General features: G+C 69.7%; 84 protein-coding genes (1 of these 84 cut by a window edge). 40 read left to right on the forward strand and 44 right to left on the reverse strand.

All coding sequences use genetic code 11. The features are described 5' to 3' along the window. Positions 1-380, forward strand: partial view of a nucleotide disphospho-sugar-binding domain-containing protein gene (locus BMY74_RS29115; RefSeq protein WP_089921654.1) — the 3' portion only. The gene continues 766 nt to the left of window position 1, outside the view; the window shows 380 of its 1146 coding nt (coding positions 767-1146); its start codon lies off the left edge, out of view; it ends in the stop codon at positions 378-380. An 18-nt stretch (positions 381-398) separates the two neighbouring features. Here the strand turns inward: BMY74_RS29115 and BMY74_RS29120 are convergent, their stop codons facing one another. Then, positions 399-782, reverse strand: coding sequence for an STAS domain-containing protein (locus BMY74_RS29120; RefSeq protein ID WP_177229973.1), 384 nt, complete (start codon positions 780-782; stop codon positions 399-401). A 102-nt stretch (positions 783-884) separates the two neighbouring features. Beyond that, entirely contained in the window at positions 885-1880 is a 996-nt protein-coding gene (locus BMY74_RS29125; RefSeq protein WP_089921656.1) for an FAD-binding oxidoreductase, read from the reverse strand. Between the two features lie 70 nt (positions 1881-1950). Between BMY74_RS29125 and BMY74_RS29130 the strand changes: the two genes are divergently transcribed. Next, the gene (locus tag BMY74_RS29130) at positions 1951-2820 is read left to right on the forward strand and encodes a LysR family transcriptional regulator (protein WP_089921658.1); all 870 of its coding nucleotides are present in this window, start codon (positions 1951-1953) and stop codon (positions 2818-2820) included. A gap of 16 nt (positions 2821-2836) precedes the next feature. Here the strand turns inward: BMY74_RS29130 and BMY74_RS29135 are convergent, their stop codons facing one another. Beyond that, positions 2837-3406, reverse strand: a complete 570-nt coding sequence (locus BMY74_RS29135; protein ID WP_089921660.1) for a hypothetical protein — start codon at positions 3404-3406, stop codon at positions 2837-2839. Between the two features lie 349 nt (positions 3407-3755). Here BMY74_RS29135 and tuf point away from each other — a divergent pair, with 349 nt between their 5' ends. After that, complete coding sequence (gene tuf / locus BMY74_RS29140) at positions 3756-4937, forward strand: elongation factor Tu (protein WP_089921662.1); 1182 nt, start codon at positions 3756-3758, stop codon at positions 4935-4937. A 116-nt stretch (positions 4938-5053) separates the two neighbouring features. On the opposite strand, the gene BMY74_RS29145 is transcribed toward tuf, so the two are convergent. From BMY74_RS29145 to BMY74_RS29175, 7 genes are read right to left on the reverse strand one after another with little or no spacing between them, the layout of a single operon-like run. Further along, positions 5054-5719, reverse strand: coding sequence for a DUF6766 family protein (locus tag BMY74_RS29145; protein ID WP_089921664.1), 666 nt, complete (start codon positions 5717-5719; stop codon positions 5054-5056). 27 nt (positions 5720-5746) lie between these two features. Next, positions 5747-6697: a TIGR03557 family F420-dependent LLM class oxidoreductase gene (locus BMY74_RS29150; RefSeq protein WP_089921666.1), complete on the reverse strand. Its 951-nt coding sequence runs from the start codon at positions 6695-6697 to the stop codon at positions 5747-5749. Beyond that, on the reverse strand, positions 6694-8451 hold the full coding sequence (locus BMY74_RS29155) for a thiamine pyrophosphate-requiring protein (protein ID WP_089921668.1): 1758 nt from the start codon (positions 8449-8451) through the stop codon (positions 6694-6696). The genes BMY74_RS29150 and BMY74_RS29155 overlap by 4 nt, the downstream gene beginning before the upstream one ends. Continuing rightward, positions 8448-9170 carry a metallophosphoesterase family protein gene (locus tag BMY74_RS29160; RefSeq protein WP_177229974.1) on the reverse strand — a complete coding sequence of 241 codons (723 nt, stop codon included), beginning with the start codon at positions 9168-9170 and terminating at the stop codon, positions 8448-8450. The genes BMY74_RS29155 and BMY74_RS29160 overlap by 4 nt, the downstream gene beginning before the upstream one ends. Beyond that, on the reverse strand, positions 9167-9415 hold the full coding sequence (locus BMY74_RS29165) for a BON domain-containing protein (protein ID WP_089921671.1): 249 nt from the start codon (positions 9413-9415) through the stop codon (positions 9167-9169). The genes BMY74_RS29160 and BMY74_RS29165 overlap by 4 nt, the downstream gene beginning before the upstream one ends. After that, positions 9378-9968, reverse strand: a complete 591-nt coding sequence (locus tag BMY74_RS29170; RefSeq protein WP_089921673.1) for a nucleotidyltransferase family protein — start codon at positions 9966-9968, stop codon at positions 9378-9380. The genes BMY74_RS29165 and BMY74_RS29170 overlap by 38 nt, the downstream gene beginning before the upstream one ends. A gap of 36 nt (positions 9969-10004) precedes the next feature. Next, a complete protein-coding gene (locus BMY74_RS29175; RefSeq protein ID WP_218159781.1) occupies positions 10005-10505 on the reverse strand; it encodes a GNAT family N-acetyltransferase in 501 nt (166 codons plus the stop codon). A gap of 85 nt (positions 10506-10590) precedes the next feature. Here BMY74_RS29175 and BMY74_RS29180 point away from each other — a divergent pair, with 85 nt between their 5' ends. Then, a complete protein-coding gene (locus BMY74_RS29180; RefSeq protein WP_089921678.1) occupies positions 10591-10815 on the forward strand; it encodes a zinc-ribbon domain-containing protein in 225 nt (74 codons plus the stop codon). Positions 10816-10873: 58 nt separating this feature from the next. Here the strand turns inward: BMY74_RS29180 and BMY74_RS29185 are convergent, their stop codons facing one another. Continuing rightward, positions 10874-11458 carry a DUF998 domain-containing protein gene (locus tag BMY74_RS29185; RefSeq protein ID WP_089921680.1) on the reverse strand — a complete coding sequence of 195 codons (585 nt, stop codon included), beginning with the start codon at positions 11456-11458 and terminating at the stop codon, positions 10874-10876. Positions 11459-11594: 136 nt separating this feature from the next. On the opposite strand from BMY74_RS29185, the gene BMY74_RS29190 reads away from it, so the two are divergent. Both BMY74_RS29190 and BMY74_RS29195 read left to right on the forward strand, forming a co-directional pair. After that, positions 11595-12278 (forward strand): SRPBCC family protein, encoded by a 684-nt coding sequence (locus BMY74_RS29190; protein ID WP_089921682.1) that lies wholly within the window; start codon positions 11595-11597, stop codon positions 12276-12278. Next, a complete protein-coding gene (locus tag BMY74_RS29195) occupies positions 12275-13096 on the forward strand; it encodes an alpha/beta fold hydrolase (protein WP_089921684.1) in 822 nt (273 codons plus the stop codon). The genes BMY74_RS29190 and BMY74_RS29195 overlap by 4 nt, the downstream gene beginning before the upstream one ends. Here BMY74_RS29195 and BMY74_RS29200 read toward each other — a convergent pair. From BMY74_RS29200 to BMY74_RS29210, 3 genes are read right to left on the reverse strand one after another with little or no spacing between them, the layout of a single operon-like run. Next, positions 13006-14211 (reverse strand): MFS transporter, encoded by a 1206-nt coding sequence (locus tag BMY74_RS29200; protein WP_089921687.1) that lies wholly within the window; start codon positions 14209-14211, stop codon positions 13006-13008. The genes BMY74_RS29195 and BMY74_RS29200 overlap by 91 nt on opposite strands. Before the next feature lie 28 nt (positions 14212-14239). After that, positions 14240-14818, reverse strand: coding sequence for a Pr6Pr family membrane protein (locus tag BMY74_RS29205; protein ID WP_089921690.1), 579 nt, complete (start codon positions 14816-14818; stop codon positions 14240-14242). A gap of 23 nt (positions 14819-14841) precedes the next feature. Continuing rightward, positions 14842-15240, reverse strand: coding sequence for a DUF2000 domain-containing protein (locus BMY74_RS29210; RefSeq protein ID WP_089921765.1), 399 nt, complete (start codon positions 15238-15240; stop codon positions 14842-14844). Positions 15241-15290: 50 nt separating this feature from the next. On the opposite strand from BMY74_RS29210, the gene BMY74_RS29215 reads away from it, so the two are divergent. Both BMY74_RS29215 and BMY74_RS29220 read left to right on the forward strand, forming a co-directional pair. After that, a complete protein-coding gene (locus BMY74_RS29215) occupies positions 15291-16052 on the forward strand; it encodes an AraC family transcriptional regulator (protein WP_089921692.1) in 762 nt (253 codons plus the stop codon). Positions 16053-16056: 4 nt separating this feature from the next. After that, on the forward strand, positions 16057-18654 hold the full coding sequence (locus BMY74_RS29220; RefSeq protein ID WP_143091741.1) for an AfsR/SARP family transcriptional regulator: 2598 nt from the start codon (positions 16057-16059) through the stop codon (positions 18652-18654). Here the strand turns inward: BMY74_RS29220 and BMY74_RS29225 are convergent. The 3 genes from BMY74_RS29225 to BMY74_RS29235 are packed head-to-tail and all read right to left on the reverse strand — an operon-like array spanning position 18623 to position 21034. After that, on the reverse strand, positions 18623-19645 hold the full coding sequence (locus BMY74_RS29225; protein ID WP_177229975.1) for an FAD-dependent monooxygenase: 1023 nt from the start codon (positions 19643-19645) through the stop codon (positions 18623-18625). The two genes, BMY74_RS29220 and BMY74_RS29225, sit on opposite strands and share 32 nt — an antisense overlap. A gap of 35 nt (positions 19646-19680) precedes the next feature. Beyond that, on the reverse strand, positions 19681-20277 hold the full coding sequence (locus BMY74_RS29230) for a DUF305 domain-containing protein (RefSeq protein ID WP_089921699.1): 597 nt from the start codon (positions 20275-20277) through the stop codon (positions 19681-19683). A gap of 4 nt (positions 20278-20281) precedes the next feature. Continuing rightward, complete coding sequence (locus tag BMY74_RS29235; protein ID WP_089921701.1) at positions 20282-21034, reverse strand: lytic polysaccharide monooxygenase; 753 nt, start codon at positions 21032-21034, stop codon at positions 20282-20284. A gap of 282 nt (positions 21035-21316) precedes the next feature. Here BMY74_RS29235 and BMY74_RS29240 point away from each other — a divergent pair, with 282 nt between their 5' ends. From BMY74_RS29240 to pip, 3 genes are all read left to right on the forward strand, one after another. Beyond that, positions 21317-21799: a hypothetical protein gene (locus BMY74_RS29240; protein ID WP_089921702.1), complete on the forward strand. Its 483-nt coding sequence runs from the start codon at positions 21317-21319 to the stop codon at positions 21797-21799. An 81-nt stretch (positions 21800-21880) separates the two neighbouring features. Then, a complete protein-coding gene (locus tag BMY74_RS29245; RefSeq protein ID WP_089921703.1) occupies positions 21881-22426 on the forward strand; it encodes a DUF305 domain-containing protein in 546 nt (181 codons plus the stop codon). A 39-nt stretch (positions 22427-22465) separates the two neighbouring features. Beyond that, positions 22466-23413 carry a prolyl aminopeptidase gene (gene pip, locus BMY74_RS29250; protein WP_089921704.1) on the forward strand — a complete coding sequence of 316 codons (948 nt, stop codon included), beginning with the start codon at positions 22466-22468 and terminating at the stop codon, positions 23411-23413. A gap of 159 nt (positions 23414-23572) precedes the next feature. On the opposite strand, the gene BMY74_RS29255 is transcribed toward pip, so the two are convergent. Genes BMY74_RS29255 through BMY74_RS29265 form a run of 3 tightly spaced genes read right to left on the reverse strand, consistent with a single transcriptional unit; the run spans position 23573 to position 29295 of the window. After that, positions 23573-25117 (reverse strand): tannase/feruloyl esterase family alpha/beta hydrolase, encoded by a 1545-nt coding sequence (locus BMY74_RS29255; RefSeq protein WP_089921705.1) that lies wholly within the window; start codon positions 25115-25117, stop codon positions 23573-23575. 47 nt (positions 25118-25164) lie between these two features. Continuing rightward, positions 25165-27138 (reverse strand): APC family permease, encoded by a 1974-nt coding sequence (locus BMY74_RS29260; protein WP_089921706.1) that lies wholly within the window; start codon positions 27136-27138, stop codon positions 25165-25167. A 24-nt stretch (positions 27139-27162) separates the two neighbouring features. Further along, a complete protein-coding gene (locus BMY74_RS29265) occupies positions 27163-29295 on the reverse strand; it encodes a bifunctional diguanylate cyclase/phosphohydrolase (protein ID WP_245786422.1) in 2133 nt (710 codons plus the stop codon). Positions 29296-29662: 367 nt separating this feature from the next. Here BMY74_RS29265 and BMY74_RS29270 point away from each other — a divergent pair, with 367 nt between their 5' ends. Next, a complete protein-coding gene (locus tag BMY74_RS29270; RefSeq protein WP_089921707.1) occupies positions 29663-32335 on the forward strand; it encodes an AfsR/SARP family transcriptional regulator in 2673 nt (890 codons plus the stop codon). 25 nt (positions 32336-32360) lie between these two features. Here the strand turns inward: BMY74_RS29270 and BMY74_RS29275 are convergent, their stop codons facing one another. From BMY74_RS29275 to BMY74_RS29285, 3 genes are all read right to left on the reverse strand, one after another. Beyond that, positions 32361-33215: a M23 family metallopeptidase gene (locus BMY74_RS29275; protein ID WP_089921708.1), complete on the reverse strand. Its 855-nt coding sequence runs from the start codon at positions 33213-33215 to the stop codon at positions 32361-32363. A 325-nt stretch (positions 33216-33540) separates the two neighbouring features. Next, positions 33541-33972, reverse strand: coding sequence for a hypothetical protein (locus BMY74_RS29280; RefSeq protein WP_089921709.1), 432 nt, complete (start codon positions 33970-33972; stop codon positions 33541-33543). 77 nt (positions 33973-34049) lie between these two features. Next, a complete protein-coding gene (locus tag BMY74_RS29285) occupies positions 34050-34469 on the reverse strand; it encodes a DUF2690 domain-containing protein (protein WP_143091742.1) in 420 nt (139 codons plus the stop codon). A gap of 130 nt (positions 34470-34599) precedes the next feature. On the opposite strand from BMY74_RS29285, the gene BMY74_RS29290 reads away from it, so the two are divergent. The 3 genes from BMY74_RS29290 to cobF are packed head-to-tail and all read left to right on the forward strand — an operon-like array spanning position 34600 to position 36678. Beyond that, entirely contained in the window at positions 34600-35256 is a 657-nt protein-coding gene (locus BMY74_RS29290; protein ID WP_089921711.1) for a DUF2306 domain-containing protein, read from the forward strand. A 26-nt stretch (positions 35257-35282) separates the two neighbouring features. Continuing rightward, positions 35283-35924, forward strand: a complete 642-nt coding sequence (locus BMY74_RS29295) for a peptidylprolyl isomerase (RefSeq protein WP_089921712.1) — start codon at positions 35283-35285, stop codon at positions 35922-35924. A 10-nt stretch (positions 35925-35934) separates the two neighbouring features. Then, a complete protein-coding gene (gene cobF, locus BMY74_RS29300) occupies positions 35935-36678 on the forward strand; it encodes a precorrin-6A synthase (deacetylating) (RefSeq protein ID WP_089921767.1) in 744 nt (247 codons plus the stop codon). 6 nt (positions 36679-36684) lie between these two features. Here the strand turns inward: cobF and BMY74_RS29305 are convergent, their stop codons facing one another. Then, a complete protein-coding gene (locus tag BMY74_RS29305) occupies positions 36685-37212 on the reverse strand; it encodes a TetR/AcrR family transcriptional regulator (protein ID WP_089921768.1) in 528 nt (175 codons plus the stop codon). Between the two features lie 134 nt (positions 37213-37346). On the opposite strand from BMY74_RS29305, the gene BMY74_RS29310 reads away from it, so the two are divergent. The 3 genes from BMY74_RS29310 (at position 37347) to BMY74_RS29320 (ending at position 41056) form a co-directional block, all read left to right on the forward strand. Then, on the forward strand, positions 37347-38168 hold the full coding sequence (locus BMY74_RS29310) for an oxidoreductase (protein ID WP_089921713.1): 822 nt from the start codon (positions 37347-37349) through the stop codon (positions 38166-38168). Positions 38169-38206: 38 nt separating this feature from the next. Further along, positions 38207-39100, forward strand: coding sequence for a helix-turn-helix transcriptional regulator (locus tag BMY74_RS29315; protein ID WP_245786423.1), 894 nt, complete (start codon positions 38207-38209; stop codon positions 39098-39100). A gap of 177 nt (positions 39101-39277) precedes the next feature. After that, entirely contained in the window at positions 39278-41056 is a 1779-nt protein-coding gene (locus BMY74_RS29320) for an alpha/beta hydrolase (protein WP_245786424.1), read from the forward strand. A gap of 419 nt (positions 41057-41475) precedes the next feature. On the opposite strand, the gene BMY74_RS29325 is transcribed toward BMY74_RS29320, so the two are convergent. Further along, on the reverse strand, positions 41476-42171 hold the full coding sequence (locus BMY74_RS29325; RefSeq protein ID WP_089921714.1) for a PP2C family protein-serine/threonine phosphatase: 696 nt from the start codon (positions 42169-42171) through the stop codon (positions 41476-41478). 53 nt (positions 42172-42224) lie between these two features. On the opposite strand from BMY74_RS29325, the gene BMY74_RS29330 reads away from it, so the two are divergent. Both BMY74_RS29330 and BMY74_RS29335 read left to right on the forward strand, forming a co-directional pair. After that, a complete protein-coding gene (locus tag BMY74_RS29330; RefSeq protein ID WP_089921715.1) occupies positions 42225-43607 on the forward strand; it encodes an HsdM family class I SAM-dependent methyltransferase in 1383 nt (460 codons plus the stop codon). A 16-nt stretch (positions 43608-43623) separates the two neighbouring features. Further along, positions 43624-44571: a serine/threonine-protein kinase gene (locus tag BMY74_RS29335; protein ID WP_089921716.1), complete on the forward strand. Its 948-nt coding sequence runs from the start codon at positions 43624-43626 to the stop codon at positions 44569-44571. Here the strand turns inward: BMY74_RS29335 and BMY74_RS29340 are convergent. Continuing rightward, positions 44477-45349: a DNA-3-methyladenine glycosylase family protein gene (locus BMY74_RS29340; protein WP_281245007.1), complete on the reverse strand. Its 873-nt coding sequence runs from the start codon at positions 45347-45349 to the stop codon at positions 44477-44479. The genes BMY74_RS29335 and BMY74_RS29340 overlap by 95 nt on opposite strands. Positions 45350-45480: 131 nt before the next feature. Beyond that, positions 45481-46194, reverse strand: a complete 714-nt coding sequence (locus BMY74_RS29345; RefSeq protein ID WP_089921718.1) for a response regulator — start codon at positions 46192-46194, stop codon at positions 45481-45483. Positions 46195-46398: 204 nt separating this feature from the next. On the opposite strand from BMY74_RS29345, the gene BMY74_RS29350 reads away from it, so the two are divergent. Further along, entirely contained in the window at positions 46399-48804 is a 2406-nt protein-coding gene (locus BMY74_RS29350; RefSeq protein ID WP_089921719.1) for an ATP-binding protein, read from the forward strand. On the opposite strand, the gene BMY74_RS29355 is transcribed toward BMY74_RS29350, so the two are convergent. Together BMY74_RS29355 and BMY74_RS29360 are read right to left on the reverse strand one after the other, a co-directional pair. Continuing rightward, a complete protein-coding gene (locus tag BMY74_RS29355; RefSeq protein WP_177229976.1) occupies positions 48794-49441 on the reverse strand; it encodes an HAD family hydrolase in 648 nt (215 codons plus the stop codon). The two genes, BMY74_RS29350 and BMY74_RS29355, sit on opposite strands and share 11 nt — an antisense overlap. 159 nt (positions 49442-49600) lie before the next feature. Further along, entirely contained in the window at positions 49601-50320 is a 720-nt protein-coding gene (locus tag BMY74_RS29360) for a DUF5753 domain-containing protein (protein WP_089921721.1), read from the reverse strand. 410 nt (positions 50321-50730) lie between these two features. Here BMY74_RS29360 and BMY74_RS29365 point away from each other — a divergent pair, with 410 nt between their 5' ends. After that, the gene (locus tag BMY74_RS29365; protein ID WP_089921722.1) at positions 50731-52350 is read left to right on the forward strand and encodes a glycosyl hydrolase family 18 protein; all 1620 of its coding nucleotides are present in this window, start codon (positions 50731-50733) and stop codon (positions 52348-52350) included. Positions 52351-52411: 61 nt separating this feature from the next. On the opposite strand, the gene BMY74_RS29370 is transcribed toward BMY74_RS29365, so the two are convergent. The 4 genes from BMY74_RS29370 to recD2 form a co-directional block, all read right to left on the reverse strand. After that, positions 52412-53536, reverse strand: a complete 1125-nt coding sequence (locus tag BMY74_RS29370; protein ID WP_342718242.1) for a serine hydrolase domain-containing protein — start codon at positions 53534-53536, stop codon at positions 52412-52414. Between the two features lie 87 nt (positions 53537-53623). Then, complete coding sequence (locus BMY74_RS29375; RefSeq protein WP_089921724.1) at positions 53624-54706, reverse strand: serine hydrolase domain-containing protein; 1083 nt, start codon at positions 54704-54706, stop codon at positions 53624-53626. A gap of 14 nt (positions 54707-54720) precedes the next feature. Beyond that, the gene (locus BMY74_RS29380; RefSeq protein WP_089921725.1) at positions 54721-56001 is read right to left on the reverse strand and encodes a M14 family zinc carboxypeptidase; all 1281 of its coding nucleotides are present in this window, start codon (positions 55999-56001) and stop codon (positions 54721-54723) included. Positions 56002-56347: 346 nt separating this feature from the next. Next, entirely contained in the window at positions 56348-58519 is a 2172-nt protein-coding gene (recD2, locus tag BMY74_RS29385; RefSeq protein WP_089921726.1) for an SF1B family DNA helicase RecD2, read from the reverse strand. 84 nt (positions 58520-58603) lie between these two features. Between recD2 and BMY74_RS29390 the strand changes: the two genes are divergently transcribed. The 5 genes from BMY74_RS29390 (at position 58604) to BMY74_RS29410 (ending at position 67261) form a co-directional block, all read left to right on the forward strand. After that, entirely contained in the window at positions 58604-59278 is a 675-nt protein-coding gene (locus tag BMY74_RS29390; RefSeq protein WP_089921727.1) for a response regulator transcription factor, read from the forward strand. Continuing rightward, on the forward strand, positions 59275-60273 hold the full coding sequence (locus BMY74_RS29395; RefSeq protein WP_089921728.1) for a HAMP domain-containing sensor histidine kinase: 999 nt from the start codon (positions 59275-59277) through the stop codon (positions 60271-60273). The genes BMY74_RS29390 and BMY74_RS29395 overlap by 4 nt, the downstream gene beginning before the upstream one ends. 205 nt (positions 60274-60478) lie before the next feature. Next, positions 60479-62227: a DUF4153 domain-containing protein gene (locus BMY74_RS29400; protein ID WP_089921729.1), complete on the forward strand. Its 1749-nt coding sequence runs from the start codon at positions 60479-60481 to the stop codon at positions 62225-62227. Positions 62228-62327: 100 nt separating this feature from the next. Next, the gene (locus BMY74_RS29405) at positions 62328-66065 is read left to right on the forward strand and encodes a Pls/PosA family non-ribosomal peptide synthetase (RefSeq protein WP_089921730.1); all 3738 of its coding nucleotides are present in this window, start codon (positions 62328-62330) and stop codon (positions 66063-66065) included. Positions 66066-66136: 71 nt separating this feature from the next. Continuing rightward, positions 66137-67261 carry a M1 family metallopeptidase gene (locus BMY74_RS29410; protein ID WP_245786425.1) on the forward strand — a complete coding sequence of 375 codons (1125 nt, stop codon included), beginning with the start codon at positions 66137-66139 and terminating at the stop codon, positions 67259-67261. Here the strand turns inward: BMY74_RS29410 and BMY74_RS29415 are convergent. From BMY74_RS29415 to BMY74_RS29430, 4 genes are read right to left on the reverse strand one after another with little or no spacing between them, the layout of a single operon-like run. Beyond that, a complete protein-coding gene (locus tag BMY74_RS29415; protein WP_089921731.1) occupies positions 67239-67883 on the reverse strand; it encodes an NUDIX hydrolase in 645 nt (214 codons plus the stop codon). The two genes, BMY74_RS29410 and BMY74_RS29415, sit on opposite strands and share 23 nt — an antisense overlap. Beyond that, complete coding sequence (locus tag BMY74_RS29420; RefSeq protein WP_089921732.1) at positions 67834-69048, reverse strand: adenylosuccinate synthetase; 1215 nt, start codon at positions 69046-69048, stop codon at positions 67834-67836. The genes BMY74_RS29415 and BMY74_RS29420 overlap by 50 nt, the downstream gene beginning before the upstream one ends. Further along, a complete protein-coding gene (locus BMY74_RS29425) occupies positions 69048-70028 on the reverse strand; it encodes a hypothetical protein (RefSeq protein ID WP_089921733.1) in 981 nt (326 codons plus the stop codon). Before BMY74_RS29425 ends, BMY74_RS29420 begins: the two co-directional genes overlap by 1 nt. 2 nt (positions 70029-70030) lie before the next feature. Continuing rightward, complete coding sequence (locus tag BMY74_RS29430; protein ID WP_089921734.1) at positions 70031-71035, reverse strand: protein kinase family protein; 1005 nt, start codon at positions 71033-71035, stop codon at positions 70031-70033. A 147-nt stretch (positions 71036-71182) separates the two neighbouring features. On the opposite strand from BMY74_RS29430, the gene BMY74_RS29435 reads away from it, so the two are divergent. Further along, positions 71183-72265: a mechanosensitive ion channel family protein gene (locus BMY74_RS29435; protein ID WP_245786426.1), complete on the forward strand. Its 1083-nt coding sequence runs from the start codon at positions 71183-71185 to the stop codon at positions 72263-72265. 221 nt (positions 72266-72486) lie between these two features. Continuing rightward, positions 72487-72690 (forward strand): hypothetical protein, encoded by a 204-nt coding sequence (locus BMY74_RS29440; protein ID WP_143091743.1) that lies wholly within the window; start codon positions 72487-72489, stop codon positions 72688-72690. Between the two features lie 71 nt (positions 72691-72761). Here BMY74_RS29440 and BMY74_RS29445 read toward each other — a convergent pair whose 3' ends face one another. Together BMY74_RS29445 and BMY74_RS29450 are read right to left on the reverse strand one after the other, a co-directional pair. Next, a complete protein-coding gene (locus BMY74_RS29445) occupies positions 72762-75998 on the reverse strand; it encodes a S8 family serine peptidase (RefSeq protein WP_089921736.1) in 3237 nt (1078 codons plus the stop codon). A 250-nt stretch (positions 75999-76248) separates the two neighbouring features. Further along, positions 76249-76791 carry a hypothetical protein gene (locus BMY74_RS29450; RefSeq protein ID WP_089921737.1) on the reverse strand — a complete coding sequence of 181 codons (543 nt, stop codon included), beginning with the start codon at positions 76789-76791 and terminating at the stop codon, positions 76249-76251. A gap of 43 nt (positions 76792-76834) precedes the next feature. Between BMY74_RS29450 and BMY74_RS29455 the strand changes: the two genes are divergently transcribed. Beyond that, the gene (locus BMY74_RS29455; protein WP_143091744.1) at positions 76835-78673 is read left to right on the forward strand and encodes a tetratricopeptide repeat protein; all 1839 of its coding nucleotides are present in this window, start codon (positions 76835-76837) and stop codon (positions 78671-78673) included. Between the two features lie 27 nt (positions 78674-78700). Then, positions 78701-79387: a hypothetical protein gene (locus BMY74_RS29460; RefSeq protein ID WP_089921739.1), complete on the forward strand. Its 687-nt coding sequence runs from the start codon at positions 78701-78703 to the stop codon at positions 79385-79387. On the opposite strand, the gene BMY74_RS29465 is transcribed toward BMY74_RS29460, so the two are convergent. Further along, the gene (locus BMY74_RS29465) at positions 79371-79814 is read right to left on the reverse strand and encodes a DUF6098 family protein (RefSeq protein WP_245786427.1); all 444 of its coding nucleotides are present in this window, start codon (positions 79812-79814) and stop codon (positions 79371-79373) included. The genes BMY74_RS29460 and BMY74_RS29465 overlap by 17 nt on opposite strands. 382 nt (positions 79815-80196) lie before the next feature. Here BMY74_RS29465 and BMY74_RS29470 point away from each other — a divergent pair, with 382 nt between their 5' ends. The 3 genes from BMY74_RS29470 to BMY74_RS29480 are packed head-to-tail and all read left to right on the forward strand — an operon-like array spanning position 80197 to position 82853. Further along, complete coding sequence (locus tag BMY74_RS29470; RefSeq protein ID WP_089921741.1) at positions 80197-81852, forward strand: FAD-binding dehydrogenase; 1656 nt, start codon at positions 80197-80199, stop codon at positions 81850-81852. Between the two features lie 57 nt (positions 81853-81909). Continuing rightward, positions 81910-82389: an NADPH-dependent FMN reductase gene (locus tag BMY74_RS29475; RefSeq protein ID WP_089921742.1), complete on the forward strand. Its 480-nt coding sequence runs from the start codon at positions 81910-81912 to the stop codon at positions 82387-82389. After that, the gene (locus BMY74_RS29480) at positions 82386-82853 is read left to right on the forward strand and encodes a flavin reductase family protein (RefSeq protein ID WP_089921743.1); all 468 of its coding nucleotides are present in this window, start codon (positions 82386-82388) and stop codon (positions 82851-82853) included. Before BMY74_RS29475 ends, BMY74_RS29480 begins: the two co-directional genes overlap by 4 nt. On the opposite strand, the gene BMY74_RS29485 is transcribed toward BMY74_RS29480, so the two are convergent. Next, positions 82842-84536 carry an FAD/NAD(P)-binding protein gene (locus BMY74_RS29485; protein WP_089921773.1) on the reverse strand — a complete coding sequence of 565 codons (1695 nt, stop codon included), beginning with the start codon at positions 84534-84536 and terminating at the stop codon, positions 82842-82844. The two genes, BMY74_RS29480 and BMY74_RS29485, sit on opposite strands and share 12 nt — an antisense overlap. Positions 84537-84727: 191 nt before the next feature. On the opposite strand from BMY74_RS29485, the gene BMY74_RS29490 reads away from it, so the two are divergent. From BMY74_RS29490 to BMY74_RS29505, 4 genes are all read left to right on the forward strand, one after another. Beyond that, positions 84728-85828, forward strand: coding sequence for an LLM class flavin-dependent oxidoreductase (locus BMY74_RS29490; protein WP_089921744.1), 1101 nt, complete (start codon positions 84728-84730; stop codon positions 85826-85828). Further along, positions 85825-86292, forward strand: coding sequence for a GNAT family N-acetyltransferase (locus tag BMY74_RS29495; protein WP_089921745.1), 468 nt, complete (start codon positions 85825-85827; stop codon positions 86290-86292). Before BMY74_RS29490 ends, BMY74_RS29495 begins: the two co-directional genes overlap by 4 nt. Positions 86293-86436: 144 nt before the next feature. Further along, a complete protein-coding gene (locus tag BMY74_RS29500; protein WP_089921746.1) occupies positions 86437-88476 on the forward strand; it encodes an EAL domain-containing protein in 2040 nt (679 codons plus the stop codon). An 80-nt stretch (positions 88477-88556) separates the two neighbouring features. Beyond that, positions 88557-89387, forward strand: coding sequence for a S1C family serine protease (locus tag BMY74_RS29505; RefSeq protein WP_089921747.1), 831 nt, complete (start codon positions 88557-88559; stop codon positions 89385-89387). A 102-nt stretch (positions 89388-89489) separates the two neighbouring features. Here BMY74_RS29505 and BMY74_RS29510 read toward each other — a convergent pair whose 3' ends face one another. The 3 genes from BMY74_RS29510 to BMY74_RS29520 form a co-directional block, all read right to left on the reverse strand. Continuing rightward, entirely contained in the window at positions 89490-90707 is a 1218-nt protein-coding gene (locus tag BMY74_RS29510; protein ID WP_245786428.1) for an ATP-binding protein, read from the reverse strand. Between the two features lie 106 nt (positions 90708-90813). After that, positions 90814-92046 carry an SAM-dependent methyltransferase gene (locus tag BMY74_RS29515; RefSeq protein WP_089921748.1) on the reverse strand — a complete coding sequence of 411 codons (1233 nt, stop codon included), beginning with the start codon at positions 92044-92046 and terminating at the stop codon, positions 90814-90816. Continuing rightward, entirely contained in the window at positions 92047-93396 is a 1350-nt protein-coding gene (locus tag BMY74_RS29520) for an FAD-binding oxidoreductase (RefSeq protein WP_425434867.1), read from the reverse strand. Positions 93397-93467: 71 nt separating this feature from the next. Between BMY74_RS29520 and BMY74_RS29525 the strand changes: the two genes are divergently transcribed. Together BMY74_RS29525 and BMY74_RS29530 are read left to right on the forward strand one after the other, a co-directional pair. Further along, complete coding sequence (locus tag BMY74_RS29525; protein ID WP_089921749.1) at positions 93468-95003, forward strand: acyl-CoA dehydrogenase family protein; 1536 nt, start codon at positions 93468-93470, stop codon at positions 95001-95003. Between the two features lie 114 nt (positions 95004-95117). After that, complete coding sequence (locus BMY74_RS29530; RefSeq protein WP_143091745.1) at positions 95118-96116, forward strand: IS481 family transposase; 999 nt, start codon at positions 95118-95120, stop codon at positions 96114-96116. Position 96117 lies beyond the last annotated feature (1 nt).

The following is a 96117-nucleotide window of genomic DNA, read 5'->3' on the forward strand; positions in this document are numbered from 1 at the left end:
ACCCGGCGCTGCTGGCCGACGTACCGGACCACGTCCACCTGCTGCCGTGGGTGCCCCAGGCGGATCTGCTCGCGCACGCAGATCTCGTCGTGCACCACGGCGGCGCCGGCACCACGGTCGCCGCGATGACGCACGGCCTGCCACAGCTCGTGCTGCCGCAGGGCGCTGACCACTTCCGCAACGCCGGGATCGTGGCGGGCACCGGCCTGGGCGCCCAGCTCGTCGGCGCGGACTTCACCGCGGACGCGGTCCAGGAGACCGCGCGCAAGTTGTTGGCGGACGACGACGTTCGCGTCGCCAACGCCCGCATCGCCGCGGAGATCGCCGCGATGCCGCACCCCGACGACGTCGTGCCGGAACTGGTCGAGCTGGCCGGCTGAGGACGGGCGGACCGGTGCCTACTCGCTGGGCACCGGTTTCAACGCCGTCAGCACCTCGTCGACGGAGTCGTAGAGCGGCAGGACGTCGGCCACGCCCGTGACCTGCAGAGGCCGTCTCACGGCCCGTTGCGGTGCCACGACGTGCAGCTTCCTGCCGTGCTCGTCGGCGATCTCGTGCGCCGAGATCAGCGTGGAGATGCCGGTCGAGCCGAAGAAGGTGACCTGGGTCAGGTCGGCGATCAGCGCGGGCCCGGTCGTGGTCAGGGCGAGGCGGACGGCGTCCAGCACGAGATCCGCCGTGTCGACGTCGATCTCGCCTTCCACCGCTACGACCACCACACCCGCCACCTCGGTGGCACGGACCGTGAGCAGCGGTGATTCCTCAAACTGTTCTTCGTTCACCAGCACTCCCCGGTGGCCGAAGCGCACGAGACCCTGACTCCGAGCACGCTGCTGAACCCGGTTACGTCTCCGACGTTACGACCGTTGCTTCCCCATCACAACCTATCCCACGGCGTAGCGGAAGTTCCGCGAACGTCCGACCACGAACGGTCGGACCGCCTCGAACACCTCTTCGTGCTGCTCCTGGACGCCCAGTCGCGGCGAGATGAGTTTCAGCAGGTGGGTGGCCTCCGAGCCGAGGGCGGCACCGAGCGGGAGCACGCCCAGGAAGATCTCGGCGGTGGAGCGCGCGGCGATCTCCCTGGCGCGTTGGAGCGCCTCCAACGGCAGGTCCCGGAGCAGCACGTTGTCACCCTGGTAGGTGTGCGGCGGCAGCGGCCTGCCGGCAACCTCGGCGAACGGCTTCAGGCCCAAGTCCTCCTTGAGCACGGGCGCGACGCGGAGGTGGCCGACGTCGAACGGCTTCGTGCTCGCGAAGGTGATCCGCACGACGTCACCGAGGGTGGTGAGCGCCGGGGTGACGTGGTCGGGCAGGTCCCAGGTGTGGAACGCCTCGACCACCTCGCGCTCGTACCGGGCCTCGAAGAACAGCTCGCCCGCGTGCACCCGCTCGACGGGCAGGAGCTCGAACTCCAGCGCGGTGACGACGTCGCCGACCTTCTCCGTCCTGGTGACGCGATCGCTCGCGAAGCCGAACTCCCTGGCCAGCACGCTGAAGCCGCCGCCGAGGGTGTAGCCGACGACGCCCACGTCGCTCGCGTCGCCGCTGAGCGGGGCGAGACCGTGCGGGGCGGCCTTCTCGACCACCTGCTGCCAGACAGCGCCCGCCTCGGCCCTGGCCGTGCCCGTCGCGGGGTCGACCTCGACCGCGTTCAGGCGCCTGGTGGAGATCAGGACGCCGGTCGTGGCGGTGGTCAGGCCGTGACCGGTGGTCTGGATCGCGTACTCGAGGCCGTGGGACTCGGCGTGGCCGACGGCGTCCTCGACGTCCTGGACGTTCTCCACGGCGAAGACCACCTGCGGTTCGTGGCGGAGCCCGGTCTGGAAACCGCTGCGTTCCTCGTCGTAACCGGCGTCTCCGGGGTAGAAGATCTGCATGTCTCCAGGGTTGCCGACCTGCGTCTATATGTCCAAGATCTAGATCTTCCGCTGTCTATAATCATTCGTTATGGAGCTTCGGCAGCTGGAGTACTTCGTCGCGGTCGCGGAGGAGGGCTCGTTCACGCGCGCGGCGGAACGGGTGCACGTCGCCCAGCCCGGGATCAGCGCGCAGATCCGGCGGCTGGAGCGGGAACTCGGGCACGACCTGCTGGACCGCTCGGGACGCACCGTCACGCTGACCGGCGTGGGCGCGGCGGTGCTGCCGCTGGCGCGGGCGGCACTGGGGTCGGTGGAGTCGGCCCGGCGGACCGTGGAGGAGATGGCCGGGCTGGTGCGCGGCTCCGTGCGGGTCGGGATGGTCGTGTCGTGCGGGATCATGGACCTCCCCGAACTGCTGTCGGCGTTCCACACGTCGTTCCCCGACGTCGAGATCACGTTGTCGGAGGCCAACTCCTCCACGTTGATCGAGTCGCTTGTGGACGGTCGGCTGGACTTCGCACTCGTCGGCTACGCGGGTGCGGAGCCCGAGGGGGTGGCTGTCCGGGTGCTGGCCGACGAACCGCTCGTGGCCGCGGTGTCGGCCTCGGATCCCTGGTACGGCAGGGAATCCGTGCCGCTGGAGGAGTTGCTGGAGCGCGGGCTGATCTGCCTGCCGCCGGGCACCGGACTGCGCGGGGCGCTGGACGCGGCCTGCGGTGCGCGCCGGCCGCGGATCGCGTTCGAGGCGTCCGCGCCCCCGATGGTGATCACGCTGGCGCAGCGCGGGCTCGGGCCGGCGGTCCTGGCGCGGTCGATGGTGGGCGACCTGCACGCCGTTCGGATCACCGATCCCGTGCCGCACAGCAGGCTCGCGTTCGCGTGGCGCGCGGAAGGTCCGCACAGCCCGGCCGCGCGGACGCTGATCGGGCTCGCGGAGAACCAGGTGACAACGGTCTAGTCCACGCGGCTTCTGGTCAGGCGCTGGTCGTCGGGTTCGCGGTGGCGTTGAAGTCGAGCTTCGTGGCGCTGTCCCGCCAGGCGAAGACGATCGGGACGAGCAGGATCAGGTAGAGCGCCGCGGGGACGGCGACCCAGCCGCCGAGGTGGTGCGCCGCTTTGACCAGCATGAGGGCCGTGTAGGCGAGGGGGATGATGCCCGCCCCGCTGTAAGCGATGAGCATCGCGAGGCGGAGGGGTGTGCCCGCGGTGTGGATGTTGGTGGCGTGTTCGGCGGCGGTCGCGCCGATGCGGGAGGGGTCGAGGGAGTGGCTCTCGCCGTGGTCGGTCGCGGCGAGGAGAGCGCGTTCGAGGGTGAGGATCGACCGGGCTCGGACGGCCGCGAGGTTGAGCAGTTGCGCGTGGAAAGCGGCGGTGCACAGCAGCGGGAACGGCAGGAGGCTGATCGCCCAGCCGAGGAGATCGAGTTTGTCGTAGAAGGCGATCGTGCCGATGAGGTAGGTCGTGGTGACGCCGATCGTCGCGAGACTCACGGTCAGGGTGGTGGCCCGGTCGGCCCGGTCTGCTTGGTAGATGGCGGTGAGCACGGGGAGTCGGTCCGGAATGGCAGCTGCTCCTGGCTGGTCTGTGCGACTCACTGTCCCAGGTTTGCCGCGCTCCGGGCAGTGGAAAGGTGTTCGTCCGCACGGGCGTTGACCAGACCGGCGGAAAACCAGGTGACAGCGGTCCAGCACGCCTGTCACGATCACCGCATGTTCCTGACGGCTGAGCTCAACACGTGCGCGGGTGTGCCCGCGGACGCGCTCGCCGTCGCCTCGGCAGCGCTGGCCGGCGCCCGACTCTGACCCTTCTCCAGTCCATCCTTCAGGACCACTGGAGGAGGGTTGTGGCGGTCCATCGGTTCTGAGCCACCGTTTCGCACCGAGGAACAGGAAGATGAAGCAGGAGTTCGTGCGCGCCAAGCCGCACCTCAACATCGGCACGATGGGCCACGTCGACCACGGCAAGACCACGCTCACCGCGGCGATCACCAAGGTTCTGTCCGAAAAGGACCCGACGGGCACGACCTTCACGGCGTTCGACCGGATCGACCGGGCGCCGGAGGAGCTGGCCCGCGGCATCACGATCAACATCGCGCACGTCGAGTACGAGACGCCGACGCGGCACTACGCGCACGTCGACATGCCCGGCCACGCCGACTACGTGAAGAACATGATCACGGGGGCGGCGCAGCTCGACGGCGCGATCCTCGTGGTGTCCGCCGAGGACGGCACGATGCCGCAGACGCGGGAGCACGTGGTGCTGGCGCACCGGGTGGGCGTACCGCACGTGGTGGTGGCGTTGAACAAGGCCGACGCGGTGAGCGACCCGGAGCTGCTCGACCTGGTGGAGCTGGAGATCCGCGACCTGCTCTCCCGGTACGGCTTCGACGGCGACGCCACGCCGGTCGTGCGGGTGTCCGGCCTGCGCGCGCTGCAGGGCGACCCGCGGTGGGTGCAGTCGGTGGTGGACCTGCTCGACGCCGTGGACTCCCACGTCCCGGTGCCGGAGCGGGACGTCACCGGGCCGTTCCTGATGCCGATCGAGAACGTCCTGACCATCACCGGCCGCGGCACGGTCGTGACCGGTGCGGTGGAGCGGGGTGTGCTCGGCCTCGGCGACCAGGTCGAGGTGCTCGGTCTCGGCTCGGCGGTGACCTCGGTCGCCACCGGCATCGAGACGTTCGGCAAGCCGATGCAGCAGGCGCAGGCGGGGGACAACGCCGCGATCCTGCTGCGCGGCGTGAAGCGCGGCGACGTCCGGCGCGGCCAGGTGCTGGCGCTGCCGGGCAGCGTCGCGCCGCACACCCGGTTCCGCGCGTCGGTGTACCTGCTCTCGCACGCCGAGGGCGGCAGGCACACCGGTATCGCGTCGAACTACCGCCCGCAGTTCCACTTCCGCACCGGCGACGTCGTCGGCGTGGTGGAGCTCGACAGGACGCTGGCGCTGCCAGGGGACACCGTCGAGGTCGTGGTGGAGCTGGGCAAGGCGGTGGCGATGGACACCGGGCTGGGCTTCGCGATCCGCGAGGGCGGCAAGACCGTGGGTGCCGGCACGGTCGGCGAGATCCTCGCCTAGGCGGCGGTCGACGGCCCGAGAAGGTGGTCGCGTCGCCTGGTGGCGCGGTGGGGCTCGGGTTCCGCCGCGCCACCACGGGAAGCACGGTGGGACAACGGGTCCCGCCGCGCTTTCCGCTAACCGGACCTGTCGCTCACCGAGTGCGGCGCCCCGACCGGCTTCGACTCGGGCGACCCGCGCTCGCGCAGGTAGACGCTGAGGATCGCCATCGACGCGATCGCGAGGAACTCCGACTGCCAGTTCTGCAGCGACCGGTTCCAGAAGTCGGCGCTCAGGAAGTAGTCGAACAGGCCCATCTTCTCCGCCAGCGGGTCGGAGTTGTTGGCGTACCAGCCCGCGACCCACTGCAGGGACCACGAGAACAGGAACAGCACCAGCATCACGAGGCCCAGCGACCTGGAGTAGAACGCCGTGCGCCAGCCACCTGCCCGCGCCCACTTCGGCGAGTCCGGCTTCACGTACGCGCCGACCTGCTGCTCCTGGTCGGTCTCGCGGCCTGCCTTCTTCGCCGGCTTCGACTCCGTCGAACCGCGCTGGATCAGCCAGACGGTCGCGGTCACGTACAGGAAGAACTGCAGGTACTCGGACTGCCAGTTCTCCACGACGTCCACGAGGAAGTCGGCGGAGAACAGGTACGACCCCAGGGACAGCACCGGCTGCCCCAACGCGGCCTGACGCTCGTTGTAGTCGGCGTGGCCCGCGAAGAACTGGCCGACCAGCGCCGCGAGGAACAGTCCCCCGAAAACGAGCGTCAGGCTGTGCTCGCGCAGGAATCTCCTCATAGGAGCGGATGCCCTGCGCCCCTCTCATCAAACATCGATCAGCGGCACGACCTGCTTGGCCCAGAACTCGAAGAAACCCTGCTGGTCAGGCCCGATCTGCTGCACGTAGACCTCGTCGAACCCGGCGTCGGCGAACTCCTTGATCTTCTCCGCGTACTTCTCGGGGTCGGGGCCGCACGGGACCGCTTCCCTGATCATGTCCGGCGTGACGAGTTCGGACGCCTGCTCGAAGTGCTTGGGCGTCGGCAGCACCTGGGCCAGTTCGCCGGGCAGGCCGTCGTTGGGCCACAGGCGGTGCGCGGTCGCCACGGCGTCCTCTTCGGACTCCGCCCAGCAGACCTTCAGGCCGCTCTGCGCCGGGCCGCGGCCGCCCTCGGCGCGGTACTTCTCCACCAGGTCGCCGGCGGGACCGACCGACACGTAGCCGTCGCCGCAGCGGGCCGCGAGCTTGACCGCCTTCGGGCCGAACGCCGACACGTAGATCGGCACCGGGCGTTCGGGCACGGTGTAGATGCGGGCGTTCTCCACGGTGTAGTGCTTGCCGTGGTGCGTGACCTCGTCACCCTGGTGCAGCGTGCGGATGAGGCCGATCGCCTCCTCCAGCATCTCCAGGCGCACGTCCGCAGACGGCCAGCGGTCACCCAGCACGTGCTCGTTCAGCGCCTCACCGCTGCCGACGCCGAGGACGAACCTGCCCTCGGTCTGCACGGCGGCGGTGGCGGCGGCCTGCGCGATGACGGCCGGGTGGATGCGGACGATCGGGCACGTCACGGCCGTGGTGATGGGCAGCGTCACGGCCTCCGACAGCGCGCCGATCGTGCCCCAGACGAACGGCGACTGGCCCTGTTCGTCGTTCCACGGGTGGAAGTGGTCGGAGATCCACAGCGCCTCGAAGCCCTGCTCCTGGGCCATGCGTGCGTTGCGGACCAGCTCGCGCGGCCCGTGTTCTTCCGAGGAAAGGAAATAGCCCAGTTTCACGGCAGCAACTCCTGGATCTTGGTTTGGACTCCGCGGCGCAACACGCCCCACGCGTCGGGGTCGCCTCGCAGCACCGCCTCGGTCATGTCCTTGATCTGCTCGAACGTCGCGTGCGGCGGGATCGGCGGCACGTCCGGGTCGCAGCGCACGTCGAGCACGGTCGAGCCGTCGAACGCGAGCGCGGTCTCCCACGCCGTGCCGAGCTGCGCCGGGTCGTTGATCTCGATGCCCTGCAGGCCGATGGACCGCGCGAAGGCGGCGTACGAGATATCCGGGAGCGACTGCGACTCCTCGAACTTCGGCGCTCCACCCATCGCGCGAAGCTCCCACGTGACCTGGTTGAGGTCGTTGTTGTGGAAGACGCAGACCACGCAACGGATGCCGTACCGGCGCAGCGTCAACAACTCCGCCATGCCGTTCATCTGCATCGCGCCGTCGCCGACCAGCGCGATCAACGGCCTGCCGGGCTGCGCGAAGGCGGCACCGAGCGCGTACGGGACGGCGCAGCCCATCGTGGCGAGCGTGCCGGACAGCGACGACCGGACGTTCCCGCGGATCTTCAGCAACCGCGCGTACCAGTTCGTCGCCGAGCCCGAGTCGGCGGTGACGATCGCGTTGTGCGGCAGTCGTTTCGAGAGCTCCGAGACGATCCGCATCGGGTTGACGGGATCGGCCGGCACCTGCGCCTGCCGTTCGACGACCTCCCACCAGCGCTCGACGTTCTTCTCGATCGTCTCCCGCCACGAGCGGTCGGTCTTCTCCTCCAGCAACGGGATCAGCGCGCGCAACGTCTCCCGCGCGTCGCCGACGAGGTTGACCTCGGTCGGGTAGCGCATGCCGATCGAACGGCCGTCGACGTCGACCTGCACCCCGCGCGCCTTGCCGTACTGCGGCAGGTACTGGGAGTACGGGAAGTTCGAGCCGACGATCAGCAACCGGTCGCAGTCGCGCATCATCTCGTACGACGGCCGGGTGCCGAGCAGCCCGATCGAGCCCGTCACGTACGGCAGGTCGTCGGGCAGCACGTCCTTGCCGAGCAACGCCTTCGCGACGCCGGCACCGAGCAGGTCGGCGACCGCGCGCACCTCCTCGGCGGCCTCGCGGGCGCCCTGGCCGATCAGGATCGCGACCTTCTCGCCGCTGTTCAGCACCTCGGCCGCGCGCCGGACGTCGTCCAGGGCGGGCACGACGGACGACGAGGGGCGCGACGGCGGACTCGACGGGATGTACTTGAACTCGTGCTTGGGTGGCGAGTACTCCTGCTCCTGCACGTCGTTCGGGATGATCAGCACGGCCGGCGCGCGCTCGGCCTGGGCCGTGCGCATCGCGCGGTCCAGCGCGTTCGGCAACTGCTCGGGCACCGTCACGTCCACCAGGAACGAGGCGACGTCGCGGAACAGCGAGTGGAGGTCGACCTCCTGCTGGTAGCTGCCGCCCATCGCGGTGCGGGCGGTCTGGCCGACGATAGCGACGACCGGCACGTGGTCGAGCTTCGCGTCGTACAGGCCGTTGAGCAGGTGGATCGCGCCCGGCCCCGAGGTCGCTAGGCACACACCGACGTCGCCGCTGAACTTGGCGAAGCCGACCGCGGCGAACGCGGCCATCTCCTCGTGCCGGGTCTGGACGAACTTCGGGTCGTTGTCCGCCTTGCCGAACGCGGCCACGATCCCGTTGATGCCGTCGCCGGGGTAGGCGAACACCTGCTTCACACCCCAGTCGCGCAGGCGTTGCACGACGAAGTCCCCGACGGTCATGAGTTGTTCCCTTCCAGCACGTAGACCGTGTAGGCGGAACGGATGATGGGCTGCGCGACGTTGCGGACCCGCACCCCGCCCGGCGTCAGGCCGTGCTCGGTGCCGAAGTGCGCGTGGCCGTGCACGGCGAGATCCGTCCCGGTCGCGTCGATGGCCTCGCCGAGCAGGTACGAGCCGAGGAACGGGTAGATCTCCGGCGGCTCCCCGCGCAACGTGTCGGGCACCGGCGCGTAGTGCGTCAGCGCGACCTTGATGTCCGTGTCCAGTTCGGACAGTGCGCCCTTCAGGTTCTCCGCGATGTCGCAGGTGTGCTGGATGAACGCCTTCATCTCGCGCTCACCGAACGCGCTGCCGCACTTGCCGGCGAACCCGCCGCCGAACCCCTTCACCCCACCGATGCCGATCGAGCAACCGTTGACCCGATGGGTGAACGTCGTGCCTTCCAGCACGTGGATGCCCTTGTCCTCCAGGGTCTTGGTGACCTCGAGGGGCTTGTCGTCCTGGTGGTCGTGGTTGCCCAGCACGGCGACGACGGGCACCGGGAGGTCCGCGAACTCGTCCGCGACCACCTCGGCCTCGACGACCGTGCCGTGCCGGGTCAGGTCACCGGCGAGGAGCAGGACGTCGGCGTGCTCGCCGACCTTCTCCAACGCCGGACGCAGGTGCCCGCGCATGTCCTCGCCGAGGTGGATGTCCCCGACCGCCGCGACTCGGATCATCGCAGGTCCTCCTCACCCTCCGGTTCGCCCGCAGGTGTCACGCGCACGTCGTTGAGGATCTTCAGCTCCGGGGCGGCCTCGTGCAGGACCTCCTCCAGGGCGGCACGCCGGTCGGCGCACGCCACGTCGCCGGAGAGCATCACGTTGTCGCCGCGCACGGTGACGCGCACGCCGAGCTCGGCGGTCCGCGGGTCCTCGGCCACCGCCCTACGCAGATTTGCCGCCAGGTACTGCTCGGAACTCATGGCCCCTCCCGATGATGTCCAGGCGTTCGATGAGCACCAGGAACGCTTCCGCATAAGGAGAGTGCTTGGTCTCCTCGCGCACCTGGTCCCAGTCGATCTGTTCGCGCAACGCCCGTGCGAACGGCAGCAGCTCGCTGAAGTCGCAGCGGTGCCCGTCCAGCACGAGCAGCTTGCTGCTCAGGACGAACGTCGCCGGCATCACCGGCAGCATCACCGAACCGACGGGCATCTCCTCGGCCATCGCGAGGGTCTCGTCGGTCACCGGGCGTTCGTTCGGCCGGAAGAGCAGGTCCACCAGCGAGTCGCCGTCGTAGACCTTCAGCAGCCAGTCCTCCGGCGGTTCCGCACCGCGCAGTCCCGCCTCCACGAGCACCCGCACCGCTTCGTTGACGTCCTCTTCCTTCACCAGGAGGTCGACGTCGTGCTCACTCACGGGCCCGCCTCGCGCGTAACCGGCACAACCACCGGTCAGGGCGAACGGGATCTCCGCTCCACGTAAGACCTTGGCGACCTTGGTCAAGGTCATCAGCAGTTCGGCCTGCACGTCGCTCATGCACTCCGGGCTACCCGCCGACGCGCGGAGTGAACCTCAGTCCGTGGCGAGACGCGCGTGCGTTTCCGTGTCGTAGCGGACGCCGTCGTAGAGCAGCCGGGCGCGTTCGACGCCCTCGACCGCGAACCCCGCTCCCGTGGCGACGCGGCAGGAGGCGGGGTTGTCCAGGCGGTGGGCGAGCTCCAGGCGGAACAGGCCGAGCTCGGAGAAGGCGAACTCGCTGACGGCCTTGCAGGCCTCGGTCGCGAGGCCCTTGCCCCGCGCCTCCTCCCGCATCCAGTACGAGATCCACCCGGTGAGGTGACGGCGTTCGACGCTCGACACCGCCGCGTTGCCGACGGGCACCCCGTCGTGCAGCACGGCGAACGAGTAGGCGGTGTCGTCCTCGCGACGGGCCATGAGCAGCGCGATCCAGTCCTGCGCGGCGGTGAGCGAGTCGATCGGGAGGGTGAACTGGCGGGCCATCATCTCCTCGCCCGCGGCGGCCAGGATGACCGGTGCGTCGTCGAGGTTCCAGGGCCGCAGCAGGGTGGTCACACCCTCCACCTTCCGAATTCGGGCGTCGCCCTGCAACTCAGGGGGCATCCCGCACGTCAGAAGAACAACGGCAAAGGGAGAGCAGATGGTCATTTTCGGCTGGCGGACGACGATCGAGCAGCTGCGGATGCTGCAGCTGGTGTGCGGGCACTGCCACCACCAGTCGGCGCACAACCTGTTCCGGCGCTACACGAAGCCGACCATCTTCTTCATCCCGCTGTTCACGATCAGCAGCAAGTACGGGCTGCAGTGCACTTTCTGCGGGGTCTCCTACGACATCAGCAAGATGCACGCGCATCAGCTCGTCTGACAGGCCTCACAGCCGGGCGCGTGCACGTCGGTGGTGACGCGCCCGCACTCCGGGCAGATCAGCTCGAGAAGGCAGGCCGGTTCAGCCTCAGGGACACGATCGAGGTCCAGACCCAGCCGATCGTCGCGACCACGTAGAGCAGCACCGTCCCGCCGGGGCTGCCGAGGAACGCCGTCGGCACCACCAGCAGCAGGCCCGTCAGGCCGCTCATCACCGCCAGCCATCCCCCGAGCCTACGCGTGAACACGAAGCACGCCCCGATCCAGCCGATCATCGCGATCCCGAACGCGACGGCGTGCAGGGCGCCGTGCCACGACATCGAGGCGGGCGGGCCGTCCGGTGTGCCGAGCGGGAACCCCATCGCGGGATCGGCGACGAACACCCCGCCGAGGACCATCCCCGCTCCCATCAGGCCGATCAGCCGCGCGCCCCACTTCGTGTGCTTCGCCATGCCGGTGGCCGCGACCAGGAACAACGCGCCGCTGACCACGAAGTTCGCGATCTGGATCCACCCGAGCGAGCCGAGGCTGAGCATGCTGAACGGGTGCCGTGCGAGGTCGAAGCCCTCGCGGGTGAACGCCTGGGCGTAGCCGACGACGAGGTAGAGCGGGCCGGCGACGACGCCGCACACGATGCGGGACATGGGGTTCCTCCAGTTCTCGGTGTGGCGAGAACGGAATCACCGACAAGATTTTTTGTCAAGACGAGTATCGCTGTCTTGACGAAGAGAATCGTCGGTAGCAGGATGGCACCATTCCACGCACCGGAGAGGGAGACCGATGGGCCACGAGTTCACGAGTGCCGACGAGATCGAGGTACCGGCGTCCGTCGAGGACGTCTGGACTGCCATCGCGACGGGGCCGGGCATCGACTCGTGGTTCATGGGCCGCAACGAGGTCGCGAACGGCCAGGTCAAGATGGCCTTCGGCGGGTACGCGCCGACGAGCGCGATCACCGCCTCCGAGCCCGGCCGCCACTTCGCGCACACCAGCGGCGAGGCGCCCGACGGCCGGTTCATCGCCTACGAGTTCCTCGTCGAGGCCCGCGAGCAGAGCAGCACCGTGTTGCGGATGGTCACGAGCGGCTTCCTGCCCGGCGACGACTGGGCCGACGAGTTCGAGGCGATGACGCTGGGCGGCGCGCTGTTCCGGCGCACGCTGCTCGAGTACCTGACGCACTTCCCCGGCCGCACGGCCCGCCCGCTCACGGTCTTCGGGCCCGCGGTCACCGACTGGGACGAGGCCTGGAAGCGGCTCGACGCGGCGCTGGCCGAGAAGCTGCCGGACGCCGTCGAGTTCCACCGCAACGCCCACACGCTCGCCCTGCGCACCGACCGCGGCATGTACCGGTTCATGCGGGGCTTCCGCGGCCCGATGATCGCCGCGCACCACGTCTTCTCCGGCGACGAGTCCGAACAGGACTGGCAGGGCTTCCTCGACACCACCCTGGGAGAGAACCGATGACCCGCTTCACGACTTCCGCCGACGGCACCGGGATCGCCTACTCGGTCACCGGCTCCGGGCCTGCGCTGGTCCTCGTGGACGGCGCGATGTGCCACCGGATGTTCGGGCCGTCCACCGAGCTGGCGTCCGTGCTGGACAAGAACTTCACGGTGTACACCTACGACCGGCGTGGCCGCGGCGAGACCGGGGACGGCGCCACGCCGTGGTCGCTGGAGCGCGAGGTCGAGGACATCGACGCCGTGATCAGGGAGGCGGGCGGCAGTGCGTTCGTCTTCGGCGTCTCCTCGGGCGCGGTGCTGGCTCTCGAGGCGGCCTCACGCCTGCCGTCCATCTCCCGGCTCGCGATCTACGAGGCGCCGTTCGTCGTGGACGACACGTACGAGCCGCGTCCTGCGGACATCGTCGAGCGGATGAACGACATGCTCGCGCGCGGCGACCGGTCCGGAATGCTCTCGACGTTCATGAAACTGGTCGGCGTGCCGGCCTTCGGTCTGGCGATCATGAAGCTGACGCCCGTGTGGAAGAAGCTCAAGCCCGTCGCGCACACGCTGCCGTGGGACCTCACGATCCTCGGCGACGACGGCCGCGGGGAGCCTCTGCCCACCGACCGGTGGAAGGTCGAGGTGCCGACACTCGCGATGGACGGCGGCAAGAGCCCCGAATACCTCCGCAACGCCATGAAGAACGTCGCGGAGGTCGTGGGAGCGGACCACAGGACGCTGCCCGGTCAGACGCACATGTACAAGTCGTCGGTCATGGCACCGGAACTGGTGGAGTTCTTCTCGCGGGCCCAGCGCACCGCGGGTCCCATCGCGTAACCGGCCACGACGAACAGCCCGCCGACCAGCACCCAGCCGATCGCGCCCCAGCCGAGCACGACGGTCGTGAGCAGGGCGGGGCCGACCATGCGCGCGACGGCCGTGCCCGTCGCGAAGAAGCCCTGGTACTGGCCCTGCCGGTCGGCGGGCGCGAGGGAGAAGCTGATCTCCCACGCACCGGAGGCGAGCATCATCTCGCCGAGCACCTGCAACGCGGCGGCCGCGACCAGCAACGCCGCCGCGGGCCAGGCACCGACGCCGAACGCCGTCACGGCGAACACCGCGCAGGACGCGAGCATGACCAGTCCGGCGTGCCGCACGAGCTTCGAGGCCGCACCGAGTCCCGTGGCGCGGCGGGCGATTCGGACCTGGTACAGGACGACGGCCGCGGTGTTGAGCACCAGCAACGCGGCCGCGAGCCACGTCGGTGCCTCGGTGCGCTGCACGATCCACAACGGGATGATCAGGCTCAGCAGCGGCATGTAGAGCAGCATCACGGCGTTGATCAGCGTGATCAGGGCGTACGGGCGGTCCTTCAGGACGTCGAACCTGCCCTTCGCCCGGGACATGGCGGTCTCGGGCAGCGTGCCGAGGACGACCGCGGCGATGAGAAACGCGACGACGTCGAGCACGAACACGGCCGTGTAGGCGGCCTCGGTGCCCAGGTGCAGCGCGAACCCGCCCGCGGCCGCACCGATCGCGATGCCGGCGTTGGCCGTGGACTGGATCCGCGCACGGGCCCGCGTGCGCTCCTCGGGCGTGGTCAGTCCGGCGAGCAGGGCCTGCCGGGAGGCCTGCAGCCCGCTCTGGAAGCTCGCGTACAGGCACATGACCAGCACGAACGCGGGGAAGTTCCGGGTGAGCAGCAGGACGCCGATGCTGGCGGCCGTGGCGGCGGCGAGCACGACGGCGGTGGTGCGCGGTCCCCACCGGTCGGCGAGGTGGCCCAGCCCGACACCGGCGACGGCGCCGACGCCCCACGCGAGGGTGAGCGCGAGGCCGACCCTCGCCGCGCTCAGGCCCACGACCTGCGTGAAGTAGAGGGCCGAGACGACGAGGAAGCCGCCGTCGCCGATGGAGTTCGTCAGCTGTGCGTACGCGAGTCGCCTGGTCATGCCACTGACCGTAGGACGGTGATTGGCCCTAGCTCTGGGACAACGAAGCACTGCGTTTCTGGGCCAATTTGGTGCCGACCCAAGACACCCCGAACGCCAGCACGACGAAGACCACCGCGACGAACAGGCAGGTCGCCAGCACGCCGCTGTACCCCTGCCGGCGCGGGTCGAGGAACGGGTACGGGTACCAGCCGACGATCGAACCCCTGACCAGCGAGTACACCAGGTAGGCCAGCGGGAACGCGAGCCAGGTCCACCACCTGCGGGTCCTCTCCGGCGCGAGCAACCACTCCACGACGACGAGGACCGGCACGATGATGTGCAGCACCCAGTTCGCGTACGCCGGCGTCTGCACGTCGATGCCTTGGAGCAGGAACGAGTAGACGAGTCCCGTCGTCGCCATGTAGACCACGGCCGCGCCCCTGATCTGCGCCGACACCGGCCTGAACACGCCCAGCAGCATCACCACCGCCGCGAAGAGGTTCGACAGGATGGTGAAGAAGCTGTAGTGGTTCGCCGGCTGGAACCGGTCCCCCAGCACGACCACCAGGTAGATCTCCGCCGAAAGCACCAGAAGGAAGACGGCCATCCGGAGCAACTTGATCACCGGAGCATTAGAACCCGGTTTCGTCAGGGGTGCATCCGGGCGCCCTTGAAGATCTTGTCGACGGCGTTCTTCTGGCCGTGCACGGCCATGCCGACCAGGTCGAGGTCCTGCGTGTGCACCTTGCGGACGGCCGCGCGGTTGTCGGCGTCGTTGCCGGTCGCGAACAGGTCGGCGGTGAAGATGGTCATCGTCTGGTCGCGGTTCAGGGCCCTGCCGTGGGCCTTCTTCAGCAGCTCCGCGTCGCCCTGCAGCACCACCACGGGCTGGCCGAACATCGGCAGGTACTTCATGCCGTCGGCGTCGACGTAGGGCTCACCCTTGAGCATCTCGGGCAGGCCGCTGACGAGGAAGGCGGTGACGTTCAGCGCCTGCCAGCCGGCCAGGTCGTCCCGCAGCAGCACAGCGATCTTGGTGTCGAACATGGACACCACGATCGCGGGCAGCGGCGCGTGCGGTCTTGTACGTTCCTGACATGAGCACGGCCGCGTGGAAGCCCGCGGTGGAAGGCATCAAGGAGGTCTTCCACGCCTCCTTCACCACGCACGTCTACCCGGCGCACACGCACGACGCGTGGACGTTGATGGTGCTCGACACCGGGGCCGTGCGGTACGAACTGGACCGTCACGAGCACGGCGCTCTCGTGGACGGCGTCACGCTGTTGCCACCGCACGTGCCGCACGACGGCCGGTCCGCGCTGCCGACGGGCTTCCGCAAGCGCGTGCTGTACCTCGACGACGCGGCGCTGCCGTCCGACCTGATCGGCAAGGCCGTCGACACGCCGATGCTGCCCGACCCGCTGCTGCGCCAGCGGGTGCACCAGCTGCACCTCGCGCTGGACGACCCGTTCGAGGCGTCGTCACGGCTCGCGCTGATCACCGAACGGCTGGCGCACCACTTCGCCGGCACCACCCCCGTCGTGCACGCGGACCCGACGCTGGCCGACCGGTTGCGGCAGCTGCTGGACGCCTCGCTGCCGGCGGGGATCACCCTGGCGGAGGCGGCCGCGGAGCTGCAGACCAGTCCCACGCACCTCGTGCGGGCGTTCAGCCGCCGGTTCGGGCTGCCGCCGCACCGGTACCTGACCGGTCGCCGGGTGGACATCGCCCGCGGCCACCTGGTCGAGGGACGGCCGGCGGCGGAGGCCGCGGTGCTGGCCGGGTTCCACGACCAGTCGCACCTCACGCGCCATTTTCGCCGTGTGCTGGGTACGAGTCCTGGCCGCTTCGTACGCTGACACCGTGCACGTCGGCATCCTCGGGCCCGTTGAGGCGCATTCCCCGCACGGCAAGATCGCGGTGGGTGGGCCGCGGCCGCGCACCCTGCTGGCGTTGCTCGCGCTCCGGGTGGGCGAGATCGTCCCGCTCGACCGGCTGGTCGACGAGCTCTACGGCGCCGAACCGCCGTCGGACGCGGCGAACGCCCTGCAGGGTCAGGTCTCGCGGCTGCGCCGGGCGCTCGGCGACGCGTCGCTGGTCGAGTTCCACTCGGCCGGGTACCGCCTGGTGCTACCCGCGTCCCAAGTGGACGCTCACCGGTTCGCCGTGCTGGCGGCGGACGGCCGGCGGGCCTTGGAGCAGGGCGACCCGCAGGCGGCGGAATCCCTTTTGTCCGAAGCGATGCGGCTCTGGCGCGGACCGGCGCTCGCCGACGTCCCCCTGGCGGATCACGCGACGCGCCTGGAGCAACAACGGACTTCCGCGGCGGGATCGCTCGCCGCCGCGCGGATCCGGCTCGGCAAGGCCGACGTCGCGGAGATCCAGGAGCTGGTGCGGCAGAACCCGTTGGACGAACGGCTGCGCGGCTACCTGGTGCAGGCGCTGAACCAGCAGGGCAGGCAGGCCGAGGCGTTGCAGGCGTTCGAGGACGCCCGCACCCTGCTCGCCGAGGAGCTCGGCACCGACCCGTCCCCCGAACTGCGTGCCGTGCACCTCCAGGTCCTGCGCGGCCAGACCCACCGCGAACCGCCCGCGCAGCTGACGACCTTCGTCGGCAGGCAGGAGGAACTCGCGCGCATCGCCTCGCTGACGTCCCGGCTCGTCACGCTCACCGGCCCCGGTGGTGCGGGCAAGACCCGACTCGCGTTGCAGGCGGCCGGTCCGGGCGCGGTCTTCGTCGACCTGGCACCGGCCAAGGACGTCGCGGCGGCGACGCTGCAGGCGTTGGGGCTCAAGGAAACCGCGCTGGATCCCGTGGAACGCCTGACGCTGGCGTTGCGCGAGCGTTCGGCGTTGCTCGTCCTCGACAACTGCGAGCACCTGGTCGTGCAGGCCGCCCGGCTGGCCGGGCACCTGCTCAGCGCCTGCCCGTCGTTGCGGATCCTCGCCACCAGCAGGGAACCGCTCGGCATCACCGGGGAGACGCTGTGCCCGGTGCCGCCGCTCGACCCCGAGCAGAGCGTCATCCTGTTCACCGACCGCGCCCGTCTCGTCAACCCGTCCTTCGTGCGGGACCAGCACACCGCGGACATCTGCCGGGAGCTCGACGGCCTGCCGCTCGCGATCGAACTGGCCGCCGCCCGCACCCGGACGCTCACCACCGAGGAGATCTCGGACCGGTTGAACGACCGCTTCCGATTGCTCACCAAGGGAAACCGTGCCGCGGCGCCGCGGCACCAGACGCTGCGCGCCGTCGTGGAGTGGAGCTGGGACCTGCTGTCCGAGGACGAGCGCGACCTGGCCGCGTGCCTCGCGACGTTCGGCGGCGGGGCGACCCTGGAGGCCGTCGAGGAGGTGTGCGGGCACGACGTCGAGGTGCTGGAAGCGTTGGTGGACAAGTCCTTGGTGGAGGCCGCGGACGGCCGCTACCGGATGCTGGAGACCATCCGCGAGTTCTGCTCGGAGCACAAGCGCGTCGACGCCGCCCACGCCGAGTACTTCCACGCGCTCGCTCGTCGTGCGGATCCCGAACTGCGCCGGCGGGACCAGGTCCGCTGGTTCGCCCGCCTGACCGCCGAGCACGCGAACCTGATGCAGGCCGTCGGGTGGGCGGTGCGGCACGACCCGCGCCGGGCGCTGCGGTTCGTGGCCGACCTCTCCTGGTACTGGTACGTGAAGGGCAGCCGCGTCGAGGTCCAGGGCCTGGCGGAGGAACTCCTCTCCGTCGTGGACGAGGAGGTCAGCGAGCAGTACGCGATCCTGCTCGCGCTCGCCGCTCCCGAGCGCGTGCAGGCCGTGCTCCGGAGGCTGGAAGGGCCGATCACGCAACCGTTCGTGCTCATCGCGTGGGCCATGCTGACCGGTCCGCCGGATCCCGGCGCGCCCCGCACGCCGTTGCAGGACGAGGTGGAGCACAGCGACGACCCGTGGATCCAGGGCCTGATCGCGTTCAGCAACTCCTACACGGGCTGGGCCGCGCGCGGCGACCGCGTCCAGGCGGTCGCGCAGTCCCGCGAGGCCCTGCGGCGGTTCCAGGAACTGGGCGAGCGCTGGGGTTCGGCCCAGGTCCTCGACGTGCTGGCGACGTTGACCGAGGACCCGGCCGAAGCGCTCGCGCTGACGGACCAGGCCCTGGAGGTCGTCGCCGAGCTGGGTGCCCAGGAGGAGCTCGCCGAGCTGAGGGGCAGGCGTGCCGACCGGTTGCTCGACATCGACGAGGAGCAGGCCGAGCGCGACTACCGGCAGGCGTTGCGGATGGCGACGCGGGCGGGCCTGGCCGCGACCCGCGCGCTCGCCAACGCGGGCCTCGCCCGGATCGCCCACCGCAGAGGTGATTTCGCGCGAGCGGAGGAACTGCTGCGCGAGGCCCGGCAAGAGCTCGGGTTCGGGTGGATGCACGCGGCGGCCAAGCAGCAGGTGGAAGAGGTGTTCACCGAACTGGCGCGTACTCGGGGAGCTTGATCGCGGTCGCCGCCTTCATGTCGAACCGCGCCACCATCGGCATCTTCGGCAGCAGCCCGAACATCCGGTCCCGCACCCACATCCCGAGCCTGGTGTCCGGTGCGAGGAACGGTCCCGGGTTGCCCTGGCAGCCCCGTGCGTACGGGCCGATCCGCGCCTCGTAACGGGCGAAGGCGTCCCCGCCCGCCGCCATCTCGCCCGCCAGCACGTAGGCGGAGACGACCGCGAGTCCGGTTCCCATGCCGCCCAGCGTGGAGCCGTAGCCGGCGTCGCCGATCAGCGTGACGCGGCCGGAGCTCACCGAGGGCATCCGGACCTGGCTGATCGAGTCGAAGTAGATCCCCGGCGCCACCAGTTCCTCGGGCATCAGCTCGGGCGGCACGGACGACCTGTACATCAGCCATCCCGGCGCGCTCAGCACGCCCGGCGAGCACGTCAGGTCGTGGTCGTCGCCCTCGGCGTCCCAGATCGCGAAGTAGTAGCCCTGGAACTTCGGCCGGTACGACGGGAAGACCAGCCTCCGCACCCCGGAACGCATCCCGTCGGCGCCGACCACGAAGTCGAACCGCCGCGGCCGCCCGTGCGCGAACTCCACGTCCACGCCGGCGCCGTCGTCGTGCAGCGCCGTGATGCTGTCGCCGAACACGTACTCCACGTCGGCGTCGGTCAGGTCGTGCAGCAGGCGGGAGAGGTCACCGCGGAGGATCTCGACGTCCCCCGCGGTGAACGACCCGGGCAGCCGCGCCCGCTCGCGTCCGTCGACACCGCGGAACACCATGTCGCGCGGGGTGGTCCGAGCGGCCAGCACCGCGTCGAGCACGCCCATCCGCCGCAGCACGGACAGGTGGGCCTCGCCGCGGAAGTCCACGGCCTGGCCACCCGCGCGGGGCGACGGTGCGCGTTCGACCACCGTCGCGGTGAAGCCGAAACGCGTCAGCCAGTGAGCCAGTGCGGGCCCGGCGATGCCCGCTCCCGAGATGAGTACGTCCATGCCCGGGATGCAACGCCGGCCCGCTGACCGAACGCCTACGGTCCGCTGATGATCTTCAGCATCTGCTCGATCTGGCCCTGGCGGCTCGTCACCACGCGCTCGGCGTAGGCGGTCGCCTCGGGGTTCTGGCCGTCCTTCTTCTCGGCGAGGGCCATCTCCACGCCCGCGCCCTGGTGCCCGGTCATCAGGTTGAGGAAGTTCATGTCGAACTCCGCGCCGCTCTTCTCCTTGGTCTCGTTGATGACCTTGTCGTCGAGCAGCGGCTGACCGCCGTGGGAGGCGTGCAGGCTCGCGCCGTCACCCTCCGGCTTGTCCCAGAGCTTCAGCCACGACTTGAGCATCGTGAGCTCCTCGCGCTGGGTCACGTCGATCGCGCCCGCGAGGTCCTTCGCCTGCTGGCTGGTCGCCTTCGCCAGCCCCACCTGCGACAGGCTGATGCCGAGCTGCAGGTGGTCCACCATCATCTGCACGAACATCACGTCCGCGTCGTTGAACCTCGCACTGGCACCCGGAACGGGTGGTGCGGCGGAAGAGGCACCGTGGCCGTGGGCTTCCTGGCCCACCGGCACGACCGCTTCTCCGCCGCACCCCGCCAGCGCCAGGACCGCGACCGCGATCACCAGGCGCTTCATCGGATCAGATCTTCTCCCACAGCGCCGCCACGTTCGGCGGTTCCCAGCCGGTCAGCGAGGTGTGCGCCTGGCGGCAGCGGTAGGTCGAGCCGCTGTAGGTGACGGTCTGGCCGACCGCGTAGGAGGTGTTCGCCGCCCACGTGCCGCCACCGGCGGGCGGGGGCGTCGTGGTGCTGGTCGTCGGCTTGGGAGGAGTGGTGGTCGTCGTCGTGGTGGGAGGCGGAGTCGTGCCGCCACCACCGCTGATGTTGAGGTCGATGCACGAGTAGAACGCGTTCACCGTGTCGCTGATGTTCCAGATCGCGTAGAGCTTCTGGCGACCGGAGAACCCGCCGAGGTTGATCGTGTGCGTGGTCGGGTTGTTCGGCTGCTGGTTGTTGCCCGAGAAGTAGCCGACGCGCGTGTTGCCGATGAAGTACTCGTAGTCGCGCGTGGCGTGCCGTGCGGTGAAGGTCCAGGTCAGAGACAGGGTCTGGCCGGTGTTGGTGACCTTCCAGGGAAGGCTGTCGTTGTCGAGCGGGGCGAACGCACCGTTGTCGCCGCTGCAGTTCTTCTTGCCCTTCACGCCCTCGGCGCTCTGGGGCTCGTACTTCGCCTGGCCGCAGAGGTCGACGGAGATGTCGCCCCTCGCGCACTGCGCGGACCGGCTGGCCGGCGACGACACGTAGCCGTGCGCGCTGGCGGAACCGACCGGCGTGATGAGCACGATGGCAGGGACGGCGGCCATCAGGAGGGCCGCTTTGCGCATGAGTTTCATTCGTCCGAACTCCTTGGATCGTTCCCAAACGGGGTGACCCGTAGGCAGGGGGCGGGAACCGGGAGCGCATCCGAGCGCTCACCGATCCAGTTTCGGTCAGTGGTCCAGACCATAAACCGGTGTTCGGAAAGCGGTCAAGCGATCACCGGCCGGGAACGGGAAAGTTGTTCTCTGCCAACAAGTCCACGTGCGCAAGTGGTCTTGTCATCCGCCATTCGGGTCACAGGTGCAGACCAATCAGCCCACTGGTGCAAACGCGCTGCGACTGGGTAACCCGGTGACATGCGTGAATTCGACGAGCCCAGCAGGGCTGCCGGTCCCGGTGTCGTCGCCGACGGACCCGTGGGCAACCCCACGGTGCTCGTGATCGATCCAGCCGGCGAAGCCCTGCACGACGCGATTCCCGCCACGTGGCGGGACCTCACGGACCGCTTGCGGATCGTGTGGCTGCGCGTCCCCGCGGCGCCCGGCTGGCAGTCCACAGTGGACGCGGTGCTGACCAGGCACCGCGACGACGTCCAGCCCGTGCTCGACGTCGTCACCAGCGGCCCGATCGCGGCGGACGTGGTCGACCTGGTGCGCCGGCACGAGAGCCTGGTCCGCTCGGTGCTGCTGGTGGACCCCGAGGTGGACGTCGACGACGACTTCGCCAGGGTGGTCGTGCGCAGCCACGACGCGGCGGACGACCGCATCCCGCCACCCCTGCCGCTGGGCCACCCCGACGTCGTCTTCGGCGTGGTCGAGGAGCTCAACCGGATGGAGTGAAACTTAGGCTCGGAAACTTTCGCTGAACCGGACAGATCGGCCACCCGTATCCCTCGTCAGGGAACCGAGACGGGAGGCTTCATGCGAGCGCGTCTGCTCATCATCGTGCTAGGGCTGCTTGCGCTGGCGGGTTGTTCATCGGTCGGCGGTGGCGGCGGCTCGGGTGAGCCGGCGGCCAACGAGGCGGACGCGACGTTCTCGTTGCAGATGATCCCCCACCACCGCCAGACGATCCAGATCGCCAAGGCGGCGATGGAGAAGTCCAAGGACGAGTTCGTGGTCAACGTGGCGGAGAAGATCGCCACCGCCGAAGCGGGCGAGATCGAGCAGATGTCCACGTACCTGCGCAGCTGGAACATCCAGGTGCCGGGCGACGACGCCAACGCCACGCACAAGATGGCGGGCATGATGACCGTCAAGGACGTCGAGGCGCTCAAGGCCGCCACCGGCAAGCAGTACGACGACCTGTTCCTCGCCACCCTCTCCCGCCACCTCCGCAGCGGCGTGGACATGGCGAAGAACGCCCAGGCCAAGGGTGAGCACATCGGCTCGAAGGCGTTGGCCGGCAAGATCATCGTGTCGCAGACCGAGGTGCTGGACCAGATCGCCGCCAAGCAGAAGTCCTGACGCCCCAGCAGGACGTGTCCGGGCAATACGCTCGCACGCATGTACCCACAGGTGGAGCCCTACGCCCAGGGCATGCTCGACGTAGGTGACGGCCAGCGAATCCACTGGGAAGCCAGCGGCAACCCGTCCGGCAAACCGGCCTGCGTCTTCCACGGCGGCCCCGGCTCCGGTTCCAGCCCGAGGTGGCGCGAGGACTTCGATCCGGACCACTGGAACCTGGTCCTCTGGGACCAGCGCGGAGCCGGCCGGAGCACCCCGTCGGCCGCCGACCCGGCCACGGACATGAAGCACAACACCACCCAGCACCTGATCGACGATGCCGAGAAGCTCCGCGAGCACCTCGGCATCGACAGGTGGTTGCTGATCGGCGGTTCCTGGGGCTCGACCCTGATCCTCGCCTACGCCATCCAGCACCCCGACCGGGTGAGCGAGATCATCATCCCGGCGGTGACGACGAGCCGTCCGGAAGAGCACGCGTGGATCACCCGCGGCCTCGGCCTCTTCTACCCCGACTACTTCGACGCGTTCGTCGAAGGCGTCCCGGAGGAGGACCGCGACGGCAACCTCGCGCTGGCCTACAACAAGCTCCTCGAATCTCCGGATCCCGCGACGCGCGAGAAGGCCGCGTGGGACTGGAGCAAGTGGGACCTGTCCACGATCACCGGTGGCGACAACGACTTCACCGGCACGAGGTACGAGAACCCGGAGACGCGCTACCGGCTCGCCCGGACCGTCAGCCACTACTGGGGCAACGAGGCGTTCCTCGAACCCGACCACATCTTCGACAACCTCCACAGGCTCAAGGGCATCCCCGGCGTCCTCATCCACGGCCGCAACGACTTCGGCGGGCCGCTGCGCACCGCGTGGGAGGTGGCGAAGAGGTGGCCCGACGCCGAACTGGTCATCCTGAACGACGCCGGCCACGTCGTAACGGAGGGCAACAGCATGGACCGGGCCATCACCGCCGCCGTCGAGAAGTTCCGCTAGTGCCGCGGCAGTCGGCCTTTGCCCCGTATTCGGCGTTCAGACGGCCGCAGCGCGGTGCCGGCCCCACGTCCCTGTACTAGTAGTACTGGGGCGTGGGGCCGGTGCCGCGAGGTGGCCTGCTGAGCGTTGAAGACGCGGTGAAGGCCGACTGCCGCGGCGCTAGGGCGCCACAGGTCCGGACTTGTAGAGGTCCTCTCCCGCCCAGCGGATCCGGTCGCGGAACCCGTACCCCGGTGCGGCCACGAAGTTCGCGGCGTCGTCGATGGAACCCGAGCCGTCGTACTTCGCCCGCAACGGGTACGGGAACACCGGGCGGGTGCGCACGACGTTGCCGTCACCGTCCCGGCCCTCGGCGATGATCCGGTCCGGCGTCCGCCCGCCCTCAACCCACGACACGAGCGCGCGGAACGGGTCGAAGTTCGTCAACCCGTCACCGCCCTCGCAATGCCACATCGACGGCACGACGAAGAGCTTGGCCCAGTCGGCGTTCCTGCCGCCGGTGAGGCGCTGCCAGTAGTCGAGCGTGCCCTCGAACGGGATGCCCTGGTCCCCCGCGCCGTGCCAGAGGATCAGCTTGCCGCCGGCGCGCCGGAACTCGCGCAGGTCCAGCGAGAGCGAGTTCGCCTTCACCGTCTCGGGCACCAGCTCGCGGAACCCGCGGACCGTGAACTCGAACGTCTCCAGCGACGAGTGCGGCGTGCCGATCGGGTAGACGAGGTGCTTCAACGCGTTGTCCGCCAGCTCCGGCGCGATGCCACGGCCCAGCCCGGGAGTCGGGTTCAGCCAGAACGTCCAGGAGATCTCCGACCCGTACGGCTGGCCGCCGGGGTACAGGCGGACCCCCTGGTCGGACGGCCCGGCGTACAGGCGGCGGACGCGGGCGACCTCGTCCTCCGTCAGCTGGCCGGACAGCGTTCCCGGGTCGAACCGGCACAGGCGCGGGTCGTCGATCTGGCCGTCCACCAGGCCGTCGAGGCCGTCGCACGCGGCCATCACGGCGTCGTGCAGCACGAAGATCTTGTCGTTCGGGATGGTGTTGCGCGCGATCCACGCCTGGTAGCCGATCAGCGCGGTGTAGTACGCGCCCGGCGCGGCGGCGATGACGCCGTCGAAGTCGCGCGGGTAGCGCTGGGCCAGCAGCAGGCCCTCGCGGCCGCCGTTGGAGCAGCCGTTGAAGTACGACTTCACCGGCGCCCTGCCGTAGAACGCCTTGATGATGTGCTTGGACACCTTCGACAACGCGTGCGGCGCGCGGAAGAAGTAGTCGTCGCGGGCCTTCTGGTCAGAAGCGGCCCACGTCGTGTCGAACGGGTTCTCCGGCGACACCTGGTGCCCGTCGTCGGTCGCCGCCACCGCCGCGTCACCGAACGCGGGACCGCAGCGGGACGGGAAGTCCGGGTCGTCGATGATCCCGCAGAACCCGCCGCAGCCGTACTGGAGATAACGGCCCTGGTAGCCGCGCATCGGCAGCTTCAGCTGGAACCCGACGGCCGGCTCGATCGTGCCGCGCACGTCGCAGAACTCCGTGGAACCGGACACGACCTCGGCCGACGTCACCCGCGTGCGGGCGTCCGGCACGTCGAACGAGCGCACCAGATCCGCGCAGGAACGCACCGGTCGTGTTCCCGCAGCGGCGAGGACGGGAGCGGTCCCCGCCGCCACCGTCCCCAGAACAAGCAGAGATACCAACACCTTGCGGAACATTCGAGCGTCCTTCCCCCTTAGTCGGACGTACGGGGGAAGTGTTCCAGCTAACCCACATGCACGCGTGGGCGTCGGGTCGGATCCGCTTCAGCCGAGCGGATGATTTCGCGTACGACCGGAGGCGTATCGCCGCGACCGAGGATCAGGTAGCGGAACAGGTGGCCCAGCGGGTTGCCCTCCGACCACTCGAAGTGCGCGTGCGGGATCACGCCGGTCGAGTCGCGCAACGCCAGCAGGATCGCCGCGATCGCGTTGGGCGCGGCGGGGGCCGAGGCGCGCAGCACCCGGTGGCCGTCCACCTCGACACCGGTCACGCACAGCACGTGGCTGAACGCCGACGGGTCGACGATCTCGATCTCCAGGAAGATCACGTCCGCCGTGCCCGGCACCGGGTTCATGCCGCGCTGCTCGGTCTCCTTCTCGTCGTACTCCGCCTTGTCACCGGCCTGACGGCGGTTCGCGATCAACGTGATCCGGCCGTCGTTCGCGATCGTCTCGGTGACGAACCGCCGCGCGTTCTCGTCGAACTTGATCTTGTCGACGCGCAGCTCCGTCGTGCGGGAGATGCGCGACACCAGCGAGATCACGACGATGCCGAGGATGAAGCCGAACGAGATGGTGATGCCGTCCGGCTTCTCGATGACGTTCTCCACCAGCGCGTACAGCAGCACCAGCGTCAGCACGGTGAAGCCGACCGTCGCGCCGCGCTGCCTCTTGCGCCACGCCGAGACCGTCACCGCGAACGATCCGGAGACCATCATCGCCAGGATGCCGGTCGCGTAGGCACCGGCCTGCGCGTTGACGTCGGCGTTGAAGATGATCGTGATGATGATGCAGATGACCGTGTAGACGATCACGACGGGACGGACCGCGCGTCCCCATTCCGGTGCCATGCCGTACGACGGCAGGTAGCGCGGCACGATGTTGATCAGGCCGGCCATCGCCGACGCGCCGGCGAACCACAGGATCAGGATGCTGCTGATGTCGTAGACCGTGCCGAACGCCTCGCCGAGCAGTTCGTGCGCGAGGTACGCGAGCGCCCGGCCGTTCGCGGGACCGCCGGCCTCGAACTTCTCCTGCGGCACCAGCACGGTGGTGATGAACGACGTCGCGACCAGGTACACCGACATGATCAGCGCGGCGGTGGTCAGCAGCTTGCGCGTGTTGCGCACGCGGCTCTCGAGGCGCTCCTGCGGAGTCTTCCCCGACGCCTCGACGAGCGGCATCATGCTCACGCCCGTCTCGAAGCCGGACAACCCGAGCACCAGCAGCGGGAACGCCAGGACCGCTGGCCCGACCACGCCGAAGAACCCGTCGCCGTGCGTCCCCAGCGCCGACACCCAGCGATCAAGGGCGTCCGGCGTCGCGAAGACGTCCACGAGGCCCACCACGGCCACGACGGCGTTCAGGGTGAGGAACACCGCCACCAACGGGATCGCGACGCCCACGGCCTCGCTGAAGCCCATCAGGAACACACCGCCGAGGACCAGCAGCAGCACGATCGTCAGCCACAGCTCGGTGCCGTGCAGCGCCTCCGGCACGTACGGGTTCTCCAGCGCGTGCACCGAGGCGTCGGCGGCGGACAGGGTGATCGTGATGATCCACGACGTCGCCACGAACCCCAGCAGCACCAGCACGAAGATCTTGCCGCGCCAGAACGGCAGCAGGTTCTCGAGCATCGCCACGGACCCCTGGCCGTTCGGGCTCTCCTTCGCCACCCGGCGGTACATCGGCAGCATGCCGAGCAGCGTCAGGGCCACGATGAGCAACGTGGCCAGCGGGGACAGCGCGCCGGCGGCCAGCGCGGCGATGCCGGGCAGGTACGACAGGGTCGAGAAGTAGTCGACGCCCGTGAGCGTCATGACCTTCCACCACGCGTGCGGCTTGGCGTGCGACTCGTGGCTTTCCGGACCCGAGGGCGCCACCCGGTCCGCGAGCAACCACCTGCCCAGCGGTCCGCCGGGGGGTGCCGGACGTTCCGGGCTCGGAACCTCGGCGGGGATGGCGTACTCCGTGCTCATGGCGCGAAGCATGGCACGGCCGGATCACTGGGGCCGGAAGTCCGCCGGGAAACCCGCTTCCTGAATGGACAAACCGGACGGACGCAACATTCCGATGCTGCCCTGCGCGTGCAGGTCGAGGAACATGTCCACAACGTCCGGATCGAACTGTTCGCCCCGCCCTGCCCAGAGTTCCCGCCGGGCGCGGTTCTCGTCCAGTGCGGTCTGATGTGGACGGTTCGACCGCATCGCCGCCCACGCCACGCACACGGACAGAATCCTCGCCTCGGAGCGGATGTCCGCGCCGCGCAGGCCGTCCGGGTACCCGGCGCCGTCGTAGCGCTCGTGCTGCTGCCTGATCACGTGCGCCACGCCCGCGAAACCCGGCACCATCCGGGCGAGCCGGTAGCCGAAGTCGGGGTGCTGGCGCAGCAGCCGCCACTCCTCCTCCGACAGCGCACCGGGTTTGGTCAGCACGACCTCGGGGATGATGACCTTGCCGATGTCGTGCAGGCGCCCGGCGAGCTGGGTGATCCTGATCGTGGGCGCGTCGAGCCCGAACTCCCCCGCCGCCACACCGGCCCAGCGCGACACCGAACGGCTGTGGTCGTAGCGGTGCAGCCACCCGTCCACCCGGTCGGCCACCTGGCAGAGGAACTCCGCCATCGCGCCGTCGGTGTCCGGGTCGACCGCGGGCAGCGGCTCGGGACCGACCGCGATCCTGTTGCGCCCGGCCGCTTTCGCCGCGTACAGCGCGCGGTCCGCGATCACCACGATGTCGTCGGGGCCGTCGCCGTGCGTCGGGAAGCTCGCCGAACCCACCGACACCGTGACGGACAGCGGGATGTCGTCGTTGCCCGCGTTGACCGGGATCGGCTTCTCCGCCACGCGTTCGCGCAGCCGGTTCGCGATCACCGACAGGCGGCCGGGGCCCGCGTCCGGGACGAGCAGCGCGAACTCCTCGCCGCCGTACCGGGCGAGCACCTCACCGGAGCGCGACGCGGCGCGCAGCCGTGCCGCGACCTCCATCAGCACGTCGTCGCCCGCGGGGTGGCCGTAGTTGTCGTTGATCGACTTGAAGCGGTCGACGTCGATGATGAACACCGCCACCGACCCGTCGCTGCGTCTCGCGCGCGAGATCTCCAAGGGCAGCTGGGCCTCGAAGAACCGCCGCGTGTGCAGGCCGGTGAGGCTGTCGGTGATCGCGAGCTTGCGCTGGTCGGCGACGAGTCCCGCGAGCCGCGCGATGATCAGCAGGGACAGCAGCGCGCTGCCGCCGGCGATCACCAGGACGTCCTGCGACGACTGGCCGACGTCGTGCACCAGCATCAGCACCGGGGCGGCGAGGGCGGCCGAGCACAGCGCGATGATCCGGCCGCGGCTCAGGCCGACGTCCTTGACGTGCGCGCGGTCGACGAGGCGCGCCATCGTCGGGTGCAGCGCCGCCGCGCCCATGCACAGGTTCGCCGACAGCCAGATGGCGTCGAGGAAGTTGCCCGCGTGGTAGCTGCCGTCGAGGCGTTGCAGCACGTAGATCGTGTCCGCCGTCAGGATGCCCAGCAGGTTGCACGTCAGCAGGACGAACGCGCGCGGGCGGGGACCCGCCCCGAAGATCAGCCGCAGCGCCACCACGAAGAGCGCCAGGTCCATCATCGGGAAACCGAGCGACGCGATCTTGGCGAGGACCGGCGAGGTGAGCCGTGCCTGCGGGCCTATCACGTAGAGCCAGGACGCCATGCCCGCGACGACGGCGAGCACCGCGGCGTCGAGCAGGCTCGGCAGGTCGAGTCCCGGTGTGCGGCGGCGGATCAGCAGGATCACGCCCGCGACCATCAACGGGTAATGACCCAGGTAGAAGATGTCCGCGTAGGACGGGTAATCCTTGTGGTCGAAGATGTAGTGCGATGCGTAGAACGTGAGGTCGGCGATCGCGTAAACGACCTGACTGAGTGCGAGGAACACCCATGGCCGCCTCCATTGGGGGCGGTTGCGCTTGACACCGGCGAATGTCGCGATCGCCGCCGACGCGCTGATCGTGCAGTAGAGCGCCACGCGCACGGTTTGCCCTGTCGTCCCCGCGGGGCTGACCGGAATCAGGTAGTAGACGCCCAGCAGCAGGTGACCCGCCACCAGGTACATCCACCACGCTCCGGTGCTGCCGGCACGGAAGACGGTCACACGAGACCCCTCGTTCTACGACTGTGGTCGAGCCAGGTGATGATGCCCGACTTGGGATGATCGCGGCACCGTCGTTACTCCAATGAGGTGACCCACCATTACTGACGTTACCGCAAATCCCGGTTCTGTTTTCCACCGCTGCGGCGACGTTGATCTCCCGTGTCGCCGATCCGTGCCGGCGGTGCTCCCCGAACGATTTTGACACGACTTTTCGCTGCTCGACGGTGATTCGCCCACCTGCTGTGCCGGACAATTCCCGAGCCGCCGGTCGGTAACCGGCATCCGTGCGACCTTCGTCGTTGACAGTTGCTGGTCCACAACCTCTTGCGAGCGGTGCACGCGGTGATCAACGGACTATCGTGAGGCCGTGGACGGCGTTCGGTTCGGGGTGCTTGGGCCGCTGCTCGTCACGCACGAGGGGCGGGCCGTCCGGGTTCCCGCAGGCCAGCCGCGCCAGGTGCTCGTGCTGCTGCTCCTGCACGCCGGTCAGGCCGTCAGCGTCGACCACCTCATGTCGGTCCTGTGGGACGGTGATCCGCCCGCCAGCGCGCGCAAGGCCGTGCAGGTGCACGTCTCGCAGCTCAGGAGGGCTCTCAGGGGCCTTCCCGGGGTGTCGCTCGAGTGGTCGGGGCACGGCTACCGGCTCGACGTCCCCGACCGGTCGCTCGACCTCCAGCTCTTCCGCGAGGCGCGGGATCCCGACGAGGCGCTCGGGCACTGGCGCGGACCGGCGCTCGCCGAGCTGACGACGAACACCCAGCTCGCGCACCAGCTGGAGGAGGAACGCCTCGCGGCGATCGAGAGGCGTGCCGAGAAGGCCGTCGCGGACGGCAGGCACCACGAGGTCATCGGCGAGCTGACCGGGTACGTCACCGAACACCCGACCAGGGAACGGTTGCGGGGCGCGCTGATGGTGGCCCTGCACCGCAGCGGGCGGCAGGCGGACGCGCTGCGGACGTACGACGAGGGCCGCCGGCGGCTGGCGGAGGAGCTCGGGCTCGACCCCGGCCAGGAGCTGCGCGACCTGCACGCCGCGATCCTGCGGGGCGAGGTCCCCGCCGTGCCGCGCGAACTGCCCGCGAGACCCGACCCGTTCGTCGGGCGCCGGGCGGAGATCGCGCTGATCAGCGGGGCGTCCGAGAGCGTGGTCGCCGTGCACGGACCCGGTGGGCAGGGCAAGAGCGCGCTCGCCACCGCCGCCGCGCACGAGATGGCGGAACTCTTCCCGGACGGACAGCTGTACGTGGACCTGCACGGCGCCACGCCGGGTCGTTCGCCGCTGTCGCCCGCCGAGGTGATCAGGCGGTTCCTGCGCGCGCTCGGCACGCCTCCGCTGGCCGTTCCGACCGACGTCTCCGAGGCCGCCGCGCTCTACCGGTCGACGCTCGCGAGGCGCAAGGTGCTGGTGCTGCTGGACAACGCGGTGGACGCGGCGCAGGTCGGCCCGCTGCTGCCCGGCGAGCCGGGGTCGACCGTGCTGATCACCAGCCGCCGGATGCTCGCGACGCTGAGCGCCCGGCACGTGCGGCTCGACCCGTTGCCCGAGGACGACGCGCTGCGGCTGCTGGGCGACGACGGCGAGGCGGCCCGCGAGGTCGCGCGGGCGTGCGACCACCTGCCGCTGGCGTTGACGATCGCGGCGGCGCGGCTGCGCTCGCGACCGGACTGGACGACGGCGACGCTCGCCCGGCGGCTCGCGGACCGGCGGCACCGGCTGGACGAGCTGGACTTCGACGACCTCGGCGTCCGGTCGAGCTTCCAGCTGGGCTTCGAAGGGCTGGGGGCCGCCTCGACGCGGGCGTTCACGCTGGTGTGCAGCCTGAACGTGCCTTCGGTCAGCGAGCCCGTGGTGCGCGCGTTGCTCGGGCAGGAGGACGTGGACCGCGCGCTGGACCCGTTGGTGGACGCCAAGCTCGTGGAGCCGTGCGGCCCGGAGCGGTACCGCGTGCACGACCTGCTGCGGCTGTTCGGCGCCGAGCAGGTGACCGACGAGAGGCAGGAAGCGCTCTCGCGCGCGCTCACGCACTACCGCTCGACGCTCGCCGCGGCGCTGAAAGCGTTGCGGCCGCACGCTTACGGCGCGCTCACCTACTCCGCCGCCGGGCAGGCCGTCGACGAGCCGCTGCGGTGGCTGACCGACGAGGCCGAGAACCTGTTGGCGGCGGCGCGGTCCACCGTGGCCGACCCGGCGCTGGCCGAGCACGGCCTCGCGATCGCGCACATGCTCTACCCGCACCTGTTCAAGCAGGACAGGGTCGCGGACCTGGTGGAACTGGGGCAGATCGCGGACCAGGCGGCGCGCACGACCGGGACGTCGGCCGCGGTGCAGACCGCGCTCCTGGTGCAGTCGGCGGCCAACCGCCGGATCGGCTCGTTCGACACCGCGCGCAGGCAGCTGGAGGAGGTGCTGGAAGCGCGCGCCGACGACCCGTTCGGGCAGGGGCGCGCCCTCGCCGGCATCGGGACGATCCAGCGCGAACTCGGTGAGCTGGAGGAGGCCGCCGCGACCCTGACGCGGGCGATCGAACTCATGTCGGAGCACGGACCCGCTGGCGCGCAACGGGTTCCGTTGTCGGCGCTGGCCCAGGTGCACCAGGTCGCCGGACGGTACGACGAGGCGCTCGACGCGGCATCGGAGAGTCTCGCGCTCGCCCGTGAACACGGGGACGAGGCCGGAACGGCGTATGCGCTGGCGTCGCAGGGCCAGGCGCTGTTCAGGCTCGGCCGGCTGGACGAGGCCGAGGCGGCGCTGGGCGAGTGCATCGCGCTGTGCCGGGTGACGGGCGAGCACAACGACGAGTGGCAGGCGTTGCTGTGCCGCGCGAAGGTGTTGCTGGCAGCGGGAAAGCCCTCACCGGCCACAGAGGACGCCCGGCGCTGCCTGGAGATCACGAGCGCCCGCGGCGACCGCTACGGCGAGGGCGTGGCGCACCTCGTGCTCGCCGAGGCGGGCCTGGGAACGCACGCGGACCGGGCGGCCGAACTGCTCGGCACACCCGGTCTGCGCAGGGACAACCTGTTGGACGGTCTGATCGGCTAGCTCACCGCCAGGATCAGCCGCGTGATCAGCCGCAGTGCTCGAAACCGCTGGTGTAGCTGGAGGAACCGACCATGCCGCCCCACTTGACGCACTTGCCGGGCGCCTTCTTCTTCACGGGACCGGCGTAGTAGCCGTACTCGTCGCGGTCGGTCGTGCGGGCCTCGCCCTGGACCTCGAGGAACGCGCCGACGTCGGAGGCCGTGCCGATCTTGGTGGTCTTGATCGCGACGACGCAGTTGTAGCCGTTGGAGGCGTTGTACAGCAGGGAGACGCGGGCACCGGTGACGTTGGCGCCGTCGATCACCTTGTAGCCGTCGCCGCAGGCCTCTTCGGGGGTGTACGGGTTGGTGGTGCCACCGCCGCCGCACTTGTTGTTCGACTTGTAGTTCTTGGTGCCGTAGTACAGGATCGTCGTCCCGGAGAACTTGATTTTCTGCGGGGTGCCGTTCAGCAGCTGCTCGAAGTGCAGGTGCGCACCGGTCGAACCGCCGGTGTTGCCGACGTTGCCGATGGTCTGGCCCTGCGAGACGCTCTGGCCGACCGACACCCTCTGCGCGGAGAGGTGGGCGTAGCGCGTGGTCCAGCCGCTGCCGTGGTCGATCTCGATCCAGCGGCCGTAGCTCGTGCTGCCCTCGTTGCGGACCTTGCTGACCGTGCCGGACGCGGACGCCACGACCGCGTCACCCTCGTCCGCGCTGCGGTTGAGGTCGATCGCGAGCTGCGGGCTGTGGTTGGTCCTGGTCTGCCCCGACCACGTCTGTCCGCACGGGAACGGCAGCTCGAAGTTGGTGGCGGCGCTGGCCTGCGGGCCGCCGAGCACCAGCACGCCCAGTCCGATCGCGAGTCCGGCGACTCCCGAGACCACTCTCTTGAAGTTCATGGTTTTCCCCTCAGTCATCCGAAGACCCGTCGGACCTTCGTGTATGGCGCTTTCCGTGGCTTTTTGAGCTCGCTGACCTGGGTGCTGTCGCCGTCACGTGACGGCGGCAGCACCCAGGTTCTTGTTGTCACCCAGGTGAAGGGCGACGTGCGGGTGGGGTCGTTGTCCGGGTGGTGGTGCACGCCTTACGACGCGCCCACCTCGCCGCCGGCTCCCCAGGAACACAGATGACCGTTGCCAGTTGGCGCTTGGCGCTGACGGGCAGGTCCGGGTCCTTGACGGCACGCCCGGGGTGGTGACCGCCGTGAGAGCGGTCTCCCTCAGGTCAGCAACGGATGCTGGTGCGCCCGGTGGGCGTGTTGCCGCCCCACTTGATGTTGCCGACGGCGTGGGTGCACACGCTCAGCGTGTTGGTGCCCGAGGACCAGTTGTCCGCCTTGTTGCTCGCGCACTTCAGGCCTTCGAGCGAGTAGGGCGCGCTCGAGCCGGTGGCGACCGAGACGCAGACCTCCCAGTTGGAGTGCGAGGAGCGGAAGCCCTCCCACACGTAGGTGTAGGCCCAGTTCTTGTTGCAGCCCTTGAACTGCTTGACCGAGCCGATGGTGGTGCCGCCGCTCGTGATGTAGGCGGTGGACCCGATCTGCGTCACCGGGCCGCAGCCCGGCGCCGACTCGGCCTGCGCGGGCGCGGACAGCCCGAGCATCGCGCCGCCGACGATCACGGCCGCACCGAGCGCGCTGGCGATCTTGCTGAACATGCTTCTCCCTCAACGGTTCTACTGTGGTGCAGGTGCAGGTGGTCAGTCGGTGATGTAGCCGGTCACGGCGCGCCCCCTCAGCAAGCGCTCGACGCGAGGCGGGCGGTGCGGTGCACGCCGTTGGAGTCGACGTAGAGCACCTCGCCGCGGGCGCAGCCGGGCGCGTGGACCATGTTTCCCCAGTGGTTGCCGGGCGTTCCCGCCGCGACGAAGCCGACGTGGTCGCTGCCCGACCACACCGTGATGCGCAGAGCCGAGTCGCCGCCCGAGTAGTTCGAGACGCGCACCCAGTTCGTCCTGCAACCGGGCGACCACCGCAGCTCCGCCGTGCCGCCCGTGTACATGGGCGCGGTGTCGGCGGTCGTGGAACCACCGCTGCACCCGGCGGACACCGGGTCCTTGTCGTTGCACCCGCGCCCGCTGCAGGACGCGGCCTGTGCGTCCGGCGCCATCAGGAGCGTGAACGCGGCCGCGGCGATCAGGGCTGTCGACTTCATGACGCAGACACTGCCGACCGGCACTCACAGCGACCTGACAGCTGCACCCGGTCAGATGTCAGCGCGGTGTCAGAAGCCCATGTCAGCGATCGGTGCGCGAGCGGTCAGCGGGTTCGGTGAAGGTGTTGGCATGACGTGGTTGCGCAAGCCCTGGGTGGGCCCGTTGGCGTTCGTGGTGGTGGCTTTCGTGGCGTTCTCGCTGCCGCCGTACCTGACCGGTGATCGGCTGCAGTCGCGCGTGCAGTCGGATTGGGGACCGCACTACCCCTTGCTCGTCGTGCACGTCGTCTGCGCGTCGATCGCCATCCTCACGTGCGTGGTGCAGATCTGGCCGTGGTTCCGCGCCCGCTTCCCCGCGTGGCACCGCCGCGTCGGCCGCGTCTACGTGCTCGCGGGCGTGTTGCCCGCCGGTCTGTCGGGCCTCGTCATCGGCTGGATGACTCCGTTCGGCCCGGTCGCCCAGGTCAGCAACGTGCTGCTCGCCGTGCTGTGGCTGGCGTTCACGTGGCTCGCGTGGCGCGCGGCCCGGCAGCGGCGGTTCCGCGACCACCGCAAGTGGATGATCCGCAGCTTCGTGCTCACCGTCTCGATCATCACGAACCGCATCTGGGGCGTGCTCGCGTTCCTCGCCTTCGCCGGCCGCGTGCCGGAGGCGGAGCTGCCCGCGACTATTTCCGGCATCTCGACGTGGGCGGGGTGGACGATCCCGTTGCTGATCTCGCAGTGGTGGCTCGAGCGCAAGCCGCGGCGGGCTCCGGCCGAGCGGCGCGAGGCCGTTCCCGTGTGACGGCCGGGCGACTACGGTCGGCGTTCATGAGGCTACTGCTCGCTGTGCTGATGATGGTCGTGCTCGCCCCGGTCGCGTCCGCCGCACCGGCGGCCCCGCCGACCGCGAGGTGCGAGTTCATCCCGACGCCGGAGAACCCGGCCGCCCGCCCGGTCCAGCCGCCGCGCGCCGTCGTGCCCGCGCGCGGCACCGTGAAGGTCACCATCGTGACGAACTACGGCGTCGTCATCGCCGCTCTGGACCGCGCCAACGCGCCGTGCGGCGTCGAGAACTTCGCCCACCTGGCGCGGAGCTGGTTCTACACGATGACGCAGTGCTGGCGCCTGACCGACACCACGCGCCTCGGCGTGCTGCAGTGCGGCGACATCTACCGCGCCGAGGAGGGCGGCCCCGGCTACCGGTTCGCCGACGAGGTGACGGGCAAGGAGACCTACGGGCGCGGCACCATCGCCTACGGCAACCAGGGGCCGGGGACGAACGGCAGCGAGTTCTTCATCGTGCACTCGTTCGCCAACATCCAGCCCGTCTACACGGTGATGGGGCACGTCACCCACGGCATGGACACGCTGGACCGGATCGTCGCCGCGGGCATCGTGCCGCAGCCGGACGGCCTGCTCGACGGCGCTCCGAAGAAGCCGGTGAGGATCCTGCACGTCGTCGCTGGTTAGGGTGTGGCCCGTGCGGAAGATCCTGGTCATCGGTATCGGCGCGGGCAACCCAGACCACCTGACGGTGCAGGCCGTCAAGGCGTTGCAGACGGTCGACGTGTACTTCGTGCTGGACAAGGGGTCCGTGAAGCAGGAGCTCGTCGACCTGCGCGCCTCGATCCTGGCGGCGCACGTGACGCGCCCGTACCGCTGGGTCGAGGGCCGGGACCCGGACCGCGACCGCACCCCCGCCGACTACGCCGCCACCATCGAGAAGTGGCGCCGCGACCGCGCCGACGTGGTGCTGTCGCTGCTGTCGGAACTGGGCGAGGACGAGGTCGGCGCGTTCCTGGTGTGGGGCGACCCGTCCCTGTACGACTCGACGCTGGCGATCCTCGACGACCTGCTGGCCCGCGGCTCGGAGTTCTCCGTGGAGGTGATCCCGGGCGTCACGTCGGTGGCGGCGCTGACGGCCGGCCACCGGGTGGCGCTGAACCAGGTCGGCAAGCCGGTGCAGATCACGACCGGCCGCCGCCTGGCCGAGGGGTGGCCGTCCGATGTGGACGACGTGGCCGTGATGCTGGACGCGTCGTACTCGTTCGAGGGCGTGGACCCCGACACGTGGATCTACTGGGGCGCCTATCTGGGGATGCCGGACGAGATCCTGGTGTCCGGGCGGGTCGGGGACGTGGCGGCGGAGATCCGCGCGGTGCGGTCCGCCGCACGTGAGCGCAAGGGCTGGATCATGGACACCTACCTGCTGCGTCGGCCCTGACCTCTCCTACTCGGCGACCAGCCGCTCGACGGAGCGGACGACGAGGTCCCTGTTCGCGTTCGGCGTGCTGAACGCGAGGATCGACATGTGCACGACCAGGTCCAGCAGGTCCGTGGCGTCGAACGCGGCGGTGATCCTGCCGTCCGCCTGGGCCTGGGCGACGGCCTCGACCTTGTGCCGGTACGCCTCGGCCTCCGGCTCCGGAACGGACTCGAACCCGTTCTCGAGCCGGTGGTACGCCGCGAGCCTGAGCAGGCGCGGCTCCTCCTGGTAGGCGTCGAACAGCCTGCCCGCGTAGCCGGGGAGGTCGTCGGGCGTGATCGGCACGTCGCGGACGACCCGGTCGATCTGGATCTTCAGCAGCTCGGTGAACAGTCCCTCCTTGCTGCCGAAGTAGGCGTAGATCATCGCCTTGTTGCACCCGGCCTTCGCCGCGATGCGGTCGACGCGCGCGCCGGCGATGCCGTACTCGGCGAACTCGTCGAGAGCCGCTTCGAGCAGGTTCGCCTTGGTCGCTTCCTTGTCCCTCGCCACGTCGTCCATCTTAACCAACCGGTTGGTCGAGACAACTAACCGTTTAGTTGACAGACTCGTGGGGACGTGCTTACCTAGCTCTACCAACCAAACGGTTAGTTAACTTATCCAACCGGTTAGTCAGGGAGCGGGTCATGAAGGTCGCACTGGTCACGGGAGCCTCGTCCGGCATCGGCGAAGCCACGGCGGTTGAGCTGCACAAAGCCGGCTACACGGTGTACGCGGCGGCGCGGCGGGTGCAGCGGATGGAAGGGCTGGCGGCGCAGGGCGTCAAGGTGCTCGAGATGGACGTGACCGACGACGAGTCGATGGTCGCGGGCGTCAAGAAGGTCATCGCGGAGTCCGGGCGGATCGACCTGCTGGTGAACAACGCCGGCTACGGGTCGTACGGGGCGTTCGAGGACGTGCCGCTGTCCGAGGGCAAGTACCAGTTCGAGGTGAACGTGTTCGGGCTCGCCCGGCTGGTGCAGCTGGTGGTCCCGCACATGCGGGCGCAGCGGAGCGGGCGGATCGTGAACGTCTCGTCCATCGGCGGCAAGATCTACGAACCGCTCGGCGGCTGGTACCACTCCACGAAGTTCGCGGTCGAGGGGCTGAGCGACTCGCTGCGCCTGGAGCTGAAGCCGTTCGGGATCGACGTCGTGGTGATCCAGCCCGGCGCGATCAAGACCGAGTGGGGCGGGATCGCCGTCGAGAACCTGCGCAAGCGGTCCGGCGAGGGCGCCTACAAGGAGCAGGTGCGGCAGCTGTCGGCGTTCTTCGGGCAGGTCGAACGCGGTTCGGAGCCCAAGGTGATCGCGGACGTGATCGTGAAGGCGGCCGAGGCGAGGAGGCCGCGCACGAGGTACGCGGCGGGGTTCGGTGCGGGGCCGATCCTGTTCGCGCGCAGGGTGTTGCCGGACCGCGGGTTCGACGCGCTGTTCCTCGGCGCGATGCGCCACGCGGGGCGTGTCTGAGCAGGTACCTTCGGTTCAGAACCACCGAGGGGAGTCGTGTGCACGAGGGGCTGTCGCCGGAAGCCGAGAAGCTCTACCTGGCGATGCTGCGGGGGGACGCCGACGCCGGGCTGGACCCAGCACGCGAGGAGCTCGAACGGCTGGGGCTGGTCAGGAACAACGACGTGCGCCCGCCCCGGTCGGCATTGGCGGCGATCGCCTCCGGCCACGAGGCCGCGGCCGCGCGGGCGCGTGAGACCGCCGAGGTCCTGGCCGCCGCCTATGCCGAGCGCGGCGCGAAGGAAGTCGACTTCGTCGAGGTGCTCAAGGGCGCGGACGAGGTGATCAGCACGTTCGAGGAGATGCAGAGCCAGGCCAAGTCGGCGATCCGGGCGCTCGACCCCGGTTCGTACCTGAGCCCGCAGCCGGAGGCGAGTCCCGCGCAGCCTCCGGCGCTGGCCCGCGGCGTCGCGTACCGGGTCGTGTACGAGTCGGCACTGCTGCAGACCGAACGCGGGCTCGCGTCGGTGCAGGAGAGCATCGCGGTGGGCGAGCAGGCGCGAACGTTCCCCGGCGTGCCGCTCAAGCTCGTGATCGCCGACTCGGACCGGGCGTTGATCGCGGTGCCGACCGTCACGGGCGGGAACGTCGTGGCACTTCTCATTCACCCGTCCGTGCTACTGAGCGCGTTGATCGAGTTGTTCGAGGCGTTCTGGCGCATGGCCGTGTCGATCACGCCCGGCGGCCAGGAGGACACGGACGCGGAGCCGACGACGGCCACCCGCCAGCTGATGGCGCTGCTCAGCGCCGGTCTGACGGACGAGTCGATCGCGCGTGAGCTCGGCATCAGCGAGCGCACGCTGCACCGCCGGGTGAGCCGGTTGCAGCAGTTGCTGGGGGCGCAGACCCGGTTCCAGCTCGGCGTGCAGGCGTCACGGCAAGGTTGGCTCTAGTCACGACTGGTAATCGAGACGCTGATCTTCATCACTCTGTGAACACGATCGGTGACGGTTTCCAGACATGGCGACTTTCTGCCATCACCCAGGAGTGTTAAACGCGGGCTTCACCCCTTCTCCTCTGATGCAAGCGCGGCCTCACCCGGCCGTGCGGGGGCAGGAAGGGATCCACCAGTGAGGAAGTACTTCAGAGGCGGCATCGCCGCGGTCACAGGGGCGTTGATCGCGACGAGCATCGTGCTCACGCCGACGGCGGGCGCGGCCGCCAAGCAGGACCCGGACACGCAGAAGCTCGCGGGCGCGCTCGCCACCCAGAAGGTCACCTGGGAGGAGTGCACCTTCCCCGGCGTCGCACCCGAGACCGTCGCGAAGTTCAAGACCGTCAAGGGCCTCGCCTGCGCGACCATCCAGGTCCCGCGCGACTGGCACAACCCCGCTGACGGCAACACGATCGGCATCCGCGTCTCCAAGACCGAGACCGCGCACAAGGGCACCAGCCGTCAGGGCATCGCGCTGGTCAACCCCGGTGGCCCCGGCGGCTCCGGCCTGCCGTGGGGCGCCGCGATGGCCCTGCGCGCGCCGGTCCTCGCCGGCCAGTACGACTTCATCGGTTTCGACCCGCGCGGTGTCGGCCTCTCCACGCCGCTCACCTGCAGCTACACCGTCCCGAACAGCACCGACGTCAACGTGCTGAACAAGGCGAAGGTCGACGGCTGCCTCGAGAACCCGCTGACGCAGTTCATCAACACCGAGCAGACCACCTACGACATGGACTTCATCCGCGTCGTGCTCGGCGAGAAGAAGATGAGCTACATCGGCTACTCCTACGGCACGTGGCTCGGCACCTGGTACGCCGCCACGTTCCCGAGCAAGGCGCACCGCTTCCTGCTCGACTCGGCCGTCGACGCCTCGCAGTCGACCCTCGAGAACACCTGGGACCTGCAGCCGCGCACCCGCGACCGCCAGTTCCAGGAGGCGCTGCTGCCGTTCATGGCGCGCAGCGACGCCAAGTACGGCCAGGGCACCGACCCGATGGAGATCCGCCGCAACTGGGAGAAGGCCGGCGGCACCCGTGAGTTCGTCGGGCAGCTGTTCGTCGCGTGGTTCGTGATCCCGGCCATGTACGACACCTCGCAGTACCACGTGGCCGCGTCCGCCGTGGCGTCCGTGATCGACGCCGCCGCCACCGAGGGCACCGCCTCGTCGTCGGAGAAGGTCGAGCAGATCGTCGCGAAGATGCTGACGATCCCGGGCCTCACCGACGAGAACAAGGCGTTCATCGCGAAGGCCAAGAACAACGCGCTCGCCGCCATCGCCAAGAAGGAGCGCGTCGCGGTGAAGACCACGACCGCCGCCGCCGAGGTCGAGACCTGGGACGCGTCGTTCGAGGCGATCCGCTGCCAGGACGGCCAGTGGAACCAGAACCTGCACTACTGGAACTACTGGCTCGCGGACCTGACCGTGAACGCGCCGTTCATCGCGCCGTTCATGAGCACGCCGCTCTGCGCCTACTGGCCGGCCAAGACCTCGATGCCGAAGCCGGACAAGAAGACGTTCCCGCGCCTGCTGATCGCGCAGTCCGAGCTCGACGCCGCCACCGCGTACGAGGGCGGCCTCGCCACCGCGAAGGCGCTGCCGGGCGCCAAGCTGATCAGCGTCGACAACGAGGGCTCGCACGGCCTGTTCCCGTACAACACGGACTGCGTCGACGACCCGATCGTCGCCTACTTCCAGACGGGCATCACCCCGCGCAAGCAGTTCACGGGCTGCCAGGCGCTGCCGCTGCCGAACGAGGACAAGACGTACGACGTCGGCGGCAAGCTCACCAACGGCAAGGTGAAGATCAAGATGATCACGCCGGCCGTCAAGGAGGCCAACAAGATCGTCAAGGACCTGCTGAGCGGGTCTTCGACGGCGGCGGCCGACGAGTCGGGCATGCCGGCCAACCTGTAGTGCCGCTGTAGAGCTGCGGCCCCCGGCGCGATGCGCCGGGGGCCGTTTCCATGCGCGAGGGGCATGCGGAGCGCGCGGGGCGAGACACGGGGGCGAGACACGGCGAGCGCTGCGCGAAGGTCGAGGTGGGCGGTGGCGAGCCGGGGCGCGGCGGCCGGTGGCGAGCTGCGGCGAACCGGGGCGCGGCGGTCAACGAACGGCGTCGAGCCAAGGGCACGGCGGTGCGGCGAGCGACGGCGAGCAAGCCGGGGGGTGGCAGTACGGGAGCGTGGGAAGGCGGTGAACAGAGGTCAGCGGTGCGGCAAGCAGCGGCCAGCCGGGGGCTCGGCAGAGCGTGAGGCAGCAGGGCGGGGGTGTACCGAAATGGCGAGCAGCGGTCAGCGAGAAGCGCAGCGAACCCGCGCGGGACATGCAGGCCTTTAGCGCTGCCACCACTTCTTGCGGACGACGTCCACGATCACGCACGTGATGTTGTCCGGCCCCCCGTTGCCGTTCGCCAGGGCGATCAACTGCCAGGCCGCCTCGGTCGCGTCCTCTGTGGACAGCAGGATCTCGTGCACGTCGTCGAGGTCCGTGTAGTCGGTGAGGCCGTCGCTGCACAGGAGGTAGCGGTCCTCGACCTTGGCCTGGTGCCACGTCAGGTCCGGGTCGTGCGAGTTGCCGGACTGCAGGGCCCGCAGGACGTACGCGCGGCGCGGGTGGACGAGGGCCTCCTCCGGTGTCATGCGGCCCGCGTCCACGAGGGCCTGGACCATGGTGTGGTCGTGGGAGAGCTGGCGGAGTTCGCCTTCCCGCAGCACGTACGCGCGGGAGTCGCCGATGTGGGCCAGCTGGAAGGCGAGGCCCTCCCAGCGGATGGCGGTCAGGGTCGTGCCCGCGCCCGCCGGGGTTTCGGCGTCGAGTCTGCGGGCGATCTCCGCGACCGCCGGGCCGAGGTCGCCCTGCCAGTCCGCCAGGACGTTGACCGCGAGTGCGCTTGCCACTTCGCCGTGCTCGTGGCCGCCCATGCCGTCCGCCACTGCCTGCAGGTCCTGGCGGACGTAGACCGAGTCCTCGTTGTGCTCGCGGACGAGCCCCGGATCGGTCGCCACGGCGATGCGCAGCTCGTGTGTCATGTTCCCAGTAGATCAGTTGTGAAGTGAGTTCACAAGCAATACGGTTGTGAACCATGGATGAGACTGTCAGCGCCGGGGACATTGCTCGCCTCGCCGAGGTGGGGCGGGCGGCCGTGTCGAACTGGCGGCGGCGGTTCGAGGACTTCCCCGCGCCGGTCGGCGGGACGGCCTCCAGTCCGTTGTACCTGTTGCGGGACGTCGAGTCGTGGTTGCAGCGCAACGGGAAGTCGTTCCGGGTGTCGCCGGCCGAGAGGTTGTGGACCCAGCTGCGGACCCACGACGACCTGAAGCTCGGTGAGGCGCTCGCCGCCACGGACGCGGACGCGGAGACGTTCGAGTTCCTCCACGAGCGCTACCTCGAAGCGCATTCGCGGCTGTTGAACCCCACTCCGCCCGAGGTCGTCGACATCGTGCTGAGCACCACCGACGGCGACACGGTGATCGACCCGGCCTGCGGCACCGGCAGCCTCCTCAAGGCCTCCCGGGCGCGGAACAAGATCGGGCAGGAGCTCGATCCGGTGTCCGCGGTCATCGCGCGCAGGAGGATGCCGAACGCGCAGATCTTCACCGGCGACTCGCTGCGGCACAACGGCGTCCAGGAGAAGGCCGACGCGGTCGTCTGCGATCCGCCGTGGCACGACCGCGCGTGGGGGCACGAGGAACTGGTCGGCGACGCCCGCTGGACCTACGGCCTGCCGCCGCGCGGTGAACCCGAACTGGCCTGGTTGCAGCACTGCCTGTCGCTCACGAAACCGGGCGGGCTCGCCGCCGTCCTGATGCCGTCCGCGGCGGCGTCCAGGAGGCCAGGCAAGCGCATCCGCGGCAACCTGCTGCGCGCCGGCGCGGTCCGGGCGGTCGTCACCGTGCAGCCGGGACGCGACCTGTGGCTGCTGCGCAACCCGGTCGGCCGCGCGCCCGAACACATCGCGCTGCTCGAGACACCGGGCCCGCTCGACCCCAACACGAGGGTCATCGACCTGCTCGACGACGACGTCGACCTCAGCCCGTCACGCCGCAGCGGCACCGACGCGTCCGCCTACCTCGCGGCCCAGCCGACGTTCGCCCTCACACCGCTGCCCGAGCTGCGAGAACAAGGAACTCCCCCGCTGACGACGATCGGTGAACTGGTCAAAGCCGCTCCCGGCAAGCACGTCGTCACCTCCCCCACCGGCGCGACGTACGAGATCGACCCGCGCAGGCTCGACCCCGACTTCCTCGAAGGCGTGCTCCGGGCCGCGTTCGCCCGCACCCCCACCGGGTCCACTCGGCTCGACGTCAGGAGGACGCAGGTCCCGTCGCTGCCGATCGACGAGCAACGCCGCTACGGCCGGACGTTCAGGCAGCTCAAGGCACTGGAGGACGGGCTGGCGGAGGCCGCGCACCTGGTCGGGCTCGGGTACGCGGGCCTGCTGGGCGGACGGATCGGGCCGGCGTGAGAGTTAGGCTTCCCGCGTGCTGATCGCCGACCGCTACGAGATCGACGACCTGCCGCTGGGGCGGGGTGGCATGGGTGCCGTGCACGAGGGCCGCGACCTGCGCCTGGACCGGCGTGTCGCGGTCAAGCTGCTGCGCCTGCCCGGCAGTGATGACGAGGTGGCGCAACGGTTCGCGCGCGAGGCGCGGATCGTCGCGAAGCTCGAGCACCCCGGAGTGCCCGTCCTGTACGACTTCGGGACGTTCGAGCAGCGCCTGTTCCAGGTCATGCAGTTCGTCGACGGCGTCACGGTGGCCGACCTGGTCGGCGAGTTCGGCCCGCTGCCGGAGGCCTGGGCCGCGAACATCGCCGCGCAGGCCGCCGCGGTGCTGGCCGCCGCGCACGAGGAAGGCATCTGCCACCGCGATCTCAAGCCCACCAACCTGATGCTGTGCCCGGACGGCGCGGTGAAGGTGCTCGACTTCGGCCTCGCGCTGCTCAAGGAGAGTGACGTGGCCCCGTTCAGCCGGGCGGGCCAGATCCTCGGCACCCCCAGCTACATGGCGCCCGAACAGATCCAGCGCGGGGTCGCCGAGCCGCGCAGCGACCTGTACGCGCTGGGCTGCGTGCTGCACGAGATGATCGCAGGTGAACAGCTGTTCACCGGTCCGACGGCCTACGCGGTGTTCGACAAGCACGTCAAGGAAGCGCCACCGAGGACCGGGAGCGCGCTCGACCCCGTCGTGCAACGGCTGCTGGCCAAGGACCCCGGCGACCGCCCGGCCACGGCGCTCGACGTTTTCGAGTCCCTGCAAGGGTTTGCGCAGGACCCACCGCCGTTGCCCGGCTTCGTGCGGGACGGCTCGACGGCGATGTACTCGAGCGTGCAGGTCAGGCCGGGATTCGGTTCACCTCGTGATCACCGGTCGCCCACAGGTGCTGCACCGCGTACGCCCGCCACGGCCGCCACGCCTCCGAACGCCTGAGCAGCGCGGCCGGCGTCGTCGGCAGGCCCAGCGCCTCCGCGGCCAGCCGGATGCCGAGGTCGGTCGGCAGGAACGCGTCGTCGTCCCCCAGGGAGCGCATCAGGATCGTCTCGACGGTCCACGGGCCGAAGCCGGGCAGCGACAGGAGCCATTCGCGTGCCACGGCCCTATCGGCGCCGGGAGACAGGTCCAAACCGGACTCCAGTGCACCGAGCAGGGCCGCCATCGTGCGGCGGCGCGACTCCGGCACCGCCAGCTCACCGACGTCGAACGCCAGCGGGAACGAGAACAGGTCCCCCACCGGCGTGCCGTAGGCGGCCACGAGCCGTGCGGCGTGCGTGCGCGCGGCCTTCGTCGAGACCTGCTGACCCAGCACGGCGCGGATCGCGAACTCCGCGCCGTCCACCGTGCGCGGCACACGGCGGCCAGGTGCGGCGGAAACAAGCGGCGCCAAAAGGGGATCCGCGGACAACGCGGCATCCACCACCAATGGATCGGCGTCGAGGTCCAGCAGAAACCGGCAAAGGTCCAGAGCTGTGGCCGAATCGCGAGGGTCGGACAGTTCCAGCGTGCAGGCGACGTGATCCGGGAACGGTTTCAGAGAGGCGATACCGAAACCGCAAGGGAGTCGCAAGGTTCGCCGGTAGACACCGTCGCGCCACTCCTCCACGCCGGGAACGGCGGTGGCGATGAGGTGGCCGAACAGGTTGTCGGGACACAGAGGTGATTGAAAGGACAACCGTTCCGAGAACGTGCTCAGCCGCATGCCGACCAGCATGACGCCATTCCTGTCGAGACGCTGGCGGGAAAGCGACATCAATCCGGACGGGGCCAACCGGGTGGACCTGCTTCGCCGCGTGAAAATCCGTGGCTAGGCTGGCCGCAGCGCCGTTGCAGCAGTTGTCGGGTTCAGCAGGGAAGGGCGGCGTCGCGTGCGATGAGAGCGGCCTGTACGCGGTTGTCGCACCGGAGTTTCGTCAGCAGTCGGCTGACGTGGGCCTTGATGGCCCCTTCCGAGAGGTACATGAGCCGTGCGATGCGTGCGTTCGCCATGCCCTGCGCCAGGTACACGAGCACTTCCTGCTCGCGTCGGGTCAGCAGGCTGATGCGGCTGCGTGCGGCGTCACGGCGTTCCGAGTCGGCACCGGTGAAGTGGTCGATCAACGCGCGCGTGGCGGACGGCGAGAGCATCGCCTCTCCGGCGGCGACGGCGCGCACGGCGTTCACCAGCGCGGCGGGTTCGCCGTTCTTGAAGAGGAATCCGGCCGCGCCGGCCCGCAGCGCGGGGAAGAGCAACTCCTCCGTCTCGGGCGTGCACAGCATGATCACCTGCGTGCCGGGCACGTGCCTGCGCACCATCCGCACGGCCGCGAGGCCCTCCATGCCGGGCATGGACGCGTCCATCAGCAGCACCTGCGGGCGTTGCCGCCGCGCCATTTCGAGCGCGCCACCGCCGTCACCGGCTTCACCGACGACCACGACGCCGCCGGACCGTTCCAGCACACCGCGGACGCCGGTGCGGATCAGCACCTGGTCGTCGGCGATGCCGACGGTGATCGTGCGCGGTTTGTCCACCAGTTGCAGACCTGCGCTCGCCCACGAAGTGCTCGTCGTCAACGTCATGCGGACTCCCTGTCAGACCGGACCAGCTTCCAGTTTGTTCCCGAACGAGCACGGCGGGAAGGCAGGCATAACGAAGAGGTTGCGAACCGTCTCGGTCGTACCAAGCCGTAACGGCTCGCACGGGACGCTTCACCACGCACCACCTGCAGCAACGCCGGACCGAGACAGGAACACCCTGCCGTTACGGCTGGAGGAAAGGGACTCATGACCAGCAACGGGCGTTGCGCGCTGTGCGACGGCACGATGCCTCCCGCCACCTCCGAGCAACGCAGGTCCTACTGTTCCAACGCGTGCCGCCAACGGGCGTATCGCCGCCGCGTCACCGTGTCCGCGGCAGCACCCGCGACCAGGCAGAACCTGCGCGTGCTGTCGAACCTGCCCGCCGCGCGCGACACGTTCGTCGGGCGCCAGCAGGAGCTGTCGAAGATCGACCAGCTGCTGCGCCGGCATCGTCTCGTTACGGTCGTCGGCAGTGCGGGTGCGGGCAAGACGAGGCTCGCGCTGGAGGCGGCGGGCCGGCTCAGGCGCGGGCGGACGGACCGGGTCCTGCTGGTCGAGCTGGGCGAGATCACCGCCTCTCGAGACGTCGTGCCGGCCCTCGCCGACGCGCTCGGAGTGGTCGCGCGGTCCGACGAACCGTTGCGCGACACCGTGGTCGAGACGCTCGTGAACATGAAGGCGCTCGTGGTCCTCGACAACTGCGAGCACCTCCTCGACACGTGCGCCGAACTCACCGACACGCTGCTGAACCGCTGCCCCGGCGTGCGCGTCCTCGCCACCTCCCGCGAGGCGCTGTGGATCACCGGCGAGGTCAGCTTCCACGTCGAGGGCCTGCCCGTTCCCTCGACGGACCGGGACCTGGTCACGACGGCGGCGCCCCGGTCCGAGGCCGTGAAGCTGTTCGTGGACAGGGCTCGCGAGCGCAAGCCCGACTTCCGGCTGACGCCGTCCAACACCGCCGCGGTCGCGTTGCTGTGCGCGCGGTTGGAGGGAATGCCGCTCGCGATCGAACTCGCGGCGCGGTGGGTGCGGTTGTTGCCGGTCACGGACATCTGCGACCGCATGGACGAGCCGCTGGAGCTGCTGACGCTGGGCTGCCGCAAGTCGCCGTCGCGCCAGAGCTCGTTGCGCGAGGCCATCGACTGGAGCTACCGGCTGCTGGAGCCGGACGAGCAGTTCGCGCTGCGGCGGCTGTCGGTGTTCGACGGCGGCTTCGACCTGGCGGCGGCCAACGAGGTCTGCACGTCGGAACGCTCGGTGGAACCCGTGCTGGACGTGCTGTCCCGGCTGCAGGCCAAGTCGTTGCTGACTGCTGTCCCCGGCACGACCCGGTTCCGGCAGCTGGAGACGATCCGGTTGCACGCCAGGGAGAAGCTGCTGGCGGCGGGCGAGCTCGACACCGCCTACGAGGCGCTGGCCCGCTGGTTCACCGACCTGTCGGACGCGCTGCTCACCACGCCGCTGTCGATGCCCGCGGACGTGCAGCGCAAGCTCGACGACCACGTCGACAGCCTGCTCGGCACGGTCGAGTGGGCGGCCGACCGCGCCGACGAACGCCTGCTGCTGCTCACGGCGGCGCTGGCCGACTGCACCGCCCGGCGCGGACGGCTCGGCCAGGCGCGTGTGCTGCTGCGGGACGCGCTGCGGCGGCCGTCCACGCGCGACGACTACCGGTGCGTGGCCCTGAACCACGCGGCCCGGTTCGCGGCCGAGCAGGGCGACCACGCCGAGGCCGTGGAGCTGTCCGGTGAGGCGTCACGGCTCGTGCCCGCGAACTCGACGGCACTGGCGATGAGCTGCCGCAGCACGTTGGCGGCCGTGCAGCGGTATTCGGGCGAGTGGGAGGCCTCGGACAAGAACAACACGGAGTGCCTGAGGGTCGCCGAGTTGTTGGGCGAGCCCCTCGCGCGGGCGCAGGTGTTGGTCGATTCAGCGCGTACGGCCTTGTTTCTCGGCAAGCACGAACGCGCCGAGGCGAACGTCATGTCCGCGTTGCCCATCTCGCGCGCGTCGGGCGTCCCCGCGCGCATCGCCTCCGCTCTGAACACACGCGGCGCCGTCGCGTTGGTGCAGGGCGACCTGGACGAGTCGGCGCACGCGTTCCAGGAGGCGTTGCGCATGGACGGCATCAACCCGTTGACCGCACCCGACGCGTTGGAGGGTTTGGCCGTGGTCGCGTTGATGCGCGGTCAGGCCGAGCGCGCGCTACGGCTGGAAGCGACCGGACGGGCGATGCGCCGCTCTGTCGGTGTGGTGCCGAACCCGTTCTGGTCGGAGAAGGTCGCAGGGGCTATGCGCGCCGCACGGCTGATGCTCCCCGTTGCGCGCGCAGAAGCCGTCAGCACGCCGTTGACCGCCGCGGAGACCGAGGCGTTCATCCAGGACGAGGTGTGGCTGGACCGCACGGAGGCCGCGTTCGACGCGCTGGACGACCACGAGCGCCGCGTGATCGCGCTGCTCGCGACGGGCCTGACCAACCAGCAGATCGCGAACCGCCTGAACGTCTCCGTGCGCACCGTGGCCTCGCGACTGCTGCGGCTGCGCGAGAAGCTGGGCCTGCAGAGCCGCGAGGACGTCGCCGCGTGGGGTGCGGAGCGGGCTATCGGTTGAGCGCGTAGACGTCGACCCACAGCCGGCACATCGCCTTGGCGGCCAGCTTGGCGTCCGGAACGTGCTGTGCCGCCTCGGTGTGCGCGCTCGTGATCGCGAGCACGGTCATCCCGGCCGCGTGCGCCGACCGGACGCCCGGCTCCGAGTCCTCGACCGCGAGGCACTGCCCAGGCTCCAGCCCCAGCTTGCGCGCCGCCACGAGGTAGGGATCGGGCGCGGGCTTGCCGTTCTGGACGTCCTCGCCGCTCACGATCACCTGCACGTGCCGCAGGATCCCGGACGCCGACGCGGCCGCCCGCACGTACCGGCGCGGCGCCGCCGACACCAGGCCGACAGGCCCCAGCTCCGCCGCGAGGGCGACCAGTTCCGCGGCCCCCGGCTGCAGCCCGAACGAGCCGCGCGCGATCGCGTCGACCATGCCGTCGACGCACTCGGAGACCGCCCGCTCCGGCGTCAGGCCGTCGCACCGGTCGGCGAGGTAGGCGCCCCAGGTCGTCCTGCCCTGGATCGCGGCCCAGTCGGCGCGGGTCCAGGAGCGGTCGTGGCGGGCGGCGACGGCGCTGATGACCTGGTTCCAGGTCGCGGTGCTGTCCACGAGGGTGCCGTCGAGGTTGAAGACGGTGGCGAGGAGCGTCACCTGATCATGGTTGGGGCGGTGGGGGCGGGGGTGCGCGGCGGACCAGGGGGTTTGACCCGATGGTGCGAACTTGCCGGCCGCTGCGGGGAGGCGGGCAGGAGCGGTGCGCGAGGACCGAGAAGTGTCAGACCTGGCTGGGATAATTGAATCAGGGGACCCCTAGCGGGGGACCCCTGCGCCAGCGTGGCGGGAGTGCCTCGGCTCCGCCTCCGGACCGATTCCTCGTGCCGCGAGCCGGGTGATCAGCTGCCGGGATTCCTCCTCGTCCAAGGCCTTCCGATCGAGTGCCTTGATGATGTCCTCGTAGTCCCTGACGGAGTCCTTGCGCTCGACGACCAGGCAGGAGTTCTCGGCTTCGAGGAAGATCACGGGCTCGATCCGGTCGAACCGCAGCAGGTCGAAGCTGCCCGCCATACCGGCATGCGCACCGGCGGAGAACGGCATGATTCGAAGGTGGATGTACGGCCGCACGGACATCTGCAGCAGGTGGTGCAGCTGCGCGCGCACGACCTCTTCACCGCCTGCCTGCGTCCACAGCACCTGCTCGTGGAGGTAGAACGTGCAGTCGAGCCGTTGCCGGAAGACCTCCTGCATCGCGAGGCGGGACCTGACCCGGTCTTCGATCTCGTCGGCGGGGAGGCCGACGGTCTCCGCCGCGATCGCTCGAAGGCAGTCGGGGATCTGCAGCAGGCCGGGGATCACGAGCGGCTGCCAGACCACGAACTCCCTGGCCTTCCAGAGGTGTTCGAGGAAGGTGCGGATCCGGAACGCCTGCTGGTCGGCGAAGTGCTGCCACCAGACCTTCACGTCGGGCTCGCGGAAGAGGCGCAACAGGTGGTCACGCTCTTCTGGATCGATGCGGCAGAAGCTGAGCAACACCGCCAGATCCACCTCCGTGCAGCCGCCCTTGCCGTGCAGCAGGTCGGAGAGCTTGCCTGGATCTCAACCGATCTTCTCGCAGATCTCGCGCGCGGTCATGCCCGTGGCGGAGAGCGCGGCCCGTACCGCGTCGCCGAACTCGCGGCCGCGCGCCGTGGAGAAACGCTTTGGCATGGAACGAAGTTGGGGCCGACCGTCCTCTTTGCGCAGTCACCGCACCAGAACTCGACCCGAAGGGCTGTCGTCTCGGAAACCCTCCAATGGTTAACCAAGTAGACCGGAACCGGACATCCCAGCCCTACTAAACCGTTTTCGAACTGCTCCATTCGAGTGACGGCAGAGGTCTAGACCTTGACCTTCGAGTGGTCTAAACCACATCGTTCCGGTACCCCCTGCGACTGAGGAGACCGATGTCCAAGTTCCGATGGCATCTAGCTGCTCTCTTCGCGGCAGTCGCCGCGATGGTCCTCGGAATCGTCGTCGTGCCCGCCGCGAGCGGTGCCGGTGGCGTTTCCGCCACGTTCTCCAAGGGTTCGGACTGGGGAACGGGCTTCGAGGGCAAGTACACGATCACGAACAACAGCACGGCGGCCCTGACGTCGTGGACCGTCGAGTTCACGCTGCCGGCCAACCACCGCGTCACGTCGCTGTGGGACGGCTCGTACACGACGAGCGGCCAGACCGTCACGGTCAAGAACACCTGGAACGGCAACATCGGCGTGGGCGGGTCGGTGAGCTTCGGCTTCAACGGCGCCTACTCCGGCACGTTCGGTGCGCCGACCAACTGCAAGCTCAACGGTGGTTCGTGTGAGGCCGGCGGGACGAACCCGACGACCACCACGACGACGTCGACCACGACGTCGACCACCACCACTACGACGACCACGACGACGACCGGCCCGCCCCCGCCTCCGGGGAAGATCAACCTGGGCTACTTCGCGGAGTGGGGTGTCTACCCGGCGCGCAACTACCAGGTGAAGAACATCGACACCTCGGGTTCGGCGTCGAAGCTCACGCACATCAACTACTCGTTCGGCAACGTGGTCGGCGGCAAGTGCACCATCGGCGAGACCTTCCCCGCCATCGAGAAGTCGATGACGGCGGCGGAGAGCGTCGACGGCGTCGCTGACACGTGGGACGCGCCGGTGCGCGGCAACTTCAACCAGCTGCTCAAGCTGAAGAAGAAGTACCCGCACCTCAAGGTCCTGTACTCCTTCGGTGGCTGGACCTGGTCCGGTGGCTTCGGTGAGGCGTCGCGCAACCTGCCCGCGTTCGTCGACTCCTGCTACAACCTGCTGAAGGACCCGCGCTGGGCCGGTCTGTTCGACGGCATCGACATCGACTGGGAGTACCCGAACGCGTGTGGCCTGTCCTGCGACACGAGCGGCCCGGCCGCGTTCGCGAACATGGCTCAGGCGCTGCGCAACAAGTTCGGCCAGAACTTCCTCGTCACCGCGGCGATCACGGCTGACGGCTCCGCCGGCGGCAAGATCGACGCTGCCGACTACGGCCCCGCGTCGCAGTACCTCAACTGGTACAACGTCATGACCTACGACTACTTCGGTGCGTGGGCGGCTCAGGGCCCGACGGCTCCGCACTCCCCGCTGACGTCGTACAACGGCATCCCGACCGCCGGCTTCAACTCCGAGGCCGCGATCTCGAAGCTGCGCTCGAAGGGCGTTCCCGCCAGCAAGCTCCTGCTCGGCATCGGCTTCTACGGCCGCGGCTGGACGGGCGTGACGCAGGCGGCCCCCGGTGGCACGGCGACCGGTCCGGCTCCGGGCACGTTCGAGCCGGGCATCGAGGACTACAAGGTCCTCAAGACGAAGTGCCCCGCCACCGGCACCATCGCCGGCACTGCCTACGCGTTCTGCAACGGCCAGTGGTGGAGCTACGACACCCCGCAGACGATCACCAGCAAGATCCAGTGGGCCCGCAGCCAGGGTCTCGGTGGAGCGTTCTTCTGGGAGCTCACGGGTGACACCGCGAACGGAGAGTTGATCACCGCGATGAAGAACGCCCTCGGGTGATCTTCTAAACGCCGGGAGGGGAGCTGGGTCAACCCAGCTCCCCTTTTGTTTTGCCCGGAAATCAGCAGAAGACCTCGGTGAGCAGCTTGTTGAACGCGTCTCCCGGGTTGCCCTCGGTGGGTCCGCTGGTGGCGTTGAGCTCGAAGCGCTTCTTGCTGTCCGGCGTCGACAGCAGCTGCGACGAGTAGCCGGGGATGCCGCCGCCGTGGCCCCACACCTTCGTGCCGCACGGCAGGGTCTCGACCTGCAGGCCGAGTCCGTACTGCGGGCTCACGGCCGTGGTCCTGCTCATCTCGGCCTGTTGAGCGGGCTTGAGCAGCTCACCCTTCGACAACGCGGTGATGAACGTGTCGAGGTCACGGGTCGTGGAGATCATCTCGCCGGCGGCCCAGGCGACCGACGGGTTGATGCGGGTGATGTCGGACGGCTTGCCCGCCACGGTCCAGTAGGCGCGGGCGTGCGGGCCGTGGATGTTCGGGTCGTCGCCGGGCACCTCGGTGTCCCTGAGCCGCAACGGCTTCAGGATCCGCTGCTCGACGGCCTTCTCGTAGGGCTTGCCGGTGAGCTTCTCGACCAGCAGGCCGGCGACGACGTAGTTGGTGTTGGAGTAGTTCCACTGCGTGCCGGGCTCGAAGTCGAGCGGCTGGGCCGTGGCGAGCGCGAGGAGCTCCTGCGGCGACCAGTGCTTGTAGCGGATCTTCTCGAACTCCTCCGGGCTGAGCGGCAACGCGTTGGTGTAGTTGAAGAGCCCGCTCGTGTGCTGCAGGACCTGGCGGACGGTGATCCGCTGGTCGACCAGGCCGGGCAGGTAGCGGACGACCGGCGCGTCCAGGTCGAGCTTCCCCTCCCCCGCCAGTTGCAGCAGCACCGTCGACACGAACGTCTTGGTGATGCTGCCGACGCGGAACCTGCCGTCGTCCGGCACCGGGCGGGTGCCGTTCAGGTCGGCCTTGCCGGACGTGGCGGTGAAGCGCTGCCGCCCGTCCACGACTCTCGCCTGCACGCCGAGTGCGGCGCCGCTCCGCGTGATCTCGTCCAGGGCCTGCTGGACGACCGCGCGGTCCGCGCTCGACGTGTCGGCCGACGCGACGCCCCCGGTGGTCAGGACCAGCAGGCTCGCCGCGGTTGCTGTTGCTGTTGCTGCCAATCGAATCCCCATGCCCCACAGCAAATCGAGGCGGGGCACGGCTCCGCATCCACCTGGAGTCGCACGCGGTCCCTAGGGGTCCTGCCGGGAAGACGGCCGGCACCGGGGGGATGACCCCTGGTCCGATCAGCAGAAGATCTCGTTGATCAGCTTGCCGTAGGCGTTCGCCGGGTCGCCGGTGCCGACGCCCGCGGAGAGGGAGAGCTCCACGCGGCGCTGGAGGTCCGGGGTCGAGTAGGCGTAGGTCGAGAAGCCCGGCACGCCACCGGGGTGGCCGATGATCGTGGTGCCGCACGGGGCCTTCTCCACGAAGACGCCCAGGCCGTAGTCCGTGCTGACGGCGGTGGTCTTCGTGAGTTCGCTCTGCTGGGCCGGTTCGAGCAGCTTGCCGGTGAGCAGGGCGGTGTAGAAGGTGTCGAGGTCGCGGGTGGTCGTGATGACGTCACCGGCGGCCCAGAAGACGGACGGGTTCCAACGGGTGGTGTCGATCGCGCGTCCGTTCACGATGCCGTACGAGTGGGCGTGCGGGCCGCGGATCTCCGTGTCGCCGCCCGGGAACGTGGTGTCGTTGAGGCGCAACGGCTTCAGGATGCGCTGTTCGACGACCCTCTCGTACGGCTGGCGCGTCACCTGCTCGATGAGCAGGCCGAGGACGACGTAGTTGGTGTTGGAGTAGTTCCACTTCGTGCCGGGTTCGAAGTCGAGCGGCCTGCTCGTGGAGATCTCGACGAGTTCCCGCGGCTCCCACTGCCGGTACCGGACCTCCTCGAAGCCCTGCGGGTCGAACGCGAGCGCGTCGGTGTAGTTGTAGAGCCCGCCGGTCATCTGGAGCAGGTGGCGGACGGTGATCCGGCGGTCGACCAGGCCGGGCAGGTAGCGGTCGACGGGCGCGTCCAGCGAGATCCTCCCCTCGCCGGCCAGGTGCAGCACGGTGGTCGAGGTGAAGGACTTGGTGATGCTCCCCGCGCGGAAGCGGCCGTTCAGCGGGACGGGGCGCGGATCGTTCCTCTCGGCGGTGCCGGACCGCGCGGTGAAGCGGGTCCGGCCGTCGGTGATCCGGGCCTGGGTGCCCTGGGCGACCCCGACCGCGACCAGTTCGTCGAGGCCTTCCTGGACGGTCCCGCGGTCGACTCCGGTGTCATCGGCGACCGCGGTCCCGGTGAAGAGCAGGCCGAAGGCGGCGACGGTGACGAGCAAGCGTTTCCGCATGCCCCCACAACGCGTCAGTACGGGCGCTTTGCTGCATTCATGGCCGAAACGAGCATGGGACGCACTTTCGGCCAATGCACGTCCGCCTGGCACGAGAACGGCGGCAGGAAGCCACCGCACCGGCCGGAGCTCGCGCCGATCTCCCAGACGAAGCTCGGCACGCCCAGGTCGTCGTACACCCAGTCGTCGGTGGCACCCGACGAGTTGTAGAGCACCTCGCCCGGCTGGCCTGCGGTGAATCCGGACCGCGCGGCCATGTCGTTCGCCATCTTGCGCAACGCGGCGTCGTTGCCCGTCTTCTGCGTGCTCCAGCCCCACGGGAAGAGCACGTAGTCGCCGTAGCTGTGCATGGAGATCACGGCGCCGGTCGTGTCGGCGGAGGCCGCCGCCGTGTCGCCGGGCGCGCGGGTGTCGCGGTAGAGCTTGCGCCACAACGACTCCAGCGCCTGCACCTCGGCCTCGGAGTCGGCGCGCGGGCCCTGGTAGGTCTCGGCGCACTTGTTCCTGGACGAGCCGACCTCTCCCCAGTGCGAGCCGGCGTTGCGGTTGAGGTCGACGCCGCGCGGACCGGAGGTGCAGGTGCCGTTGGCGTTCTTGCGGTGCAGGACGGGGGTGTCACCGCCGGACTCGACGATCTCGACGCCGTCCGGGTTGGCGATCGGGACGACCCAGACCTCCAGTTCGGACAGCATCGCGGTGAGGTCCGGCGAGCCGACCAGGTCGTCGACGTAGCGCCACGCCATGTCGCCGGTCGTGATCTCCCTGGCGTGCAGCTGGCCCATCACGAACAAGCGCGGCTTCGGCGCGGTGGGCGTGAGTGCGCAGTCACCTGGGTTCTTCCTGGTGATGCATATGGCCTTGAGGTCGTAGCCGCCGCTGCCCTGCGTCTTGCGCCAGGAGTCGCCGTAGTCGACGACGGTCGCGAGGCCGGGGTGCGCCTTCGCCACCTCGTCGAGGTGGGCCAGGTGCGCGGTGATCGTGCGGTAGCCGCCGTAGTAGGTCGTGTCCGCGAGGGAACGCTGCTGCCGTTGCGACGGGGGCATCACCTTCTCCACGGTGGACGCGAACCCGTCGGAGCGGAGCTCGTCCGCGGTCCGCGGGTCGCCGACCACGAACAGGTCGTCGCCGTCGCGCTGTTCCAGGACGTCGTACCCGAGGCTCAGCAACCGTTGCGCGGCATCGCCCATCGGCGCGGGGACGCGCAGCACGTGTGTCGCTTGTGGACCTTCCGCCGGAGCCGCTGCGGGGCTGAGGAGGAGGGCCAGGCAGGCGAGCAGGGCGACGGCGGTCCGCATGATCGACGATGATGGGCCGTTCGGCCGATCGCCGCCACTCCGTTCGACCGACCGGATGATTACCGTCCGGTCCTTGAGACGCCGATCGGGTCCACTTGGCGCGATGTGACGAAAATCAATACCATTTGGGTCAGCACCGCAGCGGTTATTGCGCAGTGAAGCCGAAACCGACTCGACGGACAGCGAGGTTCGCACACACCAGACCCGGAAGAAGTGGGAGCGCAAGCCATGGACCATCTCTACAACGACGGTGTCGCTGAGATCTCCTTCCCCTGGCGCGGTTCTCTCACGGACGACGACGAGGGGCTGGAGCCGACCATCGTGCGCAGCATGGACTGACGAAACGTCAGAACGCCTGCGCGGTCCTCAGGCGGTGGGCCAGCGCCGTGTGGCGGCGGCCCGCCCCGACCGTGCGCACGGCCTGGCCGATCGCCCGCTTGCTGCCCACGAGCACGACGAGCTTCTTCGCGCGCGTGACGGCGGTGTAGAGCAGGTTGCGCTGCAGCATCATCCACGCGCTGGTCGTGATCGGGATGACCACGCACGGGTACTCGCTGCCCTGTGACCGGTGGATGGTCATGGCGTAGGCGTGGCTGAGCTCGTCCAGCTCGGAGAACTCGTAGTCGACCTCTTCGTCCTCGTCGGTGCGGATCGTCAGCTTCTGCTCGACGGCGTCGAGGGCGATGACGACGCCCAGCGTGCCGTTGAAGACGCCGTTCTTGCCCTTGTCGTAGTTGTTGCGGATCTGCGTGACCTTGTCGCCGAGCTTGAACACCCTGCCGCCGAACCGCTTCTCGGGCAGGTTGTCGCGCGACGGCGTGAGGGCTTCCTGGAGCACGGTGTTGAGCGCGCCTGCACCCGCCGGGCCGCGGTGCATCGGGGCGAGGACCTGGATGTCCTTGCGCGGGTCGAGCCGGAACTTGCGCGGGATGCGGTTCGCGACGACGTCGACGGTCAGGTTCGCCGCCTCCTCCGCCTCGTCGGTGCTGAAGAGGAAGAAGTCCGGCATGCCCTGGACGATCGGGTAGTCGCCGCTGTTGATGCGGTGGGCGTTCGTGACGACGCCGGACTCCTGGGCCTGGCGGAAGATGTGCGTGAGCCGGACGTTCGGGACCGGGCTGCCCTGCGCCAGCACGTCCCGCAGCACCTCCCCCGCGCCGACGGACGGCAGCTGGTCGACGTCGCCGACGAGCAGCAGGTGCGCGCCGGGCGGGACGGCCTTCACGAGCTTGTTGGCCAGCAACAGGTCCAGCATCGAGGCCTCGTCCACGACCACGAGGTCGGCGTCGAGCGGGTGGTCGCGGTCGTACGCCGCGTCGCCGCCGGGCTTAAGTTCGAGCAGGCGGTGGACGGTGCGGGCCTCGTGGCCGGTCAGTTCGGTGAGGCGCTTCGCGGCACGTCCGGTCGGGGCGGCCAGGACGATCTTGGCGCGTTTCGCCTGGGCGAGCCGGACGATCGAGCGGACCGTGAAGCTCTTGCCGCAGCCGGGGCCGCCGGTGAGCACGGCGACCTTCTGCGTGAGGGCCAGCTTGACCGCCGCGGCCTGGTGTTCCTCGAGGTCGGTGCCGAGCCAGGCGAAGGCCTTGTCCCAGTCGACGGTGGCGAAGCTCGGCATGCGGTCGGTGTCGGCGTGCAGCAGGCGTTTGAGCTGGGCCGCCATCGAGATCTCGGCGCGGTGGAACGGGACCAGGTAGATGGCGATCTCGTCGTCCGGGAGCTCCTCCCGGACCACGCCCTCCTCCTCGACCAGTTCGGCGAGGCAGTCGATGACCAGGCCGGTGTCGACCTGGAGGATCTTGATGGCGTCCGCGATGAGGGCCTGTTCGGGCAGGTAGCAGTTGCCGTCGGTGGTGGCCTCGGAGAGCGTGAACTGCAGGCCTGCCTTGACGCGCTGCGGGCTGTCGTGCGGGATGCCGACGGCCTTCGCGATGACGTCGGCGGTCTTGAAGCCGATGCCCCAGACGTCCGCGGCCAGCCGGTACGGCTCGTCCCGGACGACGTCGATGGACTTGTCCGCGTACTGCTTGTAGACGCGGACGGCGAGGCTCGTGGAGACGCCGACGCCCTGGAGGAAGACCATGACCTCCTTGATGGCCTTCTGCTCCTCCCACGCGTCGGCGATGAGCTTGGTGCGCTTCGGGCCGAGCTTGGGGACCTCGATCAGGCGCTCGGGTTCGTTCTCGATGACGTCGAGGGCGCTGACGCCGAAGTGGGTGACGATCTTGTCCGCGAGCACCGGCCCGATGCCCTTGATCAGGCCGGACCCGAGGTAGCGGCGGATGCCCTGGATCGTCGCGGGCAGGATCGTCGTGTAGTCGTCGACGTGGAACTGCTTGCCGTACTGCGGGTGCGAGCCCCACGTGCCGCGCATGCGGATGGACTCGCCCGGCTGCGCCCCGAGCAGCGCGCCGACGACCGTGACCAGGTCACCGCGGCCCGTGTCGACCTTGGCGACGGTGTAGCCGTTGTCCTCGTTGGCGTAGGTGATCCTCTCCAGGACCGCTTCGAGGACGTTCATGGTGCGAACCTACCTCGCAGGTCTGCACACGATCTTCACAACTTGTCCCGGCGTCCTCCACGACATACCCATAAAGTCGCCGCCATGACAGGTCAGCGCAGGGTGCTCGTCGTGGAGGACGACATCACGATCGCCGAGTCCGTGGCCGCGCGGCTGCGGGCGGAGGGGTTCGAGGTGGCCGTGGCGCACGACGGTCCGTCCGGGGTGGCCATGGCGGCCGCCTTCGGTCCTGACCTGGTGGTTCTCGACGTGATGCTGCCGGGGTACGACGGGCTCGAGGTGTGCCGGCGGATCCAGGCGTCGCGGTCGGTGCCCGTGCTGATGCTGACCGCGCGGGGGGACGAGACCGACCTGCTGGTCGGGCTCGCCGTGGGGGCCGACGACTACCTGACGAAGCCGTTCTCGATGCGCGAACTGGCCGCACGTGTGCACGTGCTGCTGCGCCGCGTGTCCCGTGCGGTGTCGTCGCGGTCGCTGGAGCTGGGCGACCTGCTCATCGACCTGTCGTCGCGGCGGGTGTCGCGTTCGGGCGTCGAGGCACACCTGACGCCGACCGAGTACGACCTGCTGGTGTTCCTGGCCGAACGCCCCTCCGCCGTGCAGGCACGGGAGCGCCTGCTGGCGGAGGCGTGCGGGTGGCACGAGGGAGCGTCGTCGCGGACGGTCGACTCGCACGTGAAGGCGCTGCGCCGCAAGCTCGGCGCCGACCTCATCCGGACCGTGCACGGCGTCGGGTACGCGCTGGAGGTACCGCGATGAGACGGGTGCTCGAGCTGATCGACATGCTGCCGCGTCCGCTGGACTCGGTGCGGTCGATCAAGCTCAAGCTCGGCATCGTGATCGTGGTGTCCGGGTGCGTGTCGTTCGCGTACTTCCGCTACGTGACGGGGTGGCTGCCGCCGCGGACCACTTTGATCGCGCTGGTGTTGGGGCTGCTGACCTCGCAGCTGCTCGCGCACGGCATGACCTCGCCGTTGCGGGAGATGACCTCCGCGGCGCGGTCGATGGCCTCCGGTGACTACTCGCGTTCGGTGCGGGCCACGTCGTCCGACGAGGTCGGCCAGCTCGCGGAGGCGTTCACGGTGATGGCTTCGGATCTGGCCGCGGCCGACCAGCAGCGGCGTGAGCTGATCGCGAACGTGTCGCACGAGCTGCGGACTCCGATCTCCGCGTTGCAGGCGGTGCTGGAGAACGTGGTGGACGGGGTCGCTGCCCCTGATGCCGCGACCATGCGGACGGCCCTCGCCCAGACCGAGCGGCTGGGGCGGCTGGTCACCGAACTGCTCGACCTGTCGAAGATCGACGCCGGGGTGCTGTCGCTGAACCGGGAGACGCTGTCGGTGTCGTCGCTGGTGGCGGATGTGGTGGCGGAGGCCGCGGTGGCCGCGCCCGCCGCCTCGTTCTCGATCGACGTTCCCGGCGACCTGACCGTTCTCGCCGACGGGGAGCGGCTGCACCAGGTGCTGGTGAACCTGGTGGACAACGCGGCCCGGCACGGACCCACCGGGGGGTTGGTGTCCGTGTCCGGGTACGCGTCCGGAGCGTGCGTGGTGCTGGAGGTCCGGGACGAGGGGCCGGGGATCGCGGTCGCCGACCGGTCCCGGATCTTCGAGAGGTTCACCCGAGGGGAGAGGGCGGGCGGTGGCGGGACCGGGCTCGGGCTCGCCATCGCCCGGTGGGTGGTGGACCTGCACGGCGGCACGATCGCCGTGGTGGACCCCGGGTCGTGCATCCGGGTGACTTTGCCCCGCTGACTTTTCTTGTTCGTTCTCGTCCGCACCCGTTCGTGCTGGTGTGGCGGTGAAGCGCGCCCGTTTTCGGGCTTGGGAGAGAGACATGACTGACTCTGGTGAGACGTCCGGGACGCCTGGGAAGCCTTCGAAGCCTGCGCGGAAGGCGGTGGGGAAGGGGGTCGGGCGGTCGCGGTACCGGGATTTCCGGAGGGTGGGGTACCGGCCGGTGGCCGGAGGGCCGGCGGGCGCTGAGGAGTCGGCGGGTGCCGGGGAGCCGGCGGAGGAGGCCGCCACCGCCGGGGACAAGCCCCAGCCCGCGCAGCCCGAGGCAGCGGCGGAGTCCAAGCCCGCGGCTGACACGCCTGACACGGCAGAGGCCAAGCCGACCGCCGACAAGCCCGTGGCAGAGGCGAAGCCCGCCGCGCAGCCCACCCCGGCCGTCCAACCCGCCGCGGTCGTCACCGCCACCCTCCCCCCACCGTCCCCGTGGCAGGGCCCGCCCCGCTACCCCACTCCCACCCCCGCCATGGCCACCCCAGGCGTCCCGTTCATGCCCTGGTGGCGCCCACCCACCACCGGCGCCCCCGGCAAGGCCCTGATCGCGGGCCTCGCCGCGGGCCTGGCCGGCGCCTTCCTCGCCGTGCCCAACAACGGCATCGGCTGGTTCCTGGCCGGGCTCGTCGGCGTCGGCGCGGTGCTGTTCTACAGCGGCAAGCCCACGGTCGAGCGGGCGTTGTGGCTGGCGGCCGCCCTGGCGTTCCTCGCGATGGCGTTCCTCCGGGCCGCGGAGTGGGTGTTCCCGCTCAGCCTCCTGGCGTCCATGCTCTGCGGGTCGATCGCGATGGCCGGCGGCAAGACGGTGCGAGGGCTCGTGTTCGGGGCCGTCGGGGTCGGGCTGGGTGCGTTCCGGTCGATCCCGTGGGTCGCGAAGGGGGTCAAGAAGCGCGGGCCGATCGGCATCAGGCCGTTCGTCTCCGTTGGTGTGGCGTTGGTGCTGTTGTTGGTCTTCGGGTCGTTGCTGGCCGGGGCGGACAAGGGGTTCAACGACTTCCTCGAGGCGTTGGTGCCCGACCTGAACCTGGACGACTGGGTGCAGCAGGCGTTCTTCGGGGTGGTGGCGGCGTTCGGGGCGCTCGGCGCCTGTTATCTGGTGGCGGCGCCGCCGGAGATCGACGAGGACGCCGAGCAGAAGCCCGGGTCGTTGCGGCTCAAGGACTACGGGTTGCCCGTGGGTGTGCTTGTGTTGCTGTTCACCGGGTTCGTGGGGACGCAGCTCGCGGTGTTGTTCGGTGGCGAGGCGTACGTGATGAAGACGGCCGGGGTGACGTTCGCCGAGTACGCGCGGTCCGGGTTCTGGCAGCTGCTGTGGGTCACGATCCTGACGCTCGGCGTGATCGCCGGTGTGGCGCGGTTCGCGGTGAAGAAGTCGCAGAAGGACCAGTTGTGGCTGCGGGTTCTCCTCGGTTCACTGGCTGTTCTCACACTCGTCATCGTCGCGAGTGCCTTGAGCCGCATGTGGTTCTACCAGCAGGCGTACGGGTGGACGGTGCTGCGGCTGCTCGTCGCGTCGTGCGAGGTGTGGCTGGCCGTGGTGTACGTGATGGTGATCGCGAGCGGGATCTCGTTGCGCGCCAACTGGTTGCCGAAGGCGATCGTCGCTACGGGTGCCGCGTTCTTCCTCGTTGTGGTGGCGATGAACCCCGAACGAGTGGTCGCCGACTACAACGTGTCGCGGTTCGAGGCCACGCAGAAGATCGACACGTACTACCTGTCGCAGTTGTCCGAGGACGCGGCGCCCGCGCTCGTCAGGCTTCCGGAGTACGAACGCTCGTGTGCGTTGCGGCGGTTGAAGAACCGCACGCCCGAGAAGGACTGGCGGGAGTGGAACCTCGCGCGCCACAACGCGAAGAAGTCACTCGAAAGTGTTGTGGTGACTGAGGTCACCTGTGAAGGCGCATACTCGGGAGAGAGGTAAGCCGTTACGTGACTGTAAAGTTGGTCGGCTACCAGTTGCCGAGAGGGTGAGAAGTGACGCACAAGTGACGATCGCGGCTGAACCCGTTGTCCTCCCATCGATGTTCACCGCAGGCGAGGCGCCTTCACCGCGCACCCTCCTGGACATCCTGCGCGCGAGTGCCGAGACGCACCCGAACGCGCTGGCCGTCGACGACGGCACCACCGCGCTGACGTACCGCGCACTGATCACGGAAGTACTGGAACTCAAGGACAAGCTCGCCGCCGAAGGTGTCGGGATCGGCGACCGGGTCGGCATCCGCGTGCCGTCCGGGACGGTCGACCTCTACGTCTCGATCCTGGCGACCCTCGCGGCCGGCGCGGCCTACGTGCCCGTCGACTTCGAAGATCCGGACGAGCGCGCCGAGCTCGTTTTCGGTGAGGCACAGGTGGGTGCCGTGCTGGGCGAGGGCCGATCCCTTGTGCGGCACGGCTCCACGCTCGGCGTCACCGGAGAACCCGGGCTGGACGACGACGCGTGGATCATCTTCACGTCCGGTTCGACCGGCAAGCCCAAGGGCGTCGCCGTGACGCACCGCAGCGCCGCCGCGTTCGTCGACGCCGAAGCGCGGCTGTTCCTGCAGGATGAGCCGATCGGGCCCGACGACCGCGTGCTCGCGGGTCTCTCGGTCGCGTTCGACGCCTCCTGCGAGGAGATGTGGCTCGCGTGGCGCTACGGCGCCTGCCTGGTGCCCGCGCCGCGGTCGCTGGTGCGCACCGGCATGGATTTGGGGCCGTGGCTGGTCGAGCAGGAGATCACCGTCGTCTCCACGGTGCCCACGCTGGCCGCGCTGTGGCCCGTCGAGGCACTGGACGACGTGCGGCTGCTGATCTTCGGCGGCGAGGCCTGCCCTCCCGAACTGGCCGAGCGGCTCGCCGTCCCCGGCCGCGAGGTCTGGAACACCTACGGGCCGACGGAGGCCACCGTCGTCGCCTGCGCCGCGCAGATGACCGGCCAGGGCCCCGTGCGCATCGGACTGCCGCTCGACGGCTGGGACCTCGTCGTGGTGGACGCCCAGGGCGAGGTCGTGCCCATGGGCGAGTCCGGCGAACTGGTCATCGGCGGCGTCGGCCTGGCGCGCTACCTCGACGCCGAGAAGGACGCGCAGAAGTACGCGCCGCTGCCCTCGATGGGCTGGGACCGCGCGTACCGCAGCGGTGACGTGGTCCGCGCCGAGCCGGAAGGCCTCGTCTTCCTCGGGCGCGCGGACGAGCAGATCAAGCTCGGCGGCCGCCGCATCGAGCTCGGCGAGGTCGACGCGGCGCTCGGCGCGCTGTCCGGTGTCGCCGGAGCCGCCGCGGCCGTGCGCACGACTCGCGGCGGCAACCAGATCCTCGTCGGCTACGTCGTCGCGGACGGCGAGTTCGACCAGGACGCGGCCGTCGAGCAGCTGCGCACCGAACTGCCGGCCGCCCTCGTCCCGTTGATCGCGGTGGTCGAGACGCTGCCGACGCGCACGTCCGGCAAGGTCGACCGCGCCGCCCTGCCGTGGCCGCTCGAGTCGATGGACACCGCCGGTGTGGTGTTCAGCGGGCTCGAGGGCTGGCTCGCGGAGCGGTGGGCCGAGGTGCTCGGCTCCGGCCCTGCCTCCGAGGACGCGAACTTCTTCGCGTCCGGCGGCAGCTCGCTCGGCGCCGCGCAGCTCGTGTCGATGATCCGCGCGCGCTACCCGAGCACGTCGGTGCAGGACATCTATCAGAACCCCACGCTCTACAAGCTCGCGCGCAGGCTGGAGTCGTACGGCGAGACGGCCGAGGTGCGCGAGGTCGCGCCGACGCCGCGCTGGACCGGTGTCGTCCAGACGCTGCTGATGGTCCCGCTGCTCACGGTCGCCGGCGCGCGCTGGGTCGTGGCACTGACCGCGCTCTCGAACGTGCTGGGCTGGACGTCGGTGTCCTGGTGGTGGGTCGCGGCCGGGTTCGTCCTGTTCCTCAGCCCCGCCGGGCGTCTCGCGATCTCCGCGGGCGGCGCGCGATTGCTGCTGCGCGGCGTGAAGCCGGGCACGTACCCGCGCGGCGGTTCCGTCCACTTGCGACTGTGGACCGCCGAGGTGCTGGCGCAGATGTCCCGCGCCACCGAGCTTTCCGGTTCCTGGGTCACGCACTACGCGCGGGCGCTGGGCGCGAAGATCGGCGAAGGCGCCGACCTGCACTCGTTGCCGCCCGTCACGGGCATGCTCAAGGTCGGGCGCGGCGCCGCCGTCGAGCCCGAGGTCGACCTGTCCGGCTGGTGGATCGACGGCGACAGGCTGCGCATCGGCCGCGTCCGGATCGGCGCGGGCGCGACCGTCGGTGCCCGCAGCACGCTGTTCCCCGGCGCGCGGATCGGCAAGAAGGCCGAGGTGGCGCCCGGTTCGGGCGTGCGCGGCTCGGTGCCGACCGGTCAGCGCTGGGCGGGCGTCCCGGCGATCCGCGAGGGCAAGGCCGCGCGGTCGTTCCCGTCGCGCCGCCCGGAGCGCTCGCGCCTCTGGAACCTCATGTACGGCCTCTCGTCCGGCCTGCTGGCCGCACTGCCACTGCTGGCGGCCGCTCCTGCCCTGCTGTACGTGCTGCGCCGCCCCGTGACGCTGACGTCGGCGCTGTGGGACGTCCCGGTCGCCTCCGCGATCTGGTTCGGCTCGTACGCGCTGATCGTGCTGGTCGCCGTGCGCCTGCTGGGCATCGGCATGCGCGAGGGGTACTACCCCGTGCACAGCCGCGTGGCCTGGGCCGCGTGGACGACCGAGCGGTTGATGAACAACGCGCGCTCGGCTCTGTTCCCGCTGTACGCGTCGCTGTTCACGCCCGTGTGGCTGCGTCTGCTGGGCATGAAGGTCGGCCGCGGCGTCGAGGCGTCCACGGTGGTCGCGCTGCCGAAGATGACCAGGGTGGGCGACGGCGCGTTCCTGGCCGACGACACGATGGTCGCGTCCTACGAGCTCGGCGGCGGCTGGCTGCGCATCGCCACCGCGCGCGTCGGCAAGCGGGCGTTCCTGGGCAACTCGGGCATGACCGCGCCCGGTCGCGCGGTGCCGAAGGGCGGGCTCGTGGGCGTGCTGTCGGCGGCGCCGAAGCGGGCCAAGGCCGGGTCGTCGTACCTCGGCATGCCGCCGATGAAGCTGCCGCGCGCCGCCGAGGTCTCGGACCAGTCGCGCACGTTCGACCCGCCGAAGCACCTGATGTGGGCGCGGGCGCTGGTCGAGCTGTGCCGGTTCGTGCCGGTGATGCTGAACGTGGCTCTCGTCGTGGGCGTGCTGTTCGCGCTGAAGGAGTTCGGCCTCTGGGCCTCCGGCCTCGTGCTGCTGGGTGCCGGCGTGGCCGCGTGCCTGGTCGCCGTGGTCGCCAAGTGGACGCTCGTGGGCCGCTTCAAGACCCGCGAGTACCCGCTGTGGTCGGCGTTCGTGTGGCGCAACGAGCTGGCGGACACGTTCGTCGAGGTGCTCGCGGTGCCGTGGCTGATCGGGTTCTCCGGCGGCACGCCGATCATGAACCTGTGGCTGCGCTCGCTGGGCGCGTCCGTCGGCCGAGGGGTGTGGTGCGAGTCGTACTGGCTGCCCGAGGCCGACCTGGTGGAGCTCGGTGCCGGGGCGACCGTGAACCGGGGCTGTGTCGTGCAGACGCACCTGTTCCACGACCGGATCCTGCGGATGGACCGGGTGGAGCTGGGCGCCGGGTCCACTTTGGGCCCGCACGGCATCGTGCTGCCCGGCGCGTCCGTCGGCGACCACACGACGATCGGACCCGCCTCGCTGGTCATGCGCGGAGAGGATGTACCGTCGGGAACCCGTTGGCTGGGCAACCCGATCTCCGCGTGGACATGAGCTTCTCCGTACACCATTACGCGCTAGAGCTTGACTACAAGCCGCACTCCGCGCGCCTTTCGGGGCGCGCGGTGCTGCAGGCTTCCTGTCCTGCTCCCCTGACGTCGTTCTCGCTGTCCTTCGGACCGCTGCGGATCTCGAAGCTGCTGGTCAACGGCAGACCGGCCCGCTACGGGCACGCGGGCGGCGTGCTGAACGTCCGCGCCGCCGTGCGCGGCGCCTTCACCGTCGAGGTCCGGTACTCGGGCATCCCGAAGCCGATCTCGACGCCCGAGTGGGGCGACCTCGGCTGGGACGAGCTGACGGACGGTTCGATCGTGGCCTCGCAGCCCATCGGGGCGCCGTCGTGGTTCCCGTGCCTGGACGAACCGTCGTCCAAGGCCTCGTACCACCTGGAGGTCACCGCGCCCTCGCCGTACACCGTGGTGTGCAACGGGGTGCTGGTCGACGGCAAGGTCTCCGGCAGCACCACCCGGTGGACGTACTCGATGGCCGCGCCGATGGCGACCTACCTCGCGACCGTCCAGATCGGACAGTACGTCGAGGCGCTGCCCGGCGTCTGGGCGCCGTCGCGGCTCAAGCGCCTGGTGGCCCACGACTTCGGCCGGCAGAACGCGATGGTCGAGCTGTTCTCGTCGCTGTTCGGGCCGTACCCGTTCGCCAGGTACGCGGTCGTGGTGACCGACGACGCGCTCGACGTTCCCGTTGAGGCACAAGGGCTGTCGACGTTCGGCGCGAACCACGTGGACGGACGGCGCGGGTCGGAACGGCTGGTGGCGCACGAGCTGGCGCACCAGTGGTTCGGCAACTCGGTCGGGCTCGCCTCGTGGGAGCACATCTGGCTGAACGAGGGTTTCGCCAGCTATTCGGAGTGGTTGTGGTCCGAGGCGTCCGGCGGCCGGTCGGCCGACGCGTGTGCCGCGGCGGCACGGGACCTCCTGAGGCGCCTGCCGCAGGACATCGTGATCGGCCGGCCCACGCGATCGCAGTGGTTCGACGACCGCGTCTACAAGCGCGGGGCGTTGACCGTGCACGCGCTGCGCCGCGAGATGGGCGACGACTCGTTCTTCGCGCTGCTGCGGGAGTGGTGCGCGCGCAACCGGCACGGCGTCGTGACGACCGAGGACTTCATCGCACTGGCCGGGCACCGGGACCTGCTCGACCGCTGGTTGTTCAAGCCCGAACTGCCTCGCTAGACCACTTCCACACCAGCGGCGGACGGCCGCCCTTGGGCAGCGCCGACGCGTGCTCGGTGGTGCGTTCCAGGCCCGGCACGCGGTCCATCGTGCGGCCCAGGTTGGCCGGGTAGGGCCGGTCGCCGGTCAGCGACTCGGTGACGTCGAGCGCCTGCGCCGTCGTGAACTCGCGCCCGAGCAGGCCCGCCGTGAACGCCACGTCGCGCCAGAGCTTGTCCGCGAGCAACGGCCGGCAGTCGGCGACGATCCGGTCGTGGTCGAACGCCAGCGCGGGCACGTCGTCGAGCCGGTGCCAGACGGCCACGTCCCCGGACGGGCCCGTCACGGTGGCCCACAACGCGATCGACAGCGTCGGGCCGCGCGGGTCGCGCGACGGCTCGTCGAACGTGGCGAGCTGGCCCGTCGCCGTCACGGACTCCCCGGCGAGGCCCAGCTTGCCCGTGACGGCCCTGGTGGTCGCGTCGCGCAGCCGTTCGCCCCTGCCCAGCAGGACGCCGGGCAGCGCCAGCTCCCCCGCGAACGGCGCTTGCGCGCGCGGTGCGACCCCCACGAGCACCGTGCGCGCGTCCGGATCAAACCGGAGCGCTATGACGTCCACCGAGACCAACGTCGACTCGATCATGTGGTGGATTCTCCCGCACCTCGTAGTCGGCCCTGGCCGGCCCCGTGCCCGTGACGAGCACGTCCACGCCGAGCAGGTCCTCCAGGTAGGCGACGGGATCGGACAGGTCTTCCAGCGAATCGCCAGTGGCGACCTTCAGGCCTTGAGCGTCCAGGTGCGTCACCGCGAGGCCGTCGATACCCCCACAGCAATCGACGGAGTAGCGGAGCAGGTTCGCGTCCAGGTGCCCGGCTCGCCAGGCGCCCTGGAACTCCCCCGTGCCGTTGTGACGCTCCGGGAACCGCGCGAGCACGGCCGGGTCCTCCGTCGGCAGCGGGCCCGCGCCGTGCCGCGTCTGGTAGGTCCTCGTCACGCCGATCACCCTGGCCGGACGTCCCCGGAGCAGCTCACGGGCGTTGCGCGGCACGACCGTCGACCACGTGGTGTGCGGGTGGAAGCCGTGCGTCTCGTCCAGGAGAACGCCCTGGGCGCCCTCGAAGACGACTCGGCCCGCGTCGAGCAGCCCTTCGTGGCCCGAGGTGATCCGCACGGCGTCGGCGAACGCGCGGTAGAGCCCGACCAGTTCGTCGATGCTCGGGCCTCCGCCGATCAACGGCTCGTAGAACCGGGCGAGCGCGTCGAGCCTGCGCCGCAACGTGATCGGGTTCAGGCAGTCGCCCACCGTCGGGGCGGGGCCCGGCTCGCCGAGCACCCGCTGCCCCTCCACCACGTCCCCCTCGACGGCCCCGGCGAGCAGGCCGTACCAGACGGTCTCGCCGATCCCCTTCCCGCACGACCCGTGCCGGTCGTCGCCCCTGGCCCTCTCCCTGGCCCGGTTGGCGGCGACGTGGAACGGCGTCGTGAGCAGCGCCCGGGCGTCGATCGACATCAACGACAGCGGGTCCGCGACGCCGATGGCCTCCAGCTCGCGCGACTCGGTCGCCAGCGCGATCGGTTCGACCAGCACGAACCGCGACAGCCAGGTCGGCACGCCCGCGAGCGTGCCCGACCCGAACTGGCTGAAGGTGTGGTGCCGGCCGTCGACGACCACGTTGTGCGCGGCCTGCGCTCCCCCGTTGAAGCGCACGACGGCCGACACCGACCCGTCCGCGCACAACGCGTCGACGGTGGCGCCCTTGCCCTCGTCGCCGAACCCCAGCCCGACGACGATCACGTGGTCGTTCATCAGCTCAGCGCCACGTCGTCGGGACCGTCGATGCCGAGCGGGGCCGCCACGACCGCGCGCTTGCCGCCGCCGACGGCGACCAGCGCCTTGCCGACGGCCTTGCTCTCGGCGACCGAGCCGATCTCGGCGAGGTCCACGAGGGCCTGGTCGAGGTCGACCACCTGCTCCTCCATGCCGATCGTCGCGGCGATCAGCTCGCACACGGCGCCGGGGTCGTCGAGCTTGAGGAAGTTCTGCCCGAGGATCGCCCGCCAGTGCTCACCGATGGCGTCGTCGTTGAAGTACGACGACTGGTTGGGGAGGATGAAGTAGACGTTCCACTTGCGCGCCAGCTCGCGGTAGACCGACACGGGGTCGATGTCCTGGTGGACGTCGTCGCCGATGATCCGCCGGATGTGCTTCGCCTCCAGGCGCGGCTTGTTCAGCTCGTCACCGATGATGAACAGGTAGCCCTTGCGGCCGCGCTTCTGCCACGCGTCGGTGACGACGTGCCGCGCGACGAAGTACGCGGCCAGCTCGTACGACTCGCTCTTCTGCCCGCCGCCGTTGCCCTCGAGGAAGATGTCGCGCAGCTGCTCGTCCATGCGGTTGTCCGACTCGAACTGGCCGACCTGCAACGGCACGCGGTCGCTGTCCGCGTCCCCGATCCCGCCGAACATCAGCTGCGGGTCGGCGAGGTATCCCTTGCGCTGCAACAGTCCGTGCAACTTGCCGAGCTTGCCCTGCATGATCCGCGGCACCGCGCCCATCGACCCGGTGACGTCGAACAGCACGGCGATCGGTGTCGAGTCGGCGTGGTCGGGCGAGTCGCGGCACTCGCGGTGGGCGACCTTGAACGGGTCCAGCGCGGGCGCGGCCTTCCAGCTCGACGCGGGCTGCGACCTGATCGAGGCGGTGTAGCCGAAGTCGGCGATCCCCTTGGCCGCGCGGAAGGTCTTGGCCGCGGCGTACGCGTTGTCGTCCCACTTGCCGTGTCCCATGGTCATTCTCCTTGTGTCGGAAGGGCGAACGGGCGGAAGACCCGTGGGCCGTAGAGTTCTTCGAGCAGTTCGTCGTACTCGTCGAGCAGGTCCCGCGCGTCCGGTCGGCGCGACGGCCGGTCCTGCATGCAGCCCTTTGCGAAGGCTTGCTGCCGATCTTCGTCGTGCGCCAGCGTTTCCAGCATCAGCGCGTGTGCCATGTGGACGTCCGTCGCGGCCGTGACCGGTTCCTGCGCCGCGACCTCCGGCGGGTAGGCGATGGCCTTGCTGGTGGCGAGGAGCCGTTGGCCCTCCTCCACGGCGAAGGACCAGCCGGCCAGCACGATGCCGTGCTGTTCCGGGTGCACCAGGACGTTCTCGGCGGTGACGGCCCCGTGCACCAGCCCGATCTGGTGCGCTCCGGCCAACGCCTTGAGCAACCTGCGGTGCATCCACGCGTAGTCGCGGCCATCGAGCCCTCGCGGGTACGCGTCCTGCACGTCTTTCAACGTCACGAAGCCGTCTTTGAGCGGGTCCAGGACCGTGAAGGCCCTGCTGCCCTTGGCCACGTCACCGGAGGTGTCGAGCAGCCGCGGGTAGAACGGTCGCAGCCACTGGTTGCGGTCGGTGAAGCGTTCGAGCCTGCGCAACGCCTGCCATTCGCCGTGCAGCAACGGGTTGAGCGCCGGGTTGCGCACCACCTTGACCACGTGCGGGCCGTCGGACTCGTAGAGGTTGGCGATGCTGCCGACCGCGAACGGCTCGCCGATGCGGTAGACGCCGGTCCTCGTGCGCAGCTCGACGGTCGTGCTGTGCGTCCACTCGTGGTGCAGGCGGGTCAGGACCGCCGACGCCGCGTGCGCCCTGGTGTCGCCCGGTCCGACCACGTCGGGGTGCAGGACCGAGGCCAGTGCGCGGTACAGGCGCTTCGCCTGCCTGCGCTTGTCCGGGTCGGTGGTGCGCGGCCCGAACAGGGCTTCGGCCGAGCCGGCCCGCTCCACCAGTTCCAGCGCCTCCGTTGTGGTCATGGTTTGAGTTTTACAAACTCAAACCCTGAACGCAAGCATGTTCTGGTCTGTGTGACTCAAACCGCTCGGGCCGGCTGCCGTGAGTTGGCTCATGGTGTTCACCCGTTCGGACGTCGGGTACCCGATCCCGACACGGGAGGAGGAAACGTGCTGTTCGTCGTCATGGGCTGCTCCGTGGCCTTCGCACTGCTCGTGGTGGAGGTGGTCCACCGGCTGGTCCGCCGCTTCACCCACAGCGGGAGGATGTACCGGCCGGGCCAGGTGTTCGGAGCGCTCCTGGCCGCCCAGATAAGCCTCAGCGTGTACCCGGTGGACGCGCCGGTCGTGCTGCACGTGCTGGGCATCGCGCTGATCCTGGCCGGGGCGTGGCTGCTGTCGGCGCTGATCAGCACCCTTGTGGACATATCGCTGTCGCGGATCCGCACGGACGTCACGGACAACCGGCACGCGCGGCGGGTGCACACGCAGGTCACGCTGGTGCGGCGGCTGGTCCTGGTGGTCATCGGTGTGCTGGCGGTCGGCGCGATCCTGATGACGTTCCCCGGTGCGCGCGCCGTCGGGTCGACGGTGCTGGCGTCGGCCGCGGTGATCGGCGCGGTGGCGGCGTTCTCGGCGCAGTCGTTGCTGGGCAACCTGATCTCGGGGCTGCAGATCGCGTTCAGCGACGCGGTGCGGCTCGACGACGTGGTCGTCGTCGAAGGAGAGTGGGGGCGGGTCGAGGACATCACGCTGACGTACGTGGTGCTGCACCTGTGGGACGACCGGCGGCTGGTGCTGCCGACGTCGTACTTCCTGAAGACGCCGTTCGAGAACTGGACGCGCACGCAGTCGGCGTTGCTCGGGACCGTCGAGCTCGATCTCGACTGGACGGTGCCGGTCGAGGCGATGCGGCAGGAGATGCGGTCCATGCTGGAGGGCAGCGACCTGTGGGACGGGCGGGTGTCCGTGTTGCAGGTGACTCAGGCGACGCAGGGGTTCGTGCGGGTGCGTGCGCTCGTGAGCGCGGCCGACGCCGGCAAGTTGTGGGACCTGCGCTGCCTCACGCGGGAGCACCTCGTCGACTGGGTGCACCGGCGGCACGCCGGTTCGTTGCCGCAGGTGCGGACGCGGGCGGTCACCGGGGTCAACAAGGCGCAACCGACCTCTGACCAGCACACGGACGCTCGGGTGTTCGGGGAGAGCGCGGACGGCGCACTGCGCGAGCAAGCGTTTGCGGGGCCCAAGCAGTAGGGCGCGGGGAAAGTCGGTGCAACCGCCCGCGCGGCCCGCTCCGTCCTCCCACCATGAGAAGACCGCTCGCCGTCGCGTTTTGCGCGCTGGCTCTCGGTAGCTGTGGTACGAACGGGTCCCCAGCCGTGCCCAACGCGGAGGTCCCCGTCGTGTCATCGGCGAAACCGGACAGGAACCGGATCGAGCAGGCGAAGCGCGACGGCCACCTCACAGTGCCACTCATGATCTCCGTGCAGCCGGGACGCGACGAGGAGGTCGAGCGGGCACTGGCGGTGCTGGGCGCGACCGTCGAGTCGCGGGATCCCAGAATCGGCTACCTGCGCGCCGAGATGCCGGTCGACAGGGTGGAAGACGCGTATCTGATCACGGGTGTGTCCAAGGTGGACTTGGACGAGCCCCTGAACAACAGGCTGCCAGAACCGTAGAAAGCCCCAGGACGTCGTGGGTCCTGGGGCTTTCTGCGCACTAGCGGGTACTACCGGGTGGTGCCGAACGACTAGCTGACCGCCTGGACGATCACCGCGCCGGTACCGACGACGGTGTTGTCGGCCGTGCGGACCTCGAGCTCACCGCGCAGCACGCGGCCGGCACCGGGCTGGCCCAGCGGCGTGATGACGCCCGTCGCGTTCCACGTCGCACCGGCGGCGCGGTCGGCGTTGGTGTCGGTCACGGTGAGCGTGCCGAGACCGGCCGAGGTGAAGACGTCGAAGTAGTCGTACTCCGTGGTGCCCGCGGGCACCGCGTAGCCGTCCACCAGGGCGACCCAGTTGCCCGCGGCCGGGTTGGTGATGGTCACGGACTCCTCGGAGTCCGCGTCCGCCGACTGACCGGCGAGCACGCAGCTGCCCGACGTGCAGTTGTAGACCAGCAGGTCGAGGTCGGCGCCCTGGTCGGCGGGGTTGCCGATCGTGACGGTGAGCCTCGTCGAGCCGGGCGCGACGGTGATCGGGTACTGCTGCTGCGCGAGGTTCGCGATGCTCGGGCGGGCCGTCTTGGCGCTGCCGACCGCACCCGCCGCGAGCCGGCCGTTGAAGCTGGCCTGCGTGTTCGTGACGGTGTAGGCGCGCTCGACCGGGGCACCCAGCGCCGCGGACGGGATGACGTCCGGGTTCGGGCTGATGGTCGTGCCGAGCACCGACGCGGTCACCGAGTACGGCGCCTCGGCGGCGTCGGAGGTGCGACGGGCCTCGATCACGATCTCCCACACACCGGCCATCGGGCTGGCCACCGTGCGGCTGGTCGGCGAGCCACCGGCACAACCGGCACCCGCGTCGGGGTTGTAGCAGTTGGTCGACGAGTTGACGTCGAAGCCGACGCCCTGCGGGGTGTAGCGCAGGAAGCGGACCTGGCCCTTGCCGGCCTCGGCGCCGCCGCCGGTCAGGTCGACCTTCAGGGCGGTCGTGCCCTTGGGCACGTTCACGAAGAGGCTGGTCGACTGGTTGCGCGCGATCTTGCCGGACTTCGTGACCGAGAACTTGTTGGCGGCGCTGAAGTTCTCCGCCGCGAACACGGTGTTCAGGGTCTGCACGTCGACGCCGGGCGTCTCCGGGTTGTCGAGCTGCAGGACGGCGCTGTGCGCACCCGAGGTCTTCGCCTTGACCTTGACCGGGAACTGGACCGGCGTGTTCAGCGGCAGCTTGACCTTCTTGGCCGCGGAGAACGTGCCGTCGTTGCCCTTCCAGGACACGTTGTAGGTCTCGTCCTGGTGACCCGTGGTGCGGGTCAGCGTGTAGGTGCGGGTGTACTCCTGGCCCGCCGCCACGCCTTCGCGGTCGTGGATGCCGACACCGACGCCCGGGGTGGCCAGCAGGCCGGCGAGGACGGTGTTGACCGGGACGGACGTGGTGACCTGGTCCGGCACGGCGTGCTTGTCCAGCAGCTTCCACGCGGCGTTGGTGTTGAACAGACCCGCGCCCTGCTCGTAGGCACCGAGGCTGTCGACGTAGTTCGCGCTGCGCTGGATCGCGTAGCGCAGCTCGGCGCTGGTCGGGCGCTGGCCGTTGTGCGTGGCCTTGTACGCGCTCACGAGCAGCGCGGCGGCACCGGTCGCCTGCGGGGCGGCCATCGACGTGCCGTTGAACTGCGAGTAGCCGGGCGGGAGGGCGTAGGTGCCCGCCACCGGGCCACCGTTCTGCCAGCGCGGCGTGGTGGAGATCGCCGAGCCGGGCGCGACGATGTTCGGCTTGAAGCCGCCGTCCTCACGCGGGCCGCGCGACGAGAAGCCGTGCAGGTTCTGCTTCTGCGCGGTCTTCGAGCCGTAGTTGGAGAGCCAGGTCTCCTTGGTGATGTACGAGCCGACGCTCACCGCGTCCGTGGCGACCGACGGGTCGCCGACGGTGTTGGCGCCCGCGCCCGAGTTGCCCGCCGAGATGAACAGCTGGACGTTGTACTCGTTGATCGTGCGGTTGTAGAGCTCGGCACGGGCGTTGTTGCCGTCGTTGAGGGCCGGAAGGCCACCGATGGAGATGTTCACGACGTCGGCGCCGTTGCGCGCGGCGTAGAGGACACCGTCGATGAGACCGGAGCTCGTGCAGGACGGCGTGGTGAGGCAGGCCTTGATGGCGATGAGCTTCGCGCCCGGCGCGGCACCGGCCATCTTGCCGTCGAACATCTTGTGGGCGGCGGTGATGCCGGCGACGTGCGTGCCGTGCGCCGCGCCCGAGATGCCCAGGTTGACGTACGGCGTGCCCGCGTTGTCGTAGATCGAGCGGTCGGTCTGCACGACGAACGCGACGCGGTCGACGACGGCGGTCGCGGGGTTGTCGGTGCCGAAGAAGCCGACGTCCTGCTTGACCTTGTAGTCGATCATGCGCTTGTTGTTGGTGAAGTCGCCGTCACCGTCGGTGTCGACGAAGACTTCCTTCGTCGTGATGTCCTGGATGACACCGAACGAGTCCGTGCGGTCGCCGTCGCGGTTGATGTCGCCGCCGGTCTCGCTGTTGGAGAGGTTCAGGTCGCCCGCGGTCTCGCTGAAGAGACCGAACGAGTAGGGACCACCGGTGGCGGGCGCCTTGTAGGTCTTGCCGCCCTCGACGAACGTGCCGGTGCGGCCGGTCTTGGTCATGGTGACCCAGGTGCCGTCGCCGGAGTTCGTGGCGTTCGCGTTGTACCAGTCGATGATCTTGCGCTCACCGGTGCTGGTCGTCTGCAGGGCCGGCGTGTCGAGGTCGATGCCGGAGTCGATCACCGCGATGGTGGTGCCGCGGCCGTCCCACTTCGGGTGCGCGGTGGCGAACTGCGCCGCCTGCGTGTCCTGCGTCGGCATGTACGGGTTCGTGCGCGGCGTCTTCGCGTCCGGCGCCTTCTGCGGGGCCGGGTTCTCCATGCCCTCGGGGCGCGGGTTGTCGAGGGCGACGAGCCCGTCGACGTCCACGGTGCTGACCGAGGCCAGCTTGGCGGCCTTCTCCGCGTTCTCGCGCGGGATGGTCACCTTGACGTAGTCGACGTCCTTCTCGGTCTTCTGGACCGTGGCGCCGAGCGCCTTGAGGTCGTTGACCGCGGCGTCGGTCTTGCCGTCCTCGGCGGCGACCAGCAGGTCGACGGTCGGCTTGCCCTCCTGGGCGGCCTTCTCGACGAGCGCGCGGTCCTGCTTGTCCAGCTGCTTGTCAGCGGCCGGCTGCTGTTGCTGAGATGCGTTCTGCGCGATGGCAGGGGTGGCGGCGAAGCCGAACCCGGTAGTGCCCAGCACCGCGGTCAGCAAGACCGTGCCGGTGCGGCGTCTCCAGTTCTTCACGGCGCATGTGCCCTTCGTGGGGTAAAGAGTGCTCCGAAGCACATCTCTTCGCCTCGCGAGGGGCAATCGTCGGAACAGAGCAATTGTTGGTTCCACATTGGACTGTTCAGAGGCTTGAAAGGGCGCACTTTTAGTGCTGCGCGTTTCATTTACGCCGTGGAACGAGCAACCTCCCTCCAGTCAAGAGCTGATGGAGGGGAATGTCAAGGCTGTGTCAACGGTGAACGTCGTTGCCGTGTAACGAATCCCGTCACCGAGCGATGGACCGGTCGCCATTTCCGCCCATTAGCTCGCGCAATCTCGCGCGCAGCCGTCCGACGATCCCCTGCGGCGGCGCGAGCGCTTTGGGCTGGGTTCCGCACACCGAGCAGGTTTTGCGGTGCTTCGCGAGCGCCTGCTCGAGTTCCGTCACCTGCTGCGCGGTCCGCCGCGGCACGAAGTCCTTTTTGATCGAGAGCAGGCTCAGCTCCGTCAGCACGTGCGTTCCGCGCCGCAACTGCGCCGCCGGCGTGATCGTGTGGAACAGCACCAGGTTCCGGCTGCGCTTCGGTTCGAACCCCTGGACGTCGCACCACTCGACGGTCGTCTGGTGGTCGAGCCCGTGCGACGTGAGGCCCTCGGCCGTGAGCTTCGTGCCGAGGTTGAAGGTCCGCCACGCGACCGTCGCGCCCATGAGGAACCACAGGCCGCCGAAGAGGTACGCGTACCAGGGGCCGTCCTTGGCCGCGAGCGGACCGATAGCGGCCACGGCGATGCCGAGGCCGAACAGAACCCATCTCCACCTGGTGTGCATGTCTCCCTCCTGTGTACCCGATTCGGGCGCTTAGCATTGTTCGGTGCCGAATCACGGCGGCGGGGTGCCGCTGAACCCGGAGTTCCGCGGTCTGCCCGCCGTGCCTCCCGAGCGCGACGACCAGGTGGTCACCGGGTTGCTCCCGCACGAGCCGCTCACCTTCCAGACGCCTGAGGGCCTCGATTCGTTGAACGAGCCCGTGTGCGTCGTGACCGGGCAGCGCGGAGTCGGCAAGACGCAGCTGGCGGCGGCCTACGCGCGGCAGCGGGTGCACGACGGGTGGCTGGTGGCGTGGATCGGCGCCGAAACCGCGGGGCAGCTCGCCGCCGGGTTGGTCGAGCTGGCCGACCGGCTGGGCCTGTACCGGCCCGAGGACGGCACCGAGATCACCCTGGCGAGAGTGCGCAACCACCTGCGGACGCGATCCGGACGCGCTCTGCTGGTGTTCGACAACGTGGTGTCGCTGGACGCGGTGCGGCCGCACCTGCCGTCCGTGAGCACGTGCCAGGTGGTGATCACCACCACCGCGCGCGGGTCGCAGCTCGGGCGTGACGTCCCGGTCGAGGTGTTCACGCCCGAAGTCGCGGCGCGCTTCCTGCGTCACGCCACGGGTCTCGACGGTGACGCCACCGAACTGGCCGCGGAACTCGGTCACCTGCCGCTGGCCCTCGCGCAGGCGGCGGCGCGCATCAAAAGGGCCCGCTGGGACTACGCGAGGTACCTGGAGAGGTTCCGGGAGTTCCCGGCGGCGGAGCACCTGGTCCGGCGCGACGGCGACCCGTACCCGATCGGCGCCGCCACCGCGATCCTGATGGCGCTGGAACCGTTCCGGGACAGCGAACTCGTGCGGGTCCTGTCCGTGCTGTCACCGGACGGCGTGCCGAGGGACCTGCTGGGCGACGACGACGAACTGCTGGACCTGCACGAGGCGTCGCTGGTGGAGTTCGCCGGTGACTCGTCGGTGCGCATGCACCGGCTGGTGCAGCGCGTGGTCCGCGACCAGGGCGACTGGGTGGCGCTCGCCGCCGGTCTGCTCCTGCACCGCGTGGACTTCGACGGCGACGAGCTCGTCCGACAGGTCGAGGCGCTGTGGGCCAACACCGACGAGCGGCAGATGTCCAAGAACGTGCTGCTCCTGCGGCTGTGGGAAGCGGGGCACCTGGGCAGCACCGCGCGCTTCGATGAGGCCGGTGTGATCGCGGAGGAGGTGTACGCCGAGGGGCTCGCACGGCTCGGCGACGACGAGGACTTCCTCCTCGCCGCCCGCCAGGTCGCCTCGGTGGTCGGGCAGGCGGACCTGCTGCCCCGGTTGCGGATCGACCTCGTCACCAGTCGTGAGGTGCACGGCACCGACCACCCGCTCGCGCTCGGCTCGGCGAGGGTCCTCGCCCAGCACAGCGTCAGGAAAGGCCGGGCGGAGGAGGCCGTGTCCGTGCTGGAACAGGCGCTGGAACCGTGGCGGGGCGAACCGGTCGAGGCCGAGCACTTCGGCGCGCTGGACGACCTCGGGGCCGCCTACACGCTCACAGGGCGCGCCGCGGAGGCGGTCGTCGTGCTGGAGCGGTCGCTCGACGTGAGACCGGAGGCGCTCTACACGCAGTCGCTGCTCAGCGACGCGTGCGGCGCACTCGGGCGGTTCGCCGACGCACGGCGGTTGTGCGAGGAGGTCTGGGACGCCTACCGGGGCACGGCCGGCCCCGGCCACCCCGCCACCCTGTTCGCCGCGGGCAAGCTCGGGTCGGCGCTGTTCCTCAACGGTGAGCCCGACCTGGCCCGGAGCCTGTTGCTCGTCGTGCGCGCCATCGGCACCGACCTGCTCGGACCGGACCACCTGGTCGTCACCGCGGCCGAGGGGGCTCTCCGGATCGTTCGGCAGGACTGAGGGCCGGTCAGGCGCTACCTTGCGCCCATGGACCTGAAGCCGGTCGCCGACGAGCTCTACGGGCTGCCCCCGAAGGACTTCACCGCGGCCCGCAACGCCGCCGCCAAGCAGGCCGGCGACAAGGACCTCGCGAAGGCCATCGCCGACCTCCGCAAGCCCACCGTGGGCGCCTGGGCCGTCAACAAGCTCGTCCGGGACGCCCCCGAGAGCCTGGAGGAGGCGCTGGGGCTCTCCACGGCGAAGCTGACCATGCGGGAGCTCGGCCGGCGGCGCAAGGAGCTCATGGAGGCCCTGGTCTACCGCACGCTGGAGCTGACGGGGCCGTTGGCGGACGACGCCGTCACGCAGGTCCGCAACACGCTGACGGCCGCGATGGCCGACCCCGAGTCCGCCGAGCAGGTGCGCGACGGGCACCTCACGAAGGCGCTCGAGTACTCCGGGTTCGGGTTCGCGCTGCCGGAGCCCGAACCCGCGCAGGACGGCGAGGACGCGCTCGCCCGCAAGCGGCGGGAGCGGGAGGAGCGCAAGCGGGCCGAGGCGCAGCAGGCGCTGGACGAGGCCGAGCAGGCCCTCGGGGAGGCGCAGGCGGACCAGCTGGCGGCGCAGCGGGCGTTCGACCGGGCCGCGGAGCGGCTGGAGGACGCCAAGCGGGTCACGTCCGGCGCGGAGAAGGCCCGCAAGGCGGCGGAACGCAAGCTCAACGACCTGAGCTAGACCGGTCCAGCGGCCCCCACTCGTCGGACTGCTGGGCGCCGACCAGCTCGACGCACTCCCGCAACGCCTCGTCGTCCACCCAGGCGAGTGGTTCCCGGCACCGGACCAGCGGCTCGTTGTCGGGACCGCGGCCCACCTCCTCGCCCCGCAGCACCCAGGCGCGGACGTCCGGGCCGCGCAGGTCGCGCAGGTGGCGGTAGTCGAACAGGCGGCGCGCCACCCACAGCTCGTGCGAGCGGTCGTCCCACCACGGCTCGATGCGCAGCGGGCTCGCCGACAGGCCCGGCAGCTCCACTCCGGTCAGCGAGTCGCGCGAGGTGGAGGCGGCGTCGGCGTCCGGGCCCTTGGACCAGCGCACGTAGACGTCGTCGCCGATGAGCCCCACCAGGTCGGCGAGGCTCGTGATGGTCGGCATCCGGGCTGTCACACGTGGTGAGCTACCCGAGCGAACCTGAAGGAAACCTGAAGGAATTGAGCCTGGTCACAGTGAAAGGCGACCGGAACACGACGGTCCGGTTGTACGTTCAACAAGTGGTTGGCCGCTCGCGCTGGAGCTGCACGCCGGGACTGTCTGACACCCCCAGGTCGGACCAGTCCTTCCGCAGGCGTCGCGTGCTCGCGCAGCGGTCGACCCGCCGTCGGCCGGCACTCCGGTAACCCCCCTCACCGGTAGTGGCGGTCGGCGGCACCCTCAGAGGCGGTGCTGGTCGTGGCGCTCGCAGAACGCGACCAGCTCCTCCGACGACCTCCCCAAAAGTGAAATTGACTCAGGTCTCGTGAGTGACCAGGGGTCGCTCTAGACTCACCCGATGGCACATGACGCGGATGTCATCGTCGTCGGCGCGGGCCTCGCAGGTCTCGTCGCGACCGCAGAACTCGCCGACGCGGGTCGCAAGGTCATCCTCCTCGACCAGGAGCCGGAGGCGTCGATCGGCGGCCAGGCGTGGTGGTCGTTCGGCGGGTTGTTCCTGGTCGACACCCCGGAGCAGCGCAGGCTTCGGGTCAAGGACTCGCACGACCTGGCGTTGCAGGACTGGATGGGCTCGGCCGCGTTCGACCGCGACGAGGACCACTGGCCCCGGTTGTGGGCACAGGCCTATGTGGACTTCGCCGCCGGCGAGAAGCGCTCCTGGTTGCACAACATGGGGGTGCGCTGGTTCCCGCTCGTGCAGTGGGCGGAGCGCGGCGGCTACCTGGCGGACGGGCACGGCAACTCGGTGCCGCGCTTCCACGTCACGTGGGGCACCGGGCCCGGCATCGTCGAGCCGTTCGAGCGCCGGGTCCGCGAGGGCGTGGCGAAGGGGCTCGTGACGCTGAAGTTCCGCCACAAGGTCACGGGCATCAACGTCACCAACGGCGTGTGCGACGGCGTGTCCGGCGAGGTGCTGGAGCCGTCCTCGGTCGCCCGCGCGGAACCGAGCTCGCGCACCGCCGTCGGTGAGTTCTCGCTGAGCGCCCAGGCCGTCGTCGTCACGTCCGGTGGCATCGGCGGGAACCACGACCTGGTGCGCAGGAACTGGCCCGAGCGGATGGGCACGCCGCCCAAGTTCATGCTCTCCGGCGTGCCGGACTTCGTGGACGGCTCGATGATGGAGATCACGCAGAAGGCCGGCGGCGCGATCATCAACGCCGACCGCATGTGGCACTACCCCGAGGGCATCGCGAACTACGCCCCGGTGTGGTCGCGGCACGGCATCCGCATCCTGCCCGGCCCGTCGCCGCTGTGGCTCGACGCGGACGGCAAGCGGCTGCCGATCCCGCTGTTCCCGGGCTTCGACGCGCTGGGTGCGTTGCAGCACATCACCACACACGGCCACGAGCACTCGTGGTTCGTGCTGAACAAGAGGATCATCGGCAAGGAGTTCGCGCTGTCGGGCTCCGAGCAGAACCCCGACCTGACGGGCAAGGACACCAGGGCCGTGCTCAAGCGCGCGCTTCCGGGTGCGGTCGCGCCGGTCGAGGCGTTCGCCCAGAAGTCCAAGGAGTTCATCCAGGCCGGCACGGTCGCGGACCTGGCCCGCGGCATGAACGCGCTGATCGGCGACAGCAGGATCGACGCGGCGGAGCTCGAGAAGACGATCGTCGAGCGCGACCGCCAGGTCACCGCGGGGCTGAGCAAGGACATGCAGATCAACGCGATCCGCCAGACCCGCAACTTCCTGACGGACAAGCTGATCCGCGTCGTCGAGCCGCACCGGCTGCTCGACCCGAAGGCCGGTCCGCTGATCGCGGTGCGGCTCTCGGTGATCACCCGCAAGACGCTGGGCGGTCTGCACACCGACCTGTCGTCGCGGGTGCTCGACACGTCCGGCGAGGTGCTGCCGGGCCTGTACGCCGCCGGTGAGGCCGCCGGGTTCGGCGGCGGTGGCGTGCACGGCTACCGGGCGCTCGAGGGCACGTTCCTCGGCGGCTGCCTGTTCTCCGGGCGGGTGGCCGGGCGTTCGGCGGCGGAGGCCGTCAAGTAGTTCTCGCGTGGTGGACGCGGGTTGACGGTCCCCGAGCTTGTGGCTGTGCTGGGAGGCATGACGCAGATCGGTGTTCTGGTCGGCAACCCGCGGCCCGCCTCCCGCACGCTGCAGGCGGCCCTGGCCCTGCGCGAGGCACTCGCCGCGACGCTGGGCGTGCCCGTCGCAGGGCCCGTCGTCGACGCGGCGGAGCTGGCGCCCGCCGTGTTCACCGAACCGGACACGATCAAGGCGGCACTGCAGTCGCTCGGCCAGGCCGACTTCCTCGTGGTGGCTACGCCGACCTACAAGGCCGCGTACACCGGGCTGCTCAAGGCCGTGCTGGACCAGGCACCGCCGGGCTGGCTCAAGGGCAAGGTCGTCGTCCCGCTGCAGATCGCGGCCGCCGACAAGCACGCGCTGGCTGTGGAGGTGCACCTGCGTCCGGTGCTCGCCGAGCTGGGCGCCGTGGTGCCGCAGGCGTTGTTCCTCAACGAGTCCGCGCTGCCCGCCGACGCCACGACGTTCGACCTGGAAGCACTGAAGGTGCTGCGATGAAGGAACAGCTGCGCAACGCGCTCAAGCACCACGCCCAGGCCGTCACGATCGTCACGGCCACCGGTGCCGAAGGTCCGGTCGGCACCACGGTCTCCTCGTTCACGTCGGTGAGCTTCGAGCCGCCGCTGGTCGTCGTCTGGATCGGCGAGGGCGCGTCGGTGTGGCCCGTGCTGCGGACCGCTCCCCTGTTCGCCGTGCACCTGCTCGACGCCACGCAGACCGCGCTGGCGGACCTGTTCGCGACCAAGGGCGTCGACAGGTTCGGACCGGGCACGCGGTGGCAGGAGGACGACCACGGCGTGCCGCGGCTGCTGGACGCGCCGGTCCGGTTGCGCTGCAGGACCTCCCGGCGGATCGCGGTCGGCGACCACGTCGCGCTGGTCGGCGAGCCGCTCGACATCACGCACACCGACATCGCCGCGCCCCTGGTGCGGCACCAGGGGCGCTACACCTCAGTCGCCTAGGACCTTCAGGATCTCCCTCGCCAGGAGGTCGTTCTGGCGGAACGCCGGGGCGTTCGTGTTCGGCCGCGCGAACGCCGCGTACGCCTTGCCCGTCGTGTAAGGCCCGACGGCGAACCGGACGGGGTCCTCGTCGCCGTTCTCCTTGACCAGCCGGCCCACCGGCGAGACCCGCACGAGCCCGGCGGCGTCCTCGGAGATGTCACCGACCGCGCGCAACGACCGCAGCACCGGGTCCGCCGTGCGCGACAACGAGTGCGTCGGCAGGCGCGCCTCGATCAACCCGTTGGCGCGCACCACGTCCGGAGTCGTCGCGCTGCCGGCCACGAAGGCGTCGTCCTCCGCCTCGACCCACATGTCGGCGCCGAGGAACCGCACGATCCCCGCGCGCGACAACGCGAGCAGCTCCTCCAGCCGGTCCGGCGGCGGGCCCGACGCGAGGTAGCTGAAGTACCCGTGCCACCAGCCGTCGAACGGCATGAGCCCCGCCAGCTGGCCGTAGACCGAGAGCAACGCGAGGAACGCACCCAGATCGGCGCTGTAGCGCGGATCTGAGCGCCGGGCGATGTCCGCCTCGACGTACGCGCGCAGGTGCTCCTGGAACTCCTCGGCGGTCCTGAACGTCACGCCGGCCAGCGGGCGGTCGAGGCGTTCGAAGTCGACGCGGTCGGCCGGATCGGGGACCGCGAGCTCCTCCAGCTCGCGCATTTCGTCGCTGTACCAAGGCAAAGCGGTGAACGACGCGGCGAACTCCACGAACGGCATCCGCACGAGACCGGGGTGACCGGTGAACAGCTCGTGGTAGTGGCCCCACGCGATCTCCTTGGCCATCAACGGCCACACGTCGGCGCGGAAATCGAGTTCCTGCCCCTGCAACTCGCTCGCGACGAAGAAGTGCGGCAGCGCGGGACGCGTTCCCTGCAACCGGTACCCGGTCTTCGAGTGGTACGGCACACCACGCCGGGAACCCACGTACAGCGTCGGTTCGGCGCCGGAGGGCACGTAGGTCAGGCCCTCGGGGCCACGCACGTACCGGCCGCCGCGGCCCTCGGTCAGCAGCACCATCAGGTCGATGAACGCGAGCCCGAACCCGCGCAGCACGACGTCCCCGTGCACCGCCGACAGGTCGGCGTCGGCCGAGTACAACGGCGGCACGTAGACCAGGCCGTGCTCCGACGCGTGCTCGGCGAGCTTGCGGTGCTCGGGTTCGGGGTCGGCGTCGAGGTGTCCCAGCGCGAGCACCACGACGTCGCCCTGCAACGACGTGCCGTTGTCGAGCCACACCCAGTTGCCGACGACCTTGAGCGCCGTGGCCCGATGCACGGTCACAGAGATGTTCGGAGGCAGAGATTTCCTCACGTGGTCGAAGAACCACTCGAGGTACCGGCTCTGCACCTGACGTGACGGGAACGACACCGGGTCGACGTCGGTCCACTCCGCGAGCGACGGGCCGGGACGGATCGGGCCCTCGCCGTCGAAGGACGAGTCGGTGAAGACCGTGACGTCCTCGGCCATGGAGTTCATGCGCAGCAACGGGGACTGGGCGTGCCGCCACACCCGGCCCGCACCCGGCGGGAACGGGTCGACGACGTGCACGGCCAGCGGCAGCGCGGGCGACTGGGCGGCGATGCGTTCCAGCAGGCCGGCGGCACGGGGGCCGCCACCGATCACGACGAGTGAGCGCATGCGCGTCTTTCCGTTGGAGGGCAACGAGAACCAAGCCGCGCCCCTCAACGCGAACACCACCACGGTACCCCGCGTGTGCAAACAAATCCCGCTCTGTGGACGTCGTTGCACCTGTCGATCCCGAGGTGTGCACTCGTTGGGCGTCTCCCTCAACGCACCCCACTCCCACTACCAGTTCTGGGGAATCGGTCATGCCAGTCGAGTTTCTCGGGATCGCCGCCACGAACGACGGGTCGGAGACGAACCCGCGCTCGTCCAGCGGCGCGTTCGACAAGGACTACACGCTCAGGCTCGCGAGGGCCCACGAGGAGCACGGCTGGGACCGCGTGCTGTTCGCGTACGGGTCGGGCGCGCCGGAGCCGTCCGCGGCGGCCGCGTACCTCGCCAGCAAGCTCGACAAGCTGCAGATCCTGCTGGCGCACCGGCCGAACGTGTCCTACCCGACGTTCGCCGCCAAGACGTTCGCGACGCTCGACCAGATCAGCGACGGCCGGCTGACCGTGCACTTCATCACCGGCGGCACCGACCACGAGCAGCAGCGCGAGGGCGACTACCTGACCAAGGACGAGCGCTACTCCCGCACCCGCGAGTACATCCAGATCGTCAAGAAGGCCTGGACCAGCAGGTCCGCGTTCGACCACGACGGCGAGCACTACCACTTCGCGGACTTCGTGAGCGACGTGTTCCCCGTGCAGCAGCCGCGCCCGAACGTGTCGTTCGGCGGCTCCTCCCCCGCGGCCTACGCGGCGGGCGGCGCCGAGGCGGACATCTTCTGTCTGTGGGGCGAGCCGCTGGCCGAGACCGCGCAGCAGATCGAGTCGGTGAAGCAGGCGGCGAAGGACGCGGGCCGCACGGACGTGCCGCGGATCCAGGTCGCGTTCCGGCCGATCATCGCGCCGACCGAGGAACTGGCCTGGGAGAAGGCGTACCGGACGGTCGAGCGGATCGAGGCGCGCAAGGCGAACGGGCCGTTGAGCCGCCGGCACTCGCTGACCAACCCGGAGAACACGGGCTCCCAGCGGCTGCTGGCGGTGGCGGAGCGCGGCGAGCGGTTCGACCGGGCCCTGTGGACGCCCACCGCGAAGGCGACGGGCGGCGCGGGCAACTCGAACGCGCTGGTCGGGACGCCGGAGACGGTCGCGCAGGCGTTGCTCGACTACTACGACCTCGGCGTCGACATCCTCTCGGCCCGCGGCTACGACCTGCTCGACGACGCGATCGACTTCGGCCGGTACGTGATCCCGATCGTGCGCGAGGAAGTGGCGAAGCGAGACCGGGCCAAGGCCGCATGACGACGCTCGAGGTGCGCCGCGTCCGGCAGTCGGATCCGGAAGCGGCGCCATTGGTCGCCGAACTCACGTACGAATACACGTCTCGCTACGGACCATTGGGCGCAGAGGAGATGCAACGACCGGCGGACGTGTTCGAACCGCCGAACGGACAGTTCCTCCTCCTGATGGAAGGCGGAGTGGCCGTCGCGGGTGGTGCTTTCATGCGTTTCGACGAGGAAACGGCCGAGATGAAGCGCATCTGGACGCATTCCCAGCACCGCCGGCGCGGATTGGCGCGGCGGGTGCTCGTCGAACTCGAGAACGAGGCCAGAACGTTTGGGTACACCAGGATCTACCTGACCACCGGGCCGCGCCAGCCGGAGGCGAAAGAGCTGTACCTGGCGACCGGTTACACCCCGTTGTTCGACGTTGGTACAGACCCCCTGACAATTGGCCCGCTGGCCTTCAGCAAGGCGATTCATTAGTTCAAACGAGTGAATTCGTGTCCGATGCGCCGATTCCTGGCCGGGATTCGCGGTTCGGTTGGACAGGCCCTGACCGGTCAGTAAGCTTGTCGGCCTGACCTGCCAGCAGATCACCCGGTCTCCACGAATGGCCACCTGAGCTGAATGACCATGGTCGACATCCGCGAGTCCGTCGGGCAGTGGGCGGCGGCGATCTCCAACACCCTCGTCGCGAACTTCACGCGCGAGAAGCTCGGGCAACTGCTCGCCGGCTACGTCGAGCAGCTGCTCGGTGGTGGCGTGGCCGAGGCCCGGCAGGTGGGCCGGTCGATGGTGGAGCACGACTTCATCTCCGCGGCGACGCTGGAGCGGTCGATCACGTACCTCGGTGAGCACGCGGAGGTCACGCCGGCGCAACTGGCCGCGCTCGCCTCCGGGTACGCCGAGGGGCTGCGCGACCGCACGCTCGCCCAGCAGGAGATCAGCCGCACGGCCGCGATCAACACGATGCGCCGGGCCGAGAGCGCGGTCAGGGCGAGCGAGGCCAAGTTCCGGGCGATCTTCTCCAGCTCCGCGTTCGGGATCGTCGTGAGCGACCTCAAGGGCGAGATCATCGACGTCAACGAGGCGTTGCTCGCGATGCTCGACCACAAGCACGAGGACGTGCGCCGGATGAGCGGCCGCGACCTGGTGCACCCGGACGACCGGGAGGCCCTGCGGCAGCTGACCAGGCAGCTGATCGCGTCCGAGCACGACAACGTCCGCGTCGAGAAGCGGATGGTCCGCAGCGACGGCGAGACGATCCAGGCGCACATGGCCATCTCGGTGGTGCGCGAGGAGGACGGCACACCGCCGTACCTCGTCACGATGGTCGAGAACGTGAACGAGATGCGCGCGCTCCAGTCGCAACTGCTGCGGCAGAGCCTCAACGACATGCACACGGGCCTGCCGAACCGCGCGCAGTTCCTCGGCTGGCTGGAGGGCGCGGCCGGGTCGAAGGGCCCGGACACGCTCGCGCTGGTCCAGGTCGACGTCGACGGGTTCCGCGGCCTGAACGACGCCTTCGGCCACGACGTGGGCAACCGGGTGCTGATGCACGTCGCGGCGCACCTGCGCGAGGTCTTCACCGAGGACGTCGGCAGGATCGCGCGCATCGGCGAGGACGAGTTCGGCGTCCTGATCAAGGACCCGCGCGACACCGCCTCGGTGATCGCACTGGTCGACGCGTTCACCGCGCGCCTGGAGGAGCCGACGTGGATCGGCGGCCACGGCGTCGGCGTCACGACCAGCGTCGGCGTCGTCGTGCGGGCGGCCCGCGGCGGTGACGCGGTGGACCTGCTGCGCGCGGCGGACGTGACGGTCGCCTGGGCCAAGCGCGACGGCAAGGCGCAGTGGGCGTTGTACGACAAGGAACGCGACCAGCGCGACCGGGAGAGGTACGCGCTCGCCGCGTCGATCCCCGGCGCGTTGGAGGAGGGCCAGTTCCGCGTCGACTACCTGCCGCTGCGCTCGCTGGCCCAGGGGTCGGTGCTCGCCCTGGAGGCCAAGATCGTCTGGGACCACCCGGAGCAGGGCGTGCTGTGCCCGGAGGTGTTCCTGGGCGAGGCGACGAACAACGGCATGATCGTCCGGCTCGTCCGGTGGGCGCTCGAGGAAGCGTGCGCGCAGGTGAGCTCCTGGCACGCGGAACTGGGTCCCCGCACACCGGTGCTGACGATCGACCTGCCGCTGCGGCTGTGCCAGGAACCCGAGCTCGTCGCCGAGGTCCTGCGCGTCCTCGACCGCACCGGCCTGCCCGCGTCGTTGCTGCGCTTCGAACTGCACGAGCACGTGCCGACGTTGCTGAACGAAGAGCAGCTCGACGAGCTCACGATCCTCACCGAGCGCGGCGTCGGGCTGGTGGTCGACCAGGTGAGCGGGGGCAACGTCCGCGTCACCCGGCTGCGCGTGCTGCCGTGGAGCGGCGTGAAGTTCAACAGCGCCGTCGCCCACGCCTTCGCCTCCGACGCGCTCCGGATCGAGGAACGCGCCGCCGTCGCCCTGCTGAAGTGGGCGGCGATGCTGAGGCTGCCGCTGTACGCCGACGGCGTGCGGACCGCCGCCGAGGCGCAGCGGCTGGCGGAGCTGGGCGTGACGGGCGCGCAGGGCCCGCACTTCGGTCCGGCGCTGTCGGTCGCCGAGACCACCGAGCTGCTTCTCAGCTGATTCTTCTCAGCTGGTTCTTATCAGGGTTTTCGAGGGTTTCACCACAGGTTGCTCACAAGGTCGGGGTCCATCGTGGAGTCATGACCGAGCAGAGCTTCCCCGCGATGAGCGGGTCACTGGTGGAACCGCAGCCCGCCGTCGCCGCGCCGAAGTTCTGGCGTCGGACGGCCCCGATGCTGACGGCCGCGGCACTCGTCGCCGGCCTGTTCGGCGGCGTCACCGGAGCGGTGATCGCCTCGCCGGACGACACCCCCGTCTCGTCCTCCGTCTCCGCGTCGACGATCTCCAACACGTCCACTCTGGACTGGAGCGCCGTCGCCTCGGAGGTGCTGCCCTCGGTGGTGCAGGTGAACGTCGGCAACGGCCTCGGCTCCGGCGTGGTCCTGTCGGCCGACGGCAAGATCCTCACCAACAACCACGTCATCGCCTCGGCGGGCGGCCAGATCACGGTGAAGTTCAACGACGGCCGCGAACTCCCCGCCACCGTCGTCAACGCCGACCCCTCCTCGGACCTCGCCGTGCTCCAGGTCTCCGGCGCCTCGGACCTCACGCCGATCAAGTGGGCGGACTCGGGTTCGGTGAAGGTCGGTGACGCGGTGATGGCCATCGGCTCGCCGTCCGGCCTGCAGGGCACCGTGACGACCGGCATCGTGTCCGCGCTGGACCGCAAGGTGACCGTGCCGGGCGAGACGCGCCGCTCGTCCGCCGTGTCGTACCAGGCGATCCAGACCGACGCGTCGATCAACCCCGGCAACTCCGGCGGTGCGCTGGTGAACGCGGCCGGTGAGCTGATCGGGATCAACTCGGCGATCTACTCGCCGGCGTCGAGCAGCGGGGAGGCCGGGAGCGTGGGCATCGGGTTCGCGATCCCGTCCAACACGGCCAAGCAGATCGTGGGCGAACTGAGCTAGTGGCGCGTCCCAGAAGGTCGGCGAGGTGATCCACGCTCAGCAGGGCGCCTCGCGGCACCCGTCTGACCGCGAATTCCCCCGGAAACCTTCTGCGCCACACCACTAGCAGGTCCAGAGCGCGGAGATCGGCAGGCAGGTCATGCCGTCGCCGAAACTCTCCGAATGTTCACCGCTGTAGAGCACGAAACCGGCGAGGAACCTGTCACCGAGCCGCCGTTGCAACAGACGCAGGCCGCGGAAGTCGTCAGCACGGACGGACTCCGCGGCCTTGACCTCGATGCCGATCACGCGTCCGGTGTTGTCCTCCAGGACGGCGTCGACCTCGTACTGGTCGCGGTCGCGGTAGTGGTGCAGTGATGCGAACGTCTCCGACCACGTCAACTGCCGTGCGAGTTCACCGAGCACGAAGTTCTCCAGCAGCGGGCCCTCTCCGGCACCCAGGTGCGCGGCGATCCCGGAGTCGACGAAGAACACCTTCGGGGTCGCCAGAGCACGCGTCGTGGCATTGGCGGACCAGGCCGGAACCGTGCGCACGAGGTAGATCGTCTCCAGGATCTCCACGTATCGCCGCGCTGTCGGGGCGGTCACCTCCAGGTCGTTGGACAACCGGTTGAAGCTCAGCAGACCGGTGGTCTGCGCCGCCAGCAGTGACATGAGCTTGCGCATGTCACCGGCTCGTTCGATGTCCGCGACCTGCTTCACGTCACGCGCGATCAGGTCGGCGAGGTAGTCGTTGAAGAACCGGGCACGACGACGCGGGCTCTCCCTCCGCAACGCTTCGGGGTAGCCACCTCTGCAGGCTCGAGCCAGGTAGTCCTTCTTCCTCAGCTCCCCGGTTCCGGCACGGAGACCGGCACCTTCGGCGAAAGCGGCGTCCACGAAACCGTCAGGTGTGCCCTCGATCTCCCCTTGGGAGAACGGCCACAGCTCCACTGTCTCCGAACGTCCCGGCAGGGCGTCCGGCAGACTGCGCAGCGCCAGCAGCCGGGCGGATCCGGTGAGCAGGAACTGCCCCGGCCGCTGGTCGTGGTCCACCACGTGCTTGATCTCGAGCCAGAGATCCGGTACCCGCTGGACCTCGTCGATCAGCATCAACCCGTCGTGCCGGACGAACGCGGACGGATCCGCCGCGGCAGCCGCACGGGTCGTGCATTCGTCCAAGAGGCGGGCCACACCTCCGTGCTCCCGCAGCACCTTCTCGGCAAGGGTGCTCTTGCCGACCTGACGAGCGCCGTTCAACACGATGACGCGGGTGTCCGACATTGCGTCGTTCACCCGCTCCGCCGCACGTCGCGGCCGGTAGTCGATGCCCTCTCGCACTACCCCATCGTACCGCTCGGTTCAGATCTGCCGAACATTAGACTTTACATCTGCCGAAGATCACTCTTTAGATTTGCCGAACCGATGACTTCACGTCTGCCGAAGATCAGGACAGCCAGTCCGGGCGCAACGGCATGTGCGACGTCGTCCCGTCCAGCTTCACCCCGAGGATCTGGTGCAGCTGGATGTTGTTGCGGTCGAACCCGAGCCGCGAGGCCGCCAGGTACAGCCTCCACACCCGAGCGCGTGCCTCCCCGACCTCCTCCACGGCCTCGTCCCAGTGGGCCTCGAGGTTGCGGCCCCACGCTGCCAGGGTCAGGGCGTAGTGCTCGCGGATGTTCTCCTCGTGCCGCACCTCGAACCCGGCGTCGTGCATCTGCGAGACGAGGTGTCCCGGCCCGACCAGTTCGCCGTCCGGGAACACGTACCGGTTGATGAACGGGCCGGACAGCGCCTTCTGCTTGTTGTCCGGCCGGGTGATGCAGTGGTTCAGCAGCCGGCCGCCGGGCTTGAGCTTGCGGTACAGCGACGAGAAGTACGCCGGGAGCTGCGCCTTGCCGATGTGCTCGGTGAGGCCGATGGACGACACCGCGTCGAAGCCCGTCTCCCGCACGTCGCGGTAGTCGAGGTGGCGCACCTCGGCGAGGTCCGAGAGCCCGGCCTCGACGATGGCCTTCTGCGCGTACTCGGCCTGGTTGCGCGACAACGTGACGCCGATGGCCCGCACGCCGTACTCGCGGGCGGCGTGCATGACCATGCCACCCCAGCCGCAGCCGACGTCCAGCAGCTTCATGCCGGACTTCAGCCCCAGCTTGCGGGCGACGAGGTCGTGCTTCTCGAACTGGGCTTCCTCCAAAGTGGACTCCGCCGTCGGGTACACCGCACAGGTGTAGGCCATCGACGGGCCGAGGACCCATTCGTAGAACTGGTTCGAGACGTCGTAGTGGTGGGCGATCGCCTGCGAGTCGCGGGCCTTCGAGTGCCGCAGGCCGTGCAGTCGCGTCTCCTGCGGCGGAGGGACGACCTTGTGCGCCAGGCGGATCCGGCCGAGGAACCGGAGCAGCTCGACCCGTTGCAGCACGGGCAGTGCGCGCAGGGAGAAGTCGGAGAGCTGGGAGAGACCGGCGTGCACGTCGCCGAGTATCTCGAGATGACCGGTCACGTAGGCACGGGCGAGCCCGAGCTCGCCCGGCGCGGAAGCCAGGTAGGACAGGGCTTCCGGGGTCCTGATGTCGATCGAGACCGGAGCGGAGTCAGGCCCGGCGGCACTGCCGTCGTAGGCCTTGAAGTTGACGTCGTTGCCACCCGTGATGCGCTGGAAAATGGAGGCCAACCGCATTCATCGTCCCCTGACACACTTGGCGTACAGATCAGGCAGGCGGTTCGTCTGGTCGTACCGGGCCTTCACGGACCGGTAGTGCGAACCGTTGTAGTGCCGCCAGAACTCGTCCTCGGTGTAGTACGAGTCCGAGTACAGCGACTTGTGGCCGCCCAGCCGCGCCACCTCGCGCTCGATCAGCCGGTTGCGGTCACCCATCTTCTCCCCCGGCCGGACCGGGACCTCCGACCAGAAGCCGACGTTCACGTACAACGTGTCCGCGTCCATCGGGTACAGCGGCCAGCCCGTGGTGTCCCGCAGGCGGACCGGGCAGAGCCAGACCGGCGCGATGCCGATCTCCCGGTCGAAGAAGTCGAGGAAGTCGGCGAGGCCGGCGACCGGGATCTCCACGTCCTGGATCACCGGTTCGACGTCCACGCGCGGCCTCAACCGCCGGTGCTTCGCGACCAAACGCCGGTACACGTCCGAACGCAGGTAGCGCTTCGGCCACAGGCGGCGGACGACCGGGTTCTGCGCGCCGAACGCCCGCGAGCACCAGAACCAGTCGGTGTCCCAGCGCCACAGGTAGTCGTGGATCGTGAGGTGGTCCGTGCGGCGCTTCTGGATGGACCGGTAGTAGATGTCGTTGCCGGTGTAGTCCGACGTGTAGGGCGCGATGTCGACGTAGTGCCCCAGCGTCAGGTACATCTCACCCCGCGAGAAGACCGTGCCGTCGACGAAGTCCGCCGACCCGTCCTCGCAGACCTCCTCGATGACGGCGGCGCACTCCTCGAAGGATCCGAACGGGACGTGCCGCAGCCGGACGTACTGGCGCACCGGCTCCAGCTCGATCTCCAGTCGCAGCGCGTACCCGAGCGTGCCGTAGGAGTTGGGGAACGCGCGGAACAGGTCGTCGTCCGGCTTGGCGACGACGACCTCGCCGTCGCCGGTGAGGATCTCCAGCTCCCGCACGGACTCGTGCGGCAGTCCGTTGCGGAAGGACGTGGACTCGATGCCGAGCCCTGCCACCGCACCGCCGAGGGTGATGGTCTTGAGCTGCGGCACCACCAACGGCATGAGGCCGTGGGGAAGTGTCGCGGCGACGAGGTTCTCGTAGGTGGTCATGCCCTGCACCTGTGCGGTGCGTCCGACCGGGTCCACGGAGAGGACCTGGTCGAACCTGCCGACGTCGAGCCCGCCCGTCTGGTCCGCCCGGAAGCGGAAGAGGTTCGACGTCTTCTTCGCGAGCCGCACCGGCGCACCTTCGCGCATCGCGGCGTACTGCGCGCTCAGCGCAGCCACGGCCGAGTTGTGCCCATGGTCACTCACAAGAACGACGTTATTCCTCGTCACCGCCGTTGTCGCGCCCAAAAGCCCGAATGGGCGAGCGATCTTCTGCCGCACCCTGCCGAAAGTTACTTGCGAGTAGTAACGTGCGGGGCATGGCTACGCACGAGGTGACCAACCAGGTCCCGCCACTGAGCGGTCACGACGTCGCGGACGACCCCGCCCTGCTCAGCTGGGTCGACGACAGTGAGTTGCACTCCCTCGGCAGGCTCGCCGGGAGCCACGAGTGGCAGGAGCACGGCCGCCTCGCAAACGCTTTCCCGCCGGTGCTGCACACGCACGACCGGTATGGGAACCGGATCGACGAGGTCGAGTTCCACCCTGCCTGGCACCACCTGATGGACGTTGCCGTTACGCACGGTTTGCACGCCTATGTCGACGGTGCGCATTTGCAGCGCGCCGCCAGGTTCTACGTGTGGTCCCAGGTCGAGGCCGGCCACGGATGCCCGATTTCGATGACTTACGCGTCGGTGCCCGCTTTGCGCGTCGCGCCGGAACTGGCCGGAAGTTACGAACCTCTTCTCACTGCTCGGAACTACGACTTCGGGCTGCGCGCGCCACTGTCCAAGAGCGGCCTGATCGCCGGCATGTCGATGACCGAGAAGCAGGGCGGTTCGGACGTCCGCGCGAACACGACGGTCGCCAGGCCGGTCGCCGACGGGTACGTGCTCACCGGCCACAAGTGGTTCACGTCGGCGCCGATGTCGGACGTGTTCCTGACCCTCGCGCAGGCCCCCGGCGGACTGACGTGCTTCCTGGTGCCGAGAGTCCTGCCGGACGGCACGCGCAACCGGTTCTTCCTGCAGCGCCTGAAGGACAAGCTCGGCAACAAGTCGAACGCGTCCGCCGAGATCGAGTACGACGAGGCGTTCGCCCACCGCGTCGGCGACGAGGGCCGCGGCGTCCGGACCATCATCGAGATGGTCAACATGACCCGCCTCGACTGCATCCTCGGCACGGCCGCGGGCATGCGGCTCGGGCTGCGGCAGGCCGCCCACCACGCCGCGCACCGCAAGGCGTTCGGCAGCTACCTGGTCGACCAGCCCGCCATGCGCAACGTGCTGGCGGACCTCGCGATCGAGTCCGAGGCGGCCACCACCAGCGCGATGTGGCTGGCCGAGCACCGGCCCCGGCTCGGCCTGGCGGTCACCAAGTACTGGGTCTGCAAGCGCGGCCCGGCGCACGCCGCCGAGGCGTTGGAGTGCCTGGGCGGCAACGGGTACATCGAGGACAGCGGCATGCCGAGGCTGTTCCGGGAGTCGCCGTTGATGTCGATCTGGGAGGGGTCGGGCAACGTCGCCGCGCTGGACGTGCTGCGCGCGATGAAGAAGGAACCCGAGTCGGTGCAGGAGTTCCTCTCCGTCGTCACCGGGGTCGACCGGCGCGTCGACAAGGCCCTGAACGAGCTCGGCACCGCGCTGTCCGATGTGGACGAGTCGCAGGCGCGCCGGGTCGTCGAGAAGATGGCGCTGGTCCTGCAGGGTGCCCTGCTGGTGAAACACGGGCACCCCGCGGTGGCGGACGCGTTCCTCGCGTCACGGCTCGGCGGGGACTGGGGAGTCGCGTTCGGCACGCTCCCCAGGTCCACCGACTTCGCCTCGATCATCGACCGGGCCGTTCCGAAGGTCTAGGTGTGATGTCCAGGGACGTTGTTCCGGATGTGATGGCCTGTCGTGAAGACAGGTGAAGGCCTCCGGGTGTGAAGTGGAACTGCTGAGGAACCGCTTCACGGCCTGGAGGCCTTCGTGTCCCACCCTAACGCGACGCTGACCCCACGCACCCGGTTACGACTGGCACGTCTGATCGTCGAACAGAACTGGCGCCCGGCCGAGGCGGCGAAGATGTTCATGGTCGCCGAGAGAACCGCCCGGAAATGGGCCCAGCGCTACCGCGACGAAGGCCCGGCGGGCATGACCGACCGGAGTTCCCGCCCGCACCACAGCCCGGCCCGCACCACCGAACCTGTCGTGCGGCGAATCGTGACCCTGCGATGGAGGCATCGGCTGGGACCGGTCCAGATCGCGGGCCAGCCCGGAATCGCGGCCTCGACCGTGCACGCCGTCCTGGTCCGCTGCCGAATCAACCGCCTGTCCCACATCGACCGCGTCACCGCCGAACCGTTACGCCGCTACGAACACCCGCATCCCGGTTCGCTGATCCACGTCGACGTCACCAAGTTCGGCAACATCCCCGACGGCGGCGGACACCGCTTCGTCGGCCGCCAGCAAGGCAAACGCAACCGCGAGGCCACCGCCACCCGCACCGGCCGGCGCCACGCCCACTACCGGCCCGCCGTCGGCACCGCGGTCCTGCACACCGTGATCGACGACCACTCCCGCGTCGCCTACGCCGAAATCCACACCGACGAAACCGCGGCCACGGCCATCGCGGTCCTAAGACGAGCCGTCGCCTGGTTCACCGACCGCGGAGTGACCGTCGAGCGAGTCCTGTCCGACAACGGCGCCTGCTACAAGTCCCACGCCTGGCGAGACGCCTGCACCGAACTCGGCATCCGGCACAAACGCACGCGTCCTTACCGGCCCCAGACCAACGGCAAGATCGAACGCTTCCACCGCACACTCGCCGACGGCTGGGCCTACGCACGCCACTACACCTCAGAAACCCAACGCCGAACCGCCCTACCCGGCTGGATCCATTTCTACAATCACCACCGAGCCCACTCCGCCCCCGCAGGCCAGCCACCCATCACCCGGCTGACCAACCTCCCCGGACATCACACCTAGG

The organism is Lentzea albida (assembly GCF_900111005.1).
GTDB classification, from domain to species: Bacteria; Actinomycetota; Actinomycetes; order Mycobacteriales; family Pseudonocardiaceae; genus Lentzea; species Lentzea albida.

Coding starts and splice junctions, on each gene's coding strand:
- BMY74_RS29125 (WP_089921656.1), bottom strand. CDS start 1,880: ATGCAGATCTTCTACCCCGGAGACGCCGGTTACGACGAGGAACGCAGC.
- BMY74_RS29130 (WP_089921658.1), top strand. CDS start 1,951: ATGGAGCTTCGGCAGCTGGAGTACTTCGTCGCGGTCGCGGAGGAGGGC.
- tuf (WP_089921662.1), top strand. CDS start 3,756: ATGAAGCAGGAGTTCGTGCGCGCCAAGCCGCACCTCAACATCGGCACG.
- BMY74_RS29145 (WP_089921664.1), bottom strand. CDS start 5,719: ATGAGGAGATTCCTGCGCGAGCACAGCCTGACGCTCGTTTTCGGGGGA.
- BMY74_RS29155 (WP_089921668.1), bottom strand. CDS start 8,451: ATGACCGTCGGGGACTTCGTCGTGCAACGCCTGCGCGACTGGGGTGTG.
- BMY74_RS29160 (WP_177229974.1), bottom strand. CDS start 9,170: ATGATCCGAGTCGCGGCGGTCGGGGACATCCACCTCGGCGAGGACATG.
- BMY74_RS29165 (WP_089921671.1), bottom strand. CDS start 9,415: ATGAGTTCCGAGCAGTACCTGGCGGCAAATCTGCGTAGGGCGGTGGCC.
- BMY74_RS29170 (WP_089921673.1), bottom strand. CDS start 9,968: ATGAGCGACGTGCAGGCCGAACTGCTGATGACCTTGACCAAGGTCGCC.
- BMY74_RS29180 (WP_089921678.1), top strand. CDS start 10,591: ATGGTCATTTTCGGCTGGCGGACGACGATCGAGCAGCTGCGGATGCTG.
- BMY74_RS29185 (WP_089921680.1), bottom strand. CDS start 11,458: ATGTCCCGCATCGTGTGCGGCGTCGTCGCCGGCCCGCTCTACCTCGTC.
- BMY74_RS29190 (WP_089921682.1), top strand. CDS start 11,595: ATGGGCCACGAGTTCACGAGTGCCGACGAGATCGAGGTACCGGCGTCC.
- BMY74_RS29195 (WP_089921684.1), top strand. CDS start 12,275: ATGACCCGCTTCACGACTTCCGCCGACGGCACCGGGATCGCCTACTCG.
- BMY74_RS29200 (WP_089921687.1), bottom strand. CDS start 14,211: ATGACCAGGCGACTCGCGTACGCACAGCTGACGAACTCCATCGGCGAC.
- BMY74_RS29210 (WP_089921765.1), bottom strand. CDS start 15,240: ATGTTCGACACCAAGATCGCTGTGCTGCTGCGGGACGACCTGGCCGGC.
- BMY74_RS29215 (WP_089921692.1), top strand. CDS start 15,291: ATGAGCACGGCCGCGTGGAAGCCCGCGGTGGAAGGCATCAAGGAGGTC.
- BMY74_RS29225 (WP_177229975.1), bottom strand. CDS start 19,645: ATGGACGTACTCATCTCGGGAGCGGGCATCGCCGGGCCCGCACTGGCT.
- BMY74_RS29230 (WP_089921699.1), bottom strand. CDS start 20,277: ATGAAGCGCCTGGTGATCGCGGTCGCGGTCCTGGCGCTGGCGGGGTGC.
- BMY74_RS29235 (WP_089921701.1), bottom strand. CDS start 21,034: ATGAAACTCATGCGCAAAGCGGCCCTCCTGATGGCCGCCGTCCCTGCC.
- BMY74_RS29240 (WP_089921702.1), top strand. CDS start 21,317: ATGCGTGAATTCGACGAGCCCAGCAGGGCTGCCGGTCCCGGTGTCGTC.
- BMY74_RS29245 (WP_089921703.1), top strand. CDS start 21,881: ATGCGAGCGCGTCTGCTCATCATCGTGCTAGGGCTGCTTGCGCTGGCG.
- pip (WP_089921704.1), top strand. CDS start 22,466: ATGTACCCACAGGTGGAGCCCTACGCCCAGGGCATGCTCGACGTAGGT.
- BMY74_RS29255 (WP_089921705.1), bottom strand. CDS start 25,117: ATGTTCCGCAAGGTGTTGGTATCTCTGCTTGTTCTGGGGACGGTGGCG.
- BMY74_RS29260 (WP_089921706.1), bottom strand. CDS start 27,138: ATGAGCACGGAGTACGCCATCCCCGCCGAGGTTCCGAGCCCGGAACGT.
- BMY74_RS29275 (WP_089921708.1), bottom strand. CDS start 33,215: ATGAACTTCAAGAGAGTGGTCTCGGGAGTCGCCGGACTCGCGATCGGA.
- BMY74_RS29280 (WP_089921709.1), bottom strand. CDS start 33,972: ATGTTCAGCAAGATCGCCAGCGCGCTCGGTGCGGCCGTGATCGTCGGC.
- BMY74_RS29285 (WP_143091742.1), bottom strand. CDS start 34,469: ATGAAGTCGACAGCCCTGATCGCCGCGGCCGCGTTCACGCTCCTGATG.
- BMY74_RS29290 (WP_089921711.1), top strand. CDS start 34,600: ATGACGTGGTTGCGCAAGCCCTGGGTGGGCCCGTTGGCGTTCGTGGTG.
- BMY74_RS29295 (WP_089921712.1), top strand. CDS start 35,283: ATGAGGCTACTGCTCGCTGTGCTGATGATGGTCGTGCTCGCCCCGGTC.
- BMY74_RS29310 (WP_089921713.1), top strand. CDS start 37,347: ATGAAGGTCGCACTGGTCACGGGAGCCTCGTCCGGCATCGGCGAAGCC.
- BMY74_RS29325 (WP_089921714.1), bottom strand. CDS start 42,171: ATGACACACGAGCTGCGCATCGCCGTGGCGACCGATCCGGGGCTCGTC.
- BMY74_RS29330 (WP_089921715.1), top strand. CDS start 42,225: ATGGATGAGACTGTCAGCGCCGGGGACATTGCTCGCCTCGCCGAGGTG.
- BMY74_RS29340 (WP_281245007.1), bottom strand. CDS start 45,349: ATGCTGGTCGGCATGCGGCTGAGCACGTTCTCGGAACGGTTGTCCTTT.
- BMY74_RS29345 (WP_089921718.1), bottom strand. CDS start 46,194: ATGACGTTGACGACGAGCACTTCGTGGGCGAGCGCAGGTCTGCAACTG.
- BMY74_RS29350 (WP_089921719.1), top strand. CDS start 46,399: ATGACCAGCAACGGGCGTTGCGCGCTGTGCGACGGCACGATGCCTCCC.
- BMY74_RS29365 (WP_089921722.1), top strand. CDS start 50,731: ATGTCCAAGTTCCGATGGCATCTAGCTGCTCTCTTCGCGGCAGTCGCC.
- BMY74_RS29375 (WP_089921724.1), bottom strand. CDS start 54,706: ATGCGGAAACGCTTGCTCGTCACCGTCGCCGCCTTCGGCCTGCTCTTC.
- BMY74_RS29380 (WP_089921725.1), bottom strand. CDS start 56,001: ATGCGGACCGCCGTCGCCCTGCTCGCCTGCCTGGCCCTCCTCCTCAGC.
- recD2 (WP_089921726.1), bottom strand. CDS start 58,519: ATGAACGTCCTCGAAGCGGTCCTGGAGAGGATCACCTACGCCAACGAG.
- BMY74_RS29390 (WP_089921727.1), top strand. CDS start 58,604: ATGACAGGTCAGCGCAGGGTGCTCGTCGTGGAGGACGACATCACGATC.
- BMY74_RS29395 (WP_089921728.1), top strand. CDS start 59,275: ATGAGACGGGTGCTCGAGCTGATCGACATGCTGCCGCGTCCGCTGGAC.
- BMY74_RS29405 (WP_089921730.1), top strand. CDS start 62,328: ATGTTCACCGCAGGCGAGGCGCCTTCACCGCGCACCCTCCTGGACATC.
- BMY74_RS29415 (WP_089921731.1), bottom strand. CDS start 67,883: ATGATCGAGTCGACGTTGGTCTCGGTGGACGTCATAGCGCTCCGGTTT.
- BMY74_RS29420 (WP_089921732.1), bottom strand. CDS start 69,048: ATGAACGACCACGTGATCGTCGTCGGGCTGGGGTTCGGCGACGAGGGC.
- BMY74_RS29425 (WP_089921733.1), bottom strand. CDS start 70,028: ATGGGACACGGCAAGTGGGACGACAACGCGTACGCCGCGGCCAAGACC.
- BMY74_RS29430 (WP_089921734.1), bottom strand. CDS start 71,035: ATGACCACAACGGAGGCGCTGGAACTGGTGGAGCGGGCCGGCTCGGCC.
- BMY74_RS29440 (WP_143091743.1), top strand. CDS start 72,487: ATGATCTCCGTGCAGCCGGGACGCGACGAGGAGGTCGAGCGGGCACTG.
- BMY74_RS29450 (WP_089921737.1), bottom strand. CDS start 76,791: ATGCACACCAGGTGGAGATGGGTTCTGTTCGGCCTCGGCATCGCCGTG.
- BMY74_RS29460 (WP_089921739.1), top strand. CDS start 78,701: ATGGACCTGAAGCCGGTCGCCGACGAGCTCTACGGGCTGCCCCCGAAG.
- BMY74_RS29470 (WP_089921741.1), top strand. CDS start 80,197: ATGGCACATGACGCGGATGTCATCGTCGTCGGCGCGGGCCTCGCAGGT.
- BMY74_RS29475 (WP_089921742.1), top strand. CDS start 81,910: ATGACGCAGATCGGTGTTCTGGTCGGCAACCCGCGGCCCGCCTCCCGC.
- BMY74_RS29480 (WP_089921743.1), top strand. CDS start 82,386: ATGAAGGAACAGCTGCGCAACGCGCTCAAGCACCACGCCCAGGCCGTC.
- BMY74_RS29485 (WP_089921773.1), bottom strand. CDS start 84,536: ATGCGCTCACTCGTCGTGATCGGTGGCGGCCCCCGTGCCGCCGGCCTG.
- BMY74_RS29490 (WP_089921744.1), top strand. CDS start 84,728: ATGCCAGTCGAGTTTCTCGGGATCGCCGCCACGAACGACGGGTCGGAG.
- BMY74_RS29495 (WP_089921745.1), top strand. CDS start 85,825: ATGACGACGCTCGAGGTGCGCCGCGTCCGGCAGTCGGATCCGGAAGCG.
- BMY74_RS29500 (WP_089921746.1), top strand. CDS start 86,437: ATGACCATGGTCGACATCCGCGAGTCCGTCGGGCAGTGGGCGGCGGCG.
- BMY74_RS29505 (WP_089921747.1), top strand. CDS start 88,557: ATGACCGAGCAGAGCTTCCCCGCGATGAGCGGGTCACTGGTGGAACCG.
- BMY74_RS29515 (WP_089921748.1), bottom strand. CDS start 92,046: ATGCGGTTGGCCTCCATTTTCCAGCGCATCACGGGTGGCAACGACGTC.
- BMY74_RS29525 (WP_089921749.1), top strand. CDS start 93,468: ATGGCTACGCACGAGGTGACCAACCAGGTCCCGCCACTGAGCGGTCAC.